The organism is Pseudomonas sp. NY15181 (genome assembly GCF_048068055.1).
In the GTDB taxonomy this organism is placed as follows: domain Bacteria; phylum Pseudomonadota; class Gammaproteobacteria; order Pseudomonadales; family Pseudomonadaceae; genus Pseudomonas.
The window spans coordinates 381,584-491,699 of record NZ_JBLUPT010000003.1; the positions used below are offsets into that span (position 1 = coordinate 381,584).

Genomic DNA, 110,116 nt, shown 5'->3' on the forward strand with positions numbered 1-110,116 from the left:
CCTTGCTGGTGCGCGAGAACGGCGCGCTGGGCATCGTCACCCGCACCGACCTGATGGTCGCGCACTTCCGTGATGGCCGCAGCGAGGCCGAGCCCATCGGCCCACTGGCGCACCGGCCGCTGGCCAGCGTCGAACTGGGCGATTTCCTGTTCGACGCCATGATCCTGATGACCCGCCAGCGCATCGAACGGGTGGCGGTGTGCGAGGCGGGCAGGGTGGTCGGCCTGTTGCACCTGACCCAGGTGCTCAGCCTGTTCTCCACCCATTCCCATGTGCTGGCGCTGCGTATCGCCCGCGCCGAAAGCGAGGCGGAGCTGCGCGCGGCGGCGGAAACCCTGCACACCCTGATCGCTACGCTGGCCGGCAACGGCATCCGCCTGCGCTTCATCATGCAACTGGTCAGCGCGCTCAACGAGCAGCTGCTGGAGCGTCTCTTCGAACTGCAGATCCCGCCGGCACTGCGGGGCAAGTGCTGCCTGATGGTGATGGGCAGCGAAGGCCGCGCCGAGCAGTTGCTCAAGACCGACCAGGACAACGCCCTGATCCTCGCCGACGACCTGCCGGAGGAGCAGGGCTTGCTGCTGATGCAACGCTTCTCCGCGGCACTGCTGGACTTCGGTTATCCGCCGTGCCCCGGTGGCGTGATGGCCTGCCGGCCGGAGTGGTGCAAGCCGCTCGCGAGGTGGCAGCGCGAGTTGCGGGAGCTGCCGCTGCAGGGTCGTCCGGATGAGCTGATGCGCCTGTCGATCATCGCTGATGCCTGGCCGGTGGCGGGCAACCGGCAGTTGTTCGAAAGCCTGCGCGAGGGCCTGAACGCCCTGGCCGGCGACGATAGCCGCTGGTTGAGCGACCTGGCGCTGCCGGCCTTGCAGTTCGACACGCCGCTGACCTTCCTCGGCCAGCTCAAGACCCAGGACGCACACCTGGACATCAAGCGCGGCGGCATCTTCCCCATCGTCCACGGCGCCCGTGCGCTGGCGCTGCGCGAAGGGTTGGAGGAGCGCGGCACCCTGGGCCGGCTCGCCGCGCTCAAGGCGTTGGGCGTGCTGGACGAGTCGCTGGCGGACAACCTGGTGGAGTCCTTCGAGCTGTTCCTGCAATTGCGCCTGCGCCAGCAACTGGAGGGCCAGCGCGACGGCCGGGTGCAGGGGCTCGATGTTGCGCGCCTGAGCCGCCACGAGCGCGACCTGCTGCGCTACGGTTTGCATGTGGTGAAGAAGTTCAAGCAGAGCCTGATCCGGCAATTCCACCTGGAGACCCGATGAACGCCTGCGTAAGCCTTCCCGATCAGCAATGGTCCGCCTGGCGCCGCCGCCTGTACTGGTGGCGCCATGATCCGGCGGATGCCGAGGAGCTGGTGTCGCTGGACCTGGAAACCACCAGCCTCGATCCGCGCAAGGCTGACATCCTCAGCATCGGCGCGGTGCGCATCAGACGCGGCAAGCTGATCCTCGGCGAGCGCCTGGAACTGCTGGTGGAGCCGCCGCCGAGCCTGAGCGGCGAATCCATCCGCATCCACAGGTTGCGCCGCACCGACCTTGAAGGGCAGCTGCCGCTGGCCGAGGCGCTGCGCCGCGTACAGGACTTCGTCGGCGATCGTCCGTTGCTCGGCTATTACCTGTCCTTCGATGTCGCCGTGCTGCGCCGGCACCTGCGCGAGGAGCTTGGCGCACGCCTGGACAACCCGCGGGTCGAGGTTTCCGAGCTGTACCATCGGAAGATGAGCCGGCGCTTTCCCGACCTGCACCTGGACCTGCGCTTCGACACGCTGGCGCGCACCCTGGATATCCCGGTGGAAGGCCGGCACACCGCCATCGGCGATGCGCGCACCGCCGCGCTGATGTTCCTGCGTCTGCGCAAGGGCTCGTTGCCGCGCGATCTCGCTTGAGGCTGCGGCACCCGGGCCGATTCTTTGAATCTTCCGTCGGGCGCCCAAGTCCCAGACTACAAGCGTTGGCCAATCGCCTCAGCGTGAGCCATCGCTCCTCGTCGAGCCAAGAGGAGAGACGATATGGGACTCGGGACCATTCTGTTGATCATTCTGATACTGCTGCTGATCGGTGGCCTGCCGGTATTTCCCCACTCCCGCGCCTGGGGCTACGGCCCCTCGGGTGCGATTGGGGTGGTGCTTATCGTTCTGCTGGTGCTGGTTTTGCTCGGGCATATATGAGCCACGCCGGGCCGCCCGGTGCTCCGGGCGGTTCGCCACTTCCATGATGCTGCAGGGTGATTCATCGCACAGCCTGCCCGCCATGCTTGCACTAACATGCTGGGCCTTTGCCATCAGGGAGTCGTACGGGATGCTGGGCGTTGTACTGATTGCGTTGGGAGTGCTCTGGCTGCTTGTCCAGTGCGGGCTGGGCGTGCCGCCGCTGGCTGAAGCCATGACGTTCGAGCCGGTGGCCAATCCAACCCGCTATTGGCAGTTCGCCTTCCTCGGCCCGGCCATTCCGCTGGCCTTAGGCGTCTTTCTGCTGCGTTACCGCATCAGAGAGTTCGCCCAGTTCAAGCGTGAACACATCAATTGCACGGCCCACGTGCTGATTTTCGCCGGCATTGCCCTGGTGCTCGGCAAACTCTGCGTCCTGCTGCAATCCTGATCTCCTGATTCGATAGCCTGCGACGGCGGTTTGCCGGAGGCATTCAGCGCCCTGATGTCGCCGCCGGGGCGGCGGGCCTTGGTTACACTTCTGCTCACTGTCCCGAACAACTCTCTCCGAACAAGAGCAGGCAAACCTCCCTATGCAAAACCGCATCATGATCACCGGCGCCGGTTCCGGCCTCGGTCGCGAAATCGCCCTGCGCTGGGCCCGCGAGGGCTGCAGGCTGGCCCTGGCCGACGTCAACGAAGCGGGCCTGCAGGAAACCCTCAAGCTGGTGCGCGAGGCCGGCGGCGACGGCTTCATCCAGCGCTGCGACGTGCGCGACTACAGCCAGTTGACCCAGCTGGCGCAAAGCTGCGAAGAGAAATTCGGCGGCATCGACATCATCGTCAACAACGCCGGCGTCGCCTCCGGCGGCTTCTTCAGCGAGCTGTCGCTGGAAGACTGGGACTGGCAGATCTCGATCAACCTGATGGGCGTGGTCAAGGGCTGCAAGGCCTTCCTGCCGCTGCTGGAGCAGAGCAAGGGGCGGATCATCAACATCGCCTCCATGGCTGCGCTGATGCAGGGCCCGGCGATGAGCAACTACAACGTGGCGAAAGCCGGCGTGGTGGCGCTCTCGGAAAGCCTGCTGGCCGAGCTGAGCCTGGTGGACGTGAAGGTCCACGTGGTCTGCCCGTCGTTCTTCCAGACCAACCTGCTGGACTCCTTCCGTGGCCCGAGCCCGGAAATGAAGAGCCAGGTCGGCAAGCTGCTGGAAAGCTCGCCCATCAGCGCCGCCGACATCGCCGACTACATCCACCAGGAAGTGGCCCGCGACGTCTTCATGATCCTGCCCCACGAGCAGGGCCGCATGGCCTGGCAGATCAAGCAGCAGAACCCGCAGGTCATCTACGACGAGATGGCCACGATGGCGGAGAAGATGCAAGCCAAGCGCCGCACGCCCGCTTGAGAACCTGATTACGATCTGCTGCGCGTCGGCATAACTGCGTTGAGGCCAACTGAGCAATGCTCATTGACTGCGTGTCAACTCAGCTTTCTCATTTGTCCTCGCCTTGTTCTGCTCTAGCTTGCGAGATCGTAAAGCAGGTTCCGAACCAGTCATTTGCCCTCTTTCGGTGCAGTGAAAAACAGGGCTTGCCCAGGCCGGTGCAAAGGGTTAGTTTTAGTCACCGGCCTGCCTGGCTGAAGAACGTTGGACCCCGGTGAAAGCCCCGCACATTTCGCGGGGCTTTTGCTTTTTCGGGCCACTGCGCATCGGTGTGGATTCGCGCTTTGCGTGTCGGCGGGCCTGTGTTAGAAGGCACCGGTGTCATTGAAGGAAGAACCCGCTTGCAGTCCGAATCCATCGTCTATGGTTGCATCCGCGACTGGCCCGGCGACTCGATGGAGCGCCGCTTGCGCCGCGCCGCCAACCGCAAGGTGCTCGACAGCCTGCCGATGGGGGAGGCTTGGCCTTTCCTCGGTCGCGAGATGTTCAGCCGCTGCGAAACCGAGGGCGCCGGCCTGTACCAGTCCCAGGTCATCCATTTCGGCGCCAGCTACCAGACCATCGAGTACGAGTGGAAACTCTGGGTCGAGCAGTTCGAGGCCCTGCTGCGCCGCCTCTACTGGGCCAGCGCGGTGGTTCACCTGGAAACCGAAGTCAACGGCAGCCACACCTTCCGCTGGGAGTCCGAGAACGGCTTCCACAGCCCGCGCGAAGGCGAACTGAAAGTGCGCTGCGCCTGGGAGCGCGAGGGCGGCCTGCGCGGCTGACCGGCGCGTTTCCCGTCACGGAAAGAGCCCCATGATCAACTACCTCTGGTTCGTCCTCGCCGCCTTCTGCGAGATCGGCGGCTGCTACGCCTTTTACCTCTGGCTGCGGCTGGACAAGAGCGCCCTGTGGATAATTCCGGGGTTGCTCAGCCTGACGGTGTTCGCCTTGCTGCTCACCCGCGTCGAGGCCAGCTACGCCGGGCGCGCCTATGCGGCCTACGGCGGCATCTACGTCGCCGCGTCGCTGTTCTGGCTGGCTTTCGTGGAGAAGAGTCGCCCGCTGTGGAGCGATTGGGTGGGCGTGGCGCTCTGCGTGATCGGCGCCAGCGTGGTGCTGTTCGGGCCTCGTCTCGCGCCCTGAATGCGGCGACGCCTATAGATAGGTCCCGGCGCAGCTCCTACAGGTTCACCACCTGCCTCAATCCTCCAGCCACTCCCTCGGCACTTCGCTTTTCAGCATCAGTTGGCACTGCTGGCTTTCCGGATCGAAGACGATCACTGCCTCGCCGCGCTTCAAGGCATGCCGCGCACGCTCCACGCGTACGTCCAGCGGCGTGTCGTCGCCGTTGTCGGTGCCTTCGCGGGTGACGAAGTCTTCCAGCAGGTTGTTCAGGGTGTCGGCTTCGATCAGGTCAAAGGGAATCAGCATGGCGGGTACTCGCGAATCGCAGCGCGGGATTGTAGTCCCGCGCCGCGGCGAGTGCAGCTTCAGTTCTTGCCTTTGTCAGTGTTCTCGCCGCTGTCGATCAGCTCGTCCACCGGCTGCACGTGGGTGGTGCTCTCCATGTGCACCGGATGCTCCAACTGCTTGCTGAAACGCTCCAGGGTGCCTTCGCTGGGCTCGGCGTCGCTGTCGAACACCGGCGGGCTGAGCAGGTAGGCGGTGAGCAGGCGGGCGAGGGCGGCGAGGCTGTCGATGTGTGTCCGTTCGTAGCCGTGGGTGGCGTCGCAGCCGAAGGCCAGCAGCGCGGTGCGGATGTCGTGGCCGGCGGTGATCGCCGACTGCGCATCGCTGTGGTAGTAGCGGAACAGGTCGCGGCGCACGGCGATCTCGTGGCGTTCGCTCAGCCGCAGCAGATGCCGTGACAGGTGGTAGTCGTAGGGCCCGCCGGAGTCCTGCAGGGCCACGCTCACTGCGTGCTCACTGGAGTTCTGCCCGTCGGCCACCGGGGCGATGTCGATGCCGACGAATTCGCTGACGTCCCATGGCAGCGCGCCGGCCGCGCCGGAGCCGATCTCCTCGGTGATGGTGAACAGCGGGTGGCAGTCGATCGGCGGTTTCTGGCCGCTCTCGCGGATCGCCTTGAGGGCCGCCAGCAGCGCGGCGACTCCGGCCTTGTCGTCGAGGTGGCGGGCGCTGATGTGGCCGCTCTCGGTGAATTCCGGCAAGGGGTCGAAGGCGACGAAATCGCCGATGGCCACGCCCAGGGTCTCGCTGTCGGCGCGGCTGACCGTGTAGGAGTCCAGCCGCAGTTCGACGTGATCCCAGCTGATCGGCAGGCTGTCCACCGCAGTGTTGAAGGCGTGCCCGGACGCCAGCAGCGGCAGCACGCTGCCGCGCAGTACGCCGTTCTCGCAGAACACCGTGACCCGGCTGCCCTCGGCGAAGCGGCTCGACCAGCAGCCCACCGGCGCCAGTGCCAGGCGGCCGTTGGACTTGATCTCGCGGACGATGGCGCCAATGGTGTCCAGGTGCGCGGAAACCGCGCGGTCCGGGCTGTTGCGCCGCCCCGAGAGCGTCGCGCGGATGGTCCCGCGGCGGGTCATCTCGAAGGGTACGCCGATCTCCTCCAGGCGCTCGGCGACGTAGCGCACGATGGTGTCGGTGAACCCGGTGGGGCTGGGAATGGCGAGCATTTCCAGCAGCACGCGCTGCAGGTAGTTCAGGTCGGGTTGTGGCAGTGGTGTCATGCGGAAGCCTCCATGCCGGGATGGGCGTCGCGGTTGAGCAACTCGCGGCTCAGCGGGAACAGCAGGTCGACGAAGCGCTCGGCGGTGGGCTGCGGCTCGTGGTTGGCCAGCCCGGGCCGTTCATTGGCTTCGATGATCACGTAGTCCGGCTGGTCGGCGTCGCGCACCAGCAGGTCGAGGCCGGTGACCGGGATTTCCAGCGCGCGCGCCGCGCGGATCGCGGCCTCGGCCAGTTCCGGGTGCAGGCGCTCGGTGACGTCTTCCAGGGTGCCGCCGGTGTGCAGGTTGGCGGTGCGGCGCACGGCCAGGCGCTGGCCGCTGGGCAGCACGTCCTCGTAGCCGAAGCCGGCGGCGGCCAGGGTGCGTTCGGTCTCGCCGTCCAGCGGGATGCGGCTTTCGCCACCGGTGGCGGCCTGGCGACGCCGGCTCTGGGCTTCGATCAGCCGGCGGATGCTGTGCCGGCCATCACCGATGACCTCGGCGGGACGGCGGATCGCGGCGGCCACCACTTCATAGCCGATCACCACGATGCGCAGGTCCTGGCCGGCGTGGTAGCTCTCCAGGAGCACGCGGGTGTCGAACTGCCTGGCCTGGACGATGGCGCTCTCCACTTCGCCGGTGTTGCGCAGGTCCACGGCGACGCCCTGGCCCTGCTCGCCGTCCACCGGCTTGACCACCAGCGAACCGTGCTCGGCGAGGAACCGGGCGTTGTCCTTGGCGCTGCCCGCCAGGCACTGCTGCGGCTGGCGCAGGCCGACGCGGTCGAGGGCGCGGTGGGTGAGGGTCTTGTCCTGGCACAGGCTCATGCTCACCGCGCTGGTCAGGTCGCACAGCGATTCGCGGCAGCGGATGCGCCGGCCGCCCTGGGTGAGGATGAACAGCCCGGCGTCGGCATCCTGCACCTGCACGTCGATGCCGCGCCGATGGGCCTCGTCGACGATGATCCGGGCGTACGGATTCAGGCCCTCTTCCGGACCGGGGCCGAGGAACAGCGACTGGTTGATGCTGTTCTTGCACTTGATGGCGAAGGTCGGCAGCTCGCGGAAGCGCAGCTTGCGGTAGAGCGCCTTGGCCTGTTGGTTGCTGTGCAGCACCGACAGGTCGAGGTAGGCCAGGCCCCGGCTCATGAAGTGTTCGACCAGGTGGCGCACCAGGGCCTCACCCACGCCGGGGCGGCTGGACTGTGGGTCCACCGCCAGGCACCAGAGGCTGGAGCCGCCTTCCGGGTCGCGGAAGGCCTTGGTGTGGTTGATGCCCATGACGGTGCCGATCACCGTGCCGGTCTCGTCGTCCTCGGCCAGCCAGTAGGCCGGCCCGCCCTGGTGGCGCGGGGTGACCTGGGCGGCATCCACCGGAAGCATGCCCCGCGCCAGGTACAGGCGGTTGATTGCCGCCCAGTCCTCGTCGCTGTGCACCCGGCGGATGCGGAAGCCGCGGAACGGCCGGCGCGCCGGGCGGTAGTCGGTGAACCACAGGCGCAGGGCGTCGGAGGGGTCGAGGAAGAGTTGCTGCGGGGCGTGGGCAAGCACCTGTTGCGGGGCGGCCACGTAGAGGGCGATGTCGCGCTCGCCGGGGCGTTCGTTGAGCAGTTCCGCGGCCAACTGTTCCGCGGTGGCGAAGGTGTGGCCGATCAGCAGGCGGCCCCAGCCGCATTGCAGGATCAGCGGGCCTTCGTGGCGTTGCGCGTGGTCGCCGGCGAAGCGCGCCTGGAGGCGTTCGTAGGTGGGCGTCTGGCCTCGCAGCAGGCGCTGGTTGTGGGGATGCGGCTGGTTCAAATGGGTCTTCATGGCGTACTCCGTGAAAAGCATTCGTCCCGGCTTCACAAACCCTGTTCGGTCAGCCAGAGGTTGAGCGCGGCCAGTTGCCAGAGCTTGGAGCCCCGCAGCGGTGTGAGGTCGGTCGACGGGTCGCTGAGCAGGCGGTCGAACATCGCCGTCTCGAACAGGCCGCGATCCTGGCTCGGGTCCAGCAGCAGTTCGCTGACCCAGGCGCGTGTGTTGCCTTGCAGGTGCTTGAGGCCGGGCACCGGGAAGTAGCCCTTGGGGCGGTCGATGACGGCGCTGGGGATGACGCGGCGGGCGGCGGCCTTGAGCACCTGCTTGCCGCCGTCGCCGAGCTTGAAGCGCGGCGGGATGCGCGCCGACAGCTCCGCCACCCGGTAGTCGAGGAACGGCACGCGGGCTTCCAGGCCCCAGGCCATGGTCATGTTGTCGACCCGTTTGACCGGGTCGTCGACCAGCATGATGGTGCTGTCCAGGCGCAGGGCCTTGTCCACCGGGTCGTCCGCGCCGGGCTGGGCGAAGTGTTCACGGACGAACTCGGCGGCCACGTCTTCCACCCGCAGGGCTTCGCGCACGGTATCCAGGTACTCGCCGTGGCTGCGGTCGAAGAACGCGGTGCGGTAGGCCTGCAACGGGTCCTTGGCGCCGGCCACCTTCGGGTACCAGTGGTAGCCGGCGAACAGTTCGTCGGCGCCCTGGCCGCTCTGCACCACCTTGCAGTGCTTCGACACTTCGCGGGAGAGCAGGTAGAAGGCAATGCAGTCGTGGCTGACCATCGGCTCGCTCATGGCCTGGAAGGCCGCCGGCAACTGCTCGATGACTTCCCTTTCGGCGATGCGCAGCTGGTGGTGGCGGGTGCCGTAGTGCCTGGCGATCAGGTCCGAGTACTGGAACTCGTCGCCGCGCTCGCCGCCGGCATCCTCGAAGCCGATGGAGAAGGTCAGCAGGTCGTCCACTCCCGCTTCGTGCAGCAGCCCGACCAGCAGGCTCGAATCGACCCCACCGGAGAGCAGCACGCCCACTTCGCGGGCGGCGCGCTGGCGCACGCTCACCGCGTCGCGCAGGCCGGCCAGCAGGCGGTCCTCCCAGTCCTCCAGGGTCAGCTCCCGCTCATCGGGTAACGGGCCGTAGTCCAGGCTCCACCAGCGCTGGCGCTCGGTGTGGCCCTCGGCGTCGATGCTCATCCAGGTGGCCGGCGGCAGCTTGCTCACCTCGGCCAGCAGGGTGCGTGGGGCGGGCACCACGGCGTGGAAGTTGAGGTAGTGGTTGAGGGCGACCGGGTCCAGCGCCGGATCGATGTCGCCACCCTTGAGCAGCGCCGGCAGGCTGGAGGCGAAGCGCAGGCGCTGGCCGGTCCGTGACAGGTACAGCGGCTTGATGCCGAGGCGGTCGCGGGCGATGAACAGACGCCGTTTGTCGCGTTCCCAGATGGCGAAGGCAAACATGCCATTGAGGCGTGGCAATAGTTGCTCACCCCAGGCGTGGTATCCCTTTAAAAGTACTTCGGTGTCGCCACCGGAGAAAAAGTGGTAGCCGAGGGCTTCCAGCTCCCCGCGCAGCTCGGGGTAGTTGTAGATTGCGCCGTTGAATACCAGCGACAGGCCCAGCGTCGAATCGACCATCGGCTGGCCGGAGGCTTCGGCCAGGTCCATGATCTTCAGGCGCCGGTGTCCCAGGGCCAATGGCCCTTCGCTGTGGAAGCCCCAGGCATCAGGGCCGCGCGGGGCGAGGTGGTGGGTGATGCGTTCGACCGCGGCGAGATCGGCGGCCTGTTTATCGAAACGAAGTTCTCCTGCTATTCCGCACATGTCCTTACCGGTTCTCCGTTGGGGATGAGTGGGTGGTCCCTCAGGGAGGGCATAGGGGAGGACCGTCCGATTGGATGAGAGTTCTATTTGATTTCATTGAGGAAAGTTCGAAGGCGCAGGTGAACGATGATGGCTGATGGCAAATCTTCGACGCGTAACGGCCACGCCCTGTCGATGCTGCAGGCGCTGCGTCGCCTGCAGCAGGCGGCCGACGTGCACTCCAAGAGCCTGGGGCGCGATGGCGAATTGACGCCGCTGCAACTGCTGATCCTGCAGGTGGTGGCGCTGGAGGGGGAAATTACCGCTGGTCAGTTGGCCGGGCAGGTGGCGCTGTCCCAGTCGTCGCTGTCGGGCGCCCTGGCGCGCCTTGAAAGCCAGCGGTTGCTGACGCGCCGGCGCGACCCCGACGACCGCCGCAAGCAGTGGCTGAGCCTGAACGACGCGGGGCACGAGGCCCTGCGTGACGGGCCGGAACTGTTGCCCGAGCACGCCCTGGAGCGTTTCGCCGGGCTGCCGGAGTGGGAGCAGCACACCATCCTTGCCGGGTTGCTGCGTGCCGCCGAGCTGTTCGAGACGCCCGCCGCGGCGGGCGTGGAAGAGGAAGAGAGCTAGGACGCCAACAGCTTCTGCGCGGCCAGCGACAGGCTCACCGCCACCAGCATCAGGGCGAACAGGCGTTGCAGGGTCGCGCCGCCCAGGCGCACGGCCAGGCGGTTGCCGGCCAGCACACCGAACGCGCCACCCGCCGCGAGGCAGGCCAGCAGCGGCAAGGGCGGCTGGGCATGGCTCAGGTAGAGCAGGAAGCCGCCGCCGGAAACCAGCGCGATCACCGCCATGGAGGTCGCCGTCGCCGCCAGCATCGACAGCGGGGTGAACCACAGCAACCCCGGCACGATCAGGAAGCCGCCACCCACGCCCATCAGGCCGGACAGCAGGCCTACCGCCAGCCCCACACCCAGCAGCGGGCCGTTGCGCGTCGCCTGGCCGCTCACGCGTTCCTGGCGCGAGCCCTGCCACATGCGCCAGGCCGACCACAGCACCAGCAGGCAGAAACCGACGATCAGCCAGGCGTCCGGCACGAATTTCCCCAGCCATTGGCCGATGGCATTGCCCGGCCAGCCGGTGATCACCAGCCAGAACAGCGGTCGCCAGGCCACCTGGCCCTGGCGCGCCCGGGGCACCGCGCCGATTGCCGCCGACAGCGCCACCGCGCCGAGGCTGACGCCGATGGCGTCGTGCAGCGGCAGGTGCAGGCTGAGCAGCAGCGGCAGCGCCACCAGCGAGCCGCCGGCGCCGGTCAGGCCCAGCAGCAGGCCGAGGATCAGCCCGATGACCGAGGATTCCAGCAGTAATGCATCCATGTCGGTGGTCCGCTCTGGAAGTGGGGCGCCGCGGTCCGTCCGGCCGCGGCGGCGATCAGGAGGTCTTCTGCCCGCGCACGACTTCGCGCAGGAAGAAACGATTGGGGTGGCAGGCCTCGGCGACTGCGCGCGGCAGCGGTAGCGGTTCCTCCTCCAGCCAGGCCGCCAGCAGCTCGCCCGATAGCGGCGCGGTGACCAGCCCGCGCGAACCGTGGGCGCTGTTCAGGTACAGGCCGTCCAGCCAGGGGCAGGGCGTCTCCGGCACCTGCCGGGCGTCCTTGCCGAGCACCGCGTAGGCCGCCGCGAAAGCCTCGCGGTCGGCCAGCGGGCCCACCAGCGGCAGGTAGTCCGGGGTGGTGCAGCGGAAGGCCGCGCGGCCTTGCAGGGTCGCCGGGTCGAGCTGGGCGACGTGCAGGCGCTCGGTCAGGTCTGTGGATATCTCCGCCAGCAGGTCGAGGTTGCTCAGGTGTTCTTCCAGCGAGGGCTCGGTGTCATCGCGCTTGAACTCGAAACTGGCGCCGAGAGTGTGTTCGCCACGGCGTGGTGGCGCGACGTAGCCTTCGGCACAGACCACGGTGCTCAGCGCCGCGCTGTCGGCGGTGACCGGCAGGCGGGTGATCTGGCCGCGGATGCGCTTCATCGGCAGGCCCTGCGCGCCCTCGAAACGGCGCACCTCGGCGGCGGTGGCGAGGATGGCGACCGGCGCACTGGCGAGCCTGTCGTCGCCGCTCCAGGCGCTCCAGCCGGCGGCATCGCGCTGCAGGCGGACTTCCTCGCCGGTCAGTACGCGGATATTCGGATGCTGCGCCAGGTGCCGGCACAGCGCTGGCGGATGCACCCAGCCGCCCTCGGGGTAGAACAGGCCGCCGGCCGGAAGGCCGATGCCGGCGATGGCTTCGGCTTCGGCCTTGTCCAGCTGGCGCAGCAGCGTGTCCGGGAAGGCATCGGCCAACTGCGCCTGGCGCTGCGCCTCGGCGTCGTCGAAGCCCAGTTGCAGCACGCCGCAGTCCGACCAGTCCTCGCCTTTCTGCAGGCGCTCGATCTGCCGCCGGGTATGGCCAAAACCGCTGACGATGAGGCGCGACAGCGCGGTGCCGTGGGCCGACAGCTTGAGATAGAGCACGCCCTGCGGGTTGCCCGAGGCTTCCTCGGCCAGGGCGCCGTGGCGTTCGATCAGCGTCACCTGCCAGCCGCGCTTGGCCAGGCTCGCGGCGCTGGCGCAACCGGCCATGCCGCCGCCGATCACCAGTGCTTCTCGCGGGCCCGCGCCGTCCTGGGGGGCGCGGCGCGCGGGGCGGGCGTACCAGGGTTTGCCGGCCGGTTGTTCGGCGCCGATGTATTCGCCCTGGGACATCTCCCATTTCTTGCCGAAGCCCAGAGTGCGACGGATTTTGAAGCCGGCGGCGCCCAGGCCTCGGCGGACGAACCCGGCGCTGGTGAAGGTGGCCAGCGTTGTGCCTGGCGCCGAGAGCCTGGCGAGCTGGGCGTAGAGCGCGTCGTTCCACATCTCCGGATTCTTCGACGGCGAGAAGCCGTCGAGGAACCAGGCGTCGATCCGAGCATCCAGCTCCGGCAGCATGTCCAGCACGTCGCCCACCAGCAGGGTCAGCACCACGCGGCCACCGGCGAAGACGAATCGCTGGAAGCCCGGGTTGATCGCGACGTACTGCGCCAACACCTGTGCGGACAGGTGTTCCAGCTCCGGCCAGAGGGCGAAGGCGCGGCGCAGGTCGTCCAGCGCCACCGGGAACTTCTCCACGCTGACGAAGTGCAGTCGCGCATCCGCCGGTGCCAGCGCCTCGAACTGCTCCCAGGCACAGAGGAAGTTCAGTCCGGTGCCGAAGCCCGTCTCGCCGATGCACAGCCGCCCGCCGGCGGACAGCGCGGCAAAGCGTTCGGGCAGGCGGTTGCCGGCGATGAACACATGGTGTGTCTCCTCGATGCCGGAGGCGCGGGAGAAGTACACGTCGCCGTAGACGCGGGAGGTGGGCTGGCCGTTCTCGTCCCAGTCGATCTGGGCGTTGTGGGCATTGGGCTGGGAAGGGAGCATGCGTCGGTCGCGGTGAAAGCAAAGGCGGCAGTTTAGCCGATCCGTCGCGTGGACCTCAGAGGTTGGCGATGTTTCGACGTGCGCCGCGTTGCCGCGGGAGTTCGTGGGCATCGTCTTTCCAGCAGGCTTCTCGAAACGCCGGTGGCGTGGTCACGGTCACGACAAAATCTCAGCAGCGCCCCCATCACATCCGCTACCTTTTACCGCATTCGGAAACAAGGAGAGGTGCATGTTCGAATCCGCCGAGATCGGCCATTCCATCGACAAGGAAACCTACGAGAAGGAGGTCGCCGTCCTGCGCGAGGCCCTGCTCGAGGCACAGTACGAGCTCAAGCAGCAGGCGCGCTTCCCGGTGATCATCCTGATCAATGGCATCGAGGGTGCCGGCAAGGGCGAAACAGTGAAGCTCCTCAATGAGTGGATGGACCCGCGCCTGATCCAGGTGGAGAGCTTCCTCCTGCCCACCGACGAGGAACTCTCCCGCCCGCCGCAGTGGCGCTTCTGGCGCAAGCTGCCGCCCAAGGGGCGCATCGGCATCTTCTTCGGCAACTGGTACAGCCAGATGCTCTACGCGCGGGTGACCGGCGAGATCAAGGACAGCCAGCTCGATGGACTGATCGGCGACGCCGAGCGCTTCGAGCGCATGTACTCCGACGAAGGCGCGCTGATCTTCAAGTTCTGGTTCCACCTGTCCAAGAAGCAGCTCAAGGAGCGTCTCAAGACACTGGAGAACGACCCGCAGCGCAGCTGGCAGCTCAGCGACCTGGACTGGAAGCAGAGCGAGGTCTACGACAAGTTCGTGCGCTACGGCGAGCGCGTGCTGCGCCGCACCAGCCGCGACTATGCGCCCTGGTACGTGGTCGAGGGCGCCGATGAGCGCTACCGCAGTCTGACGGTGGGCCGCACCATCCTCGAAGGCCTGCAGGCAGCGCTCAAGCTCCAGGGCCGCCCGACCCCGCAGCCCCATGCCGCACCCCTGGTTTCCAGCCTGGACAACAAGGGCCTGCTCGGTGCGCTCGACCTGACCCTGGCGCTGGACAAGGATCAGTACAAGGAGCAGATGGCCAAGGAGCAGGCGCGCCTGGCCACGCTGATGCGCGACAAGCGCTTCCGCAGCCATTCGCTGGTCGCCGTGTTCGAGGGCAACGACGCCGCCGGCAAGGGCGGCGCCATCCGCCGCGTGACCGACGCGCTGGACCCGCGGCAGTATCACATCGTGCCCATCGCCGCGCCCACCGAGGAGGAGCGCGCGCAGCCCTACCTGTGGCGCTTCTGGCGGCACATGCCGGCGCGCCGGCAGTTCACCATCTTCGACCGCTCCTGGTACGGCCGCGTACTGGTGGAGAGGGTGGAGGGCTTCGCCTCGGACGCCGACTGGCTGCGCGCCTATGCGGAGATCAACGACTTCGAGGAGCAGTTGGTCAACTACGGCATCGTGGTGGTGAAATTCTGGTTGTCGATTGACCAGGACACCCAGCTGGAGCGCTTCAAGGAACGCGAGTCGATTCCGTTCAAGCGCTTCAAGATCACCGAGGAAGACTGGCGCAACCGCGACAAGTGGGACGCTTACGCCGACGCCGTGGGCGACATGGTCGACCGCACCAGCACCGAGATCGCGCCCTGGACGCTGGTGGAGGCCAATGACAAGCGTTTTGCCCGGGTGAAGGTGCTCAAGACCATCAACGATGCGCTGGAGGCGGCGTACGCGAACTCGAAGAAGAAGGGCTGAGCGGCTATTGGCTCTTCGTTGGAGCGAGCTTGCTCGCGAACCCGCTTAACGCCGACCTTGCCGGCGGATCGCGGAGAAGCTCTGTTCCTACCAATGCCTCACGTTTCCGTAGGAGCGGACTTTGTCCGCGATGCTCTTTGTTCTGGGTGTTTCTGCGCCGCTTCGGCGTGTGCGGAGAGATGTTGTTTCGCCCCCTCGGGCGACCTACTTTGTCAAACGCCCCAAAGTAGGCAAAGGTCTTGCCCCGGACATCCGGTTTTTCGCTTGGGGCGAAAAATGCCCTCATTGAATCGAAGTTTCAGGGGCACGCGCTGACGGGCCATCCCTGGCCCGACAGCGCTCTCGCGACATCCATGTCGCTCAACCCCTGAAACTCCGCTTCAACGAGGCCTCCTGAACGGGGCCGTTCGGAGCGCGCGGTCGTTTCACTGGAAGTCTTCAGAGTCCAGAGCACGAGCAGCTTTTGTAGGAGCGGGCCATGCCCGCAATCCGTCGGTAGGGCCGGCGCTCTACCCACCGTTCCTCTGCGAAGGCTTCGGCGCCCCGACGAGCCGCCCCATCGCCCCGGCAATCCCCATATCCCGCAACGCCTTCAATTCACCCTCGCTCTCCACCATCTCCGCGATCAGCGGCAGGTCGATGCTGTTGGCCGCACGGAACACCGCTTCGATGAACAGGCGCTTGTCGTTGTCCTGGTCGATGGCGCGGATGTAGCTGCCGTCGATCTTCAGGTAGGCCAGGCCCAGGCGGGTGAGGTTGCCGATCAGGCTGAAGCGGCCGCCGAAGTGCTGCAGGCCGAGTTTGCAGCCGACTTCCTGCACCGCCTGGCTGAGTTTTTCCAGCTCCGCCGGCGGCGGCAGGTAGCGTTCGTCCACTTCCAGGGTCATCAGCCGGGCTTCCTGCGGGTGGGCGCGCAGGACGTCGAACAGCTGGCGCAGCGGCGCGGCGCCGCGCACGGTTTCCGCCGAGAGCGACAGCGCCAGTGGCGCCGGCTGCTGGGCGAGGTGGGCGAGGGCGTGTTCGAGCATCGCCAGGTCGAAGCGCGCGGACCAGCCGAAGCGTTCGATCCAGGGCAGGAACTGGCCGGCGGCCACGGCCTCGCCCTGCGGGTCGAGCAGGCGGGCGAGGACTTTCTGGTGCAGCAGTTCGCCGCCTTCGGCGCAGGCGCGCACGGGCTGGAACCAGAGTTGCAGCTTGCCTTTCTGCAAGGCGTCGTCGAGCCAGTCGCGCCAGGCGTGGGAGTCCTGCGCTGGTTGGCTGCCGGAACTGTCCAGGCGCTGCCAGGGGCGGTCCGGCGAGGACTGCGACTGGGCCAGCGCCTGGTCGGCGCGGGACAGGACGCTGGCCGAGGACTCGCCAGGGCGGAAGGCCGACAGGCCCAGGTGCGCCACCGGCGTGCAGTCGCTGGCGCCGGTGCCGCGCAGGTTTTCCAGGGAGGCGCTGAGCTCGTCCGCCAGTTGCTCGGCGCTGGCACTGTCCAGGCCGGGAGCGAGCAGGGTGAATTCACCACCACGGCTGCGCGCAGCCAGCCAGTCCGGGGTGCCATATTGCTGGCGCACGCGCTCCAGCAGTTCGGCGACGTCGCGGATCAGCGCGTCGGTGCGTTGCCCGCCCAGGCGATGGTTGAGCCCGGCCAGGTCGTTCAGGCGCAGCAGCAGCAGGTAGCCGGCGGCGTTCTGTTCGCTGGGCGAGAGCTGCGCATCCAGGCGCGCATCGAACAGGCGGCGGTTGGCCAGCCCCGAGAGGCTGTCCTGGTAGGCCTCTTCGCGCAGCTTCTCGCTGCGCGAGGCTTCCTCGGCGAACAGCGCCTTGAGCTTGTCGACCATCTGGTTCATCGCCTGCACCACGCGCTTGAGTTCCGGGGTGCGCGGCTCCTTGGGCAGGGTGAGGAATTCGCGGCGGGTGATGGCCTGGGCCTGCTGCACCATCTGGTCCAGGGGCTTCAACTGGGTGCGCAGCAGCCAGCCGCCGAGGATGGCACTGACCAGCCCGCAGAGCAGCAGCCAGGCCAGGCTGCCCAGCGCACCGTCCCACAGCTTGGCCAGGGCGAACTGCGGATGGCTGACCACTTCGACCCGCGCGGCCTGTTCCCAGCCGCGCATGATCAGCGCATCGCCACCCTGGGCCTTGAGGTTCACCAGGCGGGCGAACCAGTGCGGCACCTGTTCGGACTGGGTGTCGGTGTCGCGTTCGACGATGACCTTGCCGTCGGCGATGCTGACTACGCGGATGGTGGCGAAGTAGCCGGAGTCGAAGATCGAACTGACCATCAGCTCGATCATCGCCGGGTCGTCCACATGCGGCGTCAGCGACAGGCCCAGCGCGGTGGCGGCATCCTGGGCGTGGGAGCGCAACTGGCTGATCATCTGCTCGCGGGAGCTTTCCAGGCTGGTGACGAAGCTGCCGGCGAAGGCCACCACGAGGAACAGGCAGATCGCCAGGAACAGTTGCTTGAGCAATGACATGCCGGGTTCTCCTATCGCGTTTCGTCGAGGTCCAGGCCCTCGGCGCGCATCTTGGTCAACAGGTCCTGCCAGCGCGACAGCTTCTTGCTGTCGCCGGTGCGCTTGCCTCCGCCGGGGCCGGGCAGCCACAGCCCCTCGGCGTTGAAGGCGTAGACGGGCAGGAGGTCCTTGCGCTGGGAGGCGGGCCTGATCTGCGGGATCAGGTTGTCCAGCACCAGCGGGTCGGCGGTGGGGGTGGAGTAGTAGGTGAGCACCATGTGCGCCTGGTTCTGCACCAGTGCCTTGACGTAGGTGATGCGCAGTTTGTCGCTGTCGACGCCGAGGCGGCGCAGGGTGACGTACTTGGCGATGGCGTAGTCCTCGCAGTCGCCGGCGCCCTTGTAGAGCGCTTCCACGGGCGTTGCCCAGTAATCCTCCTGGTGCCAGACGGTGCGATCGTCGGTGAACACCAGGGCGCCATTGAAGAAGGCGTTCACCGCCTTGAGCTTGGCGGCTTCGTCGAGGCCCTGGCTGTCATCGATCAGTCGGCCCCAGGACTGGATGCGCGTCTTGGCGGTGCCCAGGTCGCCGTAGCGCTGCTGGGCGTTCTGCAGGATGGTGTCGAAATTCCAGGCGGCGCCGGCCGTCAGGGCGAGGAGCGCGAGCAGCAGCCCGCCAGCCCGCAGACGCAGCGGGCTGGCGAACAGCCTAAGGGCTCCTCCGGTCGGCTGCATCGCCAGCGCTCCATGTGGGATGCATGGAGTCTAGGCGGTCCGCGGAAAGTTGCGCTGGCGTATGGCCAGTGAGCGCAGGGGGCGGGGGTTGGAGAGGCGACCTAGTCCAGGCGTCGCGTCTTGACCCTGAGCAGGTAGAGGGTCACCAGCGTCGCGCTGGTCAGCATGAAGCCCCAGGCCCAGGGGCGCTGCACCAGATAGCAGGAGAGGGCGATGCTGCTCCACATCAGGCCGATGGCGTAGACCTTGCCCTTGAGCGGAATGCCTTCGCCGTCCAGGTAATCGCGAATCCAGGGGCCGAGTTTCGGGTGGTTCACCAGCCAGTCGTAGAAGCGCTGGGAGCTGCGCATGAAGCAGGCGGCGGCGAGCAGGAGGAAGGGCGTGGTGGGCAGCACCGGCAGGAAGATGCCGATCACGCCCAGTGCCACGCTGAGCCAGCCCACGCCGAGGAGGCAGTAGCGGACCCAGGCGTGGCGGCTCTGGCGGATTTCCCGCGAGGACATCGAGCTATCAGTGGGTGCGCGGCTTCAGCAGGGCCGGTTTCTCTTCCGGGGCCTGGCACAGCAGGAACAGGTTGGTCAGCAGTTCCGGGATTTGCGCGACCATATCGTCGACCAGTTGGCGGTCGCGGGCGATCTCGTCGAACTCGGGCTGTTCGTCGAACAGGCCGGAACCAACCATGATCGGCAGCAGCAGTTCGCTGACTTCTTCCTCGGCCTGCTCGAACCACACCGCTTCGCGCAGGAACACGCCTTCCATGAAGCCGATGCACCAGCCGCGAATGTCGGAGTCGTCCGGCTCGTCGCCCAGGTAGGGCTCGCACGGCAGTTCCAGTTCCTCGTCGCCGGCCATCTGGCGGGTGATGTGCGCCTTGAGCTGGACCAGAGTGCCCTCGATTTCGGAGCGTTCCTCGTCGCTGCGGTAGTGCGGCGGCTCGGCGAACAGCGCGTCGATCCACTCGCGGTCCGGCACTTCCTCCGGGCAGATCGCCAGAGCGGTCAGGTAGCCGTGTGCCGCCACGTAGTCCAAGGCTTCCTCGTGCAGGTCATCGGCATCGAGAAAGGCTTGCAGGCGGGACAATTGGTCGGCGAAGGACATCGGGTACTACCTCGGAGGTGATCGGCCCCAGATTGTAGTCGTTCCGGGGCCTCGCGGCAAAAGCGAAATACCCGCGCGGCCCGCGCTGACGCGGGCTTCGGACGCATGTGACGGATTTTTCCGCAGTTTCCCGGACAAGGTGCCGGTTGTGGGCGGATCGCTTGCGTATAATGCCCGGCTTCATTCGGAGTCCCCCATGCTCGACCAGGCCCTGCGCATCCTCAAAGACGTTTTCGGTTACGACGCCTTCCGTGGCAATCAGGCGCGGATCATCGAGCGCGTGGCCAGCGGCGGCGATGCCCTGGTGCTGATGCCCACCGGCGGCGGCAAGTCGCTGTGCTTCCAGGTCCCGGCGCTGCTGCGCGACGGCCTGACGGTGGTGGTCTCGCCGCTGATCGCGCTGATGGAGGACCAGGTCGCCACGCTGGACGAGCTTGGCGTGCCGGTGGCGGCGCTGAACTCCTCGCTGAGCCCCGAGGCGCAGCGCGAGATCGCCGACCGCCTGCAGCGCGGCGAGATCAAGCTGCTCTACCTTGCCCCGGAACGCCTGGTGCAGCCGCGCATGCTGGCCTTCCTGCAGCGCCTGCGGATCGGCCTGTTCGCCATCGACGAGGCGCACTGCGTGTCGCAATGGGGCCACGACTTCCGTCCCGAATACCTGCAGCTGGGCCAGCTCGCCGAGTTGTTCCCGGAGGTGCCGCGCATCGCCCTGACTGCCACGGCGGACATGCGTACCCGCGAGGAAATGATCCAGCGCCTGCACCTGCAGAACGCCGAGCAGTTCCTCTCCAGCTTCGACCGGCCGAACATCTTCTACCGCATCGTGCCCAAAGAGCAGCCGCGCAAGCAGCTGCTGGGCTTCCTCGCCGAACGGCGCGGCGATGCCGGCATCGTCTACTGCATGTCGCGCAAGAAGGTCGAGGAGGTCGCCGAGTTCCTCTCCGCCCAGGGCTTCCCGGCGCTGCCGTACCACGCCGGGCTGTCCAACGACCTGCGCGCCTATCACCAGAAGCGCTTCCTCAACGAGGAAGGGCTGATCATGGTCGCCACCATCGCCTTCGGCATGGGCATCGACAAACCCAACGTGCGCTTCGTCGCGCACCTGGACCTGCCGAAAAGCCTTGAAGCCTACTACCAGGAAACCGGTCGCGCCGGCCGTGACGGCCTCCCCGCCGACGCCTGGATGGCCTACGGCCTGCAGGATGTGTTGCTGCTGCGGCAGATGATGCAGAACTCCGAGGGCGACGAACGCCACAAGCGCGTCGAGCGCCACAAGCTCGAGGCCATGCTGGCGCTGTGCGAGGAGACCCGCTGCCGCCGCCAGGCGTTGCTGGCCTACTTCGACGAGGTGATGCCCAACCCTTGCGGCCACTGCGACATCTGCGTCGACGGCGTGGAAACCTGGGACGCCACCGAGCCCGCGCGCCAGGCGCTGTCGGCCATCTACCGCAGCGGCCAGCGCTATGGCGTCGGCCACCTGGTGGACGTGCTGATGGGCAAGGACACCGAGAAGGTGCGCAGCGTCGGTCATCAGCACCTGGCGGTGTTCGGCATCGGCAAGTCCCGTGGCGAGGACGAGTGGCGCACGCTGTTCCGCCAACTGGTCGCCCGTGGCTTCGCTGATGTGGACGTCGACGGTTTCAACGGACTGCGTCTGACCGAGGCGTGCCGCCCGCTGCTGCGCGGCGAAGAGACGCTGGCCCTGCGCCGCGATCCCAAGCCGCAGCGCAGCAAGTCGTCTTCCTCCGGTGGCGCCAGCCCGGCCAGCCAGCTGGTGCGCCAGGAAGAACGCGAGATGTGGGAAGCCCTGCGCACCCTGCGGCGCAAGCTGGCGGAAGAGCACTCGGTGCCGCCCTACGTCATCTTCCCCGACGCGACCCTGCTGGAAATGCTGCGCAGCCAGCCCACCACGCTCACCGCGATGGCCCAGGTCAGCGGCGTCGGAGCGCGCAAGCTGGAGCGCTACGGCCAGGCGTTCCTCGATGTGCTCACCGAGTCGGACAAGGCACCGGACACCCCGGCGCCGGTCACCGACCTGCGCCACGAGTTGGTGACCCTGGCCCGCGCCGGCATGACCCCGGTGCAGATTGCCCGCCAGCTCGATTGCAGCGAGAAGAACGTCTACAGCCTGCTGGCCGAAGCCATTGGCCACCAGCAGCTGACCCTGGAGCAGGCCCTGGATCTGCCCGAGGACCTGCTGGGCGAGGTGCAGGACGCCTTCCTCGACGAAGACGGTGAACTGCCGCCGGTGAGTGCCATCGCGGAGCTGTTCGAAGGCCGCGTGCCGTTGGGCGTTCTGCACTGCGTGCGCGCCGCCCTGCAGGCCGAGCTGGAAGTCTGATCGCGCCGAAATACGGCGTTACAGATGAAATATCAATATGCCAGCAACGGCGTCTAGTTCCGCCAGTCATATCCGGCAGTACGGATCACTTGCGGAGTGCGAGATGGCGAGTTGGATGCGGGTAGTGGCGGGGCTGCTGGTCGTAGGGCAACTCAGCGGATGCGCCAGTGGAGGCGGTCTTTCCGAGAACGGCAAGAGTGCTCTCATCGGTGTGGCGGCGGTGGCCGCATTGGCCGGCATGGTCCTGCTTTCGAAAGACCGTGACGACGATGACGATTATCGCGACGGCTACCGCCGCGACTACCGGGATTACGGGGATTATCGCCATGGACGTGACAGCCGTGGCTATGATCGGCGGTCCGCCGATTACTGCCCTTGATGGGCGATGGCCCTGGCGCAGTGGTGGGCGTACGTCAGATTCGTGACGGGGCGGAACGACAAACTTGTGACGCGCATCCCGAACGGCTATGGTGGCACTTAGACCTCCACGAGAAGAGGTGAACGTGCCACAACAAAGCTGGCTGGACGACGTCCATGCTAACGCTTACGCGGAACAGCTCTCCCAGGGCTTTCGCCGCCTGCGTTTCAAGCCCGACCTGGAAACCCAATACCGCCACTACCTGCTGGAAGACAGCTTCGATCTCAAGCGCACCGCGCTGACCATCGGCGTGCTGATCTGGCTGGCGCTGGCGGTCATCGACTTTCTCCTTATCCGCGACCCGGTGCACTGGCAGATGCTCGCCGTGCGCATCGGCGTGCTGGTGCTGCTGGTGGCCTGCGGCGGCCTGATCCTGCAGCGTCGCCATACCCAACTGCTGGTGCCGCTGAGCCTGGCCTGCATCCTCTGCATCGGCGTCGGCGCCGCCGCGGTGGTGGGCATCGCCCACTCGGTCGACCAGGGCTATCCCTACGAGGGACTGTTGTTGGTCAGCATGGCCGCCTACTTCCTGATCGGCCTGCGCTTTTCCGAGGCGGTGGCCTGCGCCTTGGTCATCCTGCTGGCATACGTGGGGGGCGAGCTGTACGTCGGGTTGCCATTGCCCAAGCTGATCAGCAACGTGGTGTTCCTGCTGTTCGGCAACCTGGTCGGCGCCGTGGGCTGCTACCTGCTGGAGTACAAGTCCCGCCAGCATTTCCTGATCAGCCGCCTGCTGCGGGTGATGGCCGAACACGACAGTCTCACCGGGCTGCACAACCGGCGTAGCTTCAATCGCCAGCTGGAGCGCCTGTGGCGCCAGGCGCAGCGCGAGAGCGTGGGGCTGGCGCTGCTGCTTTGCGACGTCGACCACTTCAAGGCCTACAACGACCGCTATGGCCACCAGGCCGGCGATACCGTGCTGCAGCGCATCGGCGAGGTGCTCGCGGCCTGCGCCCGGCGCCCGCTGGACATGGCGGTGCGCCTGGGCGGCGAGGAGTTCGCCGTGCTGCTCTACGGTGCCAGCGAGCGCGAGGCCAGGGAGCGCGCCGAGGTGCTGCGCGAGGCGGTGCAGGGGCTGGGCATCGCCCATGAGGGCTCGCTGACGGCGGAGGAGGTGACGCTGTCCATCGGTGTCTCCTGCCTGTGGCCGGAGACCGGGCATCCGCTGCGCAGCATCTACGAACATGCCGACCGGGCCTTGTACGAGGCGAAGGCGTTCGGGCGTAACCAGGTCGTCGCTTGATCGGATGGAGCGATAAGAAAGGCAAACTGTTTCCTGGCAGTGAGTGCCAATGCCTCTCCCACACCCCAGCCCTCTCCCAAGGGGAGAGGGAGCAAGTTGTGCCGGCTGACACAGTCGCTTCCTCCTGCTCCGAACGGTCCCCTCTCCCTCCGGGAGAGGGTTAGGGTGAGGGGGGCTTGTCGCGCCGAAGTGGCCCATTCCGTCCCCCGCACTGGCGCCGTGCGTGACTGCGGCGTCCGCAGGGCCGGTGCTAGGATGCGCCGGACCCTGCCACCGAGCCCGCGCCCATGCAGCAGCTGATCCAGCCCAACGGCCAACCGCACTACGGCATCTTTCCCACCACCCCGGCGACGATCAACCACCGCGATTTCGACTTCCGCTCACCCATGGGCCGTCGTCTCGGCGCGCTGAGCAAGTGGCGCAGCTTCCACCAGTTCCAGTACTTCGGCCTGATCAGCCCGACCCTGATCGGCGGCTGTGCGCTGGCCGACGTCAGCCTGCTCACCATAGGCTTTGTCTACCTCTACCACCCGGAAAGCGGGCGGATGATCGAGCGCCAGTTCAAGTGCCCGCTGGGCATGGGATCGAGCTTCTCGCAGACCCCCAACGACGGCGTCTGCGAACTGCGCCAGGGCCGCAACCTGCTGCGCCTGGAGAACGGTACGTCGCCCTTGGAGAAGCGACTTCTGGTGGAACTGGACGACGGCACCCGCATCGATGCGCGCTTCAGTGAGGAGCAGCCGGCCTTCGAGCCCATGAGCCTGTGCACGCCGACGGCGGTGAACGGCTGGGTCTACGCCCGCAAGGTGGCCGGCGTGCACTGCCACGGCGAGGTGCGCAGCGCCCTGGGCAACTACGACCTGCGCACGCTGGATGCCTACGCGCATCACGACTGGTCCGCTGGCTACATGCGCCGCGAGACCTTCTGGAACTGGGCCTGCCTGTCCGGCGAGGCGCAGGGGCTGCGGGTCGGACTCAACCTGTCGTGCGGGGTCAACGAGACCAGCTTCACCGAGAACTGCTACTGGCTGGATGGCAGGCTGGTGAAGGTGGATACCGTGCGTTTCGAATTCGACCGCGACCATCCGCTGCAACCCTGGACCATCCGTTCCTACGACGGCCAGGTCGAGCTGCGCTTCGAGGCCCACGGCCTGCACCAGGAGCGCCTCAACCTCGGCGTGCTGGCCAGCAACTTCAAGCAGATCTTCGGCCGCTTCAGCGGCGTGCTGCGGCCGGCGGGGCAGGCCGAGGTGCGCATCGACAACCTGTGGGGCTTCGTCGAGGACCAGTACGCCAAGTGGTGAGGCGTTTCGTCACGCCCTGCGACAATCTGTCATTGTACGAGCTTGATTAGCTGGCTAATAATTAGTCAAATCAATTAGCCGCATCATCCCCGACTTCTTTCAGAAAAAAGCCGCGACACAATGGCAGACAACGATAAGCACTACTTCGGTACCCAACTGGCCCAGGCCTCGCGTGCATGGCGGGCTGAACTCGACCGCCGCCTCAGCCACCTGGGGCTGTCCCAGGCACGCTGGCTGGTGCTGCTGCACCTGGCACGCCACTCCGCCGCGCCCACCCAGCGCGAGCTCGCGCAATCGGTCGGCGTCGAAGGCCCGACCCTGGCCCGCCTGCTCGACGGCCTGGAGGCCCAGGGGCTGGTTCGTCGCCAGGCCGTGGCCGAGGACCGCCGCGCCAAGCGCATCGCCCTGACGCCCAAGGCTGACGTCCTGATCGCCGATATCGAGAGCATTGCCGCTTCGGTGCGCAATGAGGTGCTCAACGGCATCACCGAGGACGAGATCGCCCTCTGCCAACGGGTCCTCAGCCGGATTCTTGGCAACCTGGAGAAGAATTGAGCAACTCATCACAGTAATTTCGGTAAGATAGCCATTTTTCTGGCGGTTTCTCGCGAGGCCGCCAGTCCCTCACTCGATTGCCTAGACCATTCGCCGGTTTTTCGACGATTTGTCTTGACCAAACCCGTTGTACCACCTAATCCCTGATATCAATCGGCCTGTACCTTTCAGGTGCAGTGGTTGGGCGCGTGCGGTCTGTTGTCCGGCATGGCGGTTCGAGTGTGTGGACAGGTAAAGCCTGCCGCTTTCGGGTGGTCAGGGAACGGCTAGCAGACCCGAACAATGGGATGGGGTTATGGCTCGTATAACAAATAGAATTCCGCTGACGCTCGCTGCGCTTTCGGTGTTTGTTTCCGCTCACGCGAATGCCCTCGGCCTGGGAGAGATCACCCTCCACTCGTCGCTGAACCAGCCGCTGGATGCGGAAATCGCCCTGCTGCAGACGGGCGATATGACCTCCGATGAACTGATCGCCCGCCTGGCGAGCCCGGCTGCCTTCGAGCAGGCCGGCGTCGATCGCTTCATGTTCCTGCAGAACCTGCGCTTCACTCCGGTGATCCGCGGTGGGCGCAGTTACATCAAGGTGGTGTCCACCCAGCCGGTGCACGAGCCGTACCTCAACTTCCTGGTGGAAGTGGAGCGGCCCAATGGGCGCATGCTGCGCGAGTACACCGTGCTGCTCGATCCGCCGAGCTACAACAGCGCGCGCACGTCCGTCGCCGCGAGTATCCCGCTGCCCACGCGCAGCGTCCCGGAACCCTACAGCCAGCGTGCCGAACCGGTTCGCAGCGCCCCTGCGGCGCCGCCCATTCCGGCGGGTGAAGGGCGTTACACCACCGTGCGCAACGACACGCTGTGGAGGATCGCCTCGCGCCTGAGCGGCACCGGTGCCTCGCACAGCCAACTGATGGACAGCCTGTTGGCGCTCAATCCCCAGGCTTTCGTCAATGGCGATCCGCATCGCCTGAAGGTCGGACAGACGCTGATCCTGCCGCAGGGCCAGCAGTACGCCGGACACAATAACGCTCCCGCACCGCAGCCCGTCGCCGCGGCGCCTGTGGCCAATACCGCCGCACAAACCACGCAGTCCGTGCAGACCGCACCGGCCGCCACCGCGGCTGCCGTGGCACCGGCCGCTGATTCGGCAGCTTCCGCTGCGCCCGCCCCACAGACGGTGGAAGGCAATCTGGCCAAGGTGGAAGCTGCCCTCGCCCTGAGCAACGCCCAGCGAGACCAGTTGAACCAGCGTATGGACGCCATGCAGAAGCAGCTCGAGGCGCTGCAGAAGGCACTGGAAAGCCGTGACCAGCAAGTGCAGAGCCTGCAGGCCGAACTGGCTCGCCGCGATGCGCCTGGCACCCAGGCCGCTCCGGCAGCACCCAAGGCCGAGCAGTCGGCACCGGTCGTTGCGCCGGTCGTTGCAACTCCGGCGACGCCTGCCGGCGATGCCCTGGGCATCTCGTTCAACCTCTGGCCGTGGCTGGGCGTGGGCGCGCTCGGTGCGTTGCTGGCTGGGTTGCTGCTGATGCGTCGCAAGCGCGAGGAACAGCCGGTCAAGGACACTCGCGTCCAATCGGTGCAACCCAAGCCCATCCCGCCGGCCAAGCCCCAGCCCGCCGCGGTCGTGCCGCGTGCGTCGGCCCCCGCGCCGGCCCAGCGTCCGCAGCCGGTGATCACGCCTGACGCCGGTGTGGCGCGCCTTCCGGCCGCCAGCGCGGATAGCCTGGAGGGGGCGGACATCTACATTGCCTACGGTCGTTTCAGCCAGGCGCGCGACATGCTGCGCAAGGCCGTGACCCAGGAGCCCGAGCGCCGCGAACTGCGCATGAAGCTGCTGCTGGTATTCGCCGAGCTGGGCGATGTGGCTGGCTTCCATGAGCAGGAGCGCGAGCTGGTGGCGCGGGGCGAGGACCAGAAGCAGATCGACCAGATCAAGTCGCGCTACCCGGTGATGCTCGAGCGTGCGGAAGAAGTCCCTGCCGCTCCGACGGGCGAAACCCTGACCGACTGGGATGACCTGTCGCTGGACGAGACACTCGCATCCACCGCACATGCCACCGCAGACGAGACGGACCCGGACTTCGCGCTGAATCTCAGTGACATGTCGCTGGACCTGGACTGGGACTCCCTCGACCCCTTCGAGAAGCCGCAGCGCGGCAAGAGCGCGCTGGCGGCCGAACAGCCTGCTCCCGCCAATTTCCTCAGCAACCTGCGCGAGCTGCCGGAAATCACCGAGCTGGACCTCGATGGTGAGCACGCCAGCATGTTCGGTCAGGTCACTGAGACCGAGCTGGTGTTCGAACTGCCGGAGACCGAGGTGCACGAGCATGACGAGCTGCTGGCCAGCCTCGACGAAGCCCGCGCCTGCATCGACCGGGGCAACCTGGACGAGGCCTACCGCATCCTCAAGCAGGTGATCGAGAACGGCGACTCCAAGGCCAAGGCCGAGGCTCGCGAACTGCTGGCGCTGATTGCCTGATCCACGCGGTAAATGAAAAAGCCCGGCCTTGTGCCGGGCTTTTTCATGGGCGTTGACCGGCTTTCGTAGGAGCAACTGTTTTCTGCGGGAAAATCGGTGCCGGTACTTCCCCTCACCCCAGCCCTCTCCCTCAGGGAGAGGGGGCAGATCGTGCCGGCTGACGCGAATGTTTCATCCTGCACCGAACGGTCCCCTCTCCCGCTTGCGGGAGAGGGTTAGGGTGAGGGGCTCTTGATCTCGTAGTAGCGGAGCTTGTCCGCAAATGGTCAGCTTCGCAGAAGAGCATCGCGGAGAAGCTCCGCTGCTACGAGAGCAGTACTGGTGCCAAGCATGAGCCTGGGTGTAACGGCGTACAACCGCGAACGGTTGTACGCCCTACGTTGGGGGCGAGTGTCCCACACCGCTTAGAAATTCCGCCCCAGGTTGACGTACACCGCGTGCTCGCTGGCGCTGTTCAGGCCGTAGCTGAAGGACAGCGGCCCCAGCGGCGTCTCGAAGCCCATCAGGACGCTGCCGGCGTTGATGTAGCCGGTGTCGTAGCTGTTGTCGTTGTTCCACACCCGGCCGCGCTCCAGGCTGCCGCCGAGGTAGAAGGGGAAGTCCAGCGGCAGGAAGGAACGCTCGGTCATGCGCCGGTAGTAGATGACCCGGCCCAGGCTGTAGTTCTGCCCGGCCAGGGCGTCCTGGCGGTAGCCGGAGAGCTGGCGCGCGCCACCGAGGAGGAAGCTCGACACCACCACGTTGGCCTCGTCGATGGTGCGGCCGTAGCCGCCGCCCAGTACGAAGGTGTCCGGTCCGCTGCTCAAGGCCTTGTCCAGGCGGATGTCCCACTGCCGGTAGCGGTCGTCGTCGCCCAGCGAGGGGGTGTGCTCGCGGAAGGCGGTCTGGATGTTCTCGCCTTCGCGGGGGAAGTCGACGTTGTCCATGGTGTCGAAGGAGTACTTGAGCTCGGCGTAGCCTTCGTTGAAGTGGTAGTTGGGCAGGTCCTGCTCGCCCACGCGGACGTCGGCCTTGCCGTAGGCCTGGGCCACGCCGAAGCGGATTTCGCCGTTGTTGGCGATCTGCCGGCCGAGGTTGAGCCCGTAGCCGTAGCGCTCCAGTCGGTACTCGGCGATGGGGTCGTTGTTATCGGTCGCCTCGACGTTCTGTGCCTCGTTGAACAGGAAGGGCGCGACGAAGTAGCGCGAGCCCACGTCCAGCGGCTGGTAGAACTCGCTGTAGAGCTCCTGGTGGTCGCCGATCTGCAGGCGCGTCAGCCATTCCGCGCCGAGGCGGTTGATGCCGTTCATGCGGTAGCTGGCGCCGACGTTGAAGGTGCTGTCGCCGCGCAGGTCGTCGGAGAGGTTCAGGCCCAGGCGCAGGTAGTCGGTGCCGCCGCGCTTGCCGTAGGCGTGGATCACCAGGGCGTTGCCATCCTTACGGTGCACCACGCGGTATTGCACCTGGTCGAAGTAGTCCAGGCCGTAGAGGGTGCTCATGTCGCGCTGCAGGCGTTCGAGGTCCAGGTGTTCGCCCAGCGGCTGGCGGATGTAGTGGAGGATGACGTCGTCGCTGACCTTGGAATTGTTCTCCACCTCGATGCGGTCGATCACCGGCTGGCGCTCGCCGGGCGTGCGCGCCTGGTTCAGCGCCAGGGCGTGTTCGTCCTCGCTCTGGCGCAGGCCGGCCAGGCGCGGCGCGAGGATGCTGGTGGCGCGGTAGCCGGCGTCGATCAGTTGCGGCACCTTGCCGAAGTCGGCTGAGCTGTAGCCGCTGAGCGGCGGCTGGATCAGCACGTCGCTGGCGGTCAGGGTGGCCAGTTGCGCCTCGGAGTTCTTGCGGGTCATCAGGGTGACGGACTGGTTGAGCATGTCCACCACCGTGGTCAGTTGCTTGCGGTCCAGCAGCGGGTTGCCGATGTCGACCACGATGACCACGTCGACGCCCATCTGCCGCGCCACATCCACCGGGATGTTGTCGACCATGCCGCCGTCCACCAGCAGCTTGCCGTTCACGTCCACCGGGGCGAACACCGCCGGGATCGACATGCTGGCGCGGATCGCCTGGGGCAGGTGGCCCTTGTCGAACACGACCTTCTCGCCGGTGGAGATGTCGGTGGCCACCGCGCGGAAGGGGATGGCCAGCTTGTCGAAGTCGCGGGTGTCGCTGGTGTGCACCAGCAGGCTTTCCAGCAGCATCGACAGGTTCTGGCCCTGGATCGCGCCCAGCGGCAGGCCGAGGGTGCCGTCGTCGCGGAAGCTGAGCTTCTGCTTCACCAGGAAGTCGCGGTCGTCCTGCTTGCGCCGAAAGGGCATGTCGACCCGTGGCGGGGAGTCGGACAGGGCCTGTTGCCAGTCCAGGCTCAGGGCCAGCTTTTCCAGCTCCTTGGGCGTGTAGCCCGCCGCGTAGAGGCCGCCGATCACCGCGCCCATGCTGGTGCCGGCGATGGCGTCGACGTGGATGCCCTGTTCGTCCAGCGCCTTGAGCACGCCGATGTGCGCCAGGCCCCGGGCCGCGCCGCCGGAGAGCACCAGCCCGATCTTCTGCGGCGGGTTGGCCGCCAGGGCGCCGAGCGGCAGGAGCAGGAGCAGGGCGAACAGCAGGCGGCGCATGACAGAAGCATCCGGGTAGGCGTGTGGGCCGGTATTATAGGTGCGCGTCCTACAGCAGAGTCTGACTCATGTCCGAAGCCAAAGCCGAAATCGTCATCACTTATTGCACCCAGTGCCAGTGGCTGCTGCGCGCCGCCTGGCTCGCGCAGGAACTGTTGAGCACCTTTGGTGACGACCTGGGCAAGGTCAGCCTGGTGCCCGGCACGGGTGGGGTTTTCCACATCAGCTGCGACGGCGAGCAGATCTGGGAGCGCAAGACCGACGGCGGTTTCCCCGAGGCCAAGGTGCTCAAGCAGCGGGTGCGTGACCGTATCGATCCGCAGCGCGACCTCGGCCACAACGACCGCTCCTGAGTCGCCGAAAAGTCATTTCGATAGCTGGCTAACTTCCTTGCTTCATGTCAACGGGGTATGCCCGCACCGCTCGTAGTCTGGGGCATCCATTCTCCGCAGGGGATGCCTGACATGAGCATTATCGTCACGGGCGCCGCCGGCTTCATCGGCAGCAATCTCGTCAAGGCGCTGAATGCGCGCGGCGAGACCGACATCATTGCGGTCGACGATCTGACCGATGGCGACAAGTTCGCCAACCTCGCCGACTGCGACATCAGCGATTACCTGGACAAGCGCGATTTCATCGAACGCTACGCCCGGGGCGACTTCGGCGTGGTGCGCGCGGTGCTGCACCAGGGTGCCTGCTCCAGCACCATGGAGCGCGACGGGCGCTACATGATGGACAACAACTACCGCTACAGCTGCGAGCTGCTGGACGCCAGCCTGTCGCTGGGCGTGCCGTTCCTCTACGCGTCGTCGGCGGCGGTGTACGGCGGCGGCCATGAGTTCCGCGAGATGCGCTCCTGCGAGCGGCCGCTGAACGTCTACGGCTATTCAAAGTTTCTCTTCGACCAGCGCGTGCGCAAGGTGCTGACCACCGCGCGCAGCCAGATTGCCGGGTTCCGCTATTTCAACGTCTATGGCCCGCGCGAGCAGCACAAGGGGCGCATGGCCTCGGTGGCCTTCCACTGCTTCAACCAGTTCCGCGAGACGGGCAAGGTGGCGCTGTTCGGCGAGTACGGCGAGTATCCGGCGGGCGGTCACCTGCGCGATTTCGTCTCGGTGGAGGACGTGGCCAGGGTCAACCTGTACTTCCTCGACCACCCCGAGCGCAGCGGCATCTTCAACCTTGGCAGCGGCCGTGCGCAGCCGTTCAACGACGTGGCGTTGGCAGTGATCAACACCCTGCGCGCGCAACAGGACCTGCAGCCGCTGACCCTGGATGCGGCGATCCGCGCCGGGCTGCTGGAGTACAGCGCGTTCCCGGACGAACTGCGCGGCAAATACCAGTGCTACACCTGCGCCGATATCGCCTTCCTCCGCGAGGCGGGTTATCGCGAGCCGATGCTGGGCGTGGAGGAGGGCGTGGAACGCTATTGCCGCTGGTTGTTGGAGCAAGTCTGAGGCGACGTGTATTGCCGGTTTTACCCAGTCTTTACCCTGTGCTGACACTCAGCGACAGGGGAACACGCAATCATTGCATCAAGAGCGGCGGACATCGGTCCGCCCGATACCGCGTCAACCGAGGCTTCTGGAACATAGGGGCCGATACCGGACAGGCCGCTTCGCAGGCTGTCATGCGAGGAATCCTTGGCAATCCCTCCCCGGGGCAAGGGTTCGCAATCCGCATGCTGCGAAGCGGCCTTTTTTATTGGTTCCCGCGTCCGCGGGAATGACGGGAATTCACCGAGCGTCATCCCCGCGAACGCGGGGAGCCAGTCAACACCATGCCACGTGGAGCATGTTCGCGAGCAAGCTCGCTCCTACAGGTGACGGCTAGTGCGACCCTCGGGCGCTCAGGAAGGTGGCGAAGATGATCAGCGCGCCGCCCGCCAGCATGCGCAGGCTCGGCGCCTCGCCGAACAGCACGGTGGCGAAGGCGATGCCGTAGACCGGCTCCAGGGCGAAGATCACCGCCGCCGTGCGCGCCTTGATCAGCCGCAGGCTGGCGACGAACAGGCTGTGGGCCACGCCGGTGCACAGCACGCCCAGCGCCACCAGCCACAGCCAGTCCATGCCGCGCACCGAAGGCAGGTCGAACAGCACCAGCGGCAGCAGGCAGGCGATGATGGTCAGGTTCTGGCACAGCGCCGCCTGGATCGGGTCGATGCCGCGAACGCTCACCCGGTTGGCCAGTGACAGCAGGGCGAACAGCAGGCCGGAGAGCGTGCCCCAGAGCAGGCCGGCGGTGGCGCCGTCACGCAGGTCCAGGGTCGGGGTGACCATCACCAGGCCGATGCACACCAGCGCCACCACCCCGTACTCGCCCTTGCGGATGCGCTCGCGGAACAGCAGGCCCTCCAGCAGCACGGTGAAGGCGGGGAAGCTGGCGAAGCCCAGGGTGGCGACGGCGACGTTGCCGACCTTCACCGCGAGGAAGAAGGTCAGCCAGTGGGTGCACAGCAACACGCCGCCGCCCACCAGCATGGCCGCCTGTTTCAGTGAGGGGCGCTTCTGCTCGCGCAGGTGCCCGGCGAACACCGCCGCCAGCGACAGCGAGCCGAACAGCGCCCGACCGAAGACGATGACCAGGGGGCCGGCGAGGATGAGTTTGCCGAAGATGCCGGACAGCCCGAACATCAGGGCGCCGATGTGCAGGCCGAGCAGGGCGCCGCGGGGAGTGAGTCGGGAAACGGAAATCATGCCTGCGAACCCGCCGACTGCCGTGGCGGGACCTTGATGGGGAAAGGGGATGCGCGCCGGACCCGCCGGCTTGCGGTGAAACTCAAGTCAGGCGAGCCGTGCGCCATTGGGCAGCGGCTTGTCGAAACCGGCCAGCACCACCTTGTCGTCGCTGTCGTAGACGCCGGTGACCAGCACTTCCGAACGCACCCCGGCGATGGACTTGGGCGCGAAGTTGCACACGCAGAGCACCTGGCGGCCGATGAGGTCTTCGATAGCGTAGTGCGCTGTGATCTGCGCGCTGGAGGTCCTGAGCCCCAGCGGGCCAAGGTCCACCTGGAGGATATAGGCGGGCTTGCGTGCCTTCACGTTGGGTTCGGCCTGGACGATGGTGCCCACGCGCAGTTCGACGCGTTCGAAGTCCTGCCACTCGATGGTGTCTGCCGACATCGCGGTTTCCTTGTGCAATTGCCTGTTCGAAGGCCGGCAGTCTAGGGCCTGGGTGTGCGCCTGTCTGTCGCGCGGCTAGCGGGAATTGTCGCGCGCCTCCTGGCGCAGTTGCCGGGCCGTGGTGCCGAACTGGCGCACCAGCGCGGCGGTGAAGGCGCTCTGCGAGGCATAGCCGACTTGCGCGGCGATCTCGCCCACCGGCAGATGGGTGCTGCGCAGCAGGTCGCGGGCCTGTTGCAGGCGGCGCTGGCGCACGTAGTCCATGGGCGTCAGTCCGGTTTCGGCGAGGAAGCGGGCGTGGAAGCGCGCGGCGGAAAGGCCGGCGAGGCGTGCGAGATCAGCCACCTGCAGCGGGTGCGCGGCGTGGCGGTCGATGTAGCTGTCCAGGCTCGCGAGCGGCAGTTGCGCGGGGTCTTCGACGCGCTGCTGGCCGGCGGCGAGGCTGGCGAGCAGCAGGATCGCGCCCTGGCGCGCGAGTACCGGATCGTGCAGCGAGCTGCTGGCCAGCCAGTGCACCAGCTGCGCCTGGTCGTTGTTGAGCAGGCGCTGGCCGGGGGTTTCCAGCAGGCGGCGGCCGGCGTCGGCGTGTTGGCCCAGGCCCGCGAGCAGGTCGTCCTCGTCATCCAGGTCGACCACCAGGCAGCGGCTGCCGTCAGGGCTGGCGCAGGCGTGGTGGGTTTCGCGCGGGACCACCGCGAAACACTGCCGGGTCACCAGGCTGCCACGCCCGCCGACCTCGAAGTCCAGGCTGCCGGAGAGGCCCAGCACCAGTTGCGCATGGCTGTGGCTGTGGGCGAGGTGGTCGTGGCTGTAGTTGCGCAGGGAGAGGATCTGGCTCATCGGGGCTGCTCATCCGGGACGCTGTCGGGCAGGCCGTCAGTCTAGCGCGGCGTGGGCTGTAACGGGACTGTCGCCAGTCGGTCACGTGCACTTCACCGCCGGCGCCGAAAATTGGACAAACCCCACTGGAGGTCGCCGACGATGAGCAGCGCGCAACGCATGACGCCGACGAAGAAACAACGGGTACGGACCCTGTGGATATCCGATGTCCACCTCGGCACCCGCGATTGCCAGGCCGAGCATCTGGCCGGCTTCCTCAAGCGCTACCACGCCGACCGCATCTACCTGGTCGGCGATATCATCGATGGCTGGAAACTGCGTGGCGGCATGTACTGGCCGCAGACCCACACCAACGTGATCCGCCGCCTGCTGACCATGAGCAAGCGCGGCACCGAGGTGATCTACGTCACCGGCAACCACGACGAGTTCCTGCGTCGCTATTCCTCGCTGCTGCTGGGCAACATCCGCCTGGTGGACGAGATCGTCCACAGCACCGCCGACGGCCGCCAACTGCTGGTGATCCACGGCGACCAGTTCGACGTGATCACCCGCTACCACAAGTGGCTGGCCTTCCTCGGCGACTCCGCCTACGAGTTCACCCTCACCCTCAACCGCTGGCTGAACCACTGGCGCAGCCGCTATGGCTACGGCTACTGGTCGCTGTCGGCGTACCTCAAGCACAAGGTGAAGACGGCGGTGAACTTCATCAGCGACTTCGAGGAAGCCATCGCCCACGAAGTGCACAAGCGCGGCCTCAACGGCGTGGTTTGCGGGCACATCCACCACGCGGAGATCCGCCAGATCGGCGAGGTGGAATACCTCAACTGCGGCGACTGGGTGGAGTCCTGCTCGGCGCTGATCGAACACTGGGATGGCAGCATCCAGCTCTACCGGCTGGCCGAGGAGCAGGCGCAGGTCACCGAGCTGGCGGCGTTCGAGACGGCGGCATGAGGCTGCTGATCGTCACCGATGCCTGGCTGCCGCAGGTCAACGGCGTGGTCACCAGCCTCAAGGCGCTGGCGGCGGAGTTGGAAGGCTTGGGCCATACGGTCGGCCTGATCACCCCGCTGGATTTTCGGCACCGCCCCTGCCCGAGCTACCCGGAAATTCCGCTGGCCTGGGACCTGTGGAAGGTCGGCGAGAAAATCGCCGAATTCGCCCCGGACTCCGTCCACCTCGCCACCGAAGGGCCGCTGGGCTGGGCCGCCCGGCGCTGGCTGGTGCGCCGGGGCCTGAAATTCAGCAGCGCCATTCATACGCGCTTTCCCGAATACGTGAACATCCGCTGGCCCTGGCTGCCGCTGTCCTGGGGCTATGCCTTCCTGCGTTGCTTCCACGCGCCCAGCCAGGCCGTTCTGGTGAGCAGCGAGCGGATGCGCGAGGCCTTTGCCGGGCAGGGACTCAAGCGTCTGGCGCTGTGGCGCAAGGGTGTCGATCTGTCCCGTTTCCAGATGGGCGAGGGAGCGCCGGCGACCGCGCCGGTGTTCCTGTACGTGGGGCGCCTGGCGCGGGAGAAGAATCTCGAGGCCTTCCTGGATCTCGACCTGCCCGGCCTCAGGTGTGTGGTGGGTGACGGCCCGCAGCGGGCGGAGCTGCAGGCGCGTTATCCACAGGTGGAGTTCCTCGGCTTTCGCCACGGCGACGAGCTGGCAATGGCTTATCGCAGTGCCAGTGTGCTGGTGTTTCCCTCGCGGACCGATACCCTGGGGCTGGTGATGTACGAGGCGCTGGCCTGCGGCACGCCGGTCGCGGCCTTCCCGGTGGCGGGGCCGCTGGATGTGCTGGAGGAGGGCGTGACTGGTGCGATGGACGACGACCTGCGCAGCGCCTGCCTGCGAGCGCTGGAGCTGGACCGCCAGGCCTGCGCGCGTTGGGCGCGGGGCCAATCCTGGCGGCTGTCGGCGCAGGAATTCCTTTCCCTGCAGGTTCGCCTGACGGAATTGCCGGTCAGCGAAGCACCGGCCTGCTGATCAGAACAGCGGACGGTCGTGGTCCAGGCTCTGGTCCACCAGCCATTTACCGTGAGCGATGGACGCGTGCTGGGCTTTTTCCAGGTCCGCCATGTAGGCGTATTCCAGCGGCAGTGTCTTGCGCTTGGTGGACTGACCGTCGGGGGCGGTGATGTGGCAGCCGCCAGCCCAGGGCGTGGGCATGCCGGGGTGTTCGACGACATCGGCGGTGATGGTGTACTTGCGGTACTCGCATTGCATCAGGCTCATGGGGCGTCCTCCGGGCGAGTCGCCAGCGGCCCGGGCCGGGCGCGTGGCGGGGCGGAACGAGCCGGCGGGGGTGCCGGCAAGCCTTGCTAGTCCCCACCATAGACCAGCCGTAGTGCCGGTCTGGCGGATACCGACGAACGCGAATGTCATCGCCGCCGGCTTTTCCCCTGCAAATCTTCCCTTCCCGGGCGCTGCGCGCCAGACTGTCGCCCATGCCAATCCAGACCCTTGCCCGCCTCGCCGATGTGGATGCCCGTCAGTGGGATGCGCTGCTGCCGGACGACCAGCCGTTCCTGCGTCACGCCTTTCTCAGCGCCCTGGAGGAAAGCGGCAGTGTCGGCGGCCGTACCGGCTGGACGCCCGTGCATCGAGTCCTGACCGGCGACGATGGCCGCCTGCTCGCCGCCGCGCCGGCCTACCTGAAGAGCCATTCCTACGGCGAGTACGTGTTCGACTGGGGCTGGGCCGATGCCTGCCAGCGCGCCGGCATCCGTTATTACCCCAAGCTGCTGGTGGGCGTTCCCTTCACCCCGGTGGGGGGCGCGCGCCTGCTGGGCGCACCCGAGGCGGCGCTGAGCCTGGTCGGCGCGCTGGCGGGGGAGGTGGACGAGGCGCGCTGTTCCGGGGTGCACGTGAACTTCACCGATGTTGCCGCCGATGCGCTGCTCGGTGGCGCGGACGGCTGGCTGGAGCGCCTGGGCTGCCAATACCACTGGAGCAACCGTGGCTACCGTGATTTCCAGGATTTCCTCGACGCGCTCAGTTCACGCAAGCGCAAGCAACTGCGCAAGGAGCGCGAGCAGGTCGCGGGGGTGGGCATCGATTTCGTCTGGATGGCGGGCCATGAACTTTCCGAAGCGCACTGGGACTTCGTCTATGCCTGCTACAGCAGCACCTACGAGGTTCGCGGGCAGGCGCCTTACCTGACGCGGGCCTTCTTCAGCCTGCTCGGCGAGCGTATGCCGCAGTCCATTCGCGTGGTCTTCGCCCATCGCAGCGGACGCCCGGTGGCCATGGCCTTCAGCCTGGTCGGCGGCGACACCCTGTACGGTCGCTACTGGGGCTGCCTGGCGGAGTTCGACCGCCTGCATTTCGAGACCTGCTTCTACCAGGGCATCGATTTCGCCATTGACCACGGCCTGCAACGCTTCGACGCCGGGGCGCAGGGCGAGCACAAGCTGATTCGCGGTTTCGAACCGGTGATCACGCGTTCCTGGCATCGCCTCGGCCATCCCGGCCTGCGGGAGGCGGTGGCGGAGTTTCTGGAGCAGGAGCGGGTGGGGATTCTGGCGTACGCCGAGGAAGCACGGGGGGCGTTGCCGTATCGGCAGGATGGCTCTTCGTAGGGCCGAGGGGACGCTTGGCGCCGAAGACAACCTGGTACACCGTTCGCGAGCAAGCTCGCTCCTACAGGTGGCGCCGTGCTCGGAGGTTCTCCTGTAGGACCGGATTCCTCCGCTCTGGATTTCGCGGACAAGGTCCGCTCCTACGAGATTGCGGCGCCGCTGTCATCAGGATCGCCCCCCGACCGCCACCACAGGCTCGCGGGGTTTGGCCAAGACGGCCGGAGGGCGATGTTCGGTGAGGCTCAGCTCTGGCTGGTGCGGCCGCCCCATTCGAGGAAACGAACCTTGTGGGTTTCGCCCTGATGGTCCTGGTAGACCATGTACGCCGGAACGATGCCGACCTTGCTGGAGTTGTCGGTGCGGTGCAGCACCTTGTCCACGTCCAGGGACATGCCGTAGTGGTATTCGGTGGTCGGCAGGTCGGCGCCGGGGTTCTTGATTGCGTCCTGGGCAAAAGCCATCGGGGCGAGGCTGGAGATGACAGCCGACACGACAGAGGCAAGCTTCATTCTTTATTTCCTCGGTGCAGGGTCCGCTCAGGGGCCCGTGAATGGGGTTGAAGCCCCACCGGGGAGCGCTGGCATCTGATGTCTACCCTGGGGTCCAGACAGGGCAGTGGACGATGCTTCAGGCGTCCATCGGTGGCGGGGCACGGGAGTGATACTTCCATCCTTGCCCGCCGCCGGGAAATTGATGTGCTTGCTAATGAAGATTGATGCAGGTGATGCGACGCCCTGTCGCAGCCGCGCTCCTGGGCTGAAGAGCTAGGGCGTCCAGTCGCGCCAGTGTTCGCAGTCGCCGCGGCACGGGCCGGGGCAGGCGCAACCGGTGCGGCTGCGCCCGGTGGCTTTTTCCATGCGCCGGGCCACCTCGTCGTCATCGGCGAAGGGCAGCATGCTGGCCTCCTCGATGCCACGTTCGCGGTGCGCCCGCAGGGTCCAGCCGACGCCGAAGTACAGCGCCAGCAGGCCGGCCAGCCCCAGCCACAGTGTCATCTCAGGCCATCCGCTCGGCGACGCGCATCGCCTCAGGGCGCGCCTGGCGCACGGTCATCCAGGTGTTCCAGGCCATCAGCAGCATGCCGCCGAGGAACATCATCCCACCGCTCATGCGCACCACGAAGCCCGGGTGGCTGGCCTGCAGCGCCTCGACGAAGGAGTAGGTGAGGGTGCCGTCGGCGTTGACCGCCCGCCACATCAGGCCCTGGGTGATACCGTTGACCCACATCGAGGCGATGTACAGAACCGTGCCGATGGTGGCCAGCCAGAAGTGCGCGTTGATCAGCCCGATGCTGTGCATCTGCTGACGACCGAAGACCTTGGGAATCAGGTGGTAGAGCGAGCCGATGGAGATCATCGCCACCCAGCCCAGGGCGCCGGCATGCACGTGGCCGATGGTCCAGTCGGTGTAGTGGGAGAGGGCGTTGACGGTCTTGATCGCCATCATCGGGCCTTCGAAGGTGGACATGCCGTAGAACGCCAGGGAGACGACGAGGAAGCGCAGGATCGGGTCAGTGCGCAACTTATGCCAGGCGCCGGAGAGCGTCATCATGCCGTTGATCATCCCGCCCCAGCTGGGCGCCAGCAGGATCAGCGACATCACCATGCCCAGGCTCTGCGCCCAGTCCGGCAGCGCGGTGTAGTGCAGGTGGTGCGGGCCGGCCCAGATGTACAGGGTGATCAGCGCCCAGAAGTGGACGATGGACAGCCGGTAGGAGTACACCGGGCGCCCGGCCTGCTTGGGCACGAAGTAGTACATCATCCCGAGGAAGCCGGTGGTCAGGAAGAAGCCCACCGCGTTGTGCCCGTACCACCACTGCACCATGGCGTCGGTGGCGCCGGAATACACCGGATAGGACTTGAACCAGCTCACCGGAATCGACAGGTGATTGACGATGTGCAGCATCGCGGTGACCACGATGAAGGCGGCGAAGAACCAGTTGCCCACGTAGATGTGCTGGGTCTTGCGCTTCATCAGGGTGCCGAAGAACACCACCGCGTAGGCGACCCAGACGATGGCCATCCATACCGCGCCGGTGAACTCGATCTCGGCGTATTCCTTGGTGGTGGTGTACCCCAGCGGCAGGGTGACCATCATGGTCACGATCAGCGCCTGCCAACCCCAGAAGGTGAACGCCGCGAGGCTGTCGGAAAAGAGCCGCGTCTGGCAGGTGCGCTGCACCGTGTAGTAACTGGTGGCGAACAGCGCGCAACCGCCGAAGGCGAAGATCACCAGGCTGGTGTGCAGCGGGCGCAGGCGCCCGAAACTGGTCCATGGCAGATCCAGGTTCAGTTGTGGCCAGACCAGTTGGGAGGCGATCAGTACCCCCATGGCCATGCCGACCACGCCCCAGACCACCGTCATGATGGCGAACTGGCGGACCACCTTGTAGTTGTACGCCTGCTCCGTGCTTATCGTGTTCATGCTGGATTCCCGCTTGTGTCAGAACGTCCGGGCGCGCGATGGACTGCAAATCCGGCGCGCTCCGGTGAGCGGGCAATCTAGGTAAACGGCGGAAGAGGAAACAGATTCAGATAGGCCGCGCAAATACGGATCAGCGGCTGGCGGTGCGGAATCAGGCGATATCCGGCCGCCCTGCGAGGAAATGCCGCAGGCGTTCCTGCAGGTAATCCACCGCCTGTTCGTGGGCGAGGTATTCGCTGACGTGCATCAGGCGCCAGTACTGGCCTTCGTCGCCAAAGCGGATGGCCTCGAACTCGGCCTGTTGCAGCCGCGCCACCAGGAACCAGGCCCAGGGGGCGGGGCCGTGGGTGGCGCGGTAGCGGCGCTGCCATTCGATGCGCTGTTCGTCCAGACGCAGGGAGAACTCTTCTTCCAGCTCGCGCAGCGCGCACTGCGCCGGCGTTTCGTTACCCTCGCGGCCGCCGCCGGGAAAATCCCAGCAGCCGGGGTAGGGGATACCGGGTTTCTCGTCGCGCTTGTAGACCACCAGTTGGCCGGCATGGAACAGCGCAAGCTTGGCGCCGGTGAAGTCGTCTTCGCGATGCATGGACGCGTTCCCCCGTAACTCGACTAGTCTTTCCCGATCGCGGGCGGTGCTTTGCCGCCCGCAAGCGCGTATGATGCGCGACCTTTTTATTCGTTGCATGCCACACCGGGAGGTGCCCAGATGACCGACACGCACGAAAACCTTGATGAACTTACCCCAGCCCCGGCCGGCGAGAAACTGCAGAAAGTCCTCGCGCGCATGGGCGTTGGCTCGCGCCGTGACGTCGAGGCCTGGATCGAAGAAGGCCGCGTCAAGGTCAACGGCGCCGTGGCCACTCTCGGCCAGCGCGTGGGCGACCGCGATGCCATCGCCGTCGATGACCGCCTGCTCAAGCGCGAGAAGATCGAAGAACACGTCCGCCGCGTCCTGATCTACAACAAGCCCGAAGGTGAAGTCTGCACCCGCGACGATCCGGAAGGCCGTCCGACCGTGTTCGACCGCCTGCCGCGCCTGCGCAGTGGCCGCTGGATCAACGTCGGCCGCCTGGACATCAACACCACCGGCCTGCTGATGTTCACCACCGATGGTGAGCTGGCCAACCGTCTGATGCACCCGTCCTACGAGATGGACCGCGAATACGCCGTGCGCGTGCGTGGTGAAGTCGACGAAGAGATGATCGAACGCCTGAAAGCCGGCGTGATGCTCGAAGACGGCCCGGCCAAGTTCAGCGACATCCAGGAAGCCCCAGGTGGAGAAGGCTTCAACCACTGGTACCACGTGGTGGTGATGGAAGGTCGGAACCGCGAGGTTCGCCGCCTGTGGGAATCCCAGGGCGTGGTGGTCAGCCGCCTGAAGCGCGTGCGCTTCGGGCCGGTGTTCCTGACCTCCGAGCTGACCATGGGCCGCTACCGCGAAATGGGCCAGCGCGAGCTGGACATCCTCAGCGAGGAAGTCGGCCTTAAGCCGGTCGCGCTTCCCGCGGTTTCCACCAAGACCAAGGAAAAGGTCGAGCGCCAGGAGCGCAAGCTCGGCAAGAAGCTGGCGCCCAGCGAGCGTCCGGGCCGTGGCTCGCGTTCGCGCAAGGAGCACGCTGAGGGCGAGCGTCCGCAACGTGCACCGCGTCCGGCGGCTGGCGAGCGTCCGGTTCGTGGTTCGCGTGATGGCGACGAGCGCCCGGCTCGCGCACCGCGTGATACCGGTGACCGTCCTGCTCGCGCTCCGCGTGGTGATTCCGCTGACAGCCGTGTCCCGCGCAAGCCGCGAGACGCCGGTGGTGATCGCCCCGCTCGCGCTCCGCGTGATACCGGCGACCGTCCGGCCCGTGGCCCGCGCAGCGATTCCGCCGACAGCCGCGCCCCGCGCAAGCCGCGTGACGCCGGTGGTGATCGTCCTGCTCGCGCTCCGCGCGATGGCGCTGATCGTCCGGCCCGTGGTCCGCGTAGCGACGCAGGTGAAGGCCGTGCTCCGCGCAAGGCACCGAGCGATCGTCCGGCTCGCGCCCCCGAGCGCGACAAGGGCGCCCCGCTGGCCGAGCGCCCGGGCAAGCCGGCACGCAAGCCGATTGCCAAGCGCCGTCCGCAAGCAGCCGGCGACGGCATGCGTCCGGGCTTCAAGCGTTAAGCGTTAGCGACAAATAAAAAAGGGCTCCTCGGAGCCCTTTTTTATTGCCTGAGTTTTGCTGGGGCGGTGCTCGCTCCTACAGGGGACGGTATCCGCCGAATCAGCTGGCGCAGGCCAGCCGATTGCGCCCGTCGCGCTTGGCTTCGTACAAGGCGTTGTCGGCGCGGCGCAGCAGATCGTCCACCGACTCGCCCGCATTGAGCGAGGCGCAGCCCAGGCTGATGGAGAGCGGCAAACGCTTGCCGTCGATGGCCAGGTTCAGCTCCTCCACGGCACGTCGCAGCCGCTCGCCTACCTGGGCGGCGCTGCCGCCGGAGGTGTTGGAGAGCAGTACGAGGAACTCCTCGCCGCCAAAGCGGAACACCATGTCGACGTTGCGCAGGCTGGCCTTGATCGACGCCGCCACCGCGCGCAGGGCGTCGTCGCCGATGCTGTGGCCGTGCATGTCGTTGATCTGCTTGAAGTGGTCCAGGTCGAGCATCAGCACCGACAGCGGCTGCAGGTGGCGCCGGGCGACTTCGATCTCGCGGGTCAGGGCCTGGTCCATGGCGATGCGGTTGCCGGTGCCGGTGAGCGCGTCGCGCAGGGCCGACTGTACCGCGGCGCGGTAGAGCAGGGCGTTGCGCAGCGGGTAGAGCAGGCAGGCCATCAGCGATTCCAGCTGGCTCAGCTCGGCCTCGGAGAAGCGCTGGCGGCGGCGGAAGCAGAGCTCGCCCAGGTGCTCGCCGTCATGAATGAGGCGGTAGTCGGCGCTGTGCTGCGCCGCGTCGCCGAACTCCAGCCGCAGGTCGGCCCCGGTGTGCTGGTAAGCCAGGTAGTCCACCGGCAGCAGGCGCTGAATCTCGCTGAAGAACACCGCCAGGATGCGGTCGGCTTCCAGGCTCGCCTGCAATTGCAGGTTCAGTTGCTGGCGCAACTCCAGCAGGTCGAGCGGGCGCCCGGAGCGCTTGCGAGGCTCCTGGGCGGCCAGGCGCTGGAGCTTGGCGGCATCAAAATCAATGGTGTTGGACTGCTTGGGGGGAACCATGGCGCGAGGCAACCTCTGACGCGTTTCATACGGCGACAGGAGGGACAGAGCGATTTCCGTGCCAGCCCTCGAAAAGTCTCGAAAAGAGGGCTTATGGACCGACAGAAGATGGTTTGGGTTCCGAAGGGAAGGTGGTTTCGTCAGAAGAATGGCGAAGTGATGGCACTTTGCTGGGGGAGAGGTGGCGCAGTAGCCAGAAAACCGGCGCCCTCGATGCGGGGCGAGAACGCCGGGTGGCGGGACCTCAGTCCTGGGCGTTGAAGGCCTGGCCGTTGACGCCTTTGCTGTCCGGGCCCATGAGGTACAGGTAGACCGGCATGATGTCTTCGGGCGGCGGGTTGTTGAAGGCATTCTCGCCCGGGTAGGCGTGGGCGCGCATGGCGGTACGGGTGGCGCCGGGGTTGACGCTGTTGGCGCGCACGCAGGAGATGTCCTCGCACTCGTCGGCCAGTACCTGCATCAGGCCTTCGGTGGCGAACTTCGACACCGCGTAGGCGCCCCAGTAGGCGCGACCCTTACGGCCGACGCTGCTGGAGGTGAAGATCACCGAGGCGTCCTCGGAGAGCTTGAGCAGCGGCAGCAGGGTGTGGGTCAGGCTGAACATGGCGTTGACGTTCACCTGCATGACGCGGGTGAAGTTGTCGGTGGAAATCTGTTCGATGGGCGAGCGCAGGCCGAGGATCGAGGCGTTGTGCAGCAGGCCGTCGAGCTTGCCGAATTCCTGCTCGATGGTAGCCGCCAGCTCGTCGTACTGGTGCGGCAGGGTGGTTTCCAGGTTCAGCGGAATCACCACCGGTTCCGGATGGCCTGCGGCGACGATCTGATCGTAGACCTCGTTGAGGTAGTCCTCGGTCTTGCCCAGCAGCAGTACGGTGGCGCCATGGGCGGCGAAGGTGAGCGCGGCGGCCCGGCCGATGCCGCGGCCAGCGCCGGTCACCAGGATCACGCGGCCCTTGAGCAGGTCGGGGCGGGCGGAATAGTCGAACATGTTGGCTCCTTCGGAGAGCGGCAAGCTCCAAGCCTCAAGCGGCAAAGGGCGGCTTTGGGCTTGAGGCTTGCAGCTTATGGCTTGTGGCAGCTGCTTCAGCAGCTGCAGAGGGCGCGGTCGAGGACGGCAAGCAGGTCGCGAGGCGTATCGACGATGACGTCGGCGCCCCAGTGCGCGGGGTTGTCGTCCGGGTGGATGTAGCCGTAGCGCACGGCTGCGGTCTTGGTCCCGGCGGCGCGGCCCGACTCGATGTCGCGCAGGTCGTCGCCGATGAACAGCACTTCCGACGGATCGACCTTCAGCTGGCTGCAGGCCAGCAGGAGCATTTCCGGGTCCGGCTTGCTGTTCTTCACGTGGTCCGGGCAGACCAGCACCGCGGAGCGCTCGGCCAGGCCCAGCTGCTCCATGATCGGCGCGGCGAAACGCACCGGCTTGTTGGTCACAACACCCCAGATCAGGCGCGACTGCTCGATGCTCTCCAGCAGCTCGGGCATGCCGTCGTACGGGCGGGTGAAGACGGCGCAATGCTCCTGGTAGCGATCAAGGAACTCCTGGCGCAGGGGCTCGAAGCCGGGGGCTTCCGGGTCCATGTCGAAGGTCGCGGCGACCATGGCGCGGGCGCCACCGGAGACCACGTCCTGGATGCGCTGGTCGTCGATCGGCGCGCGCCCGTGGGCTTTGAGCATCGCCTGGCACACGGCGATGAAGTCCGGCGCGGTGTCCAGCAGCGTGCCGTCCATGTCGAAGAGAACCGCTTTGAGCATGCGATTCACTCCTCCCGCAGGGTCTGGATCATGTAGTTGACGTCGACATCGTTGGCCAGCTTGTAGTGCTTGGTCAGCGGGTTGTAGGTCAGGCCGATGATGTCCTTGACCGCCAGGCCCGCGTCACGCGACCAGGCGCCCAGCTCGGAGGGGCGGATGAACTTCTTGAAGTCGTGGGTGCCGCGCGGCAGCAGGCGCATCACGTATTCCGCACCGACGATGGCGAATAGGTAGGCCTTCGGGTTGCGGTTGATGGTGGAGAAGAACACCTGGCCGCCGGGCTTGACCATCTTGTGGCAGGCGCGGATCACCGAGGCCGGGTCCGGCACGTGTTCGAGCATCTCGAGGCAGGTCACCACATCGAACTGCTCGGGCATTTCCTCGGCCAGCTCTTCGGCGGTGATGCGGCGGTATTCCACCGGCACGCCGGATTCCAGCTGGTGCAGCTGGGCGACCGCCAGGGGCGCTTCGCCCATGTCGATGCCGGTGACGGTGGCGCCGCGCTGGGCCATGGCTTCGCTGAGGATGCCGCCGCCGCAACCGACGTCGAGCACCTTCTTGCCGGCGAGGCTGACGCGCTCGTCGATCCAGTTGACCCGCAGCGGGTTGATGTCGTGCAGGGGCTTGAACTCGCTTTCGCGGTCCCACCAGCGGTGGGCGAGGGCCTCGAATTTGGCGATCTCGGCGTGGTCGACGTTGCTCATGGTGTCCCTATGGTTCTAAAAGCTGAAAACGAATGCCGCCTATGATGCCAGCTTCGTGCGGCAGATGGGGCGCGGCATGTCAGATTGTCGCAGCGGCGGCCCGTGTCGGGGCCGTGCTGCGCGAGGATGGCCGATCTTGAGAGGGCTCAGGCACCGGCGATCTTGCGACCCCATTCGCCGGCGACGGCGATCAGGCGTTCTTCGTCCATGCGGGTGAGCTTGCCGTCGTCCAGCAGTTGCTTGCCGCCGACCCAGACGTGGCGCACGCAGTCGCGGCCGCTGGCGTAGATCAGCTGGGAAACCGGCTCGTAGACCGGCTGCTGGGCCAGGCGCGAGAGGTCGAAGGCGGTCAGGTCGGCGGATTTGCCCAGCTCCAGGCTGCCGGTTTCCTGTTCCATGCCCAGGGCGCGGGCGCCATTCAGGGTGGCCATGCGCAGGGCGCGGTGGGCGTCCAGCGCGGTGGCCTGGCCGGCCACGGCCTTGGCCAGGAGAGCGGCGGTGCGGGTTTCGCCGAGCAGGTCCAGGTCATTGTTGCTGGCCGCGCCGTCGGTGCCGATGGCGACGTTGACGCCGGCCTGCCACAGGCGCTCCACCGGGCAGAAGCCGCTGGCCAGCTTGAGGTTGGATTCTGGGCAGTGCACCACCGAGCTGTTGGTTTCCACCAGCATGGCCAGGTCCTCGTCGTTCACCTGGGTCATGTGCACGGCCTGGAAACGCGGGCCCAGCAGGCCCAGGCGGTGCAGGCGGGCCAGCGGGCGCTCGCCGTGCTTCTCCAGCGCCTGCTGGACTTCGAAGGCGGTCTCGTGGACGTGCATGTGGATGCCCGCATCCAGCTCTTCGGCGAGCATCAGGATGTTTTCCAGCTTGTCGTCGCTGACGGTGTAGGGTGCGTGCGGGCCGAAGGCCACCTTGATGCGCGGGTGGTGCTTGAGGTCGTCGCGCAGCGCCAGGCCCTGGCGGATCGCCTCGTCGGCGTCGCGGGCGCCGGGGACCGGGAAGTCCAGTACCGGCACGCTGATCTGCGCGCGCATGCCCGCCTTGTGCACCGCCTCGCAGGCCACCTGCGGGTGGAAGTACATGTCGGAGAAGCAGGTGATACCACCCTTGAGCTGTTCGGCGATGGCCAGTTCGGTGCCGTCGCGGACGAACTCCTCGCCCACCCACTTGGCCTCGGCCGGCCAGATGTGCTCCTGCAGCCAGGTCATCAGCGCCAGGTCGTCGGCCAGGCCGCGGAACAGGCTCATCGCCGCGTGGCCGTGGGCGTTGATCAGGCCGGGGGCGAGCAGCATGCCCGGCAGCTCGCGAGTTTCCGTGGCCGGATGGCGCAGGGCTTCGGCGCGCGGGGCGAGCAGGGCGATGCGGCCGTCGCGGATGCCAAGGCCATGACCCTGCAGGACGATGCCGGCAGGTTCCACGGGGACGATCCAGGTGGGGAGCAGAAGCAGGTCGAGCGGGGCTTTGGCGGTGGGCATGAAGCGCATCCTGGGCGCGACGGAGAGAGGGCCCGAGTATAGCCGAGCACCGCTGCCGCAGGCTCGGTATACTCGGCGCTTTTACCCGCTTGTGCGGGAAGATTCCTGGGGGCCGGGATTGGCCCGCGATTCCATTCGAATGACGAGGTGTTCCATGCGTGAGCGACTGTTGGCGGCCGAACGGGTTACGGCCATTGATTGGCGCAAGGGGACCCTCCGCCTGCTGGACCAGCGCCTGCTGCCGCTGGAAGAAACCTGGCTGACCTATGAAAGCGCCGAAGGCGTGGCCGACGCCATTCGCCAGATGGTGGTGCGTGGCGCACCGGCCATCGGCATTGCCGCCGCCTACGGCGTGGTCCTGGGCCTGCGCGCCCGCCTGGCTGCCGGTGGCGACTGGCGCGCGGCGCTGGAAGAGGACTTCAGCGTGCTGGCCGAGTCGCGGCCGACCGCGGTCAACCTGTTCTGGGCGCTGAACCGCATGCGTGACCGCCTGGAGCGCCTGAAGCCAGGTGAAGACCCGATGCCGGTGCTGGAGGCGGAGGCCATCGCCATCCATGAAAGCGACCGCGAGGCCAACCTGACCATGGCCCAGTTGGGCGTGGAGCTGATCCGCAAACAGCACAGCGGCCCGCAGAAGATCCTCACCCACTGCAATACCGGCGCCCTGGCCACCGGGGGCTTCGGCACCGCCCTGGGGGTGATCCGCGCCGCGCACCTGGAAGGCTTGATCGAGCGCGTCTACGCCGACGAAACCCGCCCCTGGCTGCAGGGCGCGCGCCTGACCGCCTGGGAACTGGCCAACGAAGGCGTGCCGGTCACCTTGAATGCGGATGCCGCCGCCGCGCACCTGATGAAGACCGAAAGTATTACCTGGGTCATAGTCGGGGCCGACCGCATTACCGCCAACGGCGACGTGGCCAACAAGATCGGTACCTACCAGTTGGCAGTCAACGCCATGCACCACGGCGTGCGCTTCATGGTGGTGGCGCCCAGTTCGACCATCGACATGAGCCTGGAAAGCGGCGAGGACATCCCGATCGAGGAGCGTGACGGTCGCGAACTCCTGGAGATCGGCGGCAAACGCGTCGCCGCCGAGGTGGAAGCCTTCAATCCGGTGTTCGATGTGACTCCGGCGGACCTGATCGACGCCATCGTGACCGAGCGCGGCGTGGTCGAGCGCCCGGACGCCGAGCGCATGGCCCAGCTGATGAGCCGCAAGCGCCTGCACTGACGGGCCTGCGGCAATTCATCGTGGGGGCTGGGCGAGGGTAGGTCTTCACCCTGGCTTGTGGTAAGCTCCGACGGTTCTTCGGGGGGCGTTTTCGCACCCCCTTCAGCATCGCGGATCAGCGCAATAAGTCGTTGATTTGTAGAGAGTCGGTGGCGCTTTGATGGCGCACCGCGCTCCGCCGGGCTCAGGACGGGCGTGGCGGAGTCCCATTTGAAAAAGGAACCAGGCTTCTCATGGGCGAACTGGCCAAAGAAATCCTCCCGGTCAACATCGAAGACGAACTCCGACAGTCCTACCTCGATTACGCCATGAGCGTGATTGTCGGTCGTGCCCTGCCCGATGCACGCGACGGCTTGAAGCCCGTGCACCGCCGCGTCCTGTACGCCATGAGCGAACTGGGCAACGACTGGAACAAGCCCTACAAGAAATCCGCCCGTGTGGTCGGTGACGTGATCGGTAAGTACCACCCGCACGGCGATACCGCGGTGTACGACACCATCGTCCGCATGGCCCAGCCCTTCTCGCTGCGCTACATGCTGGTGGACGGCCAGGGCAACTTCGGTTCGGTGGACGGCGACAACGCCGCGGCCATGCGATACACCGAAGTGCGCATGGCCAAGCTCGCCCATGAGCTGCTGGCGGACCTGGACAAGGAAACCGTCGACTGGGTGCCCAACTACGACGGCACCGAGCAGATTCCGGCGGTCATGCCGACCAAGATCCCGAACCTGCTGGTCAACGGTTCCAGCGGTATCGCCGTGGGCATGGCGACCAACATCCCGCCGCACAACCTCACCGAGGTGATTGACGGCTGCCTGGCGCTGATGGACAACCCCGAGCTGTCGATCGATGACCTGATGAACTACATCCCCGGCCCGGACTTCCCGACCGCGGGCATCATCAACGGCCGTGCGGGCATCATCGAGGCCTATCGCACTGGTCGTGGCCGCATCTATATCCGTGCCCGCGCCACCATCGAGGACATGGAGAAGGGCGGCAACCGCCAGCAGATCATCATCACCGAGCTGCCCTACCAGCTGAACAAGGCCCGCCTGATCGAGAAGATCGCCGAGCTGGTGAAAGAGAAGAAGATCGAAGGCATCACCGAGCTGCGCGACGAGTCCGACAAGGACGGCATGCGCGTGGTCATCGAGCTGCGCCGCGGCGAAGTGGGCGAGGTCGTGCTGAACAACCTCTACGCCCAGACCCAGCTGCAGAGCGTCTTCGGCATCAACGTGGTGGCCCTGGTCGACGGCCAGCCGCGCACGATGAACCTCAAGGAAATGCTCGAGGTCTTCATCCGTCACCGCCGTGAAGTGGTGACCCGCCGGACCGTCTACGAGCTGCGCAAGGCTCGCGAGCGCGGCCACATCCTCGAAGGCCAGGCCGTTGCCCTGTCGAACATCGATCCGGTGATCGAGCTGATCAAGAACTCGCCGACCCCGGCCGAGGCCAAGGAACGCCTGATCGCCACCGCCTGGGAGTCCAGCGCCGTGGAAGCCATGGTCGAGCGCGCTGGCGCCGACGCCTGCCGTCCGGAAGACCTGGACGAGCAGTACGGCCTGCGCGACGGCAAGTACTACCTGTCCCCGGAACAGGCCCAGGCCATCCTGGAACTGCGCCTGCACCGCCTGACCGGCCTGGAGCACGAGAAGCTCCTGTCCGAGTACCAGGAAATCCTCACCCTGATCGGCGAGCTGATCCGCATCCTGACCAGCCCCGAGCGTCTGATGGAAGTCATCCGCGAGGAACTGGAGAAGGTCAAGGCCGAGTTCGGCGACGCCCGCCGCACCGAGATCGTCGCGTCGCAGATGGACCTGACCATCGCCGACCTGATCACCGAAGAAGAGCGCGTGGTGACCATCTCCCACGGCGGCTACGCCAAGTCCCAGCCGCTGGCTGCTTACGAGGCCCAGCGTCGCGGCGGCAAGGGCAAGTCCGCCAGCGGCGTGAAGGACGAGGACTACATCGAACACCTGCTGGTCGCCAACAGCCACGCCACCCTGCTGCTGTTCTCCAGCAAGGGCAAGGTCTACTGGCTGCGCACCTTCGAGATCCCGGAAGCCTCGCGTACCGCCCGTGGCCGTCCGCTGGTGAACCTGCTGCCGCTGGACGAAGGCGAGCGCATCACCGCGATGCTGCAGATCGACCTGGAAGCCGTGCGCGCCCAGTTCGCCGGTGACGAAGGCGATGATGACGACGTGGTCGCCGAGCAGGTCGCCGAAGTGGTGGAAGCCGAAGAGGCCGAAGAGGGCGACGACGCCGACTTCAGCCAGGACGAGCCGACCGGCGCGTACATCTTCATGGCCACCATGAAAGGCACCGTGAAGAAGACCCCGCTGATCCAGTTCACCAAGCCGCGCTCCAATGGCCTGATCGCCCTGAAGCTGGAAGAGGGCGACTCGCTGATCGCCGCCGCCATCACCGACGGTTCGAAGGACGTGATGATGTTCTCCAACGCCGGCAAGGTGATCCGCTTCAAGGAAAGCAAGGTGCGCATCATGGGCCGTAACGCCCGTGGCGTGCGCGGCATGCGCCTGGGCGAAGGCCAGCGCATCATCTCCATGCTCATCCCGGAATGCCGCGAAGCGCAGATCCTCAGCGCCTCCGAGCGCGGTTACGGCAAGCGCACCCCGCTGGCCGACTACCCGCGTCGCGGTCGTGGTGGCCAGGGCGTGATCGCCATGGTGATCAACGAGCGTAACGGCAACCTGGTGGGCGCCGTGCAGGTGCTGGACGGCGAGGAGATCATGCTGATTTCTGACCAGGGCACCCTGGTCCGTACCCGCGTCGATGAAGTCCGTGGCGCGGGCCGTAATACCCAGGGCGTGATCCTCATCAAGCTGGCTGCCGACGAGACCGTCGTGGGCCTGGAGCGGGTGCAGGAGCCTACCGTCGTGGAAGACGACGTCATTGACGGCGAGATCGTCGAAGGCGACGTGTCGGACGAGAACCAAGAAGCAGGCGAAGCTGCGGCTGAAGAAGCCCCGCAGGCCAGCGAAGACTGATAGCGAGAGTGGATGTGAGCAAGCGAGCCTTTAACTTCTGCGCCGGTCCCGCGGCGCTTCCCACCGAGGTGCTGGAGCGCGCCCGCGCCGAACTGCTGGATTGGCAGGGCAAGGGCCTGTCGGTCATGGAGATGAGCCATCGTAGCGACGACTACGTGGCCATCGCCGAGAAGGCCGAGCAGGATCTGCGCGACCTGATGGGCGTACCGTCGAACTACAAGGTGCTGTTCCTGCAGGGCGGCGCCAGCCAGCAGTTCGCCGAGATCCCGCTGAACCTGCTGCCCGAAGACGGCGTGGCGGACTACGTGGAAACCGGCATCTGGTCGAAGAAGGCCATCGAAGAGGCTCGCCGATTCGGCAACGTCAACGTGGTCGCCAGCGCGTCCAAGTACGACTACTTCGCCATCCCCGGGCAGAACGAGTGGAACCTGTCCAAGGACGCCGCGTATCTGCACTACGCGTCCAACGAGACCATCGGCGGCCTGGAATTCGACTGGATTCCGGAAGTCGGTGACGTCCCGCTGGTGGTGGACATGTCCTCGGACATCCTCTCCCGCCCGATCGACGTGTCGAAGTTCGGCCTGATCTACGCTGGCGCGCAGAAGAACATCGGCCCGAGCGGCCTGGTGGTCGTGATCGTTCGCGAAGACCTGCTGGGCCGCGCCCGCAGCATCTGCCCGACCATGCTCAACTACAAGGTCGCCGCCGATAACGGCTCCATGTACAACACCCCGGCTACCTACTCCTGGTACCTCTCCGGCCTGGTCTTCCAGTGGCTGAAGGAACAGGGCGGCGTCGATGCCATGGAGAAGCGCAACCGCGCGAAGAAGGACATGCTGTACGGCTTCATCGACAGCAGCGACTTCTACACCAACCCGATCCAGCCCAGCGCCCGCTCCTGGATGAACGTGCCGTTCCGCCTGGCCGACGAGAAGCTCGACAAGGCCTTCCTCGAAGGCGCCGATGCGCGCGGCCTGCTCAACCTCAAGGGTCACCGTTCGGTGGGCGGCATGCGTGCCTCCATCTATAACGCCCTGGGCCTGGATGCCATCGAAGCCCTGGTCGGCTACATGGCCGAGTTCGAGAAGGAGCACGCCTGATGAGCGACGCTGACCAGCTCAAGGCTTTGCGCGTACGCATCGACAGCCTCGACGAGAAGATCCTCGAGCTGATCAGCGAACGCGCCCGCTGCGCCACCGATGTGGCACGCGTGAAGATGGCATCCCTGGCCGAAGGCGAGAAGCCGGTGTTCTACCGGCCCGAGCGCGAGGCCTGGGTGCTCAAGCACATCATGGAGTTGAACAAGGGCCCGCTGGATAACGAGGAAGTCGCTCGTCTGTTCCGCGAGATCATGTCCTCCTGCCTGGCCCTTGAGCAGCCGCTCAAGGTCGCCTACCTCGGCCCGGAAGGCACCTTCACCCAGGCCGCGGCGCTCAAGCACTTCGGTCATGCGGTGATCAGCACGCCGATGGCCGCCATCGACGAAGTGTTCCGCGAAGTCGCCGCCGGTGCGGTGAACTTCGGCGTGGTGCCTGTGGAAAACTCCACCGAGGGCGCGGTCAACCACACCCTCGACAGCTTCCTCGAGCACGACCTGGTGATCTGCGGCGAGGTGGAACTGCGCATCCACCACCATCTGCTGGTGGGCGAGAACACCAAGACCAACAACATCACCCGCATCTACTCCCACGCCCAGTCCCTGGCCCAGTGCCGCAAGTGGCTGGACGCGCACTACCCGAACGTCGAGCGCGTGGCGGTTTCCAGCAACGCCGATGCCGCCAAGCGGGTGAAGAGCGAGTGGAACAGCGCGGCGATTGCCGGCGACATGGCAGCCAGCCTGTACGGTCTGGACAAGCTGCACGAGAAGATCGAGGACCGCCCGGACAACTCCACGCGCTTCCTCATGATCGGTAACCAGGAAGTGCCGCCCACCGGCGATGACAAGACTTCCATCATCGTCTCCATGCGCAACAAGCCGGGCGCGCTGCACGAGCTGCTGGTGCCGTTCCACACCAACGGCATCGACCTGACCCGCATCGAGACCCGCCCGTCGCGCAGCGGCAAGTGGACCTACGTGTTCTTCATCGACTTCGTCGGCCACCACAAGGACCCGCTGATCAAGGACGTGCTGGAGAAGATCAGCAGCGAAGCCGTTGCCCTGAAGGTGCTGGGCTCCTACCCGAAGGCCGTGCTCTGATGCCAACGGCTCGCGACGTGCGTTGGCAGACGCTGGCAATCGATCGTGAGGCGCGCGGCCGGACCAAGGGCCAGCGCCCTTGCCTGATCTGGCTGACCGGTTTGAGCGGCTCCGGCAAGTCGACGCTGGCCGATGCCCTGGAGCATCGCTTGCACGAGTCAGGGCGGCATACCTATCTGCTCGATGGCGACAATCTGCGCCACGGGCTGAACCGCGATCTCGGCTTCAGTGCCGAAGATCGCAGTGAGAACATCCGCCGGGTCGGTGAAGTCGGCGCACTCATGGTGGATGCCGGGCTGATTGCGATCGCCGCGTTCATTTCCCCGTTCCGGCAGGACCGGGATAGGGTGCGCGACCTGTTACCCGAGCGCTTCATCGAGGTGCATGTCTCGACGCCGCTGAATGTGTGTGAAGAGCGTGACCCCAAGGGTTTGTACCGGAAGGCGCGTGCTGGCGAGCTTAAGGAGTTCACCGGCATCGATTCGCCATTCGAGGTGCCGCTGGCGGCCGAGCTGACCATCGATACCTCCCTGCTGGCGGTCGACAAAGCCGTCGACCGCATCTGCGACTACCTGGTGGCTGCCGGTTATAGCGAGTCATTTTGAGCGGCCACACCCAAGAGAGAAGTCCATGAGCTGTGATTTCCTTGCCCTGGCCCAGCCGGGCGTACAGAAGCTTTCCCCCTACGTGCCCGGCAAGCCGGTCGATGAACTGGCCCGTGAGCTGAAGCTTGACCCCGCCGGCATCATCAAGCTGGCCAGCAACGAGAACCCGCTGGGCCCGAGCCCGAAGGCGCTCGAAGCGATTCGTGCCGAACTGGCCGAACTGACCCGCTATCCCGATGGAAACGGCTTCGAGCTGAAGAGCCGCCTGGCCGCCCGCTGCGGCGTCGGCACCGCGCAGGTGACCCTGGGCAACGGTTCCAACGACATCCTCGACCTGGTCGCTCGCGCCTACCTCGCGCCCGGCCTGAACGCCGTGTTCAGCCAGTACGCCTTCGCCGTCTACCCGATCTCCACCCAGGCAGTCGGCGCCCAGGGCAAGGTCGTGCCGGCGAAGGACTGGGGCCATGATCTGGAAGCCATGCTGGCAGCCATCGACGCCAACACTCGCGTGGTCTTCATTGCCAACCCGAACAACCCCACCGGCACCTGGTTTGGCCCGGACGCGCTGGAGCGCTTCCTGTCCCAGGTTCCGGAAAACGTCCTGGTGGTACTCGACGAGGCCTACATCGAATACGCCGAAGGCGAAGAGCTGCCGGACGGCCTGAAGTACCTGGCCCGCTACCCGAACCTGCTGGTCTCACGCACCTTCTCCAAGGCCTATGGCCTGGCATCGCTGCGCGTTGGTTACGCGATCTCCTCGGCGCAGGTCGCCGACGTGCTCAACCGCGTGCGCCAGCCGTTCAACGTCAATAGCCTGGCCCTGGCCGCCGCCTGCGCCGCGCTGGACGACGCCGAGTACCTGGCCGAAGGCAAGCGCCTCAACGACGAGGGCATGGTGCAGCTGGAAAACGGCCTGCGTGCTCTGGACCTGCAGTGGATTCCCTCCAAGGGCAACTTCATTGCCGTGGACCTCAAGCGCGACGCCGGCCCGGTCTACCAGGCCCTGCTCGCCGAAGGCGTGATCGTCCGCCCGGTGGGTGGCTACGGCATGCCGCAGCACCTGCGCATCTCCATCGGCCTGCCATCCGAGAACGCCCGCTTCCTCGAAGCGCTGGCCAAGGTGCTCGCCCGTGCCTGATGTCCAGCCGCACAAGCTCCGCCGCCTCGTTGTGGTGGGGCTCGGCCTGATCGGCGGCTCCTTCGCCAAGGGCATCCGCCAGAAGGGCCTGTTCGAAGAAGTGGTCGGCGTCGACCGTGACCCGGAAACCCGCCGCCTCGCGGTGGAGCTGGGCGTGGTCGACCGCTGCGAGGAAAGCCTTGCCGTCGGCTGCCGCGGGGCCGACGTGATCCAGCTCGCCGTGCCGATCCTGGCCATGGAAAAGGTCCTCGGCGAGCTCGCCGCCTTCGACCTGGGCAACGCCATCCTCACCGACGTCGGCAGCGCCAAGGGCAATGTGGTGCGGGCGGCGAAGGCCGTGTTCGGCGGCATGCCGGCGCGCTTCATCCCTGGCCATCCCATCGCCGGCTCCGAGCAGAGCGGGGTGGAAGCGGCCAACGCGAAACTGTTCCGCCGTCATAAAGTCATCCTCACGCCGCTGGATAATGCCGACGCGGATGCGGTCCGCTGTGTCGAAGCGCTCTGGCGTGAGCTGGGCGCGGATGTCGAGCAGATGGACGTCGAGCACCACGACGAAGTCCTGGCGGCGACCAGCCACCTGCCGCACTTGCTGGCCTTCACGCTGGTCGACTCGCTGGCCAAACGCAGCGAGAATCTGGAAATCTTCCGCTATGCCGCTGGCGGCTTCCGCGACTTCACGCGGATCGCCGGCAGCGATCCGGTGATGTGGCACGACATCTTCCTCGCTAATCGCGGGGCGGTGCTGCGCATCCTCGACGTATTCCGTGACGACCTCGATGCCCTGCGCGAGGCCGTCGACAAGGGGGACGGGCAGCAATTGATGGGCGTCTTCACCCGCGCCCGGGTTGCCCGCGAGCATTTCAGCAAAATCCTGGCCCAACGGGCCTATGTGGACGCCATGCACAACAATGACCTGATTTACCTGGCCCAGCCGGGTGGCCGCCTGTCCGGACGTGTTCGCGTACCGGGCGACAAGTCCATTTCGCACCGCTCGATCATGCTCGGCTCCCTGGCCGAAGGCACGACCGAGGTGCAAGGCTTCCTCGAGGGCGAAGACGCCCTGGCCACCATCCAGGCGTTTCGCGACATGGGCGTGGTCATCGAAGGCCCGCACCACGGTCGCGTCACCGTTCATGGCGTCGGCCTGCATGGCCTGAAGCCGCCACCCGGCCCGATCTACCTGGGCAACTCCGGCACCTCCATGCGCCTGCTCAGCGGCCTGCTGGCCGCCCAGCCGTTCGACTCGACCCTGACGGGCGACCCGTCGCTGTCCAAGCGCCCGATGAACCGCGTGGCCAAGCCGCTGCGCGAGATGGGCGCGGTGATCGAGACCGGTCCGGAAGGCCGTCCGCCGCTGACCATTCGTGGCAGCAACAAGCTGACCGGCATGCACTACGAAATGCCGATGGCCAGCGCCCAGGTCAAATCCTGCCTGCTGCTCGCCGGCCTCTATGCCGCCGGTAGCACCTCCACCACTGAGCCCGCCCCGACCCGCGACCACACCGAGCGCATGCTGCGCGGCTTCGGCTATCCGGTCGACGTGGAAGGCGCCACCGCCAAGGTCGAGTCCGGCCACAAGCTGACCGCTACCCAGATCGAAGTCCCGGCTGACATCTCGTCCGCCGCCTTCTTCCTGGTGGCCGCGAGCATCGCCGAGGGTTCCGACCTGACCCTTGAGCACGTCGGCATCAACCCGACCCGTACTGGCGTCATCGACATCCTCAAGCTGATGGGCGCCGACATCACCCTGGAAAACCAGCGTGAAGTGGGTGGCGAGCCGGTCGCCGACATTCGCGTGCGTTCGGCCAAGCTCAAGGGCATCGACATCCCCGAAGACCTGGTGCCGCTGGCCATCGACGAGTTCCCGGTGCTCTTCGTCGCCGCTGCCAATGCCGAAGGCCGCACCGTACTGCGCGGCGCGGAAGAGCTGCGGGTGAAGGAATCCGACCGCATCCAGGTCATGGCCGACGGCCTGATCGCCCTGGGCGTGAAAGCCGAACCGACCCCGGACGGCATCATCATCGAAGGCGGTGCCTACGGTGGCGGCGAAGTCTGGAGCCACGGCGACCACCGCATCGCCATGTCCTTCAGTGTCGCCTCCCTGCGTGCCGGCGCGCTGATCCGCATCCACGACTGCGCCAACGTCGCTACCTCCTTCCCGAACTTCCTCGGGCTGGCTTCCGGCGCGGGCATCCGCGTCGCCGAGGAGAAGAACTGATGAATGCCGAATGGCCGGTCGTCGCCATCGACGGCCCCAGCGGCTCCGGCAAGGGCACCGTCGCCGGCCTGCTGGCCAAGCGCCTGGGCTGGAACCTGCTGGACTCCGGCGCGCTGTACCGCCTGCTGGCGTTCGCCGCCGGTAACCACGGTATCGACCTGACCAACGAGGAAGCCCTCAAGGTCCTGGCCGCGCACCTGGACGTCCAGTTCACCCACGCCAAGGGCGGGCAGGGCCAGCACATCATCCTCGAAGGCGAAGACGTCACCGACACCATCCGTACCGAACAGGTCGGCGCCGGCGCCTCGCAAGTCGCCGCGCTGCCGGCGGTGCGTGATGCGCTGCTGCAACGCCAGCAGGCTTTCCTCGAAGCGCCTGGCCTGGTGGCCGACGGCCGCGACATGGGCACCGTGGTCTTCCCCAGCGCTCAGCTGAAGATATTCCTCACCGCTTCCGCCGAAGAGCGCGCCCGTCGCCGCTACCTGCAGCTCAAGGGCAAGGGCATCGAAAGCGATCAGGCACAGCTGGCGGAAGAGATTCGCGCCCGCGACGAACGCGACAGCCAACGCGCCGTGGCGCCACTGAAGCCGGCCAAGGGAGCGATCCTGGTGGACTCCACCTCGATGGGCATCGATGAGGTGGTGGACAGTATCCTTGCCGAGGTTTCACGGTTGGGATTGGCTGACTGACCGGGCTTTACAACGGAAATCCCCGGCAGCGCCGGGGATTTTCCTTTCAGGGGTAATCGCCACCTCGGGTGCAACTGACGGGCGGTGGGGCGGCATGCCCGGTACTGCGCGAAAATGAGAGTTTCAGGCTGGACTTCGCAGAACCGCGCAGTGCTTCGCCATCAAGGTCTGCGCATTGACGCAGGTGGCATCCATTGCTACCATTCCAGACCTTGTATCGGGAGGGTTTCGCCCATATTGAGCGAAGCGTTCCCTTAAAATCTGAATGTGGAGTGCCCGTTTCGGCGGGTGCAACAGGGGGCCGGCGGGATACCAGTCTTGATCCTGCTGGCTTCTTTTTCATCACTTGACCGTGTTTGCTGGTGACGCGGAATCGGGCTTACAAGCCTTTGACTACAGGTATAGACATGAGCGAAAGCTTCGCAGAACTCTTTGAAGAAAGTCTGAAATCCCTCGACATGCAGCCGGGTGCAATCATCACCGGCATCGTGGTCGACATCGATGGTGACTGGGTCACCGTCCATGCTGGCCTCAAGTCCGAGGGCGTCATCCCGGTCGAGCAGTTCTACAACGAACAGGGCGAGCTGACCATCAATGTGGGTGACGAAGTCCACGTTGCGCTGGACGCGGTAGAAGACGGCTTCGGTGAAACCAAGCTGTCCCGCGAGAAAGCCAAGCGTGCCGAGAGCTGGATTGTTCTGGAAGCTGCTTTCTCTGCCGACGAAGTGGTCAAGGGCGTCATCAACGGCAAGGTCAAGGGTGGCTTCACCGTTGACGTCAACGGCATCCGCGCGTTCCTGCCGGGTTCGCTGGTCGACGTGCGTCCGGTGCGTGACACCACTCACCTGGAAGGCAAAGAGCTCGAGTTCAAGGTCATCAAGCTGGACCAGAAGCGCAACAACGTTGTCGTTTCCCGCCGCAGCGTGCTGGAAGCCGAGAACAGCGCCGAGCGCGAAGCTCTGCTGGAATCCCTGCAGGAAGGCCAGCAGGTCAAAGGTATCGTCAAGAACCTCACCGACTACGGTGCGTTCGTTGACCTGGGCGGCGTCGATGGTCTGCTGCACATCACCGACATGGCCTGGAAGCGTATCAAGCATCCGTCGGAAATCGTCAACGTTGGCGACGAGATCGATGTCAAGGTTCTGAAGTTCGACCGCGAGCGCAACCGCGTATCCCTGGGTCTGAAGCAACTGGGCGAAGACCCATGGGTTGCTATCAAGGCTCGTTACCCGGAAGGCACCCGCGTTACCGCGCGCGTCACCAACCTCACCGACTACGGCTGCTTCGCCGAGCTGGAAGAGGGCGTGGAAGGCCTGGTACACGTTTCCGAAATGGACTGGACCAACAAGAACATCCACCCGTCGAAAGTCGTTCAGGTTGGCGACGAAGTGGAAGTTCAGGTTCTGGACATCGACGAAGAGCGTCGTCGTATCTCCCTGGGCATCAAGCAGTGCAAGTCCAACCCGTGGGAAGACTTCTCCGGCCGCTTCAACAAGGGCGACAAGATCTCCGGCACCATCAAGTCGATCACCGATTTCGGTATCTTCATCGGCCTGGAAGGCGGCATCGACGGTCTGGTTCACCTGTCCGACATCTCCTGGAACGAAGTTGGCGAAGAAGCCGTTCGCCGCTTCAAGAAGGGTGACGAGCTTGAAACCGTCATCCTCTCCGTTGATCCGGAGCGTGAGCGCATCTCCCTGGGCATCAAGCAGCTGGAAGACGATCCGTTCTCCAACTACGCCTCGCTCAACGAGAAGGGCACCATCGTTCGCGGTACCGTGAAGGAAGTTGACGCCAAAGGCGCTGTCATCAGCCTGGGCGGCGAAATCGAAGGCATCCTGAAAGCCTCCGAAATCAGCCGTGACCGCGTTGAAGACGCTCGCAACGTCCTGAAAGAAGGCGAAGAAGTCGAAGCCAAGATCATCAGCATCGACCGCAAGAGCCGCGTCATCTCCCTCTCCATCAAGTCCAAGGACGTTGATGACGAGAAAGATGCGATGAAAGAACTGCGTCACAAGCAAGACGCAGAAAGCACTGGTCCGACCACCATCGGTGACCTGATCCGTGCTCAGATGGAGAACCAGGGCTAATCCCTGCTTCCTCATCCAAGGAAAAGGGCGACTTCGGTCGCCCTTTTTCGTTTCTGTCTTTCGCTGGCGGCGGGCGCGCAGGGCTTTTCTCCGAAGTGAGACGGGCGCTATGGTGCTTGCCCCGTTCCGGTCGCTCTGTTCATGCCATACCTGCTTTTCGTTACCGTCCTCTGGGCGTTTTCCTTCAGCCTGATCGGTGAGTACCTCGCCGGGCAGGTCGACAGCTATTTCGCGGTGCTGACCCGCGTGGTGCTGGCCGGTCTGGTGTTCCTGCCGCTGACCCGCTGGCGTGGCGTGCATCCGCGCTTCATTGCCGGAGTGATGCTGGTGGGGGCGCTGCAGTTCGGCATTACCTATGTCTGCCTGTATCAGAGCTTCCGGGTGCTCACGGTGCCCGAGGTGCTGCTGTTCACCGTGCTGACGCCGCTGCACGTGGCGCTGATCGATGATGCGCTGAATCGCCGCTTCAACGCCTGGGCGCTGCTGGCGGCCGCAGTGGCGGTGCTGGGCGCGGGGATCATTCGTTACGACGGTGTGAGCGGCGACTACATCGAAGGCTTCCTGCTGCTGCAGCTGGCCAATGCCACCTTCGCTGCCGGCCAGGTGCTCTACAAGCATCTGGTGCAGCGTTATCCCTCGGACATCCCGCAATTCCGCCGCTTCGGCTACTTCTTCGTCGGTGCGCTGTTGATCGCGCTGCCGGGTTGGCTGCTGTTCGGCAATCCGCAGAAGCTGCCGAGCACCGAGGTGCAATGGGGCGTGCTGGTGTGGATGGGCCTGCTGGCCACTGCTCTGGGGCAGTTCTGGTGGAACAAGGGCGGCACCCTGGTGGATGCCGGCACCCTGGCGGTGATGAATAACCTGCACGTGCCGGTGGGGCTGCTGATCAATCTGCTGATCTGGGGTAAACAGGCCGATCTGCCGCGCCTGGCGCTGGGGGGGGCGGTGATCGTCGCGTCCCTGGGCGTCAATCGCTTCGGCTTGCGTCGTCACAAGGAGCGCTACGCATGAATATCTCCGGACGTGGCGTGGCGCTGTCCCTGGCGTCGTCCGTGCTGTTCGTGACCTTGCCGGGCTATATCCATGCGTTGGAGCCGCTGACCAGTATCCAGGTGATCGCTCACCGAGTGGTCTGGTCGATTCCCATGGTGTTGCTGCTGGTGTGGTTCACCCGCCAGGGCGGGGTGCTGCGCGACGCGGCCCGGCGCCTGCTGCGCGAGCCTTGGCTGCTGGCGTGTTTCCCGCTGACGGCGGCGATGATGCTGGTGCAATGGGGCGTGTTCATCTGGGCGCCCATGGTCGGGCGCACCCTGGAGCTGTCGCTGGGGTATTTCCTGCTGCCGCTGACCATGGTGCTCTGCGGCCGGGTGTTCTATGGCGAGCGCCTGACGCCGCTGCAGGCCATCGCCGTAACCTTCGCGGCTGCGGGTGTGCTGCATGAGCTGTGGCTGACCCGGGCGTTTTCCTGGTTCAGCATGATTACCGCGCTGGGGTATCCGCCGTATTTCATGCTGCGCCGCAGGATGGGCGTGGATGCGTTGTCCGGCTTCGTCTTCGAGATGGTCGTGCTGCTGCCATTCGCCTTCCTGGCGCTGTGGATGACCGGTAGCGGGCAGGTGCTGGAGGAGGCGCCACGCTTGTGGGCGCTGCTGCCGATGCTGGGGCTGATCAGTGCGCTGGCCTTCGGCGCCATGATGGCGTCCAGCCGGCTGCTGCCGATGGGGTTGTTCGGGATTCTCAGCTATGTCGAGCCGGTACTGCTGTTCGCCATCGCCGTGCTGTTCCTGGGCGAGGCATTCAACCCGGCGCAGATCTGGACCTACGGGCCGATCTGGATCGCCGTGCTGCTGACCGGATGGGACAGTGCGCGAATGCTGCGCCGACAGGCGCGTCGCGAGGCTTTCGAGGTGAAACGCTAGGAAGGGGAAGCGCTCTCCCGCGAGGGGAGAGCGCAGGCGGTCAGTCGAAGCGGCGGTTGCCGACGTCGGCCTTGGCCAGGGTTTCCGGCAGGATGCGGCGGGCGGCGGTGTAGTGGCGCTTCCAGTAGTCGCCATTGAGGTCGGAGACGCGGACCTTCTGGCCGCGACGCGGCGCATGGACGAACTGGTTGTCGCCGACGTAGATGCCGACGTGGTCGACATTGCGGCGGTTGTGGATGCGGAAGAACACCAGATCGCCGGGTTGCAGGTCGTCGCGCGCCACCTTCGGGTTGCCGCGCATGCTGAAGATCTCGCGCGCGGTACGCGGCAGGTCGACTTCATCGACGTTCTGGAACACGTAGTTGACCAGACCGCTGCAGTCGAAGCCGCGCTTGGGTGAAGTGCCGCCCCAGCGGTAGGGCGTGCCGATCATGCTGTAGGCGCGCTGGGTGACCTGGTGCGCCTCGCTCTTGGCCGGCTTGTCGGCCTGAGGCGTCATGGTCAGAAGAGCACTGCCCTGGACCGGGACTCGCAGGTCGATCGGCGCAGGGTGGTAGGAACGCGTGATCTTGGAGGAGGCGGTAGCCTCGGTGGCGGCCAACAGGGTCGCCAAGCCTATGGAAAGGCATGTCAAAATGTTACGTCGCATTCGGCATGTCTTCTTGCTGGTTGATGTCACCCAGACTCCGCTGGATCGCCGTTGCTTCCGGCGCGGTTTCCTTTTTGTCCGTTCAAAAATTCGGGCCATTCTGAACGAGTTTTCATGACAGTTTTTACCGCCTGTCGATTCTGACGGTTGCCATGTGACTTGCCGGAAGTTGCGTGACATGTGCTCGGACCGCTCGGTCACGGTCGCGGCTTATAGCTTCAAGCCCTATACCATGCGGGTTTGGGCGATGACGGAGGGGCGCCGGGCCTCTGATGGCGTAAAGCCAGAGGTGGCGCGCTGCCGCAGGTAGAAACCCGACGAAATGCAGGTTTTTGCGCTGACCCGGGATCAGCCCAGGTGCTGGAGAAGGGCAGGCAGGACCTGTTCGCGCAAGAGCGGCGCGAGGTTGTGCGGGGCGTTGTCGGCGGGAGACAGCCAGGCCAGCTCTTCCAGCTCCGCCGCCGGGCTTACCGGGTGGGGCAGGGCGGCCACATAGACCTGCGCGTCGACCCGGGTATCGGGTTCATTGGCCGCGTCGGCCTGGAAGCGGCCCAGCGGCGTCAGCGCGTTTTCCGTCAGGCGCAGGTTGAGCTCTTCGTCCAGTTCGCGCAGCAGGGCCTGTAACGAGGTTTCACCGGGCTCGTGCTTGCCGCCGGGCAGCATGAAGGCGTGGGTGCCGCGCTTGCGCACCAGCAGCAGGCGTCCGGAGTCGTCGAGCAGGCAGGCGGCGGCGATGCTGAGGGTGGTGCGGGTCATGGCGAGGGGCTTTCCTTGAGAACCTGGTAACGCAGTTGCACGATGCCGCTGGGAAAGCTGCGCTGTTCCAGCAGTTGCAGACGCTGTTCGAGCCCGATGCTGAACAGTGGAATGCCGGCCCCGAGCAAGTGCGGGATGATGCTGACGATCACCTCGTCGAGCAACCCTGCGGCGAGGAAGTTTCCTGCCAGGCTCCCTCCGCCGACCAGCCAGATGCGCTGGCAACCCTTGGCCTGCAAGGCTTCCAGGGCTTCACTCGGTGGGCAGTGCATGAGCTCGACACGGGGGCTTGCCACGGGCAGGTGGTTGGCGCGGGTCAGGACGAGGGACGGCTTGTCCGGATAGGGCCAGTCGCCCTGGTCCAGACAGTGCAGGTAGGTGGCGCGCCCCATCAGCAGGCCGTCGATGCTGGCGTAGAAGGCGCCGTAACCGTAGTCGTCGGTGGCACTGTCGTAGCCCTCCAGCCAGTCCACGCTGCCGTCGGGGCGGGCGATGTACCCGTCCAGGCTAGCAGCCACGAAATAAATGAGAGTCGATCGCACCCTGCTTCTCCGTTGCGGATAGCTCGATCAGAGCATGGCACGGTGGCTGCGGGGTGCTGGGACGTTCATCCGATTCCTGCCGGCGTTGGGCGGCGCGTCAGCCGGCGAGCTCCTCCAGGGTTCGGCCGCGTGTCTCGATGCCGAAGGCCCAGACCACCCCGGCGGCGAGCAGAAAGCACAGTGCGCCGAGGGTGAACACGCCACCTTGGCCGGCCACCGGTAGGATCAGGCCGCTGAGGGTGGGGCCGAGCAGCGAGCCGATGCGTCCGACCGCCGAGGCGAAGCCCGAACCGGTGGCGCGCGCCGAGGTCGGGTAGAGCTCCGGGGTGTAGGTGTAGAGCACCGCCCACATGCCGAACAGAAAGAACTGCATGGCCAGGCCGAAGCCGATCAACAGGCCCAGGCTGCCGCCGAACACTGCGGTCTGCCCGTAGGCATAGGCCATTGCGCCGCCGCCCAGGAGCATCAGCACGCAGCTCGGTTTGCGGCCCCAGCGTTCGACCAGCCACGCCGCGCAGAGGAATCCGGGAATGCCGGCGAGGGAAATCAGTACCGTGTAGTAGACCGACTGGGTGGCGGCGAAGCCCGATTGCTGCAACAGGGCGCTGAGCCAGGAGGTGAGGCCGTAGAAGCCGAGCAGGGCGAAAAACCACAGGCTCCAGACCGTCAGGGTGCGGCTGCGGTAGGCAGGCGACCAGAGTTCGGCGAAGGCGCGGAAGAAGCCCGGCGCGCTCAGTTCCGGGCGCGCCAGCGGGCGCGGTTGTGGCAGGTTGGTCAGCTTGAGCGAGGCCATCACCCGGGCTTCGATGCGCTGCAAGGAGCGCTCGGCCTGATCGAGCAATCCGGCCTGTTCCAGCCAGCGCGGCGATTCGGGGACCATGAAGCGGATCGCCAGCACGAAGATCGCCGGGAACGCCAGCAGCAGGAACAGGCTGCGCCAGCCGGCCACCGGCAGGATGAAGTAGGACAGGCAGCCGGCGGCGATGAAGCCCAGCGGCCAGAAACCATCCATCAGCGCGATGTACTTGCCGCGCTTGTGCGCCGGAATCAATTCCGAGAGCAGCGACTGGGCGATGGGGAACTCCATGCCCATGCCGACTCCCAGCAGCACGCGGTAGAGGGTCAGTTGCTGCAGGTCGCCGGCGGTGGAGCAGAGGTAGCTGGCAATGCCCCAGAGCACGATACTCCACTGGAACACCGGCTTGCGCCCGAAGCGGTCGGCGAGCAACCCGGACAGCGCCGCGCCGATCACCATGCCGACGAAACTGGAACTGGCCAGCAGGCCGGCCTGGGCGCTGGAGAGGCCGAACTCGGCTTTGATCGAGCCGAGCAGGAAGGTCATCATCGCCAGGTCCATGGAGTCGAAGAAGAACGCCAGCGCGATGATCACGAAGATCAACCGGTGGTACGGGCTCAGCGGCAGGCGCTCCAGGCGTTCGGCGGCGGTCGGGCGGTGCGTCATCGCGGCGTTCCTTGTGCGGCGTTCTTGAGCGTTGCGGCCAGTCTGGGAGTGCCTTCCTGGCGCGTCTGTCCCGCACGCGACCTGGGCCATGCCGATTGCGACCGGCGAATAAAACCTGCGCATCGGTTACGCTATGCAGCTATTTGGTCTTTACGTGATATCGAGGTCTGCCTTGTTCTCCCAATTCGCCCTGCACGAACGCCTGCTCAAGGCGCTCGATTCGTTGTCCTTCTCCGAGCCGACCCCGGTCCAGGCCGCGGCCATCCCGAAGGCCCTGGAGGGACGCGACCTGCGGGTGACGGCGCAGACCGGCAGCGGCAAGACCGCCGCCTTCGTGCTGCCGCTGCTGCACCGCCTGCTGACCGAGGAGAAGCCCAAGAGCGGCGCCCGCGCGCTGATCCTGCTGCCGACCCGCGAACTGGCCCAGCAGACCCTCAAGGAAGTGGAGCGCTTCGCCCAGTTCACCTTCATCAAGGCCTGCCTGATCACCGGTGGCGAAGACTTCAAGGTGCAGGGCGCGCGCCTGCGCAAGAACCCGGAAATCATCATCGGCACTCCCGGCCGCCTGAACGAGCAGTTCAACGCCGGCAACCTGCCGCTGGGTGACGTGGAAATGCTGGTGCTCGACGAAGCCGACCGCATGCTCGACATGGGCTTCTCCGAGGACGTGCTCAAGCTCGCCGCACAGTGCCCGGCGCAGCGCCAGACCCTGCTGTTCTCCGCCACCAGCGGTAGCGGTTTGCACGAAATGGTCGAGAAGGTCCTGCGCGAGCCGGAAAACCTGCAACTCAACCGCGTCAGCGAGCTGAACGAGGACGTCAGCCAGCAGGTGATCCTGACCGACGACCTCGCGCACAAGGAAGCCCTGGTGCATTGGCTGATCGGCAACGAGACCTACGACAAGGCGATCATCTTCACCAACACCCGCGTGACCGCCGACCGTCTCACCGGCCGCCTGATCGCCGCCGGGCACAAGGTTTTCGTGTTGCACGGCGAGAAGGACCAGAAGGACCGCAAGCTGGCCATCGAGCGCCTGAAGCAGGGTGCGGTGAAGATCCTCGTCGCCACCGACGTGGCCGCCCGTGGCCTGGACGTCGACGGCCTGGACCTGGTGATCAACTTCGACATCCCGCGTCGTGGTGACGAGTACGTGCACCGCATTGGCCGCACCGGCCGCGCTGGCGCCTCGGGCACCGCGATCTCGCTGGTCGGCCATGGCGACTGGAACCTGATGTCGAGCATCGAGCGCTACCTCAAGCTGCGCTTCGAGCTCCGGACCATCAAGGAACTGAAGGGCACCTACAAGGGGCCGAAGAAGGTCAAGGCGTCCGGCAAGGCTGCCGGCAGCAAGAAGAAAAAGGACGATGCGAAGAAGACCGGCAGCAAGGCACCGGCGAAGAAGAAGCCCGCCGCCAAGCCCAAGGCCGGCCCGTCCAAAGTCGTGAGCCAGGACGGTCTGGCGCCGCTCAAGCGCAAGAAGCCGGCGGCGGAATAAGTCTTTCGTGTCACCTGAAACGCCTCCCCTGACCGGGAGGCGTTTTTGTTTGTGCGCCGCTAGCCCAGCGTCTCCGGCGGTGCCTCGTAGCTTCCCGACTCGTAGCTCACCCCGTGGCGTATCACCGGCGGCGTATCGCCCGCGTGCAGGCTGGTGACGTTGTCGATGATGGTCTTGTCCTCAAGGGTGAGGCGGTCGAGCATCCGCAGGTGGCCGATCCAGTTGTCCACCAGGAACAGCTCCTGCCAGATTTCCTGGTTGCTCACGTCGCGATACAGCGCCCAGCGCTCCGCGCCGTTGCGCAGGCGCAGGCGGCGCAGCGGCTTGGCGGCGCGGACGAAGTCGCGGGTGCGTTCGGCCGGGATGCGGTACTCGATGGAGACCAGCACCGAGCCCCGCTCGGGGTTGAACACGAAGGTCGGCTGGCCCGGCACTCCGCCCGGCGCGCGGGCGATGTTGCTGGCGTCCAGTTCCGGCAGGCGCGAGTTGTAGAGCAGTGCCACCGATACCAGCAGCAGGCAGCCGGCGGCCACCAGCGCGCCCTGCACGCCCAGGGTTTCGGCGAAATGGCCCCAAAGGAAGGAACCCGCCGCCAGACCGCCGTAGATCGCTGTCTGGTAGAGCGCCAGCGCCCGCGCCTTCACCCAGTCCGGCACCAGGATCTGCACCGCCGAGTTGTAGGTAGCTACTGCCGCGATCCAGCAAGCGCCGCCCAGCACCAGCGCGGGGAAGATCACCCAGAGATTGTCGACCCAACCCAGGATCAGCATGACCAGCGCGAGTGTGGCGGCGGCGAAGCTGATCAGCCGGCTGCTGCCCAGCCACTGGCGGGCCTTGCTCACCACCGTGCTGGCGACGATGGCGCCGAGGCCCAGGGCGCCGAGCATGTAGCCGTACACCGAGGCGCTACCGTCCGGGTTGCGGTGCGCCAGCAGCGGCAGCAGGGCCCAGATGGCGCTGGCCGACAGGCCGAACACCGCCGAGCGCAGCATCACCAGGCGGGTGACGCTGGAGTACTGGGTGAAGCGCAGCGCGGCGATCACGCCTTCGAAGATGTGCTCCGGCGGCAGGGTGCGCTTGGGCACATCGCGGCGCCATTGCCAGATTGCCCAGATCAGCGCGGCGTAGCAGATGCAGTTGAACAGGAATACCCAGGACGCCCCAGTGGCCGACAACAGCAGGCCGCCAATGGCCGGGCCGACGGCGCGGGCGACGTTGTAGTTGACGCTGTTGAGCAGCACCGCATCGCCCAGCATGCGCGGCGGCACCTGCTCGTTCACCGCGGCCTGCCAGGCGGGGATGGTGATCGAGCTACCCAGCGACAGCCAGAGGATCGACACGATCAGCATCAGCGGGTCGAGGTAGCCCAGGAACGCCAGCACCGTCACCAGCGCGGCGCCGGAGAGTTCGACGGTCAGGCCCACCAGCATGATCTTGCGGCGGTCGTGGTTGTCGGCCAGCACGCCGGACATGATCGACAGCAGCACCAGCGGCAGCGCAGAGGCGACCTGGATCATTGCCACCATCAGGGGGCTGGCGTGGGCTTCGGTGACTACCCAGGCGGCGGCCACTGATTGCGCCCAGGTGCCCAGGTTGGCGAACAGGTTGCAGATCCAGATGATGCGGAACGCGGCGATGCTGAAGGGCGCGAGGACGCCACTGCGAGGTTCGGCTGGATCGGGTTTGAGGGGGAGATCGTGCTTGGGTGAAACGGACTGCAGCATGGGAACGCCCTTATACCGATGGGCCGGCGGCGGAACCGCGCCGGCGACTTTCCATGCCGGGCAAGTGTAGTGGCTGGGGCGGTTCGCGCCATTGATGATGGTCAGCCGTCGATGGCGTTATCGGTGACTCGCACTGGCCAACTTCGACAGTGCCGGGGTGGCTCCGGGTTGTTAGGCTGCGTCCGAGTTTTCTCCCGCATGACCCAATAAGAGCGAAAAGCCGATGAAGCGACTTTCCACCTGCCTGCTGGCCGGCCTGCTGGCGCTGCCGCAAAGCCTCTGGGCCTGGTCCAATCACACCCTGGGCAGCTACATCGCCCTGCAGCAATTGCCGGCTCTCACCCAGGCGCCAGAGGTCGAGGTGGAGCCGCTGGAGAGCTTCATCAGCCAGCAGCGCGCGGGCCTTGTGAAGCTGCTGGACGAGCAGGAAACCTATGCCCGTGAACACTTCCGCCAGTACCAGCCACGCCCGGATGATCTGCGTCTGACCGAGGACGGTCGCGACGATCTGGGCAAGGCCTTCCTCATGGCGTTGCGCCTGAACCCGGAGATCAAGCTGGCCACCGCCGTGCAGCCGCCGCCGGGCAGCGAGTTGCCGGGCCATGTGGCGCTCAAGCCGGCCGATGTGCTGGTGTTCCACAATCTGTCCGGTTGGGGCCAGTGGCGCTTCGTGCAGTTGCAGGCGGGGGAGAAGATCCCGGCGCTGGACGTGCTGGCCAGCGCCGCCGACGAGCCGGACTTCGGCCACGACATCAACCTGTTCAGTGACAACCCCGGCGAGGTCGGCCAGCGCTACGGCTTCGGCCCCCAGCCGTTCGGCGACCCGCGCTACGAGTTCAGCTCCCAGGCGCCATTCCACATGGGCTTCTACCACGAGGATGCGATCATCTTCACCGGCGCGCCCTACCTTGAGCGCAACTGGCCGGAGTGGCGCGCGTATCAGTTCTATGGCCTGGCGCGCTTCGCCTTCGACAAGGGCCATCCGTACTGGGGCTACCGCTTCCTCGGCTGGGCGATGCACTACATCCAGGACATGACCCAGCCCTACCACTCGACGCCGCTGCCGGGGGAAACCACCACCAGCATGCTGTGGACGGCGGGCAAGTCGATGGCCGGTTTCGATGCCGACAAGCAGGCGGCGATCCAGCGCGTGGCGGACCGGCACACGGGCGTGGAGCGTTATCAGGTGGAGTGGCTGCGCGAGACGCTGCGCCTGGGCGGGCAGTCGCCGCTGGTGGCGGCCTATGCGGATGTCAGTGCCGACGGAAGTTATCCGCCGTATTCGACGGACTATCTGCGTGAGGTGGTGGCAAGCGAATCCCATGCCCATGCGGCGGCGTTCGATGCGGCCATCGGTCATTGGCTGGAAAACGAGAAGACGCCGGCGGGGGATTTCAGCGCGGGGAACTCACCGGAACCGTTCCGTCACGATGAACAGTTGGATGAGCAGATTCTGCAGTTGATCCGGCATTTCGGCGCGCACAGTCGCAACATCGCGAAGGCGGCCCTGCAGCCGTAAAGAGGGCTGGCATTGCCGCCGGGGCTGCGTGGGCCGAGGCGGCAATGCGCAAGTCGCTTAGCCGCCGGAGCAGCCGTTGCCCCACACCTGGTATTCGACGGTGTGACGCTGACCCTGGGAGTCTTCGTAGGTCATGCGCGCCGGCACGATGCCGCACTGGTTGGACACGTCGGTGGTGGAAATCACGTTGGCGACGTCCAGTTTCATGTCGTAGGTGTACTGCTCCACGGCCGCGCTCTGCGCCTGGTCGCCGGCATTCGCCTGCTCGGCCAGGGCGAGCGTCGAGAAGCCGGCCAGGGCCAGGATGACTACAGCTTTCATGAATTTACCTGCCTTGTTCCCGATGCCCGGACATGACTCGTCCGTGACGTTCAGCCGATGGCTGCGTCGGGAAGCGTTGGGGATGATTACGGGTCTTGGGTGGTGTTGCGGCGCGCGCTGTAACAGCACGGAAATAATAGGATTTGCCTGATCCGAGTCATATATCCAGGTGCCAACAAGACTTCGTACTCAGAGGCAATAATCCAGGAATGACGCGGGTTTCAGGGGCGGTTCTGCGGTGGGTGGTCGCAGGTTTGCGACTTTTTCAGGAGTTGGTTCCGTTCGGAATATCTGCGCTGGGTTTTCCCTCACCCCAGCCCTCTCCCGGAGGGAGAGGGGGCAGTCTGTGCCGGCTGACGCTGCGTTCTCATCCTGTGCCGAACGGTTCCCTCTCCCGCTTGAGGAGCGGGGCGCGCAGCCAGGGTCAGGGTGAGGGGCTTTTGATCTTCCAGGAGAGCGAACCCGCCTGCACTCAATCACGCAGCGGCGACTGTGGATCGAGCAGCGAGGTGCGGATGAAGTGCAGGTAGCTGCACACCCGGCGTAGGGGCGAGGAATCGAAGTGCGGTGGCCGGCGGTCGTCGGTGGAGCGGGTCGCGTGGATGGCGTGTTCCACCGCCGCCAGGGCGCGCTGGCGGTTGCTCTCGCTGGGCTGGATGAACAGCCGGATCAGCGCCCGCCCGAGGGCCCGGATCGCCCGGCGCCAGGGCATGCGCTCGGCGTACCAGGGCTCCTTCGGCAGGGCCTCCTGCTCGCGGCGCAGCTCGATGATCGACAGGCCGATCTCCTGCACCTGGAAGGTCCAGCGCAGCAGTCGGCGCTGCACGTCCGGGCGTCCTGTGGATAACCCGTAGGCCTGGTTCAGCAGGTCGCGGGTGCCGCTCTCGAAGCCCGACGACAGGCCCTTTAGCGGATCACTGATGACCCGCACCACGCGCAGGCGCAGCTCGGCTTCCAGGCGCTCCCAGAGCCACGGCCGGTTCGGTGGCAGGATGACGATCGCCGCGACCACCGCCATGCCCATCGACAGCAGCATCGCCAGGTATTCGTTGATGAACGTGTAGGCGTCGTAGCGCGCCAGGTTCGCCGGCAGCGAGGCGATGCAGAACCACACCAGCAGGCCGACGCCATAGCCGCTCCATTTCGGCCGGGTGATCAGGAAGGCGCCGAGGGCGAACACCGGGGCGAGCACGAAGCACAGCAGCGGGAAGCCATCGATGTGCGGCAGCACACGGAAGGTGAGGATGAAGCCGAGCGTGGCGCCGAGCAGGGTGCCGCAGGTCAGTTGCAGCGACAGGCGCTTGGGATTGGGCGATGCGGAGGAGAGGGCGGCGATCAGCACCGAGGTCAGCGCGAAGGTGGCGCCGCTGAGCCAGGAGGTCTCGATCCAGAACACGCCACCGACTATCACCAGCAGCGCGCAACGGAAGCCGGCTACGGCGGCGGCCAGGGCGTTGGCCTTGGGCGTGAAGCGCTCCTTCCACTGTTCGCGCGCGTGCTTGTGCGCGGCCAGGGAGGCGTGGGTCTGGGCGTAGTTGTGCAGGTCGTCGGCGAAGCGGTAGAGCAGTTCGGCGGCGGTCTCGAAATCCAGCTGGTCGGCTTCCCGCGGGCAGGTGTGGCCGAGGGTGGCGCGGGCCTCGCGGATGCGCGGCATCAGATAGTGCTTGCACAGTTCCAGCTGCACGCTCAGGCGCTCGGCGTCGCTTTCCGTGAGCGGCCGGCCGTGCCAGCTGGCGAGCAGTTCGCTGACGTCGATCAGGCACGGCATCAGCACCTCCAGCACGTTGCTGGCCTGGCGTTCGCGCAGGCGGTCGAGCAGCCGCTGCAGGGCGTGGAAGCGCGTGGTCAGTTGCATGAACTCGCTGTTCAGGCGCGCCAGGCGACCGCTGCGCAGGCGCATGTGCGGGTCTTCGAAGGCGGTGACGTTGCGCAGGCTTTCCAGGCCGACCACTTCGGCGGCGATGCGCGCGCTGGCCTGCTCGAAGCGCTCGCGGTCCAGCGTGCCGTTGAGGCCGGCGCTGGCGAGTCCGGCGAAGTCGCCGAAGCGGGTGTTCAGCGCGTTGCGCAGGGCGGCGGTGCTGGTCTGCGGCAGGACCACGGCACTGACCACGCCGGTGCAGAGAATCCCCAGGGTGATCTCGATCACCCGCCACAGCGCCTGCATGAAGGCGCCTTCGGGGTGCAGGGTGGCGGGGATACCGATCATCACCGCGGTGTAGCCGGCGAGCAGGCAGGCATAGGCGCGGAAGTCCCGGTAACGCGCAGCGCCCGCCGTGCACAGGCCGACCCAAATCGCCACGCAGAGCAGGAACAGCACGCGCTCCTGGGCGAACAGGGCGATGAAGGTGACCATCACCGTGAGCCCGGCCAGGGTGCCGAGGATGCGGTAGAAACTCTTCGCCAGCACCTGGCCACTCTGCGGCTGCAGCACGATGAAGGCGCTCACCAGCACGGTATTGGGCTGCGGCAGTTCAAGTCGGTAGGCCAGCCACAGCGCGGTGAAGGCGGTGATCAGCGTCTTGAGGATGAACATCCAGGTGACGCCGTCGGTGTGCGCCCAGTCGGACAGGGCGAAGCGCAGCGCGGCAGCCTTGGGCAGGCGCACGGAGAGACTGCTCATCGGTCTTATCTCGTCTGGCTTGGGGCGGGAATCGGGCCTTCAGGACCCTGTAGTTGGAAGGCGGAGCAAAGGGGGGGGAGCACGTTGCACGAAAGGCGGAGCACGGCTGCTTGTCCTGGGGCGTTGCGGGAGACCGCGTTGGGGACGGCGATTCTAGAAGTGCGTCGGGGGCAGGATAAGCTGACGGATGGGCGAATTATTGTTACCTGAAAGTACAATAATCCCCGCGCGGCACCTGTGCGACAATTCGCCGCCTGTCATGAGTCTGTAACAAGGCGTTGCTCGGTCGAGCGCCGTTGCAGAGGCCGCCCGCCGTGGCGCCTGGACAGGCTCTTCAGGAGAAATGATGGACCTGCTGCACAACATGCGTGCTTTCGTCTGTGTCGCCGAAACCGGCAGCTTCACCGCCGCCGCCCAGCGCATGGACCTCACCACCGCGTACGTCTCGCGGACGGTGGCCAAACTCGAAGCGCACCTGCGCACCCGCCTGCTGCACCGCACCACCCGCCGCATCGCCCTTACCGAAGCCGGCCAGCGCTACCTGCAGCGCTGCCAGCAGATCCTCGGCTACATCGAGGAGGCGGAAGCCGAAGCGGGGGACGCCCATGCCCGGCCCCACGGCAAGGTGAAAGTCCATGCCATGACCGGCATCGGCCAGCATTACCTGATCCGCGCGATCTCGCAGTATTGCGAGATCTACCCGGAGGTCAGTTTCGACCTGACCCTGGCCAACCGCATTACCGACATCCTCGACGAGGGCTACGACATTTCCGTGGTCATCGCCCAGGAGCTGCCGGACTCGGGCTTCGTCTCCAAGCGCATCGGCAAGACCTACAGCGTGCTCTGCGCATCTCCCGAGTACGTGGCGCGTCATGGCATGCCACAGAAACTTGCTGAGCTCACCGAGCACCGCTGCCTGCGCCTGGTGAACTCGGTGATGTCCCTGGACAAGTGGCTGTTCGACGGCCCGGACGGCCAGGAACTGGTGGGCATCAACCACAGCCATTTCCAGGTCAACACCGCCGACGCCATGACCGAGGCGGTGCGCGCCGGCATGGGCATCGGCGCGCTGCCGGTGTATTCCGCCGTGCAGGGTCTCAAGGATGGCAGCCTGGTGCGCGTGCTGCCGGACTACAGCCTGTTCCACCTCAACGTCTATGCGCTGTATCCGTCGCGCCAGTACCTCGACGCGAAGATCCGCACCTGGGTGGAGTTCCTGCGTGATTGCGTGCCCGGCATGCTCGAGGAGCACGAAAGGATGATGGCTCAGCACGGGCGTGCTGCTTTGGTCTGATAGCCGCGTACGACCGCCAGAAGTCGCACTTATGGGGCCCATCAGTACGGGGCCCCGAGTGGTAAGACCATGGTCGAATGGCTCGGAAGAGGGTGTCGCCGTTACAACTGACGGCAACAAAAACAACACTCTTCACCGAGGTAGAACGCCATGACTGCGGCATCCGTGTACCCCGTGCGTCCCGAAGTGGCCGCGACCACTCTGACCGACGAGGCCACCTACAAGAAGCTGTACCAGCAGTCGGTGGTCAACCCCGACGGTTTCTGGCGCGAACAGGCCCAGCGCATCGACTGGATCAAGCCGTTCACCAAGGTCAAGCAAACCTCCTTCGACGATCACCACGTCGACATCAAGTGGTTCGCCGACGGCACCCTGAACCTCTCCTACAACTGCCTTGATCGCCACCTCGCCGAGCGCGGCGACCAGGTCGCCATTATCTGGGAAGGCGACGACCCGGCGGATCACAGGGAAATCACCTACCGCGAGCTGCACGAGCAGGTCTGCAAGTTCGCCAACGCCTTGCGTGGCCAGGACGTGCACCGTGGCGACGTGGTGACCATCTACATGCCGATGATCCCGGAAGCCGTGGTGGCCATGCTGGCCTGCGCCCGCATCGGCGCGATCCACTCCGTGGTGTTCGGCGGCTTCTCCCCCGAGGCGCTGGCCGGCCGCATCATCGACTGCCGCTCCAAGGTGGTGATCACCGCCGATGAAGGCGTGCGCGGCGGCAAGAAGACCCCGCTAAAGGCCAACGTCGACGACGCGCTGACCAATCCCGAAACCAGCAGCGTGCAGAAGATCATCGTCTGCAAGCGCACCGGCGCGGACATCAAGTGGAACCAGCACCGCGACGTGTGGTTCGAGGACCTGATGAAGGTCGCGGGCTCCACCTGCGCACCGAAGGAAATGGGCGCCGAGGACCCGCTGTTCATCCTCTACACCTCCGGCTCCACCGGCAAACCCAAGGGTGTGCTGCACACCACCGGCGGCTATCTGGTCTACGCCTCGCTGACCCACGAGCGCGTGTTCGACTACCGTCCGGGCGAAGTCTTCTGGTGCACCGCCGACATCGGCTGGGTCACCGGCCACACCTACGTCGTCTACGGCCCGCTGGCCAACGGCGCGACCACCGTGCTGTTCGAGGGCGTGCCGAACTACCCGGACATCTCCCGCGTCGCCAAGATCGTCGACAAGCACAAGGTCAACATCCTCTACACCGCACCCACCGCCATCCGCGCCATGATGGCCGAGGGCAAGGCCGCAGTAGAAGGCGCTGACGGTTCCAGCCTGCGCCTGCTGGGTTCGGTGGGCGAGCCGATCAACCCAGAAGCCTGGCAGTGGTACTACGAGACCGTCGGCCAGTCGCGCTGCCCGATCGTCGACACCTGGTGGCAGACCGAAACCGGCGCCTGCCTGATGACCCCGCTGCCGGGCGCCCATGGCCTGAAGCCGGGCTCCGCCGCCAAGCCGTTCTTCGGCGTGGTGCCGGCGCTGGTGGATAACCTGGGCAACATCCTGGAAGGGGCCACCGAGGGCAACCTGGTGATCCTCGACTCCTGGCCGGGCCAGGCGCGCACCCTGTACGGCGACCACGACCGCTACGTGGACACCTACTTCAAGACCTTCAAGGGCATGTACTTCACCGGCGACGGCGCCCGTCGCGACGAGGACGGCTACTACTGGATCACCGGCCGCGTGGATGACGTGCTGAACGTCTCCGGCCACCGCATGGGCACCGCCGAGATCGAGAGCGCCCTGGTCGCCCACCCGAAAGTGGCCGAGGCCGCGGTGGTCGGCGTGCCGCACGACATCAAGGGGCAGGGCATCTATGTCTACGTCACCCTGAATGCCGGCGAGGAATCCAGCGAGCAGCTGCGCCAGGAGCTGCGTGCCTGGGTGCGCAAGGAGATCGGCCCGATCGCCACCCCGGACGTGATCCAGTGGGCGCCCGGCCTGCCGAAAACCCGCTCGGGCAAGATCATGCGCCGCATCCTGCGCAAGATCGCCACGGCCGAGTACGACGCGTTGGGTGACATCTCCACCCTGGCCGATCCGGGCGTGGTCCAGCATCTGGTCGAGACGCACCAGTCCATGCGCGCGGCCTGATCCGCAGCACGATGAAAAACGCCCCGCTTGCCGGGGCGTTTTTCTTTTTGAGGCTATGGCTTTTCGTAGGAGCGAGCTTGCTCGCGAACTCGACTAACACCGGTCCTTCCGCCGGATCGCGGACAAGGGCTAGGCGCCCCCGTCTCTCCTACGGGAGCAAAGCGGCCGCGGCATGCGCAGCTCTATGTTCTTGACGACTTCCAGAGAAATTTCAGTGCACTCAGGACTGCCCCTTTCAGGAGGCCTCGTTGAATCGAACAAGCTCGCTCCTACAGTGTGCGTCGTTCTCCCCGGTAACATTTCAGCGTGACAAATTGAGGCGTCAGGAAACAATTCGCACAGCCTTGGTACGCATTTTCTGTCGACTTCGAGTGAGCCAATATTCCGCAACCCGCATGAATAGCGGGTGGATAAATTGTTGGCCTGATAACTGCAGGTAAAATTGGTTTTACTACTCGCTTCCGGATCACTTAATATCCGCGCCGTCAAGCCGCAGGGGCTCTGTCCCTAGCGCTTCTATAATTACTTGTCGCATTGAAGAAATAACCGCTCAGGGGCTGTCGCTAGAATGCCGATCACCCCGGTAGGCGTGCTTTTCCACGAGGAACACGCCGGCAATGCGCAGAGAAACAATAACCTTCACTTCTGCCGGGCAGCCTGGGCCAACCCCTTCCTCCTGCCAATCGAAGTCTTACCCTCGAAGGAGTTACTGATGAAGAAGTTTGCACTTCTCGGTGCGCTGGCCCTGTCCGCGCTTTCCCTGGTTGCCCACGCTGACGACAAGCCTGTCCGCATCGGTATCGAAGCCGGTTACCCGCCGTTCTCCTTCAAGACGCCCGATGGCAAGCTCGCCGGTTTCGACGTGGATATCGGCAACGCCCTGTGCGAAGAGATGAAGGTCAAGTGCACCTGGGTCGAGCAGGAATTCGACGGCCTGATCCCGGCACTGAAGGTTCGCAAGATCGACGCCATCCTCTCGTCCATGACCATCACCGACGAGCGCAAGAAGTCCGTCGACTTCACCAACAAGTACTACCACACCCCCGCGCGCTTCGTGATGAAGCAAGGCGCCACCCTGGCCGACCCGCTGGTGGACCTGAAGGGCAAGAAGGTCGGCGTACTGCGCGCCAGCGTGCATGACCGCTACGCCACCGACGTGCTGGCTCCGGCCGGTATCGAAGTGGTGCGCTACGGCTCGCAGCAGGAAGCCAACATGGACCTGGTGTCCGGCCGCATCGACGCGACCATGGCCGACTCCGTCAACCTCGACGACGGCTTCCTGAAAACCGACGCTGGCAAGGGCTACGCTTTCGTAGGTCCGGAATACAACGATCCGAAGTACTTCGGTGGTGGCGCCGGCATCGCCGTGCGCAAGGGCGATACCGCCCTGGTCGAGAAATTCAACGCGGCCATCGCCGGCATCCGTGCCAACGGCAAGTACAAGCAAGTACAGGACAAGTACTTCAAGTTCGACGTCTACGGCGGGAACTGATCAACGTCCACGAAAGTGGCGCAAACCCGGGTCCTTTCCTGAAGTTTGTGCCACTTTTTTATTGGGGGCGATCCCGCGTCGGGTGATCGCCCTGCAGCGTCCGTGCGGTTGCGGACGGCGTCCGGTCTAGAGGTGCGAAACTATGTTCAATGGCTACGGAGCCACCATCGTCGATGGTGCCTGGCTGACGCTTCAGCTGTCGTTGCTGTCGATGGCCCTGGCGATCGCCCTGGGCCTGCTCGGTGCGGCCATCCGCCTGTCGCCGGTGAAGTGGCTGGCCTGGTGCGGCGACCTCTATGCCACCGTGATCCGCGGCGTGCCGGACCTGGTGCTGATCCTGCTGATCTTCTACGGCGGCCAGGCTGCGGTGAACTGGGTCGCGCCAATGGTTGGCTACGAGGACTACATCGACCTCAACCCGTTCGCCTCCGGCGTCGGCACCCTGGGCTTCATCTTCGGCGCCTACCTGTCCGAGACCTTCCGTGGCGCCTTCATGGCCATCCCGAAAGGGCAGGGCGAGGCTGGTTTCGCCTACGGCATGAGCGGGCTTCAGGTGTTCTTCCGCATTCAGGTGCCGCAGATGATCCGCCTGGCCATCCCCGGCTTCACCAACAACTGGCTGGTGCTGGTCAAGGCCACCGCGCTGATCTCCGTGGTCGGCCTGCAGGACATGATGTTCAAGGCCAAGCAGGCCTCGGACGCCACCCGCGAACCCTTCACCTATTTCCTCGCCGTGGCGGCGCTGTACCTGGTGGTCACCACCGTCTCCCTGGTACTGCTGCGCATGCTTGAACGCCGCTATTCGGTCGGCGTGAAAGTCGCCGAGCTTTGAGACCGGGAGCCTGATCATGATCTTCGACTTCTCCGTCATCTGGGACAGCCTGCCGCTCTACTTCAGCGGCCTGCTGGTGACCCTCAAGCTGCTGGCGATCTCGCTGTTCTTCGGCCTCGTGGCGGCGGTGCCGCTGGCGCTGATGCGCTGCTCGAAGAATCCAGCGGTGAACCTGCCGGCCTGGCTCTACACCTATGTGATCCGCGGCACCCCGATGCTGGTGCAACTGTTCCTCATCTACTACGGCCTGGCGCAGTTCGAGTTTGTGCGTGAAAGCGCGATGTGGCCGCTGCTGTCCAATGCGACCTTCTGCGCCTGCGCCGCGTTCGCCATCAACACCAGCGCCTACACCGCCGAGATCCTCGCCGGCAGCATCCGCGCCACCCCGCACGGCGAGATCGAAGCCGCCAAGGCCATGGGCATGTCGCGGATCAAGATGTATCGCCGCATCCTGCTGCCCTCGGCCCTGCGCCGCGCGCTGCCGCAGTACAGCAACGAAGTGATCATGATGCTGCAGACCACCAGCCTTGCGTCCATCGTGACCCTGGTGGACATCACTGGCGCCGCGCGCACCGTGTACTCGCAGTACTACCTGCCGTTCGAGGCGTTCATCACCGCCGGCATCTTCTACCTGATCATGACCTTCACCCTGGTGCGCCTGTTCAAGCTGGCCGAGCGCCGCTGGCTGGCCTATCTCGCGCCGCGCAAGCACTGAGGAGTCGACTGTGGAACGTATCGATCATCTGTTGCCGTGGAGCAGCCTGGGCAGCGAGCGCCGCCTGAGCGTGTTCCGCTACGGCAAGGGCCCGCGCAAGGTCTACATCCAGTCCAGCCTGCATGCCGACGAGCTGCCGGGCATGCGCACCGCCTGGGAGCTCAAGCAGCGCCTGGCGGAGCTCGAGTCGCGCGGGCAGCTCAAGTGCGTCATCGAGCTGGTGCCGGTGGCCAACCCCATCGGCCTGGGGCAGACCCTGCAGGCCAGCCACCTGGGGCGTTTCGAATTCGGCAGCGGGAAGAACTTCAACCGCGATTTCGTCGAGCTGAGTGCGCTGGTCGCCGAGCGCGTCGGCAGCCAGCTGGGCGCTGATGAACGTGCCAATGTCGAGCTGATCCGCCAGGCCATGCGCGATAGCCTCGATGCGCTGCCGCCGGCCTCGTCCGAGCTGCAGGGCATGCAGCGCATCCTGCTGCGCCACGCCTGCGACGCCGAGGTGGTGCTTGACCTGCACTGCGACTTCGACGCCGCCATCCATGTCTACGCGATCCCGCAGCACTGGCCGCGCTGGAAGTCCCTCGCCGCGCGCCTGAAGGCTGGTGTCGCGCTGCTCGCCGAAGATTCCGGCGGCAGCTCCTTCGACGAGTCCTGCTCGCTACCCTGGCTGCGCCTGTCCCAGGCCTTCCCGCAGGCGGCGATTCCGCTGGCGTGCCTGGCGACCACCGTCGAGCTGGGCGGCGTGGCTGATACCCGTGTCGACCAGGCTCGAGCCAATGCCGAAGCCATCCTCGGCTTCCTCGCCGAGCAGGGATTGATCGACGGCGACTGGCCGGCGGCGCCGGCTGAATGTTGCGAAGGCATGCCTTTCGAAGGCACCGAATACCTCTACGCACCCCACGCCGGTGTCGTGAGCTTCCTGCGCAAGGCGGGGGAGTGGGTGGAGAAGGGCGACGCGCTGTTCGAGGTGGTCGACCCGCTGAACGACAAGGTCAGCACCGTTTGCGCCGGGACTTCCGGCGTGCTGTTCGCCATCGAGCGTGGGCGCTATGCCCAGCCAGGGCTTTGGCTGGCCAAGGTGGCCGGGCGTGAGCCGTTCCGCAAGGGCCGGCTGATCAACGACTGAATTCGAGAACCGACACCATGTACAAACTGGAAATCCAGGACCTGCACAAGCGCTACGGCAACCACGAGGTGCTCAAGGGCGTCTCCCTGGCGGCGAAGGCGGGCGACGTGATCAGCATCATCGGCTCCTCCGGCTCGGGCAAAAGTACCTTCCTGCGCTGCATCAACCTGCTGGAACAGCCCCACGCCGGCAAGATCCTGCTCAACGGCGAAGAGCTCAAGCTCGTGCCGAACAAGGACGGCGCGCTCAAGGCCGCCGATGCCAAGCAGCTGCAGCGCATGCGCTCGCGTCTGTCCATGGTGTTCCAGCACTTCAACCTGTGGTCGCACATGAGCGCCCTGGAAAACGTCATCGAAGCGCCGGTCCACGTGCTGGGCGTGTCGAAGAAAGAGGCGCTGGAAAAGGCCGAGCACTACCTGGCGAAAGTCGGCGTGGCGCACCGCAAGGATGCCTACCCGGCGCATATGTCCGGCGGCGAGCAGCAGCGTGTGGCCATCGCCCGCGCGCTGGCGGTCGAGCCGGAAGTCATGCTGTTCGACGAACCGACCTCGGCGCTCGACCCCGAGCTGGTCGGCGAAGTCCTGCGCGTGATGCAGGACCTCGCCCAGGAAGGCCGCACCATGGTGGTGGTGACCCACGAGATGGGCTTTGCCCGTGAAGTCTCCAACCAGCTGGTGTTCCTCCACAAAGGTCTGGTGGAAGAGGCAGGCTGCCCGAAGGAAGTCCTGGCCAATCCGCAATCGGAGCGCCTGAAGCAGTTCCTTTCCGGCAGCTTGAAGTAAGCTGTCTGTCATCCCGTGTCGCCTGGTGACCTCGTCGCATGACCGCACAACGCATCGGATTCCTCCTCTGGCCGCACACCCGTGCGCTGACCCTGGCGCTGGCCGAGGAGGCCCTGCGGGTCGCCCGCCGGCTGCATCCGGAGGCGCTCTACGATCCGGTGTTCATGAGCGCCGAAACGGTCGCCGAAGCCGATGGCTGGCGTCTGCCGGGGCAGCCCTGGAATGGTGTGCTGGAGCAGTGCCAGCGCATCTTCCTGGTCGCCGATGAGGTTCCGCAGCAGGTTTCCGCGCCCCTGGCCGCGGCGCTCAAGCAGCTGTCGCGAGGCGGCGTGAGCATCGGCGCGCTCTCCGCCGGCATCTACCCGCTGGCGCAGCTCGGTCTGCTCGACGGCTACCGCGCCGCCGTGCACTGGCGCTGGCACGACGACTTCACCGAGCGTTACCCCAAGGTCATCGCCACCAACCACCTGTTCGAGTGGGACCGCGACCGCCTCAGCGCCTGCGGCGGCATGGCCGTGCTCGACCTGTTGCTGGCCGTGCTCTCCCGCGACCATGGTGCGGAACTGGCCGGTGCGGTCTCCGAAGAACTGGTGGTGGAGCGCATCCGCGAAGGCTCCGAACGCCAGCGTATCCCGCTGAAGAACCGCCTCGGCTCCAGCCACCCGAAGCTGACCCAGGCGGTGCTGCTGATGGAAGCGAATATCGAAGAGCCGCTGACCACCGACGAGATCGCCCAGCATGTGTGCGTCTCGCGTCGTCAGCTGGAGCGCATCTTCAAGCAATACCTGACCCGCGTGCCCAGCCAGTACTACCTGGAACTGCGCCTGAACCGCGCGCGGCAGATGCTCATGCAGACCAGCAAATCGATCATCCAGATCGGCCTGTCCTGCGGCTTCTCCAGCGGTCCGCACTTCTCCAGCGCCTATCGCAACTTCTTCGGCGTGACCCCGCGCGAAGACCGCAACCAGCGTCGCGGGCAGGGGGCTGCGGAAGCCGCTCCGGTGGTCGCCGAGCGCGGCTGATTTCGCGGTCCGATCATTTTTCGGGGCGTTCTTGCCGGCTGACTCCATGGCTTTCACCTGCGCCGAACTGTCCCCTCTCCCTCTGGGAGAGGGTTAGGGTGAGGGGGCTCTGCTGGCACCGTAGGGCGAATAACCTGGAACAGGTTATCCACCGTTCCGGGCACGGCGGATAACGCTGGCGCGTTATGCGCCCTACGAATCTCTCGCCAGATACGTCGGCGTCATACGGTTCGCGAGCAAGCTCGCTCCTACAGAATCTTCCCTCTTCGCCTTATTCCTGACCGTTCGTTCGCCGTGCGAACAAATTCCACGCCCCCTTGTACCCGCAGCAGTCCGCAAGCCTTACACTGCGCCTTCCCGACGCTTTCTGTCGCATTTCCGTAAAGCTCGGCAATCCGTGGGTTGGCGCTATAACAAGTTGTCGCATGGCGGCAATGCCGACCTGACAATCGTCCCTACAATCCTTCCATCGATAGCCGCCTCAACCAGGCAGGAGAACACCGATGTCCGCTCCGCAAGCTCAGGTCCAACGTTCCGATTTCGACCAGGTCATGGTTCCCAACTATTCGCCGGCTGCCTTCATTCCGGTGCGTGGTGAGGGTTCCCGAGTCTGGGATCAGAGCGGCCGAGAGCTGATCGACTTTGCCGGCGGCATCGCAGTGAACTCCCTGGGCCACGCCCACCCGGCCCTGATGAAGGCGCTGACCGAGCAGGCCGGCAAGATCTGGCACGTCTCCAACGTGTTCACCAACGAGCCGGCCCTGCGCCTGGCCAAGAAGCTGATCGACTCGACCTTCGCCGAGCGCGTGTTCTTCGCCAACTCCGGCGCCGAGGCCAACGAGGCCGCGCTGAAGCTGGCCCGTCGTTATGCCCACGACGTCTACGGCCCCGAGAAGTACGAGATCATCTCGATGGTCAACAGCTTCCACGGCCGTACCCTGTTCACCGTCAACGTCGGTGGCCAGGCCAAGTACTCCGACGGCTTCGGCCCGAAGGTGCAGGGCATCACCCACATTCCGTTCAATGACCTGGACGCGCTGAAGGCCGCCATCTCCGACAAGACCTGCGCCGTGATCATCGAGCCGGTGCAGGGCGAGAGCGGCGTGCTGCCGGCCGACAAGGCGTACCTGGAAGGCGTGCGCAAGCTGTGCGACGAGAACAACGCACTGCTGATCTTCGACGAAGTGCAGAGTGGTTTCGGCCGTATCGGCTACCTCTACGCCCACCAGTACTACGGCGTGAACCCGGACATCCTGTCCAGCGCCAAGGGCCTGGGCGGCGGCTTCCCGATCGGTGCCATGCTCACCACCGCGAAGATCGCCGAGCATCTGGTGGTCGGCACCCACGGCACTACCTACGGCGGCAACCCGCTGGCGTGCGCCGTTGCCGGTGCAGCCTTCGACGTGATCAACACCCCGGAAGTGCTCGAAGGCGTAAAAGCCAAGCACGAGCGCTTCAAGGTCCGCCTGGAGAAGATGGCCGCCGAGTACGGCATCTTCACCCAGGTGCGCGGCATGGGCATGCTGATCGGCGCCGTACTGGCCGACGCCTGGAAGGGCAAGGCCAAGGACGTGCTGAACGCCGCCGAGAAAGAGGCCGTGATGATCCTGCAGGCCGGCCCGGACGTGGTGCGCTTCGCGCCCAGCCTGGTGATCCCGGACGCCGACATCGACGAAGGTCTGGATCGCCTCGAGCGCGCCATCGCCAAGCTGACCCGCGGCTGACGCCGGCGACTAAGCTGAATCTGCGGCGGAGCGATTTCGCCGCTTCACCGGCCGGGATGCTCCGGCCGGTTTCCGAATGCCCTGGTGAGTGCGGCACAGGTCGTGTCGCGCCCACGAATCATGAAACTTTTGTCTGGTTAGAGGAGTGACGCCATGCTGGTGATGCGCCCCGCCCAAGTGGCCGACCTGCAGCAGGTGCAGCGTCTCGCCGCGGACAGCCCGGTCGGCGTCACGTCGCTGCCGGACGACGCGGAACGCCTGCGGGAAAAAATCCTTGCCTCGGAGGCCTCGTTCGCCGCCGAAGTGAGCTTCAACGGTGAGGAAAGCTATTTCTTCGTGCTGGAAGACAGCGTCAGCGGCCGCCTGGTCGGCTGCTCGGCGATCGTCGCGTCGGCGGGCTTTTCCGAGCCCTTCTACAGCTTCCGCAACGAAACCTTCGTGCACGCTTCCCGCGAGCTGAAGATCCATAACAAGATTCATGTCCTCTCGCTGTGCCATGACCTGACCGGCAACAGCCTGCTGACCAGCTTCTACGTCGAGCGCGACCTGGTGAATACGCCGATCGCCGAGCTCAACTCCCGTGGCCGCCTGCTGTTCATGGCCAGCCATCCGGAGCGCTTCGCCGAGGCGGTGGTGGTGGAGATCGTCGGCTACAGCGACGACCAGGGCCAATCGCCGTTCTGGAACGCCATCGGACGCAACTTCTTCGACCTCGACTACTCCGCGGCGGAGAAGCTCTCGGGCCTGAAGAGCCGTACCTTCCTCGCCGAGCTGATGCCGCACTACCCGATCTACGTGCCGCTGCTGCCGGACGAGGCGCAGGAGTCCATGGGCCAGGTGCACCCGCGTGCGCAGATCACCTTCGACATCCTGATGCGCGACGGCTTCGAGTCCGACAACTACATCGACATCTTCGACGGCGGCCCGACCCTGCACGCGCCCATCTCCAGCATCCGCTCCATCGCCCAGAGCCGGCAGGTGCCGGTGCGCATCGGCGAGGGCGGCAAGGGTAACCGCGGCTACCTGGTCACCAACGGCCAGCTGCAGGACTTCCGCGCCATCGTCGCCGAACTCGACTGGGCACCCGGCAAGCCGGTGACCCTGAACCAGGAAGCCGCCGACGCTCTGGGCGTCGGCGAAGGCGCCAGCGTGCGCCTGGTCGCGATCTGAGGGGAGAGAACATGATCGTCCGTCCCGTAACCAGCGCCGACCTTCCGGCCCTGTTCGACCTGGCGCGCAGCACCGGCACCGGTCTGACCACGCTGCCGGCCAACGAGCAGCGCCTGCAGCATCGCGTCAACTGGGCCGAGAAGGCCTTCCGTGGCGAGGCAGAGCGTGCCGATGCCGACTACCTGTTCGTCCTCGAGAGCGACGACGGCAAGGTGGTGGGGATTTCCGCCGTGGCCGGCGCCGTTGGCCTGCGCGAGCCCTGGTACAACTACCGCGTTGGTCTGACCGTCAGCGCCTCCCAGGAACTGGGCATCCACCGCGAGATCCCCACGCTGTTCCTGGCCAACGACCTCACCGGGCAGTCCGAGCTGTGCTCGCTGTTCCTGCATGCCGACCATCGCACCGGCCTCAACGGCCGCCTGCTGTCCAAGGCGCGCTTCCTGTTCATCGCCGAGTTCCGCGAACTGTTCGGTGACAAGGTGATCGCCGAGATGCGCGGCATGTCCGATGGCGATGGCCGTTCGCCGTTCTGGGAGAGCCTCGGCCGGCACTTCTTCAAGATGGAATTCAGCCAGGCCGACTACCTGACTGGCGTGGGCAACAAGTCCTTCATCGCCGAGCTGATGCCCAAGTTCCCGCTCTACACCTGCTTCCTCTCGGAAGAGGCGCGCGCGGTGATCGGCCGCGTGCATCCGGACACCGAGCCGGCGCTGGCCATGCTCAAAGCCGAGGGCTTCAGCTACCAGGGCTACGTCGACATTTTCGACGCCGGCCCCGCCATCGAGGCGCCGACCGACAAGATCCGCCCGATCGCCGACAGCCAGACTCTGGTGCTCGCCATCGGCACGCCGGGCGACGACGCCGAACCCTTCCTGATCCACAACCGCAAGCGCGAGGAATGCCGCATCACCGCGGCGCCGGCGCGCGTGGCCGCCGGCTCGCTGGTGGTCGACGCGTTGACCGCCAAGCGCCTGCGCCTGTCCGCCGGGGCTTCAGTCCGCGCGGTGCCTCTCTCCGGAAAACGCAACTGACGCCGTGAGGCGTCAGGGGAGCCTGATGATGAATACCCACTACATTGCCGGCCAGTGGCTGGCGGGCGAAGGCGAGCCGCTGGAGTCCCTCTGCCCGGTCAGCCAGGCCGTGGTCTGGAGCGGCCGCGCCGCCTCGGCCGCGCAGGTCGGCGCCGCCGTTGCCGCAGCACGCGCCGCCTTCCCGGCCTGGGCCCGTCGCCCGGTGGAAGAGCGCATCGCCGTGCTGGAGCGCTTCGCAGCCGCCCTCAAGGGCCGTGCCGAGGAGCTGGCCCGCGCCATTGGCGAAGAAACCGGCAAGCCGCTGTGGGAAGCCGCCACCGAAGTGACCAGCATGGTCAACAAGGTCGCCATCTCGGTCCAGGCCTTCCGCGAACGTACCGGCGAGAAGAGCGGCCCGCTGGCCGACGCCACCGCCGTGCTGCGCCACAAGCCCCACGGCGTGGTCGCCGTGTTCGGCCCCTACAACTTCCCGGGCCACCTGCCCAACGGCCATATCGTGCCGGCGCTGCTGGCAGGGAATACCGTGGTGTTCAAGCCCAGCGAGCTGACCCCGAAGGTCGCCGAGCTGACCCTGCAGGCCTGGATCGAGGCAGGCATTCCCGCCGGCGTGATCAACCTGGTGCAGGGCGCTCGTGATACGGGCGTAGCGCTGGCCAGCAACGACGACATCGACGGCCTGTTCTTCACCGGCTCCAGCCGCACCGGCAACCTGCTGCACAGCCAGTTCGGCGGCCGTCCGCAGAAGATCCTGGCGCTGGAGATGGGCGGCAACAACCCGCTGGTGGTCGATGAAGTGAAAGACGTCGACGCCGCCGTCTACACCATCATCCAGTCCGCCTTCATTTCCGCCGGCCAGCGCTGCACCTGCGCCCGCCGCCTGCTGGTGCCGCAGGGCGCCTGGGGCGACGCGCTGATCGAGCGCCTGGTGGCCGTGGCCTCGACCATCAAGGTCGGCCGCTTCGACGAACAACCGGCACCTTTCATGGGGTCGGTGATCTCGCTTGCCGCTGCCGAACACCTGATCAAGGCCCAGGAGCAACTGCTGGCCAAGGGCGCCAAGCCGCTGCTGGCGATGACCCAGCCGCTGGCCGGCGCCGCGCTGCTCACCCCGGGCATTCTCGACGTAACCGCCGTGGCCGAGCGCCCGGACGAAGAGTTCTTCGGCCCGCTGCTGCAGGTGATCCGCTACGCCGACTTCGACGCCGCCGTGCGTGAAGCCAATGCCACCCAGTACGGCCTGGCCGCCGGCCTGCTGTCGGACTCCCGCGAGCGTTATGAGGACTTCCTCATCGAGAGCCGCGCCGGCATCGTCAACTGGAACAAACAACTGACCGGCGCCGCCAGCAGCGCACCCTTCGGCGGCATCGGCGCCTCGGGCAACCACCGTCCGAGTGCCTACTACGCGGCCGACTACTGCGCCTATCCGGTCGCCTCGCTGGAAAGCGAGAGCCTGAGCCTGCCTGCAACCCTGACCCCGGGAGTGAGCCTGTGATGACCGCCTATGAAATGAACTTCGATGGTCTGGTCGGACCGACCCACAACTACGGCGGCCTGTCCTACGGCAACGTCGCCTCGCAGAGCAACAGCCAGGCGGCATCCAACCCGCGTGAAGCCGCCAAGCAGGGCCTGTCGAAGATGAAGGCGCTGATGGAAATGGGCTTCAAGCAGGGCGTGTTCGCCCCGCAGGAGCGCCCGGCCGTCGCCTCGCTGCGTGCCCTGGGCTTCTCCGGCACTGACGCCGAAGTCATCGCCAAGGCTGCCAAGGAGGCCATGCCGCTGCTGGCCGCTACCAGTTCGGCGTCCTGCATGTGGACCGCCAACGCGGCCACCGTCAGCCCCGGCGCCGACACCGCCGATGGCCGCGTGCACTTCACCGCGGCCAACCTGAACTGCAAGTTCCACCGCTCCATCGAACATCCGCAGACCAGTCGTATCCTCGCGGCGATGTTTAACGACGAGAAGCACTTCGCCCACCACCCCGCGCTGCCGGCAGTCGCCCAGTTCGGTGACGAGGGCGCGGCCAACCACACGCGCTTCTGCAAGTCCTACGGGGAGGCCGGCGTCGAGTTCTTCGTGTTCGGTCGCAGCGCCTTCGACAGCCGCTTCCCGGCGCCGCAGCGCTATCCGGCGCGGCAGACCCTGGAAGCCTGCCAAGCGGTGGCCCGCCTGCACGGCCTGAGCGACGACGGTGTGGTCTACGCCCAGCAGAACCCGGCGGTGATCGACCAGGGCGTGTTCCACAACGACGTGATCGCGGTCGGCAACGGCGAAGTGCTGTTCCACCACGAAGACGCCTTCCTCGACACCGAGCGCGTGCTGGCCGAGCTGCACGACAAGCTGGGTCGCCGTGGCGGCCGCTTCCAGGCCGTGTGCGTACCGCGCGATCAGGTCACGGTCGAGGACGCGGTGAAGTCCTACCTGTTCAACAGCCAGCTACTGACTCGCGCGGACGGCAACATGCTGCTGATCGTCCCGGAGGAGTGCCGCAAGAACGAGCGCGTTTGGAACTACCTGTCGCGCCTGACCAGCGATGACGGCCCGATCCGCGAGGTGAAAGTGTTCGACCTCAAGCAGAGCATGCAGAACGGCGGTGGCCCGGCTTGCCTGCGCCTGCGCGTGGCGCTGACCGACAGCGAGCTGGCGGCGGTCAACCCGGGCGTGATCATGACCCCGACCCTGCACGACACCCTGGTCACCTGGGTCGACAAGCATTACCGCGATCGTCTGGCCGAGTCCAACCTGGCCGACCCGCAATTGCTGACCGAATGCCGGACGGCGTTGGATGAATTGACCCAGATCCTTAAACTGGGCTCGGTTTATCCCTTCCAGCTGAACTGAGTGAACGACATGACCGAAAGCCTCCCGCTGATTCTCGAAGACAACAAGGGCGAGCGCCGCGAGACCCACACCGCGCGCCTGGCCATCCGCCTGGAAGGGCGCGAGCTGTGGCTGGAGGCCGACGGCAAGGGCGGTCTTACGATCTACGCCGACTCCCATGAGGACGACGCCGAGATCCCGCTGCTGGTGGTGCGTCCGCAGGCGGTGAACCAGTTGGGCCTGACTTTGGAGCTGGAAGCCGCCGAAGTCCACGAACATGGTCCAGACTGTGGATGTGACCATCACCACTGATCGCGGAGTCCACGGCCCGATCCGGCCGTGGGACTGATGGAGGCGTCCGCATGCTAGCTCTGGGCAAACTGCTCGAATTGACCCTCGCCGGCCGTGAGCCGACGGAAAAGATCCAGCTCACCGCCGACGGAACCCGTCTGCACTGGCTGGCCGAAGGCGCCTTGGAAATCACCCCGTCCACCACCCGCGACCAGGGCCGCGACCTGCTGCTCTCGGCCGGTATCCACGGCAATGAAACCGCGCCCATCGAGCTGCTTGACCGCCTGGTGCAGCGCATCGCCCGTGGCGAACTCAAGCCGGCGGCGCGCATCCTGATCCTGCTGGGCAACCCGGAGGCCATGCGCCGTGGCGAGCGCTACCTGGAGCAGGACATCAACCGCCTGTTCTGCGGTCGCCACGAGGAGGGTAGCGGCAACGAAGCCCTGCGCGCCTCCGAGCTGGAGCGCCTGGCTGCTGCGTTCTTCGTCCGCGAAGGACGCTCCCGTCTGCACTACGACCTGCACACCGCCATCCGTGGGTCGAAGATCGAGCAGTTCGCCCTCTATCCCTGGAGCGAGGGGCGCCAGCACTCCCGCGACGAACTGGCGCGCCTGCGCAGCGCCGGCATCGACGCGGTGCTGCTGCAGAGCAAACCGGGCATCACCTTCAGCGCCTACACCTACAGCCACCTGGGCGCCGAGGCTTTCACCCTGGAACTGGGCAAGGCGCGGCCGTTCGGGCAGAACCAGGCGGTCAACCTCGAGCGCCTGGAGGCCATGCTGCAGGGCCTGATCCGTGGCGATGCGCCGGCGGCCGATGCTGCGCAACTCGACGGCCTAAAACTGTTCGCCGTATCCCGCGAAGTGATCAAGCACAGCGAGCATTTTCGCCTGCACCTGGACGACGCTGTGGATAACTTCACCGAGCTGGACCAGGGCTACCTGCTCGCAGAGGACATCGGCGGTACCCGCTGGATCGTGGAAGAGCAGGGCGCACGGATAATCTTCCCCAATCCTCGGGTGAAGAACGGACTGCGCGCCGGCATCCTGGTCGTCCCCACCGAACTCTGACGGCAACGTAGGGCGTACAACCGCGAACGGTTGTACGCCCTACGAAAGCGGTGAATCGGGACCTTGTCCCGTCTCTGGCGAGCGCTTAGCATCGGGCTTTTCCGCCTGATACCCGAGGAGCCCGCCATGTCCATCATCGACCTTCGCAGCGATACCGTGACCCTGCCCACCGCCGGGATGCGCGAGGCCATGGCGCGTGCCGAGCTGGGCGATGACGTCTACGGCGAAGACCCTACGGTGAACCGCCTGGAAGCCACCCTGGCCGAGCGCCTGGGCTTCGCCGCCGCCCTGTTCGTGCCTACTGGCACCATGAGCAACCTGCTCGGACTGATGGCCCATTGCGGCCGGGGCGACGAGTACATCGTCGGCCAGCAGGCGCACACCTATAAATATGAAGGTGGTGGCGCCGCCGTCCTCGGCTCCATCCAGCCGCAGCCCATCGACGGCGAGGCCGACGGTTCGCTGGACCTGGCCAAGGTCGAGGCGGCGATCAAGCAGGACGACTTCCACTTCGCCCGCACCCGTCTGCTGGCGCTGGAAAACACCATGCAGGGCAAGGTCCTGCCGCAGGCCTATCTCGCGGCTGCACGGGAAATGACTCGCCGCCGTGGCCTGGCCCTGCACCTGGACGGAGCGCGCCTTTACAACGCGGCGGTCAAGCTGGGCGTTGACGCCCGTGAGATCACCCGCCACTTCGATTCCGTCTCGGTGTGCCTCTCCAAGGGACTCGGTGCGCCAGTGGGCTCGGTGCTTTGCGGCGACGCCGAACTGATCGGGCGTGCGCGCCGTCTGCGCAAGATGGTCGGCGGCGGCATGCGTCAGGCAGGCGGCCTGGCGGCGGCGGGGTTGTATGCGCTGGATCACCAGATCGAGCGTCTGGCCGAGGACCACGCCAACGCCGAAACACTGGGCCGGGGCCTCGCCGAACTGGGTTATGCCATCGAGCCGGTGCAGACCAACATGGTCTACGTCGGTATCGGCGAGCAGGCTGGTGCGCTGGCAGCCCATCTCGCCGGGCGCGGCATCCATGTCAGCCCGGCCGCGCGCTTGCGCCTGGTGACTCATCTCGACGTGAAATCGGCGGACATTCCGCGTATCGTCGAAGCTTTCGCCACCTTTCGTCGCGACTGAGCATGCGTGAGGCGCAATAGGCGCCGTCTATCGCACAAACACACTGTACCGAGCACGCAGGGCCGATCATAATGCGGCCCTTTGCCGGCGATTTGTGGCCGCATTTTTCCGTGGAAGAATCTATGAAAAGCGCTGAAATCCGTGAAGCCTTCCTCCGCTTCTTCGAAGAGAAGGGGCACACCCGCGTAGCGTCCAGTTCGCTGATCCCCGCGAACGACCCGACCCTGCTGTTCACCAACGCAGGCATGAACCAGTTCAAGGATTGCTTCCTGGGTCTGGAAAAGCGCGCCTATACCCGCGCCACCACCAGCCAGAAGTGCGTGCGTGCCGGCGGCAAGCACAACGACCTGGAAAACGTCGGTTACACCGCGCGCCACCATACCTTCTTCGAAATGCTGGGCAACTTCAGCTTCGGCGACTATTTCAAGCGCGACGCCATCACCTACGCCTGGGAATTCCTGACCTCGGACAAGTGGCTGAACCTGCCCAAGGAAAAGCTCTGGGTCACCGTCTACGCCAGCGATGACGAGGCCTACGACATCTGGACCCAGGAAGTCGGCATCCCCGCCGAGCGCATGGTCCGCATCGGCGACAACAAGGGTGCCCCCTACGCGTCGGACAACTTCTGGGCGATGGGCGACACCGGTCCTTGCGGTCCGTGCACCGAGATCTTCTTCGACCACGGCGCCGACATCTGGGGCGGCCCGCCCGGCTCGCCGGAAGAAGACGGCGACCGCTACATCGAGATCTGGAACAACGTCTTCATGCAGTTCAACCGCACCGCGGACGGCGTCATGCACCCGCTGCCGGCGCCGAGCGTGGACACCGGCATGGGTCTTGAGCGCATCAGCGCCGTGCTGCAGCACGTCCACTCGAACTACGAGATCGACCTGTTCCAGAGCCTGCTGAAGGCTTCCGCCGACGCCATCGGCTGCGCCAACGACAACGCGCCGTCGCTGAAGGTCGTTGCCGACCACATCCGTTCCTGCGGCTTCCTGATCGCCGACGGCGTACTGCCGTCCAACGAAGGCCGCGGCTACGTGCTGCGCCGCATCATCCGTCGCGCCTGCCGCCACGGTAACAAGCTGGGCGCCAAGGGCACCTTCTTCCACAAGATCGTCGCCGCGCTGGTGGGCGAGATGGGCGAGGCCTTCCCCGAGCTCAAGCAGCAGCAGGCGCACATCGAGCGCGTGCTCAAGACCGAGGAAGAGCAGTTCGCCAAGACCCTGGAGCAGGGCCTGAAGATCCTCGAGCAGGATCTGTCCGAGCTCAAGGGCAGCGTCATCCCCGGCAACGTGGTGTTCAAGCTGTACGACACCTACGGCTTCCCGGTCGACCTGACCAACGACATCGCCCGTGAGCGCAGCCTGACCCTCGACGAGGAAGGTTTCGAGCGCGAGATGGAGGCCCAGCGCGAGCGTGCCCGCTCCGCCAGCGCCTTCGGCATGGACTACAACAGCCTGGTGAAGGTCGACGGCGACACCCGCTTCCTCGGCTACCAGGGCGTTTCCGGCGCCGGCCAGATCATTGCGCTGTTCAAGGACGGCAAGGCCGTCGAGCAGCTGGCTGAAGGCGAGGAGGGCGTGGTCGTCCTCGACCAGACCCCGTTCTACGCCGAATCCGGTGGCCAGGTCGGCGACTGCGGCTACCTTGCCGGTGCGGGCGTGCGCTTCGACGTGCGCGACACCACCAAGGCTGGCGGCGCGCACCTGCACCACGGCGTGGTCGCCCAGGGCAGCCTGAGCGTCGGCACTGCGGTGAAGGCCGAAGTCGACGCCAGCGTGCGCCAGGCCACCGCGCTGAACCACTCCGCTACCCACCTGCTGCACTCCGCGCTGCGCCAGGTGCTGGGCGATCACGTCCAGCAGAAGGGCTCGCTGGTTGATAGCCAGCGCCTGCGCTTCGACTTCAGCCATTTCGAGGCGATCAAGCCCGAGCAGCTGAAGCAGCTGGAAGACATCGTCAACCGTGAGATCCGCAAGAACTCCGAGGTCGAGACCGAAGAGACCGACATCGACACCGCCAAGGCCAAGGGCGCCACGGCACTGTTCGGCGAGAAGTACGGCGACCAGGTGCGCGTGCTGAGCATGGGCGGCGATTTCTCCGTCGAGCTGTGCGGCGGCACCCACGTGTCCCGTACCGGCGACATCGGCCTGTTCAAGATCACCAGCGAAGGCGGCGTGGCCTCCGGCGTGCGCCGTATCGAGGCGGTCACCGGTGCTGCGGCGCTGGCCTACCTGAACGGTGCGGAAGAGCAGCTCAAGGAAGCGGCCGGCCTGGTCAAGGGCAGTCGTGACAACCTGCTGGACAAGCTGTCCGGCCTGATCGAGCGCAACCGTCAGCTGGAAAAGGAGCTGGAACAGCTCAAGGCCAAGGCCGCCAGCGCAGCCGGCGACGACCTGGCTTCCTCGGCCATCGAGGTCAGCGGTGCCAAGGTACTTGCCGCGCGTCTCGACGGTGTGGACGGCAAGGCGCTGCTGGCGCTGGTCGATCAGCTCAAGAACAAGCTCGGCAGCGGCGTGATCCTGCTCGGCGGCGTGTTCGAGGAGAAGGTCGTGCTGGTTGCCGGCGTGACCCAGGACCTGACCGCCAAGCTCAAGGCCGGCGATCTGATGAAGCAGGCCGCTGCGGCCGTGGGCGGGAAGGGCGGTGGTCGCCCGGACATGGCCCAGGGCGGCGGCGTTGAGGCCGGCAAGCTGGACGAGGCTCTGGCGCTGGCACGCAATTTTGTCGAACAGGGCCTCTAAGGCCCTGAAATACCGAGGCTCGCAGCGCGTCCGGCGGGCCTTGGCAGCATGCGGTGATGCATGTTAAATGGGCGCCCTTCAGGAATCAGGCGGCTTTTGAAATGGCTTTGATCGTACAGAAGTTTGGAGGGACCTCCGTCGGCACCGTCGAGCGAATCGAGCAGGTGGCCGAGAAGGTGAAGAAATTCCGTGAGGCGGGCGACGACATCGTCGTGGTGGTGTCCGCCATGAGCGGCGAGACCAATCGCCTGATTGGCCTGGCGAAACAGATCATGGACCAGCCGATTCCGCGCGAGCTGGACGTCATGGTCTCCACTGGCGAGCAGGTGACCATCGCGCTGCTGAGCATGGCGTTGCTCAAGCGCGGCGTGCCGGCGGTGTCCTACACCGGCAACCAGGTGCGCATCCTGACCGACAGCTCGCACACCAAGGCGCGCATCCTGAGCATCGACGATGCCAACATCCGCGCAGATCTGAAGGCCGGCCGCGTTGTCGTGGTCGCAGGCTTCCAGGGTGTGGACGAGCACGGCAACATCACCACCCTCGGCCGTGGCGGTTCCGACACCACTGGTGTGGCCCTGGCCGCGGCGCTGAAGGCCGACGAGTGCCAGATCTACACTGATGTCGATGGCGTCTACACCACCGACCCGCGTGTCGTGCCGCAGGCGCAGCGCCTGGACAAGATCACCTTCGAGGAGATGCTGGAAATGGCCAGCCTCGGCTCCAAGGTCCTGCAGATCCGTTCGGTCGAGTTCGCCGGCAAGTACAACGTCCCGCTGCGCGTGCTGCACAGCTTCCAGGAGGGTCCGGGCACCCTCATTACCCTTGATGAAGAGGAATCCATGGAACAGCCGATCATCTCCGGCATCGCCTTCAACCGCGACGAAGCCAAGCTGACCATCCGTGGCGTACCGGATACCCCCGGCGTTGCTTTCAAGATCCTTGGTCCGATCAGCGCTGCGAACATCGAAGTCGACATGATTGTGCAGAACGTTTCGCACGATAACACCACCGACTTCACCTTCACCGTGCACCGCAACGACTACCAGTCCGCCCTGGAAATCCTCAAGCAGACTGCCACCAGCATCGGTGCGCGCGAGGCCACCGGCGACACCAACATCGCCAAGGTTTCCATCGTCGGTGTCGGCATGCGTTCCCATGCCGGTGTCGCCAGCCGCATGTTCGAGGCGCTGGCCAAGGAATCCATCAACATCCAGATGATCTCCACCTCGGAAATCAAGGTTTCCGTGGTCATCGAAGAGAAATACCTGGAGCTGGCGGTGCGTGCCCTGCACACGGCGTTCGAGCTCGACGCCCCGGCCCGACAGGGCGAGTAAGGCGTTATATACCGAAAGGCGCGGCTACCCCGCGCCTTTTGTCGTTTTTGACTGGGCGGGTAGGAACTTTCATTCCGACAGGACTGGTCAATACTTGGGTGAAGGATTCGCGCACTTGATCTACACGAATCTGCCACCATTTCTTTTTTGCAGACTGTTTATCCGTAATTCGTAAGGAGAAAGGAATGCTGATTCTGACTCGCCGGGTCGGAGAGACCCTGATGGTCGGTGATGACGTCACCGTGACTGTGCTGGGCGTCAAAGGAAATCAGGTGCGAATCGGTGTGAATGCGCCGAAGGAAGTCGCTGTGCACCGTGAGGAAATCTACCAGCGCATCCAAAAAGAGAAAGACCAAGAACCAAACCATTAATTTTCTTAAAAATTTTCTTTGCAAACGGGGAAAACATGGTTATCATGCGCCCCGTGTTGCGGAGAGGTGGCCGAGTGGCCGAAGGCGCTCCCCTGCTAAGGGAGTACACCTCAAAAGGGTGTCGGGGGTTCGAATCCCCCCCTCTCCGCCATTGCATCTCCTGGTGCGCTGAGTTGTCCAGCTACGTAAGTAGCTGAAAAGATTGAAAAATCTTGTTGACAGGCCAGAAAAAACGCACTAGAATTTGCGCCCTCATCAGCGCACTCATAGCTCAGCTGGATAGAGTACTCGGCTACGAACCGAGCGGTCGGAGGTTCGAATCCTCCTGAGTGCGCCATATACGAGGCAACGCGAAAGCGGGGCTTCAGTGGCGAAAGGGCAGAAATGCCATTAGCTGCAACCAGTTGGTAAATCTGGTTAAACTTTGCCAACGACGCACTCATAGCTCAGCTGGATAGAGTACTCGGCTACGAACCGAGCGGTCGGAGGTTCGAATCCTCCTGAGTGCGCCATATACGAAAGGGCCTGCAGAAATGCAGGCCCTTTTTCTTTGTGCATTAGAAAGTCTTTGTGCGGTAAAGAGCTGTTGCCTGGCGAAAGTTTGCGTCGCGAGTCTCAGCGCTTCGCCTTGCCCGCCACGCAGTCGTCCTCGTCGAAGGTCACGGTGCGCGCGCCGTGCTTCTTGTCCGCCTCGTAGTGATAACGCAGCGTCCCATTGTTCTGGCTGACCTTGTCCGGCCTGCCGAGGGCGCTCTCCACATCGCTGCGGGTCATTCCGGTCTTGATCCTGCCCTCGATGATCGCCTTGCGCCGCGCTGCGCCTGTAACGCGATTGCCGCAGCCGTTCTGCTGCTCTCCCACTACCACCACGTCGTTTTCATTCACCTGGCCTTTTCCGCGCGCCACTGCGCGGGGTTGTGCTGCAGCCTTCGGGGTTGCCAGCGGCACCGGTTTGCCGCTTCCAGGCGTGGGGTTGGAGGCTTCCTGCCTGTCCTGTTGCTGGTCGGTGGGGCAGCCATGCTGGCTGAAGAGGACTTTTCCATCGGCGGATGTGCAACGGAACACCGTTGCCGCTTCGCTGGTCGGTAGCAGAAACAGGGTCGAAAGCAGCAGGGCGGGCAGGCGCATGATGTCCTCCATGACGGCGGGCCTGCCCAGCAGCCTAAAGCGTGGCGTTGTAATCCGGTGCTGGGTGTCTTGTCGGGTATTTCGCGCGTCGAACCCTGCGATGAACCCGCACTGAGATTTCGGGCGCAAGCGATTGTTCTTGCCGCGATTTTGTAACGCGCACTGCACCCCGGAGTGTTATTATTTCCCGCATCTGCCCTTGATGGGCGCATGGGACAACCACCATGGACTTACCCAGTAGTTATTCAGAACCCCGATTGCGTACACACGACCTGATGTATTGATCCCCAATGGCGCGTTCTGCCACTGGGGGTGGAGCGTGCTATGACCGAAGTAGAAGCCAAGAAGCCGCAGGAAAGCCTGCAGGACCGCCTCAATCAGGTGGTCGACCTGCTGCACAAACACAAGCTGGTGGAAGACCTGACGCACCGTCAGGAAGGCCAGCATCACGATCTCGTCGAAAACCTGGTCCACCGCCAGAATCTTGCCGAACTTCAGCGCAAGCTGGACGAGCTGCACCCGGCCGACATCGCCCATATCCTCGAATCCCTGCCGCTGGATGACCGCCTGACGGTCTGGCAACTGGTCAAGGCCGAGCGCGACGGCGACATCCTCCTCGAAGTCTCCGACGCCGTGCGGGAAACCCTGATCGCCGACATGGACGATCACGAGATCCTCGCCGCGGCCAAGGACATGGACGCCGACGAACTCGCTGACCTGGCGCCGGAACTGCCGCGCGACGTGGTCCACGAGCTGATGGAAAGCCTCGATGCGCAGCAGCGCGAGCGCGTGCGTTCGGCGTTGTCCTACGAGGAAGACCAGGTCGGCGCGCTGATGGACTTCGAGATGGTCACCATCCGCGACGACGTCAGCCTGGAAGTGGTGCTGCGCTACCTGCGCCGCCTCAAGGAGCTGCCGGGCCATACCGACAAGCTCTTCGTGGTCGACTACGACGGCGTGCTCAAGGGCGTGCTGCCAATCAAGCGTCTGCTGGTGAACGATCCGGACAAGGACGTGGCCGAGGTCATGGCGACCGATCCGGTGACATTTACCCCCGACGAGGACGGCTACGATGCCGCCCAGGCCTTCGAGCGCTATGACCTGATTTCTGCCCCGGTGGTGGACAAGAACGGCAAGCTGATCGGCCGTCTGACCATCGACGAGATGGTCGACCTGATCCGTGAGGAGAGCGAAAGCGAAGTGCTGAGCATGGCCGGTCTGCGCGAAGAGGAAGACATCTTCGCTTCGGTCTGGAAGTCGGTGCGCAACCGCTGGGCCTGGCTGGCCACCAACCTGATCACCGCCTTCATCGCCTCGCGGGTGATCGGCCTGTTCGAAGGCTCCATCGAGAAGCTGGTGGCGCTGGCCGCGCTGATGCCCATCGTTGCCGGCATCGGCGGCAACTCCGGCAACCAGACCATCACCATGATCGTTCGCGCCATGGCGCTGGATCAGATCCAGACCAACAGCGCCAATCGCCTGCTGCGCAAGGAGCTGGGTGTAGCCTTGGTCAACGGCCTGGTGTGGGGCGGTGTGATCGGCCTGGTGGCCTACTACCTGTACGGCAACTGGGAGCTGGGTGCGGTGATGACCGGCGCCATGACCCTGAACCTGCTGCTGGCCGCGTTGATGGGCGTGCTGATCCCGATGACCCTGCTGCGCCTGGGGCGCGATCCAGCCATGGGCTCCAGCGTGATGATCACCGCCATGACCGACAGTGGCGGATTCTTCATCTTCCTCGGGCTGGCCACGTTGTTCCTGATGTAGGCAGCCCCGCCGAAAAGGCCGCCCGCGAGGCGGCTTTTTTGTGTCCGGGATTCCTGTGTCCAGGGATTCCTGTGAAAAGCGCAGACATGAAAAAGCCGGCTCGAGGCCGGCTGTTTTCGGTGTTGCGTACGACTCAGGCGTCGTTCTGCGCCATCTCGGCGTCGTGCGCGATCAGAGCGATCAGCGCGTTCTGCTGACGGTGGGTCAGCTGGCGGAAGCGTTGCAGCAGTTCGCGTTCGTGCAGGCTCAGCTCCGGGCTGTCCAGGCGAATGCCGAGATTATCCTGCAATGCGCCTTCCTGAAGCAGGCTCTGCTCCAGGCGCGCGATGATCTCGGAGTTCATGCTGCGATGGTGGCTGCGAGCGACTTCAGCGATACGCTCGCGCATGCCTTCCGGCAGACGTACGACGAATTTGTCAGCGGTGCGGCTGGAGTAGGTTGGGGTTGCCTGTTTCAATGGGCGCATACATTAAACCTGTAAGTCAGGGAGGCCGATGCCATGGGTCAGCGTTCGTTCAGGCCCTTTGACAGCAGTTTCCGTTGGTCGTTCAGCGCGTCGTCAGCGGTTTTCGTAAAAAACCAATAACTTGACGTCAAATCTGCGACTTATTGTGGCTCGGGTGAAGGCTAAATGCCAGCACCAATCATCCGAAATGCGACGCCCTCGGCAGACCTTCCTTTCGACGGGTTGAGGTGACGCCACGCCCGATATTGACAGCGTAGCCGAACTGCGGAGGGCTCCGCTGCGTCACTGCGACAGGGGGCGGCCTGTATCCGATGAGGGGCGCGCATGATGGCACAGTGGGCTGGCCATGTGCAGGGTTAGCCGGCATTAGCCGCATTTTCCGATAGCGATTCTTCTGACCTCACGCGTGGCGGACGGTATCATCTGGCCTGCGGATCAGAAACGACGTAGCGCCGAGCCGCCGGCACCTCCAGAGAGTGTCATGACCCCAGGCAGACTCATATACCTGATGGGCCCTTCGGGCTCCGGCAAGGACAGCCTGTTGCAGGCTGCCAGTGCGCCCCTGGCGGCGCGGGACTGCCGGATCGTCCGGCGTGTCATCACCCGCTCCGCCGAGGCGCTCGGGGAAGAGGCGCATTCGGTAAGCGTCGAGGAGTTCGCCAGGCTGGAACAGTCCGGCGCCTTCGCCATGAGCTGGCGCGCCAACGGCCTGCACTACGGAATACCCCGTGAGATCGATGACTGGCTCGCCGCGGGCCACGACGTGCTGGTCAATGGTTCGCGCAAGTACCTGCCCGAGGCGCGTCGCCGCTATCCGTGGCTGATCGCGGTATTGCTGCGGGTCGAACCCGAGGTGCTGCGGCAGCGCTTGCTGAAGCGGGGGCGCGAGACGCTGGCGGAGATCGAGGAGCGCCTGGCCCGCAACGCGCACTTCGCCGATGGCCTGCCCGGGCCGCTGGTGGAGCTGGACAACTCGGTGTCCCTCGACGTCACCGTCGGCCATCTGCTGGACCTGCTGGCCCCGCCGGATGCCCAGGCGAGCTGAGCGTCAGTCCAGGCGCAGCGACAGACTGACGCCGTGGGGGGCGAACCCCATCGCCGCGTAGAACCGATGGGCCATTTCCCGGTCCTGATGGCTGGACAGTGCCAGCTTGTAGCAGCCCCAGCCGCCGGCCCATTCCACCGCCCGCCGGATCAGCGCCTGGCCGATGCCCTGGCCACGGGCTCGGCTGTCCACCACCATGTCCTCGAGGATCGCCGAGCGGGCGAAACCGTGGGCGATGTGTTCGATGAGGTGCAGGGTGCAGGTGCCCAGCAGGAAGCCGTCGCGTTCGGCCACCAGCGTGACCCGCGTCGGGCGCTGGTTGCCCAGCTCCAGTGCCAGCAGCGCGACGTCCGGGCTCGGGTCCTGTAGGCCCAGTTGCTGCAGCAGGGGCGCAAGGGCAGGGGCGTCGTCCGGTGTGGCGACGCGCACATCGAAGGTGGCGAAGGGCGAGTCGGGCGTCGCCTCGTGATCTACTGGGCTGCTGTTCACGGTATTCCTCCCCTGTTGGAAAAATTATGGACCCGTCCGGTGGCAGCGGCATGACAAACTCGCCATCGCTCGTTAACATGCCGACCCGATCGTGTCCCGGTAGCTCAATTGGATAGAGCGTCCCCCTCCTAAGGGGAAGGTTGGAGGTTCGACCCCTCTCCGGGACACCACGTATTCTGCAGCATCCAGCCTATTCGGCTTTCTCTTCGCTCCTCGCTTAACAGCACGCTACCAGCAGTAGGCAATTACGGTGCCTTGCTGGACTTCCACGGGATGGGGTCTGGCTCTTTGCTGTGTTCGCCTGTTACGGCGTGAACAGTCACCGCGGGCCAGCCGTTGCGCTTGATGGTGTGCCTGATCCCATTGCGCTTCAGCACCAGCACCTGGCCGGCTTTGGTCCTGGCTCCGGTCAGTTCACAGATTTCCTCGTGCGTCAGGAATTCGATAGGCATCGATTCACCACTTCTGTTTGGGGATGATGACGTGCGCTTTCTTGTGGTGGCAGAATGACTTCAGACTGACACGGAGGTCGCCATGCGCGCCATTCGCCTTACCGCCATTGCACTTGCAATAGCCGCCGCACTGAGCGGCTGTGCTGAACGTCCGCGCCTTCATGAAGGAGCTGATCGCATCCAGATAGCTAAAGCTGACCCTCCGGCGGGGTCCGTCTACATCACTGAGATATCAGCTCAGGATGGTTCTGGATGTGGCCTCTGGGGAAGCAAAGGAACATATGCCAACGCAGTTACCGTGCTGCGCAATGAGGCGCTGAAGGTCGGCGCTGACTATGTTCAGATCATGGGGCGGGACACCCCTAACCTGGAATATGGCTGTTACGACAACACCTACAGGATTGATGCCACGGCATACCGCACGCCAAACGCACCGCCGACCTATGAGCAGCAGGTCTACCGTCTCGGACTCCAGCCACAAGGGGCACCGACCTCGTCAGCTTCATCGGCTACGGCCCAGGCAGCTCCCGCTCCGAAGTCAAAAGACGAACAGATCTACGAGCTCCAGCAGCGCAACCTGCCCTACGAGCAGTACCAGCAGGAGTACCGGAGGATCATGGGGCAGTAGTTGGCGCGTTTCGTGCTAAGCACGTTGACAGAAGTAAACATTTGCCTTAGTTTTGCCATCAGGGTGCAAGTAAATCCTGGCCAGCTGCGACGCGAACCGTATCGTAAGCGCTCTGTAAGAGCGTCGGCCCCAGGGATTGCACCCGCCCTCTTCCTTACGCCACTGATCTATGACGGAACGCAGTATCTTCTTGGATGAAAGTGGCGATCTCGGCTGGACCTTCGACAAGCCATATCGGCAAGGAGGCTCCAGCAGATTCCTCACCATTGCCTGCCTCTCTGTCGCCTCAAGCTCTCAAAAATATGTGAACCGCGCCATGCGGGATCTCTATTCACATTTCGGCTGGCCACCAGCAGCTGAGAAGAAGTGGGCGCGCATGACGCCCTATGAGCGACTTTCCTTTGCTGAGCTGGCGAAATCTCTCCACAAGAAGCTCGACGGAGAAATCTCTTACCTGTCTATCACAGCCAGGAAAGAGCGAGTCCGCGAGAACATCCGCAAGGATTCAAACAAGCTCTACAACTGGATGATTGGGAAGCTTATCCTTGGCGAGATAGCGCCCTACGAGCGCGTCGCCTTTATTCCCGACCAGCGAAGCCTAAAGGTCCAGAGCGGCAACAGCTTGCACGACTACCTGCAGACAGTGCTTTGGATGGACATGGATAGCCAATGCACCATCACAACCAGACCATGCGATAGCGCCAAGAATCTCAACGTCCAGTTTGCCGATATGCTTTCTGGATTGGTCCAGGGCCATTATGAGGATCGTAAATCAGACCCAATCCTCGCCCTCAGGCCATACATCAAGAATTTCGAGCTATTCAACCAGTAAGCCCCGCACCGCGGGGCTTTTCGTTTCTTGCCTACGCTTCAACCTCTATCCGGGAGGGTTGGGCGAGGCAGGGGCGCTGGAGACTGGCAAGGGGCGTGTTGCTCTGCGCCGGCTCTCAAATTCCTGACGAGCCTTCGCGGTGCTGCGCAGCAGTTGAAGTAGCGACGGTTTGACCTGATCTTGGTCTGGCATGGCAATTCCTGTGCCTGAGTGACGCGCCATCAGTTCGACTATGAGCGTTTGGAACTCAATTGGCTCAGCTGATTATAGACATCTGCAGCCGCCAGCGATTTCCCTCTGTTCCCGCGATAAGCGTTTGAAGGTCCGGCGCGGTGGCTGATGCCACCCGCTGCTGATCCCAGGCGTCGACGGCGTCAAACACGCGCGCGGCCTGGTCTTCGTCGAGCGAGACGGCGGAGGGTGGCGCATTGCTAGCTGTGGGCTGGATTTGCGCACCGCGGTGGGCTATTGCTGTTATCCAGGTTCGCGGCAAGCGAGGATGATGACATGCACCTGATCACAGATAGGCCTGGGCCAATCAGCTACGTTCACCCAAACGGCGCTCAGGCGATCATTGCGTTTGAGTGGGGCGCAGTAGTGGATTCAGTGCCTCAAGAGGTGCTGGTCAGGGTTTCTGGCCAGATCGTTTGTGCTGATAGCGGCCCGTGGAAAAACTTTGCCGATGCTCGCTGCCAAGCGATCGCTATGGCGACCCGCTGGTGTGAGCGCCATCCCATCTGAGGAAAGCGATATGCCCCAGGATCGCGCAACCCAAGAGCTACGAGTGACCCTTACAGAGTTGGCCTTCAGGAACGAGGCATCGGCGGTGGTGCTGGAGCAGGCCGCCCTGGAATTGCCGCCAGGCCTGTCCGCTGGAGTCCAAAGTGTCATCGAGTTGCTGCGGGCGGATGCCGCGAAGTTGCGCACGCTGGCGGAGCGCACTCAGGACGGCGGTATTGCGGTGCTGCAGTGAACGACGCGGAGAAGCAGTTGCTCAAGGCGCTCCGTACGACGTCCTTCAACAACGCTGCTGTGGCCGATCGCCTGAGCACCTTTGCCGCGAAGTTCCCGGCGCTGGGCAGGGAGCTGCGCGAGTTGGCCGGCCAGTTGGATCAGGACGCCGACACCCTAGAGGTGTTCGTGAAGGAAATCCATGAGGGGCGCATTGTTAGATCGCCTTGATGGGCGAAGCGTTGCAAAGTGAATCTTGGCCAGGCCAAGTCCCCATCGCTGGTTTGAAGAATCAGCCGTCAGTTAGGACAATTCGTCTCGAATGCGAAGCACGGTCGTGGTGCTGCAGTCAGCGTGCCTGGCTGTAGCACGAATCCCCAGGCCTGCCTTTAGCAGTTCCTTTACCCGCTTGTGCAGATCGGCATCCACTGGGCGCCCCTTGTACTTCCCTTCAGCCTTCGCCTTGTCGATGCCCTGGGCCTGGCGCTCACGGCGCTGCTCGTAGTCCTTGCGGGCGATGGCGGCCATCATCTCCACCAACATCGAATTGATGGCGCCGAGCATGCGGCTGGTGAACTCGTCGCCCTTGGTGTCAGCCATGCCTTGATGGCTGGTGGGCAGGTCGAGCGCGACAATCCGCAGGCCCTTGGAGTCGATAGCTGCTTTCAGCTTCTGCCAATCCTCGGCGGGCAGGCGGGAGAGACGGTCGATGGACTCGACCAGAAGCACGTCACCCTTCTTCGCATCCTTCAGCAGGCGCAGCAGTTCCGGCCGGTCAGCCTTGGCTCCGCTGGCATTCTCCATGTACTCCGCGGCGATCGCCTGGTCATGGCTAGCGGCGAATTGCTCAAGGGCTTCGCGGGCACGACTGGCATCCTGCTCGATGGTGGAGGCGCGAAGGTAGGCGCGAATGAACATGATCCCTCTCCTGTATCACTTTGGGTGCTTCATTAATAATGTTGCACTTTGAGTGTTACTTATCAAGGGGTAAAGCCAAAAAAACCTGAATCTGGCTGTATCTGCCCAGGTATGCCTTTAGGGGACGGTCGGTGAAGTGGTAACCAGAGGTGGTAACCACCAAAGGTAACCAGGTTGCGAAATTGAATCTGACTTGACCACCTGATTGCATCCGGCTTGGCCAACAGTTACATCGCACTTGGCCACCCTGCCCGCAGGCAGGGTGTGTACCTTGGCTGCCTTCCGCGAAGGGGTAGCTTGTGGTCGGTAGCAGCCGCTGGCCGAGGGCAACTGTCTGCCATTAGCGGCCACCCGCGACGAACGTGTTCGTTTCAGTTCCGTGTAGCTGATGCAAGAAATCTCCCGACTCACCAAGGGACACATTGTGGCCAGGAGCGCTCGACAAACGCGGTGCAGGTGCTATTACAACCCTTGACCCGCATCAGGCTGTATCCGTATCCGGGCAGTAGATTGTGTAGTAGGGATTCGTTCCCAATCCACCATCCCCCTGCAAGGAACTGAATCATGAAAGCATCGACCTTCGGCGCCTTCGCTTTGGCGGCTGCGCTTTTCCCTGCCCTCAGCTTTGCACAACAGGACTCCACCACTACCCCGGCTCAACAGCCGCAGATGAGCGTTGAGCAATTCGATCAAGAGATGGCCAAGGCACAAGAGAACCTGCAAAAAATGCAGGAGCAAATGGCTCAGATTCAGAAGACCACCGATCCCGCACAACGTCAGAAACTGATGCAGCAACATCAGGCCATGATGCAGCAGGGCATGCAGATGATGAATGGAATGTGGGGCGGCGGAATGATGGGGTGCTGCGGAGGCGGCATGAAAGGCGGCCACATGATGGGTAACGGCCAAATGATGGGCTGGGGCCAAATGGGCGGCCACTATTCCCAGATGACGCCTGAGCAGATACAGCAACACCAATACATGATGGATAGGTACATGGGCATGCAGCAGATGATGATGGATCAGATGATGCAACATCAGCAGCACATGGGCATGCAGCCTCGCTAGGGCCTCATGAGGGCTCTATGCGGGGCCCTCATCTGCGCGCCGGCGACACTGTGCCGCCGGTGCTCAATTAGAAGGTTGTAGATGCCTCAATCGCCGCACATCCTGGCGTGCTCTCTAACCCATTGCTGGAGCACCTCTTCCGGAATGCAGTGCGGCGCCTCTACACGCTCCTTGAGCTTATCAGCGAAGGCGATCGCAGAAGCTTGATCCTTGAATGACACGCACATACCACAAGCTTCCACCCGCCACTCATCCTGGCCTTCTTGAGTGAGTTTCTGAATTTCGATGTCCACTAAAATTTCCCCACTAATTTCCCTTGACCAAGACGACCGAGGGCGGAATAGAGCAAGAAAAAGGCTAACAGTTCAGTTGTGATGGACGGCATTTTTCAATTCATTACAGGTTTGTCCAGAAAATCAGTCAGTCGACCTGCCAGTGAAGCAATGACTTCTTCCGCCGCCACCAGGGCGCCCTTTTCCGCCGCCGCCCACTCTGCTACCAGCGGGCGCAAGTCCGGCTCATGTTCGGCGTTCAAGCACCACTGATGCCGGTCGTGCCAATCTCCCAGCGCCCCCTGCAGTTGCTTGAGCCCGGACAGCAACTCGGGCGTTACCGGGAACAACGTGGGAAAGGATTCCTGCGAGTAGCGGGCGCGTTTCACCAGCAGGCGGATTTCATGGCGATCGTGCCCCGGATCGTTCAGCGCATCGCTCAGGCAGCACAGCTGCTTTCTGATGCGTTTGGCGGCGTGCGCCTTCGGATGCCCGTGAGGCGCGTCCTTCAGCGCGGCGCGGAAGGTGGCCGGCCACTCGCCCAGCGCCTCGAACAGCCGGTCGACAACCGGACTCGCATCTAGTCCGCGATAAGCCTTCGAGACAGTCTGTCGGCGCGTCCGCGCGGTGTGCAGCAGACCGTGTGCCTGCAGCTCGGCGGCCATCACTTCCATGTCCCGGATCGGAGTGGTGAGCCGGCCCACCTCCGTGGCGGCGGCATTGAGCGGCGCACAGGCTTCCTTCATTCCCAGGGGGTTGAGCAAGCTGCGCAGGCGCCGTAGCGCGATGCGAAAGTCATGCAACGCCTCGCTGTCGGTTTCGTAGATGACTCGGGCATAGGCCTGATACAGATCGACCTCGATCCCCAGCACTCTCGCAACGACCTTGTCTGTGAATTTCACTCGCGGGCTCCATGAGAACGACCACTGTAATGTAGCTGTAATCTTTGGTTCTTATTGGCGGCTGAACGCACGATAACGGGTCGTGATTGCGCGTGGATGAACGACAGTCACGACGTGCTTGCTCGTTGCCGGCTGTTGCAAGTCTTGAAGGGCTGCTATGGGTCGTTCTCTGCCGGTCATGGCCACGCAGTGTGACGCGTCAAATCCGATGCAAATGCATGGCCAAGCCGAATGCAATCAGGTGGTCTAGTAAGTGCAATTGCGCACTAGGAGTGCGTGAAGATGCTGCGTGACGAGTGCGCGAAACGGTCACCAAAAAAAAAGCCCACACGGGCAGCATTCTGAGGGAGACGAAGGCTAGAGGTTTGTGCCGAGCACGGTGGCCGGTCCGCCCCAGCGCTCCATGAAGGATGCGAAGTTATGGCCGCCGGCGCCAAGGAGGTTGGACGCCCCCTTCATGAGGTCAGTTTTCTCGCTCAGATCAGTTCCACACCGAGCGATACGTTTGGCCAAAATCATGAAACGGAGGAGATCGCCTCCGTCAGCATCAATCGGTCCGATTTCAGAGGCCATCTGGCCATCAGGAAAATCATCAATGTCGATTCCAATCTCGCGAAACGATCGGGTCTTGATCGACCAGATGCCTTCCCATTGTTCGCGGATGAGCTTCGGTAGCTTGGTGTCATCACATCGTTCGATACGCCGATGCTGCTCTAACACTCGCAGCGGGGTGCGCATCTGCATGGTGGCGCAGAACTGGTAGCCATAAATCACGTTATCTAAGGCCAGTTTCTTGCTTTGCTTGAGGTACTTCGCCCGATCCGTGAACGGGGCATAGGAGTCGATTACTGGAATCTCGCTGTTGGCGTACTTGTGATCGGCCCAGACGAGCAGGACTTTCGTGGGGCCGGTATACGCCAGGAGAGATTGGCGAGGAGGTGGCGAAGGGGAAAGAAAGACCTGCTCCAGGAACTCCGCATCATGACCTACAGCCTGTTCCAGGTCCCGAGAGTAGATGGTTACATTGCCTTTGGTGACATCCGCTAGTGCGCGGCGCCCATGCTTCTGGACGGCATCCAGAATGCTGACCTTGTCATCGTAAGTAAGCCAGCGGGCGACCTCGGTTTCTCGGCCATCCAGCACGGATAGTTCAAGCAGTCTGTCGATCAGGTCCAGTCCTTCCATGGCGATCCCTCTGTGAGCTAATCCTGAAGGTATCGGAGCGATGGCTGCTATTCAAAGACCTCCCAAGGATCCACCAGGGAGATTGCTTTGATCAGGTGTTGCGGAGTAGGTATTCGACCTGGACCGGCAGTGATTCGCCAGCGGAGTACCTGGCCCCTGCCCGGAGATTCGTGTAGAGCTCTCCCACCTCCATCGCAGCCTGCCGAAGGATGAGCAGGGCGAAGGCATAGTTCCTGCTCTCCTGGGCATCCTCGGCCATCCTGTTGAGGGCTCGCAGGCGGTATGCGCGATTGGCGATGGCAACGTCCGCCATTTCGTCCTGGAACTGCTTGCGGGTGTCGTGGAAGAGGGTCACCCACTTGGCTGCTAGTCCTTTGCCGGAAACCTTGGTGGGGTCGTGCGCCTCGCACTGCTGGCGGGTGACGCTAACTCCGAATTGCTTCTTCACCTCGTCGGCAACTTGCGATGGGGTGTCAAAGCAGGCCAGGGCCTGAACGATGAAGGCCCTGACCCCTGCCGTCAGTCTTGCTCTCACGACTGCCCAGAGTTGCCAGGTTCCCGCTTCGGGAACTCGAAAGCCTGCTCGATGTTGATGCTGTTCCGGCTAACCTCGGCGATGAAGAATCGGCCACCTGCCGCAACCTCCGGCATGAGCTCGCGAGATAGGCGGCTTTGATGCTTGGCGAGGGCAATCATCCCGGGGCGATCGGCATGGATTCCTTTCAACAAAGGCTCCCATGAAGGCTGATGCGGCGAGCGATACCGCGTGTGAATTCGGCCGACGTGAATGTCTTCACTGCCGATTGCCCTGCTGAACAGATAACCAATCACCTGTCCTTCAGCCTCGGAATAGCCGACCAGAGCGAAGTCCAGGCCAAGGTTTTCCTCCTTCGCCTGGTAGTGTTCGCGTGAGTAATCGACGGATGCCTTGAGATGACCCGGCAGTAGCTCCACCAACTGTTCTATCGAACCAGTGAAAGCCACCAGGCCAGGACTTGCTGATGCCAGTACGTAGTCCGTACCTCGGAAGGCGATGACTGCGCTGATGTGGTGGAGCACCATCATCTTGCTGAACTCAACAATCGGACTGCCTGGCTTGACGGCCTCGGTATCGACTCCAACCAGTCCAATATCCGGCTCAATGAATACGTTGAGGATGCTCATGCTTCGTTGGCCTCCTCACTCAACTGCTTGGCAACTGCGCGGGGTTGCAACTCTTGGGGGGAAGGGTCATTGAGGCCAGAAATCTCCGCGCTGATCTGGGCTCCGAGATAGGCCCCGTAGGGATTTCCACCAGTAGCGACATAGCCGATCGTTGCGCCGATTACTGCGCCAGCTGCTTGTCCAACAGTGCTCATCGTGAGGCCTCCAGCTCAATGCGCCGGCGCATCCCGGCGACCTGGGTGGGGGTGAATCCGAAGATGTTGAAACCATTCTGTGCCGGCTCGAAGGGCGACTTGATCAAGGCGCGCAGGGTGTTCTTCGCCTTCCAACCAATCACGCGGCCGGCAA

General features: G+C 65.1%; 104 protein-coding genes and 4 tRNA genes (2 of these 108 cut by a window edge). 65 read left to right on the plus strand and 43 right to left on the minus strand.

Features of this window, described 5'->3' with window-relative positions; genetic code table 11:
* From ACNFBT_RS10460 to ACNFBT_RS10490, 7 genes are all read left to right on the plus strand, one after another.
* Positions 1 to 1,265, plus strand: the 3' portion of a protein-coding gene (locus ACNFBT_RS10460) for a putative nucleotidyltransferase substrate binding domain-containing protein (protein ID WP_416748997.1). The gene continues 526 nt to the left of window position 1, outside the view; only the last 1,265 of its 1,791 coding nucleotides appear in the window; the start codon falls outside the window, past its left edge; its stop codon occupies positions 1,263 to 1,265.
* Positions 1,262 to 1,888: a 3'-5' exonuclease gene (locus tag ACNFBT_RS10465; protein WP_416748999.1), complete on the plus strand. Its 627-nt coding sequence runs from the start codon at positions 1,262 to 1,264 to the stop codon at positions 1,886 to 1,888. Before ACNFBT_RS10460 ends, ACNFBT_RS10465 begins: the two co-directional genes overlap by 4 nt.
* Before the next feature lie 123 nt (positions 1,889 to 2,011).
* A complete protein-coding gene (locus ACNFBT_RS10470) occupies positions 2,012 to 2,170 on the plus strand; it encodes a DUF3309 family protein (RefSeq protein ID WP_416749001.1) in 159 nt (52 codons plus the stop codon).
* Between the two features lie 43 nt (positions 2,171 to 2,213).
* Positions 2,214 to 2,600 (plus strand): hypothetical protein, encoded by a 387-nt coding sequence (locus ACNFBT_RS10475; protein ID WP_416749003.1) that lies wholly within the window; start codon positions 2,214 to 2,216, stop codon positions 2,598 to 2,600.
* Between the two features lie 142 nt (positions 2,601 to 2,742).
* A complete protein-coding gene (locus ACNFBT_RS10480; protein WP_416749005.1) occupies positions 2,743 to 3,555 on the plus strand; it encodes an SDR family oxidoreductase in 813 nt (270 codons plus the stop codon).
* Between the two features lie 380 nt (positions 3,556 to 3,935).
* Entirely contained in the window at positions 3,936 to 4,361 is a 426-nt protein-coding gene (locus tag ACNFBT_RS10485) for a hypothetical protein (RefSeq protein WP_015478190.1), read from the plus strand.
* Positions 4,362 to 4,392: 31 nt separating this feature from the next.
* Complete coding sequence (locus ACNFBT_RS10490; RefSeq protein ID WP_416749007.1) at positions 4,393 to 4,722, plus strand: YnfA family protein; 330 nt, start codon at positions 4,393 to 4,395, stop codon at positions 4,720 to 4,722.
* 57 nt (positions 4,723 to 4,779) lie between these two features.
* On the opposite strand, the gene ACNFBT_RS10495 is transcribed toward ACNFBT_RS10490, so the two are convergent.
* From ACNFBT_RS10495 to ACNFBT_RS10510, 4 genes are read right to left on the minus strand one after another with little or no spacing between them, the layout of a single operon-like run.
* Entirely contained in the window at positions 4,780 to 5,010 is a 231-nt protein-coding gene (locus ACNFBT_RS10495) for a YheU family protein (RefSeq protein ID WP_205336877.1), read from the minus strand.
* Between the two features lie 59 nt (positions 5,011 to 5,069).
* Positions 5,070 to 6,272 (minus strand): osmoprotectant NAGGN system M42 family peptidase, encoded by a 1,203-nt coding sequence (locus ACNFBT_RS10500; RefSeq protein WP_416749010.1) that lies wholly within the window; start codon positions 6,270 to 6,272, stop codon positions 5,070 to 5,072.
* Positions 6,269 to 8,059, minus strand: coding sequence for an N-acetylglutaminylglutamine synthetase (gene ngg, locus ACNFBT_RS10505; protein ID WP_416749012.1), 1,791 nt, complete (start codon positions 8,057 to 8,059; stop codon positions 6,269 to 6,271). Before ngg ends, ACNFBT_RS10500 begins: the two co-directional genes overlap by 4 nt.
* 32 nt (positions 8,060 to 8,091) lie before the next feature.
* Positions 8,092 to 9,861 (minus strand): N-acetylglutaminylglutamine amidotransferase, encoded by a 1,770-nt coding sequence (locus ACNFBT_RS10510; protein WP_416749014.1) that lies wholly within the window; start codon positions 9,859 to 9,861, stop codon positions 8,092 to 8,094.
* Positions 9,862 to 9,990: 129 nt separating this feature from the next.
* Here ACNFBT_RS10510 and ACNFBT_RS10515 point away from each other — a divergent pair, with 129 nt between their 5' ends.
* Entirely contained in the window at positions 9,991 to 10,473 is a 483-nt protein-coding gene (locus ACNFBT_RS10515) for a MarR family winged helix-turn-helix transcriptional regulator (RefSeq protein WP_416749016.1), read from the plus strand.
* Here ACNFBT_RS10515 and ACNFBT_RS10520 read toward each other — a convergent pair.
* Together ACNFBT_RS10520 and mnmC are read right to left on the minus strand one after the other, a co-directional pair.
* On the minus strand, positions 10,470 to 11,222 hold the full coding sequence (locus tag ACNFBT_RS10520; protein WP_416749018.1) for a sulfite exporter TauE/SafE family protein: 753 nt from the start codon (positions 11,220 to 11,222) through the stop codon (positions 10,470 to 10,472). The genes ACNFBT_RS10515 and ACNFBT_RS10520 overlap by 4 nt on opposite strands.
* A gap of 55 nt (positions 11,223 to 11,277) precedes the next feature.
* Positions 11,278 to 13,272, minus strand: a complete 1,995-nt coding sequence (gene mnmC / locus ACNFBT_RS10525) for a bifunctional tRNA (5-methylaminomethyl-2-thiouridine)(34)-methyltransferase MnmD/FAD-dependent 5-carboxymethylaminomethyl-2-thiouridine(34) oxidoreductase MnmC (RefSeq protein ID WP_416749020.1) — start codon at positions 13,270 to 13,272, stop codon at positions 11,278 to 11,280.
* Between the two features lie 229 nt (positions 13,273 to 13,501).
* On the opposite strand from mnmC, the gene pap reads away from it, so the two are divergent.
* The gene (gene pap / locus ACNFBT_RS10530; RefSeq protein WP_416749022.1) at positions 13,502 to 15,001 is read left to right on the plus strand and encodes a polyphosphate:AMP phosphotransferase; all 1,500 of its coding nucleotides are present in this window, start codon (positions 13,502 to 13,504) and stop codon (positions 14,999 to 15,001) included.
* A 509-nt stretch (positions 15,002 to 15,510) separates the two neighbouring features.
* Here the strand turns inward: pap and lapD are convergent.
* The 4 genes from lapD to ACNFBT_RS10550 all read right to left on the minus strand — a co-directional run bounded on the left by lapD (position 15,511) and on the right by ACNFBT_RS10550 (position 19,277).
* A complete protein-coding gene (lapD, locus tag ACNFBT_RS10535; protein ID WP_416749024.1) occupies positions 15,511 to 17,466 on the minus strand; it encodes a cyclic di-GMP receptor LapD in 1,956 nt (651 codons plus the stop codon).
* 11 nt (positions 17,467 to 17,477) lie between these two features.
* Positions 17,478 to 18,179 carry a cysteine protease LapG gene (gene lapG, locus ACNFBT_RS10540; protein ID WP_416749026.1) on the minus strand — a complete coding sequence of 234 codons (702 nt, stop codon included), beginning with the start codon at positions 18,177 to 18,179 and terminating at the stop codon, positions 17,478 to 17,480.
* A 101-nt stretch (positions 18,180 to 18,280) separates the two neighbouring features.
* Positions 18,281 to 18,682 (minus strand): YbaN family protein, encoded by a 402-nt coding sequence (locus ACNFBT_RS10545; protein ID WP_416749027.1) that lies wholly within the window; start codon positions 18,680 to 18,682, stop codon positions 18,281 to 18,283.
* A gap of 7 nt (positions 18,683 to 18,689) precedes the next feature.
* Positions 18,690 to 19,277 carry a UPF0149 family protein gene (locus ACNFBT_RS10550; protein ID WP_416749029.1) on the minus strand — a complete coding sequence of 196 codons (588 nt, stop codon included), beginning with the start codon at positions 19,275 to 19,277 and terminating at the stop codon, positions 18,690 to 18,692.
* A 196-nt stretch (positions 19,278 to 19,473) separates the two neighbouring features.
* On the opposite strand from ACNFBT_RS10550, the gene recQ reads away from it, so the two are divergent.
* From recQ to ACNFBT_RS10580, 6 genes are all read left to right on the plus strand, one after another.
* Complete coding sequence (recQ, locus tag ACNFBT_RS10555; protein WP_416749031.1) at positions 19,474 to 21,618, plus strand: DNA helicase RecQ; 2,145 nt, start codon at positions 19,474 to 19,476, stop codon at positions 21,616 to 21,618.
* A 103-nt stretch (positions 21,619 to 21,721) separates the two neighbouring features.
* Positions 21,722 to 21,997 (plus strand): hypothetical protein, encoded by a 276-nt coding sequence (locus ACNFBT_RS10560; RefSeq protein ID WP_416749033.1) that lies wholly within the window; start codon positions 21,722 to 21,724, stop codon positions 21,995 to 21,997.
* A gap of 118 nt (positions 21,998 to 22,115) precedes the next feature.
* Positions 22,116 to 23,279 (plus strand): diguanylate cyclase domain-containing protein, encoded by a 1,164-nt coding sequence (locus ACNFBT_RS10565; RefSeq protein ID WP_416749035.1) that lies wholly within the window; start codon positions 22,116 to 22,118, stop codon positions 23,277 to 23,279.
* Between the two features lie 287 nt (positions 23,280 to 23,566).
* On the plus strand, positions 23,567 to 24,583 hold the full coding sequence (locus ACNFBT_RS10570) for a DUF2804 domain-containing protein (RefSeq protein ID WP_416749037.1): 1,017 nt from the start codon (positions 23,567 to 23,569) through the stop codon (positions 24,581 to 24,583).
* 120 nt (positions 24,584 to 24,703) lie between these two features.
* Positions 24,704 to 25,138: a transcriptional regulator SlyA gene (gene slyA, locus ACNFBT_RS10575; protein ID WP_416749039.1), complete on the plus strand. Its 435-nt coding sequence runs from the start codon at positions 24,704 to 24,706 to the stop codon at positions 25,136 to 25,138.
* A 295-nt stretch (positions 25,139 to 25,433) separates the two neighbouring features.
* The gene (locus tag ACNFBT_RS10580) at positions 25,434 to 27,617 is read left to right on the plus strand and encodes a FimV/HubP family polar landmark protein (RefSeq protein WP_416749041.1); all 2,184 of its coding nucleotides are present in this window, start codon (positions 25,434 to 25,436) and stop codon (positions 27,615 to 27,617) included.
* A 404-nt stretch (positions 27,618 to 28,021) separates the two neighbouring features.
* Here ACNFBT_RS10580 and ACNFBT_RS10585 read toward each other — a convergent pair whose 3' ends face one another.
* Complete coding sequence (locus ACNFBT_RS10585) at positions 28,022 to 30,208, minus strand: patatin-like phospholipase family protein (protein ID WP_416749043.1); 2,187 nt, start codon at positions 30,206 to 30,208, stop codon at positions 28,022 to 28,024.
* Between the two features lie 68 nt (positions 30,209 to 30,276).
* On the opposite strand from ACNFBT_RS10585, the gene ACNFBT_RS10590 reads away from it, so the two are divergent.
* Positions 30,277 to 30,561 carry a SelT/SelW/SelH family protein gene (locus tag ACNFBT_RS10590; RefSeq protein ID WP_416749045.1) on the plus strand — a complete coding sequence of 95 codons (285 nt, stop codon included), beginning with the start codon at positions 30,277 to 30,279 and terminating at the stop codon, positions 30,559 to 30,561.
* Between the two features lie 111 nt (positions 30,562 to 30,672).
* Positions 30,673 to 31,665 (plus strand): ADP-glyceromanno-heptose 6-epimerase, encoded by a 993-nt coding sequence (gene rfaD / locus ACNFBT_RS10595; protein WP_416749047.1) that lies wholly within the window; start codon positions 30,673 to 30,675, stop codon positions 31,663 to 31,665.
* 372 nt (positions 31,666 to 32,037) lie between these two features.
* Here rfaD and ACNFBT_RS10600 read toward each other — a convergent pair whose 3' ends face one another.
* The 3 genes from ACNFBT_RS10600 to ACNFBT_RS10610 form a co-directional block, all read right to left on the minus strand.
* Positions 32,038 to 32,904 carry a DMT family transporter gene (locus ACNFBT_RS10600; protein ID WP_416749049.1) on the minus strand — a complete coding sequence of 289 codons (867 nt, stop codon included), beginning with the start codon at positions 32,902 to 32,904 and terminating at the stop codon, positions 32,038 to 32,040.
* A gap of 87 nt (positions 32,905 to 32,991) precedes the next feature.
* Positions 32,992 to 33,333 carry a tRNA-binding protein gene (locus ACNFBT_RS10605; RefSeq protein ID WP_416749051.1) on the minus strand — a complete coding sequence of 114 codons (342 nt, stop codon included), beginning with the start codon at positions 33,331 to 33,333 and terminating at the stop codon, positions 32,992 to 32,994.
* A 75-nt stretch (positions 33,334 to 33,408) separates the two neighbouring features.
* Positions 33,409 to 34,173: an AraC family transcriptional regulator gene (locus ACNFBT_RS10610; RefSeq protein ID WP_416749053.1), complete on the minus strand. Its 765-nt coding sequence runs from the start codon at positions 34,171 to 34,173 to the stop codon at positions 33,409 to 33,411.
* A gap of 141 nt (positions 34,174 to 34,314) precedes the next feature.
* On the opposite strand from ACNFBT_RS10610, the gene ACNFBT_RS10615 reads away from it, so the two are divergent.
* Together ACNFBT_RS10615 and ACNFBT_RS10620 are read left to right on the plus strand one after the other, a co-directional pair.
* A complete protein-coding gene (locus tag ACNFBT_RS10615) occupies positions 34,315 to 35,124 on the plus strand; it encodes a UDP-2,3-diacylglucosamine diphosphatase (protein WP_416749055.1) in 810 nt (269 codons plus the stop codon).
* Entirely contained in the window at positions 35,121 to 36,143 is a 1,023-nt protein-coding gene (locus tag ACNFBT_RS10620; protein WP_416749057.1) for a glycosyltransferase family 4 protein, read from the plus strand. The genes ACNFBT_RS10615 and ACNFBT_RS10620 overlap by 4 nt, the downstream gene beginning before the upstream one ends.
* On the opposite strand, the gene ACNFBT_RS10625 is transcribed toward ACNFBT_RS10620, so the two are convergent.
* Positions 36,144 to 36,392 carry a hypothetical protein gene (locus ACNFBT_RS10625; protein WP_416749059.1) on the minus strand — a complete coding sequence of 83 codons (249 nt, stop codon included), beginning with the start codon at positions 36,390 to 36,392 and terminating at the stop codon, positions 36,144 to 36,146.
* Between the two features lie 212 nt (positions 36,393 to 36,604).
* On the opposite strand from ACNFBT_RS10625, the gene ACNFBT_RS10630 reads away from it, so the two are divergent.
* Complete coding sequence (locus ACNFBT_RS10630; RefSeq protein ID WP_416749061.1) at positions 36,605 to 37,738, plus strand: GNAT family N-acetyltransferase; 1,134 nt, start codon at positions 36,605 to 36,607, stop codon at positions 37,736 to 37,738.
* A 242-nt stretch (positions 37,739 to 37,980) separates the two neighbouring features.
* Here ACNFBT_RS10630 and ACNFBT_RS10635 read toward each other — a convergent pair whose 3' ends face one another.
* The 4 genes from ACNFBT_RS10635 to ACNFBT_RS10650 all read right to left on the minus strand — a co-directional run bounded on the left by ACNFBT_RS10635 (position 37,981) and on the right by ACNFBT_RS10650 (position 40,748).
* Entirely contained in the window at positions 37,981 to 38,247 is a 267-nt protein-coding gene (locus ACNFBT_RS10635; RefSeq protein WP_416749063.1) for a DUF2790 domain-containing protein, read from the minus strand.
* Between the two features lie 255 nt (positions 38,248 to 38,502).
* Positions 38,503 to 38,733, minus strand: coding sequence for a cbb3-type cytochrome c oxidase subunit 3 (locus tag ACNFBT_RS10640; RefSeq protein ID WP_416749065.1), 231 nt, complete (start codon positions 38,731 to 38,733; stop codon positions 38,503 to 38,505).
* Position 38,734: 1 nt separating this feature from the next.
* Positions 38,735 to 40,162, minus strand: coding sequence for a cytochrome-c oxidase, cbb3-type subunit I (gene ccoN, locus ACNFBT_RS10645; RefSeq protein ID WP_416749067.1), 1,428 nt, complete (start codon positions 40,160 to 40,162; stop codon positions 38,735 to 38,737).
* Between the two features lie 151 nt (positions 40,163 to 40,313).
* Positions 40,314 to 40,748 carry an NUDIX hydrolase gene (locus tag ACNFBT_RS10650; protein ID WP_416749069.1) on the minus strand — a complete coding sequence of 145 codons (435 nt, stop codon included), beginning with the start codon at positions 40,746 to 40,748 and terminating at the stop codon, positions 40,314 to 40,316.
* A gap of 120 nt (positions 40,749 to 40,868) precedes the next feature.
* Between ACNFBT_RS10650 and rluB the strand changes: the two genes are divergently transcribed.
* Positions 40,869 to 42,308 (plus strand): 23S rRNA pseudouridine(2605) synthase RluB, encoded by a 1,440-nt coding sequence (gene rluB, locus ACNFBT_RS10655; protein ID WP_416749070.1) that lies wholly within the window; start codon positions 40,869 to 40,871, stop codon positions 42,306 to 42,308.
* 100 nt (positions 42,309 to 42,408) lie between these two features.
* On the opposite strand, the gene ACNFBT_RS10660 is transcribed toward rluB, so the two are convergent.
* The 5 genes from ACNFBT_RS10660 to ACNFBT_RS10680 form a co-directional block, all read right to left on the minus strand.
* A complete protein-coding gene (locus tag ACNFBT_RS10660; protein WP_416749072.1) occupies positions 42,409 to 43,335 on the minus strand; it encodes a GGDEF domain-containing protein in 927 nt (308 codons plus the stop codon).
* A 244-nt stretch (positions 43,336 to 43,579) separates the two neighbouring features.
* Complete coding sequence (locus ACNFBT_RS10665) at positions 43,580 to 44,323, minus strand: YciK family oxidoreductase (protein ID WP_416749074.1); 744 nt, start codon at positions 44,321 to 44,323, stop codon at positions 43,580 to 43,582.
* A 95-nt stretch (positions 44,324 to 44,418) separates the two neighbouring features.
* Positions 44,419 to 45,096, minus strand: coding sequence for an N-acetylmuramic acid 6-phosphate phosphatase MupP (mupP, locus tag ACNFBT_RS10670; protein WP_416749076.1), 678 nt, complete (start codon positions 45,094 to 45,096; stop codon positions 44,419 to 44,421).
* Positions 45,093 to 45,791: a bifunctional 2-polyprenyl-6-hydroxyphenol methylase/3-demethylubiquinol 3-O-methyltransferase UbiG gene (ubiG, locus tag ACNFBT_RS10675; RefSeq protein ID WP_024767043.1), complete on the minus strand. Its 699-nt coding sequence runs from the start codon at positions 45,789 to 45,791 to the stop codon at positions 45,093 to 45,095. The genes mupP and ubiG overlap by 4 nt, the downstream gene beginning before the upstream one ends.
* Before the next feature lie 146 nt (positions 45,792 to 45,937).
* Positions 45,938 to 47,263 (minus strand): TRZ/ATZ family hydrolase, encoded by a 1,326-nt coding sequence (locus ACNFBT_RS10680; RefSeq protein ID WP_416749079.1) that lies wholly within the window; start codon positions 47,261 to 47,263, stop codon positions 45,938 to 45,940.
* 154 nt (positions 47,264 to 47,417) lie between these two features.
* Between ACNFBT_RS10680 and mtnA the strand changes: the two genes are divergently transcribed.
* From mtnA to rarD, 11 genes are all read left to right on the plus strand, one after another.
* Complete coding sequence (gene mtnA / locus ACNFBT_RS10685; RefSeq protein ID WP_416749081.1) at positions 47,418 to 48,494, plus strand: S-methyl-5-thioribose-1-phosphate isomerase; 1,077 nt, start codon at positions 47,418 to 47,420, stop codon at positions 48,492 to 48,494.
* A 233-nt stretch (positions 48,495 to 48,727) separates the two neighbouring features.
* On the plus strand, positions 48,728 to 51,502 hold the full coding sequence (gene gyrA / locus ACNFBT_RS10690) for a DNA gyrase subunit A (RefSeq protein ID WP_416749083.1): 2,775 nt from the start codon (positions 48,728 to 48,730) through the stop codon (positions 51,500 to 51,502).
* A gap of 14 nt (positions 51,503 to 51,516) precedes the next feature.
* Positions 51,517 to 52,602, plus strand: a complete 1,086-nt coding sequence (gene serC / locus ACNFBT_RS10695) for a 3-phosphoserine/phosphohydroxythreonine transaminase (RefSeq protein ID WP_416749085.1) — start codon at positions 51,517 to 51,519, stop codon at positions 52,600 to 52,602.
* On the plus strand, positions 52,602 to 53,699 hold the full coding sequence (gene pheA, locus ACNFBT_RS10700) for a prephenate dehydratase (RefSeq protein WP_243808806.1): 1,098 nt from the start codon (positions 52,602 to 52,604) through the stop codon (positions 53,697 to 53,699). Before serC ends, pheA begins: the two co-directional genes overlap by 1 nt.
* Positions 53,699 to 54,304, plus strand: coding sequence for an adenylyl-sulfate kinase (gene cysC / locus ACNFBT_RS10705; protein ID WP_416749087.1), 606 nt, complete (start codon positions 53,699 to 53,701; stop codon positions 54,302 to 54,304). The genes pheA and cysC overlap by 1 nt, the downstream gene beginning before the upstream one ends.
* A 25-nt stretch (positions 54,305 to 54,329) precedes the next feature.
* A complete protein-coding gene (gene hisC, locus ACNFBT_RS10710; RefSeq protein WP_416749089.1) occupies positions 54,330 to 55,442 on the plus strand; it encodes a histidinol-phosphate transaminase in 1,113 nt (370 codons plus the stop codon).
* Positions 55,435 to 57,660: a bifunctional prephenate dehydrogenase/3-phosphoshikimate 1-carboxyvinyltransferase gene (locus ACNFBT_RS10715; RefSeq protein WP_416749091.1), complete on the plus strand. Its 2,226-nt coding sequence runs from the start codon at positions 55,435 to 55,437 to the stop codon at positions 57,658 to 57,660. The genes hisC and ACNFBT_RS10715 overlap by 8 nt, the downstream gene beginning before the upstream one ends.
* A complete protein-coding gene (gene cmk / locus ACNFBT_RS10720) occupies positions 57,660 to 58,349 on the plus strand; it encodes a (d)CMP kinase (protein WP_416749092.1) in 690 nt (229 codons plus the stop codon). Before ACNFBT_RS10715 ends, cmk begins: the two co-directional genes overlap by 1 nt.
* Positions 58,350 to 58,756: 407 nt before the next feature.
* Positions 58,757 to 60,439, plus strand: coding sequence for a 30S ribosomal protein S1 (gene rpsA, locus ACNFBT_RS10725; protein ID WP_259756501.1), 1,683 nt, complete (start codon positions 58,757 to 58,759; stop codon positions 60,437 to 60,439).
* A gap of 141 nt (positions 60,440 to 60,580) precedes the next feature.
* On the plus strand, positions 60,581 to 61,450 hold the full coding sequence (locus ACNFBT_RS10730) for a carboxylate/amino acid/amine transporter (protein ID WP_416749094.1): 870 nt from the start codon (positions 60,581 to 60,583) through the stop codon (positions 61,448 to 61,450).
* A complete protein-coding gene (gene rarD, locus ACNFBT_RS10735; RefSeq protein WP_416749095.1) occupies positions 61,447 to 62,358 on the plus strand; it encodes an EamA family transporter RarD in 912 nt (303 codons plus the stop codon). Before ACNFBT_RS10730 ends, rarD begins: the two co-directional genes overlap by 4 nt.
* A gap of 40 nt (positions 62,359 to 62,398) precedes the next feature.
* Here rarD and ACNFBT_RS10740 read toward each other — a convergent pair whose 3' ends face one another.
* From ACNFBT_RS10740 to ACNFBT_RS10755, 4 genes are all read right to left on the minus strand, one after another.
* Positions 62,399 to 62,959, minus strand: a complete 561-nt coding sequence (locus ACNFBT_RS10740) for a C40 family peptidase (RefSeq protein WP_416749097.1) — start codon at positions 62,957 to 62,959, stop codon at positions 62,399 to 62,401.
* A 396-nt stretch (positions 62,960 to 63,355) separates the two neighbouring features.
* Positions 63,356 to 63,763: an NUDIX hydrolase gene (locus ACNFBT_RS10745; RefSeq protein ID WP_416749099.1), complete on the minus strand. Its 408-nt coding sequence runs from the start codon at positions 63,761 to 63,763 to the stop codon at positions 63,356 to 63,358.
* Complete coding sequence (locus ACNFBT_RS10750) at positions 63,760 to 64,305, minus strand: dihydrofolate reductase family protein (RefSeq protein WP_416749101.1); 546 nt, start codon at positions 64,303 to 64,305, stop codon at positions 63,760 to 63,762. The genes ACNFBT_RS10745 and ACNFBT_RS10750 overlap by 4 nt, the downstream gene beginning before the upstream one ends.
* 97 nt (positions 64,306 to 64,402) lie before the next feature.
* The gene (locus ACNFBT_RS10755) at positions 64,403 to 65,767 is read right to left on the minus strand and encodes an MFS transporter (RefSeq protein WP_416749103.1); all 1,365 of its coding nucleotides are present in this window, start codon (positions 65,765 to 65,767) and stop codon (positions 64,403 to 64,405) included.
* A 157-nt stretch (positions 65,768 to 65,924) separates the two neighbouring features.
* Here ACNFBT_RS10755 and ACNFBT_RS10760 point away from each other — a divergent pair, with 157 nt between their 5' ends.
* Entirely contained in the window at positions 65,925 to 67,262 is a 1,338-nt protein-coding gene (locus tag ACNFBT_RS10760; RefSeq protein WP_416749460.1) for a DEAD/DEAH box helicase, read from the plus strand.
* Positions 67,263 to 67,321: 59 nt separating this feature from the next.
* On the opposite strand, the gene ACNFBT_RS10765 is transcribed toward ACNFBT_RS10760, so the two are convergent.
* Positions 67,322 to 68,986: an MFS transporter gene (locus ACNFBT_RS10765; RefSeq protein WP_416749104.1), complete on the minus strand. Its 1,665-nt coding sequence runs from the start codon at positions 68,984 to 68,986 to the stop codon at positions 67,322 to 67,324.
* 223 nt (positions 68,987 to 69,209) lie between these two features.
* Here ACNFBT_RS10765 and ACNFBT_RS10770 point away from each other — a divergent pair, with 223 nt between their 5' ends.
* Entirely contained in the window at positions 69,210 to 70,505 is a 1,296-nt protein-coding gene (locus ACNFBT_RS10770; RefSeq protein ID WP_416749106.1) for a phospholipase, read from the plus strand.
* Between the two features lie 57 nt (positions 70,506 to 70,562).
* Here the strand turns inward: ACNFBT_RS10770 and ACNFBT_RS10775 are convergent, their stop codons facing one another.
* Positions 70,563 to 70,826, minus strand: a complete 264-nt coding sequence (locus tag ACNFBT_RS10775; protein ID WP_416749108.1) for a DUF2790 domain-containing protein — start codon at positions 70,824 to 70,826, stop codon at positions 70,563 to 70,565.
* A 472-nt stretch (positions 70,827 to 71,298) separates the two neighbouring features.
* Positions 71,299 to 73,446, minus strand: coding sequence for an FUSC family protein (locus tag ACNFBT_RS10780; protein WP_416749110.1), 2,148 nt, complete (start codon positions 73,444 to 73,446; stop codon positions 71,299 to 71,301).
* A gap of 346 nt (positions 73,447 to 73,792) precedes the next feature.
* On the opposite strand from ACNFBT_RS10780, the gene ACNFBT_RS10785 reads away from it, so the two are divergent.
* From ACNFBT_RS10785 to ACNFBT_RS10890, 22 genes are all read left to right on the plus strand, one after another.
* On the plus strand, positions 73,793 to 74,740 hold the full coding sequence (locus ACNFBT_RS10785) for a LysR family transcriptional regulator (protein ID WP_416749112.1): 948 nt from the start codon (positions 73,793 to 73,795) through the stop codon (positions 74,738 to 74,740).
* Positions 74,741 to 74,890: 150 nt separating this feature from the next.
* Entirely contained in the window at positions 74,891 to 76,846 is a 1,956-nt protein-coding gene (acs, locus tag ACNFBT_RS10790) for an acetate--CoA ligase (RefSeq protein WP_416749114.1), read from the plus strand.
* Positions 76,847 to 77,558: 712 nt separating this feature from the next.
* Positions 77,559 to 78,338: an ABC transporter substrate-binding protein gene (locus tag ACNFBT_RS10795; RefSeq protein WP_416749115.1), complete on the plus strand. Its 780-nt coding sequence runs from the start codon at positions 77,559 to 77,561 to the stop codon at positions 78,336 to 78,338.
* 142 nt (positions 78,339 to 78,480) lie between these two features.
* Positions 78,481 to 79,170 carry an ABC transporter permease gene (locus ACNFBT_RS10800; RefSeq protein ID WP_275608003.1) on the plus strand — a complete coding sequence of 230 codons (690 nt, stop codon included), beginning with the start codon at positions 78,481 to 78,483 and terminating at the stop codon, positions 79,168 to 79,170.
* A gap of 16 nt (positions 79,171 to 79,186) precedes the next feature.
* Positions 79,187 to 79,885, plus strand: coding sequence for an ABC transporter permease (locus tag ACNFBT_RS10805; RefSeq protein ID WP_017517950.1), 699 nt, complete (start codon positions 79,187 to 79,189; stop codon positions 79,883 to 79,885).
* 10 nt (positions 79,886 to 79,895) lie between these two features.
* Positions 79,896 to 81,008: a succinylglutamate desuccinylase/aspartoacylase family protein gene (locus ACNFBT_RS10810; protein ID WP_416749118.1), complete on the plus strand. Its 1,113-nt coding sequence runs from the start codon at positions 79,896 to 79,898 to the stop codon at positions 81,006 to 81,008.
* Between the two features lie 17 nt (positions 81,009 to 81,025).
* Positions 81,026 to 81,790: an arginine/ornithine transport ATP-binding protein AotP gene (aotP, locus tag ACNFBT_RS10815; RefSeq protein ID WP_207887412.1), complete on the plus strand. Its 765-nt coding sequence runs from the start codon at positions 81,026 to 81,028 to the stop codon at positions 81,788 to 81,790.
* Between the two features lie 38 nt (positions 81,791 to 81,828).
* The gene (gene argR / locus ACNFBT_RS10820) at positions 81,829 to 82,812 is read left to right on the plus strand and encodes a transcriptional regulator ArgR (RefSeq protein WP_416749120.1); all 984 of its coding nucleotides are present in this window, start codon (positions 81,829 to 81,831) and stop codon (positions 82,810 to 82,812) included.
* A 503-nt stretch (positions 82,813 to 83,315) separates the two neighbouring features.
* Positions 83,316 to 84,536: an aspartate aminotransferase family protein gene (locus ACNFBT_RS10825; protein WP_416749122.1), complete on the plus strand. Its 1,221-nt coding sequence runs from the start codon at positions 83,316 to 83,318 to the stop codon at positions 84,534 to 84,536.
* A gap of 153 nt (positions 84,537 to 84,689) precedes the next feature.
* Entirely contained in the window at positions 84,690 to 85,706 is a 1,017-nt protein-coding gene (gene aruF, locus ACNFBT_RS10830) for an arginine/ornithine succinyltransferase subunit alpha (RefSeq protein ID WP_416749124.1), read from the plus strand.
* Between the two features lie 11 nt (positions 85,707 to 85,717).
* Positions 85,718 to 86,737, plus strand: a complete 1,020-nt coding sequence (astA, locus tag ACNFBT_RS10835) for an arginine N-succinyltransferase (protein WP_416749126.1) — start codon at positions 85,718 to 85,720, stop codon at positions 86,735 to 86,737.
* 25 nt (positions 86,738 to 86,762) lie between these two features.
* Positions 86,763 to 88,229, plus strand: a complete 1,467-nt coding sequence (gene astD / locus ACNFBT_RS10840; RefSeq protein WP_416749128.1) for a succinylglutamate-semialdehyde dehydrogenase — start codon at positions 86,763 to 86,765, stop codon at positions 88,227 to 88,229.
* A complete protein-coding gene (astB, locus tag ACNFBT_RS10845; protein WP_416749130.1) occupies positions 88,229 to 89,575 on the plus strand; it encodes an N-succinylarginine dihydrolase in 1,347 nt (448 codons plus the stop codon). Before astD ends, astB begins: the two co-directional genes overlap by 1 nt.
* A 9-nt stretch (positions 89,576 to 89,584) precedes the next feature.
* A complete protein-coding gene (locus tag ACNFBT_RS10850; protein WP_275607993.1) occupies positions 89,585 to 89,866 on the plus strand; it encodes a GTPase in 282 nt (93 codons plus the stop codon).
* 50 nt (positions 89,867 to 89,916) lie between these two features.
* The gene (gene astE / locus ACNFBT_RS10855; RefSeq protein WP_416749132.1) at positions 89,917 to 90,915 is read left to right on the plus strand and encodes a succinylglutamate desuccinylase; all 999 of its coding nucleotides are present in this window, start codon (positions 89,917 to 89,919) and stop codon (positions 90,913 to 90,915) included.
* 126 nt (positions 90,916 to 91,041) lie between these two features.
* Positions 91,042 to 92,046 (plus strand): low-specificity L-threonine aldolase, encoded by a 1,005-nt coding sequence (ltaE, locus tag ACNFBT_RS10860; RefSeq protein ID WP_416749134.1) that lies wholly within the window; start codon positions 91,042 to 91,044, stop codon positions 92,044 to 92,046.
* Positions 92,047 to 92,168: 122 nt separating this feature from the next.
* Positions 92,169 to 94,793: an alanine--tRNA ligase gene (gene alaS, locus ACNFBT_RS10865; RefSeq protein ID WP_416749136.1), complete on the plus strand. Its 2,625-nt coding sequence runs from the start codon at positions 92,169 to 92,171 to the stop codon at positions 94,791 to 94,793.
* A 101-nt stretch (positions 94,794 to 94,894) separates the two neighbouring features.
* Positions 94,895 to 96,130: an aspartate kinase gene (locus tag ACNFBT_RS10870; RefSeq protein WP_416749138.1), complete on the plus strand. Its 1,236-nt coding sequence runs from the start codon at positions 94,895 to 94,897 to the stop codon at positions 96,128 to 96,130.
* A 185-nt stretch (positions 96,131 to 96,315) separates the two neighbouring features.
* Complete coding sequence (gene csrA / locus ACNFBT_RS10875; protein ID WP_003085981.1) at positions 96,316 to 96,501, plus strand: carbon storage regulator CsrA; 186 nt, start codon at positions 96,316 to 96,318, stop codon at positions 96,499 to 96,501.
* A gap of 60 nt (positions 96,502 to 96,561) precedes the next feature.
* A tRNA-Ser gene (locus ACNFBT_RS10880) sits at positions 96,562 to 96,652 on the plus strand.
* Positions 96,653 to 96,761: 109 nt separating this feature from the next.
* Positions 96,762 to 96,838: transfer RNA gene (locus ACNFBT_RS10885), tRNA-Arg, on the plus strand.
* 98 nt (positions 96,839 to 96,936) lie between these two features.
* Positions 96,937 to 97,013 (plus strand) — tRNA-Arg (locus ACNFBT_RS10890).
* Between the two features lie 103 nt (positions 97,014 to 97,116).
* Here the strand turns inward: ACNFBT_RS10890 and ACNFBT_RS10895 are convergent.
* Positions 97,117 to 97,629, minus strand: coding sequence for a DUF4124 domain-containing protein (locus ACNFBT_RS10895; RefSeq protein WP_416749140.1), 513 nt, complete (start codon positions 97,627 to 97,629; stop codon positions 97,117 to 97,119).
* Positions 97,630 to 97,953: 324 nt separating this feature from the next.
* On the opposite strand from ACNFBT_RS10895, the gene mgtE reads away from it, so the two are divergent.
* The gene (gene mgtE / locus ACNFBT_RS10900; protein ID WP_416749142.1) at positions 97,954 to 99,396 is read left to right on the plus strand and encodes a magnesium transporter; all 1,443 of its coding nucleotides are present in this window, start codon (positions 97,954 to 97,956) and stop codon (positions 99,394 to 99,396) included.
* A 133-nt stretch (positions 99,397 to 99,529) separates the two neighbouring features.
* Here mgtE and amrZ read toward each other — a convergent pair whose 3' ends face one another.
* Positions 99,530 to 99,862, minus strand: coding sequence for a transcriptional regulator AmrZ (gene amrZ / locus ACNFBT_RS10905; RefSeq protein ID WP_015476477.1), 333 nt, complete (start codon positions 99,860 to 99,862; stop codon positions 99,530 to 99,532).
* A gap of 481 nt (positions 99,863 to 100,343) precedes the next feature.
* On the opposite strand from amrZ, the gene phnN reads away from it, so the two are divergent.
* The gene (gene phnN, locus ACNFBT_RS10910; protein ID WP_416749145.1) at positions 100,344 to 100,907 is read left to right on the plus strand and encodes a phosphonate metabolism protein/1,5-bisphosphokinase (PRPP-forming) PhnN; all 564 of its coding nucleotides are present in this window, start codon (positions 100,344 to 100,346) and stop codon (positions 100,905 to 100,907) included.
* A 3-nt stretch (positions 100,908 to 100,910) separates the two neighbouring features.
* Here phnN and ACNFBT_RS10915 read toward each other — a convergent pair whose 3' ends face one another.
* Positions 100,911 to 101,396 carry a GNAT family N-acetyltransferase gene (locus ACNFBT_RS10915; protein WP_416749147.1) on the minus strand — a complete coding sequence of 162 codons (486 nt, stop codon included), beginning with the start codon at positions 101,394 to 101,396 and terminating at the stop codon, positions 100,911 to 100,913.
* Between the two features lie 93 nt (positions 101,397 to 101,489).
* Here ACNFBT_RS10915 and ACNFBT_RS10920 point away from each other — a divergent pair.
* Positions 101,490 to 101,566, plus strand: a tRNA-Arg gene (locus tag ACNFBT_RS10920).
* Between the two features lie 75 nt (positions 101,567 to 101,641).
* Here the strand turns inward: ACNFBT_RS10920 and ACNFBT_RS10925 are convergent.
* On the minus strand, positions 101,642 to 101,848 hold the full coding sequence (locus tag ACNFBT_RS10925; protein ID WP_370601042.1) for a DUF4224 domain-containing protein: 207 nt from the start codon (positions 101,846 to 101,848) through the stop codon (positions 101,642 to 101,644).
* 82 nt (positions 101,849 to 101,930) lie between these two features.
* Between ACNFBT_RS10925 and ACNFBT_RS10930 the strand changes: the two genes are divergently transcribed.
* The 5 genes from ACNFBT_RS10930 to ACNFBT_RS10950 all read left to right on the plus strand — a co-directional run bounded on the left by ACNFBT_RS10930 (position 101,931) and on the right by ACNFBT_RS10950 (position 104,490).
* Positions 101,931 to 102,476, plus strand: a complete 546-nt coding sequence (locus ACNFBT_RS10930; RefSeq protein ID WP_416749149.1) for a hypothetical protein — start codon at positions 101,931 to 101,933, stop codon at positions 102,474 to 102,476.
* 169 nt (positions 102,477 to 102,645) lie between these two features.
* Positions 102,646 to 103,308, plus strand: a complete 663-nt coding sequence (locus tag ACNFBT_RS10935; RefSeq protein ID WP_416749151.1) for a DUF3800 domain-containing protein — start codon at positions 102,646 to 102,648, stop codon at positions 103,306 to 103,308.
* Between the two features lie 507 nt (positions 103,309 to 103,815).
* Positions 103,816 to 104,049, plus strand: coding sequence for a hypothetical protein (locus tag ACNFBT_RS10940; protein ID WP_370601045.1), 234 nt, complete (start codon positions 103,816 to 103,818; stop codon positions 104,047 to 104,049).
* Positions 104,050 to 104,059: 10 nt separating this feature from the next.
* Entirely contained in the window at positions 104,060 to 104,281 is a 222-nt protein-coding gene (locus tag ACNFBT_RS10945) for a hypothetical protein (protein ID WP_370601046.1), read from the plus strand.
* Complete coding sequence (locus ACNFBT_RS10950; protein WP_416749153.1) at positions 104,278 to 104,490, plus strand: hypothetical protein; 213 nt, start codon at positions 104,278 to 104,280, stop codon at positions 104,488 to 104,490. The genes ACNFBT_RS10945 and ACNFBT_RS10950 overlap by 4 nt, the downstream gene beginning before the upstream one ends.
* Positions 104,491 to 104,562: 72 nt before the next feature.
* Here ACNFBT_RS10950 and ACNFBT_RS10955 read toward each other — a convergent pair whose 3' ends face one another.
* On the minus strand, positions 104,563 to 105,177 hold the full coding sequence (locus ACNFBT_RS10955) for a recombinase family protein (RefSeq protein ID WP_416749154.1): 615 nt from the start codon (positions 105,175 to 105,177) through the stop codon (positions 104,563 to 104,565).
* A 564-nt stretch (positions 105,178 to 105,741) separates the two neighbouring features.
* Here ACNFBT_RS10955 and ACNFBT_RS10960 point away from each other — a divergent pair.
* The gene (locus tag ACNFBT_RS10960; protein WP_416749156.1) at positions 105,742 to 106,245 is read left to right on the plus strand and encodes a hypothetical protein; all 504 of its coding nucleotides are present in this window, start codon (positions 105,742 to 105,744) and stop codon (positions 106,243 to 106,245) included.
* Between the two features lie 86 nt (positions 106,246 to 106,331).
* Here the strand turns inward: ACNFBT_RS10960 and ACNFBT_RS10965 are convergent, their stop codons facing one another.
* From ACNFBT_RS10965 to ACNFBT_RS10995, 7 genes are all read right to left on the minus strand, one after another.
* A complete protein-coding gene (locus tag ACNFBT_RS10965) occupies positions 106,332 to 106,538 on the minus strand; it encodes a hypothetical protein (protein WP_416749158.1) in 207 nt (68 codons plus the stop codon).
* A gap of 95 nt (positions 106,539 to 106,633) precedes the next feature.
* Positions 106,634 to 107,419 (minus strand): CHAD domain-containing protein, encoded by a 786-nt coding sequence (locus tag ACNFBT_RS10970; protein ID WP_416749160.1) that lies wholly within the window; start codon positions 107,417 to 107,419, stop codon positions 106,634 to 106,636.
* A gap of 357 nt (positions 107,420 to 107,776) precedes the next feature.
* The gene (locus ACNFBT_RS10975; RefSeq protein WP_416749162.1) at positions 107,777 to 108,604 is read right to left on the minus strand and encodes a hypothetical protein; all 828 of its coding nucleotides are present in this window, start codon (positions 108,602 to 108,604) and stop codon (positions 107,777 to 107,779) included.
* A 91-nt stretch (positions 108,605 to 108,695) separates the two neighbouring features.
* Positions 108,696 to 109,139 carry a DUF2280 domain-containing protein gene (locus tag ACNFBT_RS10980; RefSeq protein WP_416749164.1) on the minus strand — a complete coding sequence of 148 codons (444 nt, stop codon included), beginning with the start codon at positions 109,137 to 109,139 and terminating at the stop codon, positions 108,696 to 108,698.
* Entirely contained in the window at positions 109,136 to 109,768 is a 633-nt protein-coding gene (locus ACNFBT_RS10985) for a hypothetical protein (protein WP_416749166.1), read from the minus strand. Before ACNFBT_RS10985 ends, ACNFBT_RS10980 begins: the two co-directional genes overlap by 4 nt.
* On the minus strand, positions 109,765 to 109,962 hold the full coding sequence (locus tag ACNFBT_RS10990) for a hypothetical protein (RefSeq protein WP_416749168.1): 198 nt from the start codon (positions 109,960 to 109,962) through the stop codon (positions 109,765 to 109,767). Before ACNFBT_RS10990 ends, ACNFBT_RS10985 begins: the two co-directional genes overlap by 4 nt.
* Positions 109,959 to 110,116, minus strand: the 3' portion of a protein-coding gene (locus ACNFBT_RS10995) for a hypothetical protein (protein WP_416749170.1). The gene runs 103 nt beyond the window's last position; only the last 158 of its 261 coding nucleotides appear in the window; its start codon lies off the right edge, out of view — the gene reads right to left on this strand; it ends in the stop codon at positions 109,959 to 109,961. The genes ACNFBT_RS10990 and ACNFBT_RS10995 overlap by 4 nt, the downstream gene beginning before the upstream one ends.

Excerpts from the sequence above, each read along its gene's own strand:
- ACNFBT_RS10465 (WP_416748999.1), top strand. The coding sequence starts at position 1,262 with ATGAACGCCTGCGTAAGCCTTCCCGATCAGCAATGGTCCGCCTGGCGC.
- ACNFBT_RS10470 (WP_416749001.1), top strand. The coding sequence starts at position 2,012 with ATGGGACTCGGGACCATTCTGTTGATCATTCTGATACTGCTGCTGATC.
- ACNFBT_RS10475 (WP_416749003.1), top strand. The coding sequence starts at position 2,214 with ATGATGCTGCAGGGTGATTCATCGCACAGCCTGCCCGCCATGCTTGCA.
- ACNFBT_RS10480 (WP_416749005.1), top strand. The coding sequence starts at position 2,743 with ATGCAAAACCGCATCATGATCACCGGCGCCGGTTCCGGCCTCGGTCGC.
- ACNFBT_RS10490 (WP_416749007.1), top strand. The coding sequence starts at position 4,393 with ATGATCAACTACCTCTGGTTCGTCCTCGCCGCCTTCTGCGAGATCGGC.
- ACNFBT_RS10495 (WP_205336877.1), bottom strand. The coding sequence starts at position 5,010 with ATGCTGATTCCCTTTGACCTGATCGAAGCCGACACCCTGAACAACCTG.
- ACNFBT_RS10500 (WP_416749010.1), bottom strand. The coding sequence starts at position 6,272 with ATGACACCACTGCCACAACCCGACCTGAACTACCTGCAGCGCGTGCTG.
- ngg (WP_416749012.1), bottom strand. The coding sequence starts at position 8,059 with ATGAAGACCCATTTGAACCAGCCGCATCCCCACAACCAGCGCCTGCTG.
- ACNFBT_RS10510 (WP_416749014.1), bottom strand. The coding sequence starts at position 9,861 with ATGTGCGGAATAGCAGGAGAACTTCGTTTCGATAAACAGGCCGCCGAT.
- ACNFBT_RS10515 (WP_416749016.1), top strand. The coding sequence starts at position 9,991 with ATGGCTGATGGCAAATCTTCGACGCGTAACGGCCACGCCCTGTCGATG.
- ACNFBT_RS10520 (WP_416749018.1), bottom strand. The coding sequence starts at position 11,222 with ATGGATGCATTACTGCTGGAATCCTCGGTCATCGGGCTGATCCTCGGC.
- mnmC (WP_416749020.1), bottom strand. The coding sequence starts at position 13,272 with ATGCTCCCTTCCCAGCCCAATGCCCACAACGCCCAGATCGACTGGGAC.
- pap (WP_416749022.1), top strand. The coding sequence starts at position 13,502 with ATGTTCGAATCCGCCGAGATCGGCCATTCCATCGACAAGGAAACCTAC.
- lapD (WP_416749024.1), bottom strand. The coding sequence starts at position 17,466 with ATGTCATTGCTCAAGCAACTGTTCCTGGCGATCTGCCTGTTCCTCGTG.
- lapG (WP_416749026.1), bottom strand. The coding sequence starts at position 18,179 with ATGCAGCCGACCGGAGGAGCCCTTAGGCTGTTCGCCAGCCCGCTGCGT.
- ACNFBT_RS10545 (WP_416749027.1), bottom strand. The coding sequence starts at position 18,682 with ATGTCCTCGCGGGAAATCCGCCAGAGCCGCCACGCCTGGGTCCGCTAC.
- ACNFBT_RS10550 (WP_416749029.1), bottom strand. The coding sequence starts at position 19,277 with ATGTCCTTCGCCGACCAATTGTCCCGCCTGCAAGCCTTTCTCGATGCC.
- recQ (WP_416749031.1), top strand. The coding sequence starts at position 19,474 with ATGCTCGACCAGGCCCTGCGCATCCTCAAAGACGTTTTCGGTTACGAC.
- ACNFBT_RS10560 (WP_416749033.1), top strand. The coding sequence starts at position 21,722 with ATGGCGAGTTGGATGCGGGTAGTGGCGGGGCTGCTGGTCGTAGGGCAA.
- ACNFBT_RS10570 (WP_416749037.1), top strand. The coding sequence starts at position 23,567 with ATGCAGCAGCTGATCCAGCCCAACGGCCAACCGCACTACGGCATCTTT.
- slyA (WP_416749039.1), top strand. The coding sequence starts at position 24,704 with ATGGCAGACAACGATAAGCACTACTTCGGTACCCAACTGGCCCAGGCC.
- ACNFBT_RS10580 (WP_416749041.1), top strand. The coding sequence starts at position 25,434 with ATGGCTCGTATAACAAATAGAATTCCGCTGACGCTCGCTGCGCTTTCG.
- ACNFBT_RS10585 (WP_416749043.1), bottom strand. The coding sequence starts at position 30,208 with ATGCGCCGCCTGCTGTTCGCCCTGCTCCTGCTCCTGCCGCTCGGCGCC.
- ACNFBT_RS10590 (WP_416749045.1), top strand. The coding sequence starts at position 30,277 with ATGTCCGAAGCCAAAGCCGAAATCGTCATCACTTATTGCACCCAGTGC.
- rfaD (WP_416749047.1), top strand. The coding sequence starts at position 30,673 with ATGAGCATTATCGTCACGGGCGCCGCCGGCTTCATCGGCAGCAATCTC.
- ACNFBT_RS10600 (WP_416749049.1), bottom strand. The coding sequence starts at position 32,904 with ATGATTTCCGTTTCCCGACTCACTCCCCGCGGCGCCCTGCTCGGCCTG.
- ACNFBT_RS10605 (WP_416749051.1), bottom strand. The coding sequence starts at position 33,333 with ATGTCGGCAGACACCATCGAGTGGCAGGACTTCGAACGCGTCGAACTG.
- ACNFBT_RS10610 (WP_416749053.1), bottom strand. The coding sequence starts at position 34,173 with ATGAGCCAGATCCTCTCCCTGCGCAACTACAGCCACGACCACCTCGCC.
- ACNFBT_RS10615 (WP_416749055.1), top strand. The coding sequence starts at position 34,315 with ATGAGCAGCGCGCAACGCATGACGCCGACGAAGAAACAACGGGTACGG.
- ACNFBT_RS10620 (WP_416749057.1), top strand. The coding sequence starts at position 35,121 with ATGAGGCTGCTGATCGTCACCGATGCCTGGCTGCCGCAGGTCAACGGC.
- ACNFBT_RS10625 (WP_416749059.1), bottom strand. The coding sequence starts at position 36,392 with ATGAGCCTGATGCAATGCGAGTACCGCAAGTACACCATCACCGCCGAT.
- ACNFBT_RS10630 (WP_416749061.1), top strand. The coding sequence starts at position 36,605 with ATGCCAATCCAGACCCTTGCCCGCCTCGCCGATGTGGATGCCCGTCAG.
- ACNFBT_RS10635 (WP_416749063.1), bottom strand. The coding sequence starts at position 38,247 with ATGAAGCTTGCCTCTGTCGTGTCGGCTGTCATCTCCAGCCTCGCCCCG.
- ACNFBT_RS10640 (WP_416749065.1), bottom strand. The coding sequence starts at position 38,733 with ATGACACTGTGGCTGGGGCTGGCCGGCCTGCTGGCGCTGTACTTCGGC.
- ccoN (WP_416749067.1), bottom strand. The coding sequence starts at position 40,162 with ATGAACACGATAAGCACGGAGCAGGCGTACAACTACAAGGTGGTCCGC.
- ACNFBT_RS10650 (WP_416749069.1), bottom strand. The coding sequence starts at position 40,748 with ATGCATCGCGAAGACGACTTCACCGGCGCCAAGCTTGCGCTGTTCCAT.
- rluB (WP_416749070.1), top strand. The coding sequence starts at position 40,869 with ATGACCGACACGCACGAAAACCTTGATGAACTTACCCCAGCCCCGGCC.
- ACNFBT_RS10660 (WP_416749072.1), bottom strand. The coding sequence starts at position 43,335 with ATGGTTCCCCCCAAGCAGTCCAACACCATTGATTTTGATGCCGCCAAG.
- ACNFBT_RS10665 (WP_416749074.1), bottom strand. The coding sequence starts at position 44,323 with ATGTTCGACTATTCCGCCCGCCCCGACCTGCTCAAGGGCCGCGTGATC.
- ubiG (WP_024767043.1), bottom strand. The coding sequence starts at position 45,791 with ATGAGCAACGTCGACCACGCCGAGATCGCCAAATTCGAGGCCCTCGCC.
- ACNFBT_RS10680 (WP_416749079.1), bottom strand. The coding sequence starts at position 47,263 with ATGCCCACCGCCAAAGCCCCGCTCGACCTGCTTCTGCTCCCCACCTGG.
- mtnA (WP_416749081.1), top strand. The coding sequence starts at position 47,418 with ATGCGTGAGCGACTGTTGGCGGCCGAACGGGTTACGGCCATTGATTGG.
- gyrA (WP_416749083.1), top strand. The coding sequence starts at position 48,728 with ATGGGCGAACTGGCCAAAGAAATCCTCCCGGTCAACATCGAAGACGAA.
- pheA (WP_243808806.1), top strand. The coding sequence starts at position 52,602 with ATGAGCGACGCTGACCAGCTCAAGGCTTTGCGCGTACGCATCGACAGC.
- cysC (WP_416749087.1), top strand. The coding sequence starts at position 53,699 with ATGCCAACGGCTCGCGACGTGCGTTGGCAGACGCTGGCAATCGATCGT.
- hisC (WP_416749089.1), top strand. The coding sequence starts at position 54,330 with ATGAGCTGTGATTTCCTTGCCCTGGCCCAGCCGGGCGTACAGAAGCTT.
- cmk (WP_416749092.1), top strand. The coding sequence starts at position 57,660 with ATGAATGCCGAATGGCCGGTCGTCGCCATCGACGGCCCCAGCGGCTCC.
- rpsA (WP_259756501.1), top strand. The coding sequence starts at position 58,757 with ATGAGCGAAAGCTTCGCAGAACTCTTTGAAGAAAGTCTGAAATCCCTC.
- ACNFBT_RS10730 (WP_416749094.1), top strand. The coding sequence starts at position 60,581 with ATGCCATACCTGCTTTTCGTTACCGTCCTCTGGGCGTTTTCCTTCAGC.
- rarD (WP_416749095.1), top strand. The coding sequence starts at position 61,447 with ATGAATATCTCCGGACGTGGCGTGGCGCTGTCCCTGGCGTCGTCCGTG.
- ACNFBT_RS10745 (WP_416749099.1), bottom strand. The coding sequence starts at position 63,763 with ATGACCCGCACCACCCTCAGCATCGCCGCCGCCTGCCTGCTCGACGAC.
- ACNFBT_RS10755 (WP_416749103.1), bottom strand. The coding sequence starts at position 65,767 with ATGACGCACCGCCCGACCGCCGCCGAACGCCTGGAGCGCCTGCCGCTG.
- ACNFBT_RS10765 (WP_416749104.1), bottom strand. The coding sequence starts at position 68,986 with ATGCTGCAGTCCGTTTCACCCAAGCACGATCTCCCCCTCAAACCCGAT.
- ACNFBT_RS10770 (WP_416749106.1), top strand. The coding sequence starts at position 69,210 with ATGAAGCGACTTTCCACCTGCCTGCTGGCCGGCCTGCTGGCGCTGCCG.
- ACNFBT_RS10775 (WP_416749108.1), bottom strand. The coding sequence starts at position 70,826 with ATGAAAGCTGTAGTCATCCTGGCCCTGGCCGGCTTCTCGACGCTCGCC.
- ACNFBT_RS10780 (WP_416749110.1), bottom strand. The coding sequence starts at position 73,446 with ATGAGCAGTCTCTCCGTGCGCCTGCCCAAGGCTGCCGCGCTGCGCTTC.
- ACNFBT_RS10785 (WP_416749112.1), top strand. The coding sequence starts at position 73,793 with ATGGACCTGCTGCACAACATGCGTGCTTTCGTCTGTGTCGCCGAAACC.
- acs (WP_416749114.1), top strand. The coding sequence starts at position 74,891 with ATGACTGCGGCATCCGTGTACCCCGTGCGTCCCGAAGTGGCCGCGACC.
- ACNFBT_RS10795 (WP_416749115.1), top strand. The coding sequence starts at position 77,559 with ATGAAGAAGTTTGCACTTCTCGGTGCGCTGGCCCTGTCCGCGCTTTCC.
- ACNFBT_RS10800 (WP_275608003.1), top strand. The coding sequence starts at position 78,481 with ATGTTCAATGGCTACGGAGCCACCATCGTCGATGGTGCCTGGCTGACG.
- ACNFBT_RS10805 (WP_017517950.1), top strand. The coding sequence starts at position 79,187 with ATGATCTTCGACTTCTCCGTCATCTGGGACAGCCTGCCGCTCTACTTC.
- aotP (WP_207887412.1), top strand. The coding sequence starts at position 81,026 with ATGTACAAACTGGAAATCCAGGACCTGCACAAGCGCTACGGCAACCAC.
- argR (WP_416749120.1), top strand. The coding sequence starts at position 81,829 with ATGACCGCACAACGCATCGGATTCCTCCTCTGGCCGCACACCCGTGCG.
- ACNFBT_RS10825 (WP_416749122.1), top strand. The coding sequence starts at position 83,316 with ATGTCCGCTCCGCAAGCTCAGGTCCAACGTTCCGATTTCGACCAGGTC.
- aruF (WP_416749124.1), top strand. The coding sequence starts at position 84,690 with ATGCTGGTGATGCGCCCCGCCCAAGTGGCCGACCTGCAGCAGGTGCAG.
- astA (WP_416749126.1), top strand. The coding sequence starts at position 85,718 with ATGATCGTCCGTCCCGTAACCAGCGCCGACCTTCCGGCCCTGTTCGAC.
- astD (WP_416749128.1), top strand. The coding sequence starts at position 86,763 with ATGATGAATACCCACTACATTGCCGGCCAGTGGCTGGCGGGCGAAGGC.
- astB (WP_416749130.1), top strand. The coding sequence starts at position 88,229 with ATGACCGCCTATGAAATGAACTTCGATGGTCTGGTCGGACCGACCCAC.
- ACNFBT_RS10850 (WP_275607993.1), top strand. The coding sequence starts at position 89,585 with ATGACCGAAAGCCTCCCGCTGATTCTCGAAGACAACAAGGGCGAGCGC.
- astE (WP_416749132.1), top strand. The coding sequence starts at position 89,917 with ATGCTAGCTCTGGGCAAACTGCTCGAATTGACCCTCGCCGGCCGTGAG.
- ltaE (WP_416749134.1), top strand. The coding sequence starts at position 91,042 with ATGTCCATCATCGACCTTCGCAGCGATACCGTGACCCTGCCCACCGCC.
- alaS (WP_416749136.1), top strand. The coding sequence starts at position 92,169 with ATGAAAAGCGCTGAAATCCGTGAAGCCTTCCTCCGCTTCTTCGAAGAG.
- ACNFBT_RS10870 (WP_416749138.1), top strand. The coding sequence starts at position 94,895 with ATGGCTTTGATCGTACAGAAGTTTGGAGGGACCTCCGTCGGCACCGTC.
- csrA (WP_003085981.1), top strand. The coding sequence starts at position 96,316 with ATGCTGATTCTGACTCGCCGGGTCGGAGAGACCCTGATGGTCGGTGAT.
- ACNFBT_RS10895 (WP_416749140.1), bottom strand. The coding sequence starts at position 97,629 with ATGCGCCTGCCCGCCCTGCTGCTTTCGACCCTGTTTCTGCTACCGACC.
- mgtE (WP_416749142.1), top strand. The coding sequence starts at position 97,954 with ATGACCGAAGTAGAAGCCAAGAAGCCGCAGGAAAGCCTGCAGGACCGC.
- amrZ (WP_015476477.1), bottom strand. The coding sequence starts at position 99,862 with ATGCGCCCATTGAAACAGGCAACCCCAACCTACTCCAGCCGCACCGCT.
- phnN (WP_416749145.1), top strand. The coding sequence starts at position 100,344 with ATGACCCCAGGCAGACTCATATACCTGATGGGCCCTTCGGGCTCCGGC.
- ACNFBT_RS10925 (WP_370601042.1), bottom strand. The coding sequence starts at position 101,848 with ATGCCTATCGAATTCCTGACGCACGAGGAAATCTGTGAACTGACCGGA.
- ACNFBT_RS10930 (WP_416749149.1), top strand. The coding sequence starts at position 101,931 with ATGCGCGCCATTCGCCTTACCGCCATTGCACTTGCAATAGCCGCCGCA.
- ACNFBT_RS10935 (WP_416749151.1), top strand. The coding sequence starts at position 102,646 with ATGACGGAACGCAGTATCTTCTTGGATGAAAGTGGCGATCTCGGCTGG.
- ACNFBT_RS10940 (WP_370601045.1), top strand. The coding sequence starts at position 103,816 with ATGCACCTGATCACAGATAGGCCTGGGCCAATCAGCTACGTTCACCCA.
- ACNFBT_RS10945 (WP_370601046.1), top strand. The coding sequence starts at position 104,060 with ATGCCCCAGGATCGCGCAACCCAAGAGCTACGAGTGACCCTTACAGAG.
- ACNFBT_RS10955 (WP_416749154.1), bottom strand. The coding sequence starts at position 105,177 with ATGTTCATTCGCGCCTACCTTCGCGCCTCCACCATCGAGCAGGATGCC.
- ACNFBT_RS10960 (WP_416749156.1), top strand. The coding sequence starts at position 105,742 with ATGAAAGCATCGACCTTCGGCGCCTTCGCTTTGGCGGCTGCGCTTTTC.
- ACNFBT_RS10975 (WP_416749162.1), bottom strand. The coding sequence starts at position 108,604 with ATGGAAGGACTGGACCTGATCGACAGACTGCTTGAACTATCCGTGCTG.
- ACNFBT_RS10985 (WP_416749166.1), bottom strand. The coding sequence starts at position 109,768 with ATGAGCATCCTCAACGTATTCATTGAGCCGGATATTGGACTGGTTGGA.
- ACNFBT_RS10990 (WP_416749168.1), bottom strand. The coding sequence starts at position 109,962 with ATGAGCACTGTTGGACAAGCAGCTGGCGCAGTAATCGGCGCAACGATC.